This is a genomic window from Leuconostoc pseudomesenteroides KCTC 3652 (assembly GCF_014634745.1).
In the GTDB taxonomy this organism is placed as follows: Bacteria; Bacillota; Bacilli; order Lactobacillales; family Lactobacillaceae; genus Leuconostoc; species Leuconostoc pseudomesenteroides.
Genome location: NZ_BMBP01000001.1, coordinates 1 through 115,343, shown reverse-complemented (window position 1 = coordinate 115,343; position 115,343 = coordinate 1). Strand labels below are relative to the sequence as shown.

At 39.4% G+C, this 115,343-nt stretch carries 113 protein-coding genes, 1 tRNA gene and 1 riboswitch; of the genes, 97 read left to right on the top strand and 17 right to left on the bottom strand.

Translation table 11 applies throughout. The features are described 5' to 3' along the window. The first annotated feature begins 276 nt into the window (after positions 1-276). The 20 genes from IEU65_RS00570 (at position 277) to pyrE (ending at position 19,578) form a co-directional block, all read left to right on the top strand. Positions 277-504 carry a CsbD family protein gene (locus tag IEU65_RS00570; RefSeq protein WP_010277553.1) on the top strand — a complete coding sequence of 76 codons (228 nt, stop codon included), beginning with the start codon at positions 277-279 and terminating at the stop codon, positions 502-504. A gap of 226 nt (positions 505-730) precedes the next feature. Continuing rightward, the gene (locus tag IEU65_RS00565) at positions 731-1,084 is read left to right on the top strand and encodes a toxin-antitoxin system HicB family antitoxin (protein WP_010277551.1); all 354 of its coding nucleotides are present in this window, start codon (positions 731-733) and stop codon (positions 1,082-1,084) included. Positions 1,085-1,189: 105 nt separating this feature from the next. Next, positions 1,190-2,005: an SPFH domain-containing protein gene (locus tag IEU65_RS00560; RefSeq protein ID WP_010277549.1), complete on the top strand. Its 816-nt coding sequence runs from the start codon at positions 1,190-1,192 to the stop codon at positions 2,003-2,005. Further along, positions 2,002-2,502 carry an LURP-one-related/scramblase family protein gene (locus IEU65_RS00555; protein ID WP_010277547.1) on the top strand — a complete coding sequence of 167 codons (501 nt, stop codon included), beginning with the start codon at positions 2,002-2,004 and terminating at the stop codon, positions 2,500-2,502. Before IEU65_RS00560 ends, IEU65_RS00555 begins: the two co-directional genes overlap by 4 nt. 96 nt (positions 2,503-2,598) lie before the next feature. Next, the gene (locus IEU65_RS00550) at positions 2,599-2,865 is read left to right on the top strand and encodes an autorepressor SdpR family transcription factor (protein WP_010277544.1); all 267 of its coding nucleotides are present in this window, start codon (positions 2,599-2,601) and stop codon (positions 2,863-2,865) included. Further along, positions 2,855-3,475 carry an SdpI family protein gene (locus tag IEU65_RS00545; RefSeq protein ID WP_010277542.1) on the top strand — a complete coding sequence of 207 codons (621 nt, stop codon included), beginning with the start codon at positions 2,855-2,857 and terminating at the stop codon, positions 3,473-3,475. The genes IEU65_RS00550 and IEU65_RS00545 overlap by 11 nt, the downstream gene beginning before the upstream one ends. A gap of 47 nt (positions 3,476-3,522) precedes the next feature. Further along, positions 3,523-4,725, top strand: a complete 1,203-nt coding sequence (gene coaBC, locus IEU65_RS00540) for a bifunctional phosphopantothenoylcysteine decarboxylase/phosphopantothenate--cysteine ligase CoaBC (protein WP_010277538.1) — start codon at positions 3,523-3,525, stop codon at positions 4,723-4,725. A gap of 53 nt (positions 4,726-4,778) precedes the next feature. Further along, on the top strand, positions 4,779-5,045 hold the full coding sequence (locus IEU65_RS00535; RefSeq protein ID WP_004915218.1) for a hypothetical protein: 267 nt from the start codon (positions 4,779-4,781) through the stop codon (positions 5,043-5,045). 272 nt (positions 5,046-5,317) lie between these two features. After that, on the top strand, positions 5,318-7,009 hold the full coding sequence (gene argS / locus IEU65_RS00530) for an arginine--tRNA ligase (RefSeq protein WP_010277525.1): 1,692 nt from the start codon (positions 5,318-5,320) through the stop codon (positions 7,007-7,009). A gap of 36 nt (positions 7,010-7,045) precedes the next feature. Beyond that, on the top strand, positions 7,046-7,516 hold the full coding sequence (locus IEU65_RS00525) for an arginine repressor (RefSeq protein ID WP_010277521.1): 471 nt from the start codon (positions 7,046-7,048) through the stop codon (positions 7,514-7,516). Between the two features lie 3 nt (positions 7,517-7,519). Continuing rightward, positions 7,520-9,595: a PBP1A family penicillin-binding protein gene (locus IEU65_RS00520; RefSeq protein WP_010277518.1), complete on the top strand. Its 2,076-nt coding sequence runs from the start codon at positions 7,520-7,522 to the stop codon at positions 9,593-9,595. A 24-nt stretch (positions 9,596-9,619) separates the two neighbouring features. Beyond that, positions 9,620-9,970, top strand: coding sequence for a YlbF family regulator (locus tag IEU65_RS00515; RefSeq protein WP_010277515.1), 351 nt, complete (start codon positions 9,620-9,622; stop codon positions 9,968-9,970). Between the two features lie 60 nt (positions 9,971-10,030). Next, positions 10,031-10,651 (top strand): signal peptidase I, encoded by a 621-nt coding sequence (lepB, locus tag IEU65_RS00510; RefSeq protein ID WP_010277511.1) that lies wholly within the window; start codon positions 10,031-10,033, stop codon positions 10,649-10,651. Between the two features lie 176 nt (positions 10,652-10,827). After that, the gene (locus IEU65_RS00505) at positions 10,828-11,727 is read left to right on the top strand and encodes an aspartate carbamoyltransferase catalytic subunit (RefSeq protein ID WP_010277509.1); all 900 of its coding nucleotides are present in this window, start codon (positions 10,828-10,830) and stop codon (positions 11,725-11,727) included. Continuing rightward, the gene (gene pyrC / locus IEU65_RS00500) at positions 11,727-13,004 is read left to right on the top strand and encodes a dihydroorotase (RefSeq protein WP_010277505.1); all 1,278 of its coding nucleotides are present in this window, start codon (positions 11,727-11,729) and stop codon (positions 13,002-13,004) included. Before IEU65_RS00505 ends, pyrC begins: the two co-directional genes overlap by 1 nt. Next, on the top strand, positions 13,001-14,089 hold the full coding sequence (locus IEU65_RS00495; protein ID WP_010277502.1) for a carbamoyl phosphate synthase small subunit: 1,089 nt from the start codon (positions 13,001-13,003) through the stop codon (positions 14,087-14,089). Before pyrC ends, IEU65_RS00495 begins: the two co-directional genes overlap by 4 nt. Beyond that, a complete protein-coding gene (carB, locus tag IEU65_RS00490) occupies positions 14,082-17,261 on the top strand; it encodes a carbamoyl-phosphate synthase large subunit (RefSeq protein WP_010277500.1) in 3,180 nt (1,059 codons plus the stop codon). The genes IEU65_RS00495 and carB overlap by 8 nt, the downstream gene beginning before the upstream one ends. Before the next feature lie 49 nt (positions 17,262-17,310). Then, on the top strand, positions 17,311-18,228 hold the full coding sequence (locus tag IEU65_RS00485; protein ID WP_010277496.1) for a dihydroorotate dehydrogenase: 918 nt from the start codon (positions 17,311-17,313) through the stop codon (positions 18,226-18,228). Positions 18,229-18,246: 18 nt separating this feature from the next. Beyond that, on the top strand, positions 18,247-18,942 hold the full coding sequence (pyrF, locus tag IEU65_RS00480) for an orotidine-5'-phosphate decarboxylase (RefSeq protein WP_147651344.1): 696 nt from the start codon (positions 18,247-18,249) through the stop codon (positions 18,940-18,942). Next, the gene (gene pyrE / locus IEU65_RS00475) at positions 18,943-19,578 is read left to right on the top strand and encodes an orotate phosphoribosyltransferase (protein ID WP_010277490.1); all 636 of its coding nucleotides are present in this window, start codon (positions 18,943-18,945) and stop codon (positions 19,576-19,578) included. Positions 19,579-19,606: 28 nt separating this feature from the next. Here the strand turns inward: pyrE and lexA are convergent, their stop codons facing one another. After that, a complete protein-coding gene (gene lexA, locus IEU65_RS00470) occupies positions 19,607-20,245 on the bottom strand; it encodes a transcriptional repressor LexA (RefSeq protein WP_010280560.1) in 639 nt (212 codons plus the stop codon). Positions 20,246-20,503: 258 nt separating this feature from the next. Between lexA and IEU65_RS00465 the strand changes: the two genes are divergently transcribed. Further along, positions 20,504-20,737, top strand: coding sequence for a YneF family protein (locus tag IEU65_RS00465; protein ID WP_036067662.1), 234 nt, complete (start codon positions 20,504-20,506; stop codon positions 20,735-20,737). 9 nt (positions 20,738-20,746) lie between these two features. Here IEU65_RS00465 and IEU65_RS00460 read toward each other — a convergent pair whose 3' ends face one another. After that, a complete protein-coding gene (locus IEU65_RS00460) occupies positions 20,747-21,385 on the bottom strand; it encodes a lysophospholipid acyltransferase family protein (RefSeq protein WP_010291259.1) in 639 nt (212 codons plus the stop codon). A gap of 61 nt (positions 21,386-21,446) precedes the next feature. On the opposite strand from IEU65_RS00460, the gene IEU65_RS00455 reads away from it, so the two are divergent. The 23 genes from IEU65_RS00455 (at position 21,447) to IEU65_RS00345 (ending at position 43,688) form a co-directional block, all read left to right on the top strand. Continuing rightward, a complete protein-coding gene (locus IEU65_RS00455) occupies positions 21,447-22,208 on the top strand; it encodes a tRNA1(Val) (adenine(37)-N6)-methyltransferase (protein WP_010291257.1) in 762 nt (253 codons plus the stop codon). Next, positions 22,208-22,483 carry a GIY-YIG nuclease family protein gene (locus IEU65_RS00450; protein ID WP_010291256.1) on the top strand — a complete coding sequence of 92 codons (276 nt, stop codon included), beginning with the start codon at positions 22,208-22,210 and terminating at the stop codon, positions 22,481-22,483. The genes IEU65_RS00455 and IEU65_RS00450 overlap by 1 nt, the downstream gene beginning before the upstream one ends. 145 nt (positions 22,484-22,628) lie before the next feature. Next, complete coding sequence (gene rpsB, locus IEU65_RS00445) at positions 22,629-23,405, top strand: 30S ribosomal protein S2 (RefSeq protein WP_004912281.1); 777 nt, start codon at positions 22,629-22,631, stop codon at positions 23,403-23,405. Positions 23,406-23,512: 107 nt separating this feature from the next. Further along, the gene (gene tsf, locus IEU65_RS00440; protein WP_010278352.1) at positions 23,513-24,388 is read left to right on the top strand and encodes a translation elongation factor Ts; all 876 of its coding nucleotides are present in this window, start codon (positions 23,513-23,515) and stop codon (positions 24,386-24,388) included. A gap of 154 nt (positions 24,389-24,542) precedes the next feature. Next, positions 24,543-25,268: a UMP kinase gene (gene pyrH, locus IEU65_RS00435; protein WP_004912275.1), complete on the top strand. Its 726-nt coding sequence runs from the start codon at positions 24,543-24,545 to the stop codon at positions 25,266-25,268. Continuing rightward, on the top strand, positions 25,268-25,813 hold the full coding sequence (frr, locus tag IEU65_RS00430; RefSeq protein ID WP_004912273.1) for a ribosome recycling factor: 546 nt from the start codon (positions 25,268-25,270) through the stop codon (positions 25,811-25,813). Before pyrH ends, frr begins: the two co-directional genes overlap by 1 nt. 67 nt (positions 25,814-25,880) lie before the next feature. Further along, entirely contained in the window at positions 25,881-26,999 is a 1,119-nt protein-coding gene (locus IEU65_RS00425) for a DUF805 domain-containing protein (RefSeq protein WP_168441469.1), read from the top strand. A gap of 326 nt (positions 27,000-27,325) precedes the next feature. Then, positions 27,326-28,267 carry a glycine--tRNA ligase subunit alpha gene (glyQ, locus tag IEU65_RS00420; protein ID WP_010278345.1) on the top strand — a complete coding sequence of 314 codons (942 nt, stop codon included), beginning with the start codon at positions 27,326-27,328 and terminating at the stop codon, positions 28,265-28,267. 87 nt (positions 28,268-28,354) lie between these two features. After that, on the top strand, positions 28,355-30,412 hold the full coding sequence (gene glyS, locus IEU65_RS00415; protein ID WP_010278342.1) for a glycine--tRNA ligase subunit beta: 2,058 nt from the start codon (positions 28,355-28,357) through the stop codon (positions 30,410-30,412). 51 nt (positions 30,413-30,463) lie between these two features. Then, complete coding sequence (locus tag IEU65_RS00410) at positions 30,464-31,513, top strand: Gfo/Idh/MocA family oxidoreductase (protein WP_010278339.1); 1,050 nt, start codon at positions 30,464-30,466, stop codon at positions 31,511-31,513. Between the two features lie 148 nt (positions 31,514-31,661). After that, positions 31,662-33,515: a translation elongation factor 4 gene (lepA, locus tag IEU65_RS00405; RefSeq protein ID WP_031940998.1), complete on the top strand. Its 1,854-nt coding sequence runs from the start codon at positions 31,662-31,664 to the stop codon at positions 33,513-33,515. Next, positions 33,499-34,290 carry a hypothetical protein gene (locus IEU65_RS00400; protein ID WP_010278333.1) on the top strand — a complete coding sequence of 264 codons (792 nt, stop codon included), beginning with the start codon at positions 33,499-33,501 and terminating at the stop codon, positions 34,288-34,290. Before lepA ends, IEU65_RS00400 begins: the two co-directional genes overlap by 17 nt. Beyond that, a complete protein-coding gene (locus IEU65_RS00395; protein ID WP_010278329.1) occupies positions 34,287-35,360 on the top strand; it encodes a zinc-binding alcohol dehydrogenase family protein in 1,074 nt (357 codons plus the stop codon). Before IEU65_RS00400 ends, IEU65_RS00395 begins: the two co-directional genes overlap by 4 nt. After that, positions 35,347-36,237, top strand: coding sequence for a 50S ribosomal protein L11 methyltransferase (prmA, locus tag IEU65_RS00390; RefSeq protein ID WP_010278326.1), 891 nt, complete (start codon positions 35,347-35,349; stop codon positions 36,235-36,237). Before IEU65_RS00395 ends, prmA begins: the two co-directional genes overlap by 14 nt. Before the next feature lie 228 nt (positions 36,238-36,465). Continuing rightward, positions 36,466-36,539: transfer RNA gene (locus IEU65_RS00385), tRNA-Ile, on the top strand. A 151-nt stretch (positions 36,540-36,690) separates the two neighbouring features. Then, positions 36,691-37,431 (top strand): RsmE family RNA methyltransferase, encoded by a 741-nt coding sequence (locus IEU65_RS00380; protein ID WP_010278324.1) that lies wholly within the window; start codon positions 36,691-36,693, stop codon positions 37,429-37,431. 50 nt (positions 37,432-37,481) lie between these two features. Then, complete coding sequence (locus IEU65_RS00375) at positions 37,482-37,919, top strand: hypothetical protein (protein ID WP_031940997.1); 438 nt, start codon at positions 37,482-37,484, stop codon at positions 37,917-37,919. Positions 37,920-38,060: 141 nt separating this feature from the next. After that, complete coding sequence (locus tag IEU65_RS00370; protein WP_010278319.1) at positions 38,061-39,683, top strand: ABC-F family ATP-binding cassette domain-containing protein; 1,623 nt, start codon at positions 38,061-38,063, stop codon at positions 39,681-39,683. A gap of 68 nt (positions 39,684-39,751) precedes the next feature. Continuing rightward, complete coding sequence (locus IEU65_RS00365) at positions 39,752-40,909, top strand: hydroxymethylglutaryl-CoA synthase (RefSeq protein ID WP_010278316.1); 1,158 nt, start codon at positions 39,752-39,754, stop codon at positions 40,907-40,909. Positions 40,910-41,007: 98 nt separating this feature from the next. Further along, entirely contained in the window at positions 41,008-41,451 is a 444-nt protein-coding gene (locus IEU65_RS00360) for a nucleoside 2-deoxyribosyltransferase (protein WP_010278314.1), read from the top strand. A gap of 24 nt (positions 41,452-41,475) precedes the next feature. Then, the gene (locus tag IEU65_RS00355) at positions 41,476-41,979 is read left to right on the top strand and encodes an ASCH domain-containing protein (RefSeq protein ID WP_010278311.1); all 504 of its coding nucleotides are present in this window, start codon (positions 41,476-41,478) and stop codon (positions 41,977-41,979) included. Between the two features lie 27 nt (positions 41,980-42,006). Then, on the top strand, positions 42,007-42,300 hold the full coding sequence (locus IEU65_RS00350; RefSeq protein WP_010278308.1) for an ACT domain-containing protein: 294 nt from the start codon (positions 42,007-42,009) through the stop codon (positions 42,298-42,300). Positions 42,301-42,344: 44 nt separating this feature from the next. Next, positions 42,345-43,688, top strand: coding sequence for a PFL family protein (locus IEU65_RS00345; RefSeq protein ID WP_010278305.1), 1,344 nt, complete (start codon positions 42,345-42,347; stop codon positions 43,686-43,688). A 32-nt stretch (positions 43,689-43,720) separates the two neighbouring features. Here IEU65_RS00345 and IEU65_RS00340 read toward each other — a convergent pair whose 3' ends face one another. Then, entirely contained in the window at positions 43,721-44,161 is a 441-nt protein-coding gene (locus IEU65_RS00340) for a hypothetical protein (protein WP_010278302.1), read from the bottom strand. A 155-nt stretch (positions 44,162-44,316) separates the two neighbouring features. Between IEU65_RS00340 and xerC the strand changes: the two genes are divergently transcribed. The 13 genes from xerC to IEU65_RS00275 all read left to right on the top strand — a co-directional run bounded on the left by xerC (position 44,317) and on the right by IEU65_RS00275 (position 58,334). Next, complete coding sequence (gene xerC, locus IEU65_RS00335; RefSeq protein WP_010278299.1) at positions 44,317-45,219, top strand: tyrosine recombinase XerC; 903 nt, start codon at positions 44,317-44,319, stop codon at positions 45,217-45,219. 40 nt (positions 45,220-45,259) lie between these two features. After that, entirely contained in the window at positions 45,260-46,138 is an 879-nt protein-coding gene (locus tag IEU65_RS00330; RefSeq protein WP_010278297.1) for an aldose 1-epimerase family protein, read from the top strand. 354 nt (positions 46,139-46,492) lie between these two features. Then, positions 46,493-48,418, top strand: a complete 1,926-nt coding sequence (locus IEU65_RS00325; RefSeq protein WP_010278296.1) for a transketolase family protein — start codon at positions 46,493-46,495, stop codon at positions 48,416-48,418. Continuing rightward, a complete protein-coding gene (locus IEU65_RS00320) occupies positions 48,415-49,239 on the top strand; it encodes a shikimate dehydrogenase family protein (RefSeq protein ID WP_010278293.1) in 825 nt (274 codons plus the stop codon). The genes IEU65_RS00325 and IEU65_RS00320 overlap by 4 nt, the downstream gene beginning before the upstream one ends. Positions 49,240-49,270: 31 nt before the next feature. Beyond that, positions 49,271-50,263 carry a 3-deoxy-7-phosphoheptulonate synthase gene (aroF, locus tag IEU65_RS00315; RefSeq protein WP_010278291.1) on the top strand — a complete coding sequence of 331 codons (993 nt, stop codon included), beginning with the start codon at positions 49,271-49,273 and terminating at the stop codon, positions 50,261-50,263. After that, positions 50,260-51,324, top strand: a complete 1,065-nt coding sequence (gene aroB / locus IEU65_RS00310; RefSeq protein ID WP_010278290.1) for a 3-dehydroquinate synthase — start codon at positions 50,260-50,262, stop codon at positions 51,322-51,324. Before aroF ends, aroB begins: the two co-directional genes overlap by 4 nt. A gap of 1 nt (position 51,325) precedes the next feature. Further along, the gene (aroC, locus tag IEU65_RS00305; protein WP_010278288.1) at positions 51,326-52,504 is read left to right on the top strand and encodes a chorismate synthase; all 1,179 of its coding nucleotides are present in this window, start codon (positions 51,326-51,328) and stop codon (positions 52,502-52,504) included. Between the two features lie 46 nt (positions 52,505-52,550). Next, a complete protein-coding gene (gene aroA / locus IEU65_RS00300; RefSeq protein WP_010278286.1) occupies positions 52,551-53,855 on the top strand; it encodes a 3-phosphoshikimate 1-carboxyvinyltransferase in 1,305 nt (434 codons plus the stop codon). Then, positions 53,852-54,703, top strand: a complete 852-nt coding sequence (locus IEU65_RS00295; RefSeq protein WP_010278285.1) for a prephenate dehydrogenase — start codon at positions 53,852-53,854, stop codon at positions 54,701-54,703. The genes aroA and IEU65_RS00295 overlap by 4 nt, the downstream gene beginning before the upstream one ends. 13 nt (positions 54,704-54,716) lie before the next feature. Continuing rightward, on the top strand, positions 54,717-55,517 hold the full coding sequence (locus tag IEU65_RS00290; RefSeq protein ID WP_010278283.1) for a shikimate kinase: 801 nt from the start codon (positions 54,717-54,719) through the stop codon (positions 55,515-55,517). Positions 55,518-55,521: 4 nt separating this feature from the next. After that, a complete protein-coding gene (locus IEU65_RS00285; protein ID WP_010278280.1) occupies positions 55,522-56,076 on the top strand; it encodes a hypothetical protein in 555 nt (184 codons plus the stop codon). Between the two features lie 40 nt (positions 56,077-56,116). Beyond that, positions 56,117-57,004 carry a type I 3-dehydroquinate dehydratase gene (gene aroD / locus IEU65_RS00280; protein WP_010278278.1) on the top strand — a complete coding sequence of 296 codons (888 nt, stop codon included), beginning with the start codon at positions 56,117-56,119 and terminating at the stop codon, positions 57,002-57,004. 154 nt (positions 57,005-57,158) lie between these two features. After that, complete coding sequence (locus IEU65_RS00275; RefSeq protein ID WP_010278276.1) at positions 57,159-58,334, top strand: iron-containing alcohol dehydrogenase; 1,176 nt, start codon at positions 57,159-57,161, stop codon at positions 58,332-58,334. 2 nt (positions 58,335-58,336) lie between these two features. On the opposite strand, the gene IEU65_RS00270 is transcribed toward IEU65_RS00275, so the two are convergent. Next, on the bottom strand, positions 58,337-58,912 hold the full coding sequence (locus IEU65_RS00270) for a phosphoribosyltransferase family protein (RefSeq protein WP_010278272.1): 576 nt from the start codon (positions 58,910-58,912) through the stop codon (positions 58,337-58,339). 159 nt (positions 58,913-59,071) lie between these two features. Between IEU65_RS00270 and IEU65_RS00265 the strand changes: the two genes are divergently transcribed. Then, the gene (locus tag IEU65_RS00265; protein ID WP_010278269.1) at positions 59,072-61,255 is read left to right on the top strand and encodes a Tex family protein; all 2,184 of its coding nucleotides are present in this window, start codon (positions 59,072-59,074) and stop codon (positions 61,253-61,255) included. A gap of 29 nt (positions 61,256-61,284) precedes the next feature. Here IEU65_RS00265 and IEU65_RS00260 read toward each other — a convergent pair whose 3' ends face one another. Continuing rightward, a complete protein-coding gene (locus IEU65_RS00260) occupies positions 61,285-61,584 on the bottom strand; it encodes a hypothetical protein (RefSeq protein ID WP_010278267.1) in 300 nt (99 codons plus the stop codon). Continuing rightward, on the bottom strand, positions 61,584-62,441 hold the full coding sequence (locus IEU65_RS00255; RefSeq protein WP_010278264.1) for an N-acetylmuramoyl-L-alanine amidase family protein: 858 nt from the start codon (positions 62,439-62,441) through the stop codon (positions 61,584-61,586). The genes IEU65_RS00260 and IEU65_RS00255 overlap by 1 nt, the downstream gene beginning before the upstream one ends. Positions 62,442-62,692: 251 nt before the next feature. On the opposite strand from IEU65_RS00255, the gene IEU65_RS00250 reads away from it, so the two are divergent. After that, a complete protein-coding gene (locus IEU65_RS00250; RefSeq protein WP_139967584.1) occupies positions 62,693-63,949 on the top strand; it encodes an acetate/propionate family kinase in 1,257 nt (418 codons plus the stop codon). Between the two features lie 30 nt (positions 63,950-63,979). Here the strand turns inward: IEU65_RS00250 and IEU65_RS00245 are convergent, their stop codons facing one another. Then, on the bottom strand, positions 63,980-64,918 hold the full coding sequence (locus IEU65_RS00245) for a dihydroorotate oxidase (RefSeq protein WP_010278365.1): 939 nt from the start codon (positions 64,916-64,918) through the stop codon (positions 63,980-63,982). A gap of 266 nt (positions 64,919-65,184) precedes the next feature. On the opposite strand from IEU65_RS00245, the gene IEU65_RS00240 reads away from it, so the two are divergent. From IEU65_RS00240 to topA, 5 genes are all read left to right on the top strand, one after another. Continuing rightward, entirely contained in the window at positions 65,185-66,783 is a 1,599-nt protein-coding gene (locus tag IEU65_RS00240; RefSeq protein WP_010278368.1) for a glycosyltransferase, read from the top strand. An 8-nt stretch (positions 66,784-66,791) separates the two neighbouring features. Then, entirely contained in the window at positions 66,792-68,315 is a 1,524-nt protein-coding gene (locus IEU65_RS00235; protein WP_010278371.1) for a glycosyltransferase, read from the top strand. 101 nt (positions 68,316-68,416) lie between these two features. Continuing rightward, positions 68,417-70,294, top strand: coding sequence for an ABC-F family ATP-binding cassette domain-containing protein (locus IEU65_RS00230; RefSeq protein WP_010278374.1), 1,878 nt, complete (start codon positions 68,417-68,419; stop codon positions 70,292-70,294). Positions 70,295-70,348: 54 nt separating this feature from the next. After that, positions 70,349-71,218, top strand: a complete 870-nt coding sequence (gene dprA / locus IEU65_RS00225) for a DNA-processing protein DprA (RefSeq protein ID WP_010278377.1) — start codon at positions 70,349-70,351, stop codon at positions 71,216-71,218. A gap of 42 nt (positions 71,219-71,260) precedes the next feature. After that, a complete protein-coding gene (gene topA / locus IEU65_RS00220; RefSeq protein ID WP_147651353.1) occupies positions 71,261-73,369 on the top strand; it encodes a type I DNA topoisomerase in 2,109 nt (702 codons plus the stop codon). Positions 73,370-73,411: 42 nt separating this feature from the next. Here topA and IEU65_RS00215 read toward each other — a convergent pair whose 3' ends face one another. Then, positions 73,412-74,302 carry a YitT family protein gene (locus tag IEU65_RS00215; RefSeq protein ID WP_010278381.1) on the bottom strand — a complete coding sequence of 297 codons (891 nt, stop codon included), beginning with the start codon at positions 74,300-74,302 and terminating at the stop codon, positions 73,412-73,414. 96 nt (positions 74,303-74,398) lie between these two features. On the opposite strand from IEU65_RS00215, the gene IEU65_RS00210 reads away from it, so the two are divergent. From IEU65_RS00210 to rnhB, 15 genes are all read left to right on the top strand, one after another. Then, complete coding sequence (locus IEU65_RS00210; RefSeq protein ID WP_010278384.1) at positions 74,399-74,869, top strand: hypothetical protein; 471 nt, start codon at positions 74,399-74,401, stop codon at positions 74,867-74,869. After that, positions 74,869-75,669: a bifunctional hydroxymethylpyrimidine kinase/phosphomethylpyrimidine kinase gene (locus tag IEU65_RS00205; protein ID WP_031940999.1), complete on the top strand. Its 801-nt coding sequence runs from the start codon at positions 74,869-74,871 to the stop codon at positions 75,667-75,669. Before IEU65_RS00210 ends, IEU65_RS00205 begins: the two co-directional genes overlap by 1 nt. A gap of 60 nt (positions 75,670-75,729) precedes the next feature. Continuing rightward, a complete protein-coding gene (locus IEU65_RS00200) occupies positions 75,730-76,926 on the top strand; it encodes an isochorismate synthase (RefSeq protein WP_010278390.1) in 1,197 nt (398 codons plus the stop codon). Next, positions 76,919-78,550: a 2-succinyl-5-enolpyruvyl-6-hydroxy-3-cyclohexene-1-carboxylic-acid synthase gene (gene menD / locus IEU65_RS00195; RefSeq protein ID WP_010278392.1), complete on the top strand. Its 1,632-nt coding sequence runs from the start codon at positions 76,919-76,921 to the stop codon at positions 78,548-78,550. Before IEU65_RS00200 ends, menD begins: the two co-directional genes overlap by 8 nt. Further along, entirely contained in the window at positions 78,547-79,344 is a 798-nt protein-coding gene (gene menH / locus IEU65_RS00190) for a 2-succinyl-6-hydroxy-2,4-cyclohexadiene-1-carboxylate synthase (protein WP_010278394.1), read from the top strand. The genes menD and menH overlap by 4 nt, the downstream gene beginning before the upstream one ends. Beyond that, entirely contained in the window at positions 79,331-80,431 is a 1,101-nt protein-coding gene (gene menC / locus IEU65_RS00185; protein WP_010278395.1) for an o-succinylbenzoate synthase, read from the top strand. The genes menH and menC overlap by 14 nt, the downstream gene beginning before the upstream one ends. Before the next feature lie 14 nt (positions 80,432-80,445). Next, on the top strand, positions 80,446-81,711 hold the full coding sequence (locus IEU65_RS00180) for a tetratricopeptide repeat protein (protein WP_010278397.1): 1,266 nt from the start codon (positions 80,446-80,448) through the stop codon (positions 81,709-81,711). 37 nt (positions 81,712-81,748) lie between these two features. Beyond that, on the top strand, positions 81,749-82,954 hold the full coding sequence (locus IEU65_RS00175) for a CCA tRNA nucleotidyltransferase (RefSeq protein ID WP_010278400.1): 1,206 nt from the start codon (positions 81,749-81,751) through the stop codon (positions 82,952-82,954). Further along, a complete protein-coding gene (locus tag IEU65_RS00170; RefSeq protein WP_010278402.1) occupies positions 82,941-83,438 on the top strand; it encodes a dihydrofolate reductase in 498 nt (165 codons plus the stop codon). The genes IEU65_RS00175 and IEU65_RS00170 overlap by 14 nt, the downstream gene beginning before the upstream one ends. A gap of 9 nt (positions 83,439-83,447) precedes the next feature. Continuing rightward, on the top strand, positions 83,448-84,302 hold the full coding sequence (gene fakB, locus IEU65_RS00165; protein WP_010278404.1) for a DegV family protein: 855 nt from the start codon (positions 83,448-83,450) through the stop codon (positions 84,300-84,302). A gap of 98 nt (positions 84,303-84,400) precedes the next feature. Then, a complete protein-coding gene (locus tag IEU65_RS00160) occupies positions 84,401-85,306 on the top strand; it encodes an SGNH/GDSL hydrolase family protein (RefSeq protein WP_010278406.1) in 906 nt (301 codons plus the stop codon). Beyond that, the gene (locus IEU65_RS00155) at positions 85,288-85,902 is read left to right on the top strand and encodes a YpmS family protein (protein ID WP_010278408.1); all 615 of its coding nucleotides are present in this window, start codon (positions 85,288-85,290) and stop codon (positions 85,900-85,902) included. The genes IEU65_RS00160 and IEU65_RS00155 overlap by 19 nt, the downstream gene beginning before the upstream one ends. Further along, positions 85,889-86,116, top strand: coding sequence for a YozE family protein (locus IEU65_RS00150; RefSeq protein ID WP_010278410.1), 228 nt, complete (start codon positions 85,889-85,891; stop codon positions 86,114-86,116). The genes IEU65_RS00155 and IEU65_RS00150 overlap by 14 nt, the downstream gene beginning before the upstream one ends. Positions 86,117-86,134: 18 nt before the next feature. Further along, complete coding sequence (ylqF, locus tag IEU65_RS00145) at positions 86,135-86,980, top strand: ribosome biogenesis GTPase YlqF (RefSeq protein WP_010278413.1); 846 nt, start codon at positions 86,135-86,137, stop codon at positions 86,978-86,980. After that, positions 86,977-87,765, top strand: coding sequence for a ribonuclease HII (gene rnhB / locus IEU65_RS00140; protein WP_010278416.1), 789 nt, complete (start codon positions 86,977-86,979; stop codon positions 87,763-87,765). Before ylqF ends, rnhB begins: the two co-directional genes overlap by 4 nt. Here the strand turns inward: rnhB and IEU65_RS00135 are convergent. From IEU65_RS00135 to IEU65_RS00120, 4 genes are read right to left on the bottom strand one after another with little or no spacing between them, the layout of a single operon-like run. Further along, positions 87,722-88,363: an energy-coupling factor transporter transmembrane component T family protein gene (locus tag IEU65_RS00135; RefSeq protein WP_010278418.1), complete on the bottom strand. Its 642-nt coding sequence runs from the start codon at positions 88,361-88,363 to the stop codon at positions 87,722-87,724. The genes rnhB and IEU65_RS00135 overlap by 44 nt on opposite strands. Then, on the bottom strand, positions 88,363-89,736 hold the full coding sequence (locus IEU65_RS00130) for an ABC transporter ATP-binding protein (RefSeq protein WP_147651360.1): 1,374 nt from the start codon (positions 89,734-89,736) through the stop codon (positions 88,363-88,365). Before IEU65_RS00130 ends, IEU65_RS00135 begins: the two co-directional genes overlap by 1 nt. 36 nt (positions 89,737-89,772) lie before the next feature. Then, positions 89,773-90,066 carry a thiamine-binding protein gene (locus IEU65_RS00125; protein WP_010278420.1) on the bottom strand — a complete coding sequence of 98 codons (294 nt, stop codon included), beginning with the start codon at positions 90,064-90,066 and terminating at the stop codon, positions 89,773-89,775. Next, positions 90,063-90,641, bottom strand: a complete 579-nt coding sequence (locus IEU65_RS00120) for an ECF transporter S component (protein WP_010278425.1) — start codon at positions 90,639-90,641, stop codon at positions 90,063-90,065. The genes IEU65_RS00125 and IEU65_RS00120 overlap by 4 nt, the downstream gene beginning before the upstream one ends. Positions 90,642-90,785: 144 nt before the next feature. Beyond that, positions 90,786-90,875: riboswitch (TPP riboswitch) on the bottom strand. A gap of 168 nt (positions 90,876-91,043) precedes the next feature. Here IEU65_RS00120 and IEU65_RS00115 point away from each other — a divergent pair. From IEU65_RS00115 to pepT, 4 genes are all read left to right on the top strand, one after another. After that, on the top strand, positions 91,044-91,985 hold the full coding sequence (locus tag IEU65_RS00115) for a DMT family transporter (RefSeq protein ID WP_010278426.1): 942 nt from the start codon (positions 91,044-91,046) through the stop codon (positions 91,983-91,985). A gap of 69 nt (positions 91,986-92,054) precedes the next feature. Next, entirely contained in the window at positions 92,055-92,744 is a 690-nt protein-coding gene (locus IEU65_RS00110) for a tRNA (adenine(22)-N(1))-methyltransferase (RefSeq protein ID WP_010278428.1), read from the top strand. After that, a complete protein-coding gene (locus IEU65_RS00105) occupies positions 92,738-93,547 on the top strand; it encodes a Nif3-like dinuclear metal center hexameric protein (protein ID WP_031941000.1) in 810 nt (269 codons plus the stop codon). Before IEU65_RS00110 ends, IEU65_RS00105 begins: the two co-directional genes overlap by 7 nt. 22 nt (positions 93,548-93,569) lie before the next feature. After that, complete coding sequence (gene pepT, locus IEU65_RS00100; protein WP_010278434.1) at positions 93,570-94,805, top strand: peptidase T; 1,236 nt, start codon at positions 93,570-93,572, stop codon at positions 94,803-94,805. A gap of 48 nt (positions 94,806-94,853) precedes the next feature. Here pepT and IEU65_RS00095 read toward each other — a convergent pair whose 3' ends face one another. Next, entirely contained in the window at positions 94,854-95,051 is a 198-nt protein-coding gene (locus IEU65_RS00095) for a YjzD family protein (protein WP_010278436.1), read from the bottom strand. Between the two features lie 119 nt (positions 95,052-95,170). On the opposite strand from IEU65_RS00095, the gene IEU65_RS00090 reads away from it, so the two are divergent. The 9 genes from IEU65_RS00090 to IEU65_RS00050 all read left to right on the top strand — a co-directional run bounded on the left by IEU65_RS00090 (position 95,171) and on the right by IEU65_RS00050 (position 106,166). Continuing rightward, the gene (locus IEU65_RS00090) at positions 95,171-98,494 is read left to right on the top strand and encodes a DNA polymerase III subunit alpha (protein WP_010278438.1); all 3,324 of its coding nucleotides are present in this window, start codon (positions 95,171-95,173) and stop codon (positions 98,492-98,494) included. Between the two features lie 95 nt (positions 98,495-98,589). Beyond that, positions 98,590-100,011, top strand: a complete 1,422-nt coding sequence (pyk, locus tag IEU65_RS00085; RefSeq protein ID WP_139967949.1) for a pyruvate kinase — start codon at positions 98,590-98,592, stop codon at positions 100,009-100,011. Between the two features lie 166 nt (positions 100,012-100,177). Continuing rightward, positions 100,178-101,377, top strand: a complete 1,200-nt coding sequence (locus tag IEU65_RS00080; protein ID WP_010291520.1) for an ammonium transporter — start codon at positions 100,178-100,180, stop codon at positions 101,375-101,377. Between the two features lie 101 nt (positions 101,378-101,478). Next, positions 101,479-102,471: a PhoH family protein gene (locus IEU65_RS00075; RefSeq protein ID WP_010291521.1), complete on the top strand. Its 993-nt coding sequence runs from the start codon at positions 101,479-101,481 to the stop codon at positions 102,469-102,471. After that, on the top strand, positions 102,471-102,953 hold the full coding sequence (ybeY, locus tag IEU65_RS00070; RefSeq protein ID WP_010291522.1) for an rRNA maturation RNase YbeY: 483 nt from the start codon (positions 102,471-102,473) through the stop codon (positions 102,951-102,953). The genes IEU65_RS00075 and ybeY overlap by 1 nt, the downstream gene beginning before the upstream one ends. Further along, positions 102,937-103,404, top strand: coding sequence for a diacylglycerol kinase family protein (locus IEU65_RS00065; protein WP_010291527.1), 468 nt, complete (start codon positions 102,937-102,939; stop codon positions 103,402-103,404). The genes ybeY and IEU65_RS00065 overlap by 17 nt, the downstream gene beginning before the upstream one ends. A 46-nt stretch (positions 103,405-103,450) precedes the next feature. Continuing rightward, a complete protein-coding gene (gene era / locus IEU65_RS00060) occupies positions 103,451-104,362 on the top strand; it encodes a GTPase Era (protein WP_010291529.1) in 912 nt (303 codons plus the stop codon). A 59-nt stretch (positions 104,363-104,421) separates the two neighbouring features. Next, positions 104,422-105,207: a DNA repair protein RecO gene (recO, locus tag IEU65_RS00055; protein ID WP_010291530.1), complete on the top strand. Its 786-nt coding sequence runs from the start codon at positions 104,422-104,424 to the stop codon at positions 105,205-105,207. Further along, complete coding sequence (locus IEU65_RS00050; protein WP_010291531.1) at positions 105,204-106,166, top strand: asparaginase; 963 nt, start codon at positions 105,204-105,206, stop codon at positions 106,164-106,166. The genes recO and IEU65_RS00050 overlap by 4 nt, the downstream gene beginning before the upstream one ends. Positions 106,167-106,218: 52 nt before the next feature. On the opposite strand, the gene IEU65_RS00045 is transcribed toward IEU65_RS00050, so the two are convergent. Genes IEU65_RS00045 through IEU65_RS00035 form a run of 3 tightly spaced genes read right to left on the bottom strand, consistent with a single transcriptional unit; the run spans position 106,219 to position 109,760 of the window. Next, the gene (locus IEU65_RS00045) at positions 106,219-107,574 is read right to left on the bottom strand and encodes an aspartate kinase (RefSeq protein ID WP_010291532.1); all 1,356 of its coding nucleotides are present in this window, start codon (positions 107,572-107,574) and stop codon (positions 106,219-106,221) included. 33 nt (positions 107,575-107,607) lie between these two features. Beyond that, positions 107,608-108,486: a homoserine kinase gene (thrB, locus tag IEU65_RS00040; RefSeq protein WP_010291533.1), complete on the bottom strand. Its 879-nt coding sequence runs from the start codon at positions 108,484-108,486 to the stop codon at positions 107,608-107,610. Further along, on the bottom strand, positions 108,483-109,760 hold the full coding sequence (locus tag IEU65_RS00035; RefSeq protein WP_010291534.1) for a homoserine dehydrogenase: 1,278 nt from the start codon (positions 109,758-109,760) through the stop codon (positions 108,483-108,485). Before IEU65_RS00035 ends, thrB begins: the two co-directional genes overlap by 4 nt. 108 nt (positions 109,761-109,868) lie before the next feature. Here IEU65_RS00035 and thrC point away from each other — a divergent pair, with 108 nt between their 5' ends. From thrC to IEU65_RS00010, 5 genes are all read left to right on the top strand, one after another. Further along, positions 109,869-111,338, top strand: coding sequence for a threonine synthase (gene thrC, locus IEU65_RS00030; protein WP_010291535.1), 1,470 nt, complete (start codon positions 109,869-109,871; stop codon positions 111,336-111,338). 92 nt (positions 111,339-111,430) lie between these two features. Further along, a complete protein-coding gene (glyA, locus tag IEU65_RS00025) occupies positions 111,431-112,663 on the top strand; it encodes a serine hydroxymethyltransferase (protein WP_010291536.1) in 1,233 nt (410 codons plus the stop codon). Between the two features lie 37 nt (positions 112,664-112,700). Then, on the top strand, positions 112,701-113,249 hold the full coding sequence (locus IEU65_RS00020) for a 5-formyltetrahydrofolate cyclo-ligase (RefSeq protein ID WP_031941255.1): 549 nt from the start codon (positions 112,701-112,703) through the stop codon (positions 113,247-113,249). A 100-nt stretch (positions 113,250-113,349) separates the two neighbouring features. Further along, on the top strand, positions 113,350-113,769 hold the full coding sequence (locus IEU65_RS00015; protein ID WP_010291539.1) for a MarR family winged helix-turn-helix transcriptional regulator: 420 nt from the start codon (positions 113,350-113,352) through the stop codon (positions 113,767-113,769). A gap of 11 nt (positions 113,770-113,780) precedes the next feature. Next, positions 113,781-114,461: a cation transporter gene (locus IEU65_RS00010; RefSeq protein ID WP_010291540.1), complete on the top strand. Its 681-nt coding sequence runs from the start codon at positions 113,781-113,783 to the stop codon at positions 114,459-114,461. Positions 114,462-114,558: 97 nt separating this feature from the next. On the opposite strand, the gene IEU65_RS00005 is transcribed toward IEU65_RS00010, so the two are convergent. Beyond that, entirely contained in the window at positions 114,559-115,185 is a 627-nt protein-coding gene (locus IEU65_RS00005) for a site-specific integrase (RefSeq protein WP_050799400.1), read from the bottom strand. Positions 115,186-115,343 lie beyond the last annotated feature (158 nt).

Genomic DNA, 115,343 nt, shown 5'->3' with positions numbered 1-115,343 from the left:
TGTTAGTATACATTGTTATCGACCAGCAGTATTATATCCTACCGTCCTGTATTATAATCTGCGCTGCTGGTTAAAATGTCAATTTCTCCCTGAAAGAAGACATAATAGGTTCGTTGTAAGCGATTACAACGAACCGTTTTTTTTGTACGATTTGAAAAATATTGATGCATCTCAATATAACGAAAGTAATTTATTCAAGGTGAAATCGTTTACAATTTAGGACACTTACGGTAAAATGTAATTGTAACATCAAATAAACCTCAAGGAGATCATCTTATGTCAGTTGAAGAAAAGTTTGATAATGCTAAGGACAAGGTTGCTGGTAAAGCAAAAGAAGTTGAAGGCAAGGTTACCGGTGACAAAGGTCGCGAAGCAGAAGGAAAAGTACAAAACCTCTTTGGTAAAGCCAAAGATAAGTTTGTTGATGCAGCAGATGCTGTAAAAGACAAAACCGAAGACGCTGTTGACGCAGTAAAAGACGGTATTGATAATCTTAAAAAGTAATGATTCAAAAACGGCTTGTAGCCGTTTTTTTTTTTTTGACTTTTAAACGTAAATAATAAATATAAGAAAAAGTATACCAAGACATAGACAAACCCCTGATAACAAAGTTAGCAGGGGTGATGTGACACTATTATCCAAGACCAATATTTAACGAAAATTAAGACTAATTTTGTGATTTTATTCACTGATGCTAGCCATTTTGATTTAAATGTGATATCATAAAGATATGGCAAAAGAAAAAACAACTAAATCAGGAAATATTCCATTGCGTATTGATCCAGAGTTACATCAGGTTTTGGCTGAAAAAGCGAAACTAGAAGGCCGATCACTAAATAATTATTTGACCAAGATTTTAGAAGATGGTGTTAAGCCTAAATCTTTTGAAGATCGGCAGTTTGTAGGGCATGTGATTTCAGGACATGATTTTGATTTGGACAACCGGCTGGTTAAAGTGTCAGGCATTTATTATCGTTATTTGATAGATAATGCTTCGGCGGCGAGATATGATGCTAATTACGTTATTTTAGAGGCTAATGGCAATATTTTGACTTTACGTGAATTAGTTGCTGAGCTTCACTAGCTGTTGCCAGTACTGATGTGAACAACGTTAAAATGGGGGTTGACTGTGCAGTGTGTTTTTTAACACAACGCACGACAGCCAAGAGAGTAGATAGGGAGAAACAAAATGTTATTTTTTAGAATCGTACCGCAAAACAATGCAGGATTAGTTGAAACATTGGGAAAATACAAGTCTCGTAAAGAAGCTGGTTTGCATTTTTACATTCCATTTTTGCAAACAATTCGCAATGTGAGCTTAGCAATGCGACCATTACGTTTACCAGATTATTCGGTTATTACGGCTGATAATGCTGATATTAAGGCGAGTGTGACATTAAACTACCACGTTACCAATGCGGTCAAATACATGTATGAAAACACTGATTCAGTTGAATCGATGGCGCAATTGGTTCGAGGCCATCTGCGTGATATCATTGGTCGTATGGAATTAAATGAAGCGCTGGGCTCAACTACCAAAATCAATGTACAGCTGGCCGATGCAATTGGTGATTTAACTAATACTTATGGCATCAATGTTGATCGTATCAACATTGATGAACTACGACCATCAGTTTCGATTCAAGAGGCCATGGACAAGCAGCTGACTGCTGATCGTGAGCGTGTAGCTACAATTGCAAAAGCTGAAGGTGAGGCACGTTCAATAGAATTGACAACAAAAGCCAAAAATGATGCTTTAATGGCAACAGCGAAGGCTGAAGCTGATGCCACAAAGACGCGTGCTGAAGCCGAGCGATATCGAATTGACACAGTGCAAGCTGGTTTGGCTGGCGCCGATGACAAGTATTTCCAAAACCAATCAATCAATGCCTTTTCAACCTTGGCACAATCATCAGCTAACCTAGTCGTTGTCGATGGCAAAGAAATTGATTCCCTTGGTAAATTACCAGTTGCTGGCAAACTATTAGGCAAAGGTCTAAAATGAAACACTTATTGATGCAACAAAAACTATTTTCGCTCAAAGGTGAATTTTCAATTATGAATGAGCATGATCAGATTGAGTACACTGTGGCCGGTAGCTTTTGGCGAATCCCAAAGTATTTTGAAATTTATGACAAACAAAATCAAATCATTGCGCGGTTAACACATCGTGTTTGGCAGTTGTTGCCCAAATTTTCTCTTGAAATTAATGGATTTCCCGAAAGCATAGAAATTGCTAAACGCTTTAGTATTTTAAAACCCAAATATGATATTGCTGGATTAGGTATTACTGTAACGGGTAATTTTTGGGACATGAATTTTGCTATTCAAAAAGATGGATTTGAGATTGGACGAGTTGATCAACGGTGGTTGGCAATGTCGAGCACATATGACATCAATATTGAAGATGAACAGTATGAAACACTTGTGATTGCTTTGGTTGTTGCAATTGATTATGTGAAAGCACAAGAGCGGGCGAGCTCAGTGAGTTCGGCAAACTAATAAAAATCGTGGTAACACGGTTTTTATTTTAAAACCTATTTCGTTAAAATCCTAAATAGATGATATAATTAAGTTAAAACATTAACAGGAGTTGATATGGCATTACAGGAAACGATGAAAGCTTTATCTAATCCAGTTCGGCGAGAAATTTTAATGATGCTAAAAACTGGTGCCCAGCCAGCAGGCGATATCGCGCAACATTTCGAATTGAGTCAGGCAACAATTTCAGCACATTTATCTTTGCTGAAACATGCGGACCTGATTCGGGAACAAAAGTACAAAAATTATATTTATTATGAATTGAATTTATCGGTATTTGAAGAAGCCACGCTGTGGCTGAAAGGATTTACAAATGAAAAATAGCAAGATATTGTTGCCTAATTTAATTAGTTTATTACCCATTGTCTATGGCGGTCTGTTATGGCAATATTTACCGCAACAATTACCAATCCATTTTGGCATCAATGGACAGCCAGATCAGTATGCACCAAAGCTAATTGCTGTGATTGGATTACCAGTGCTAATAATTGTTGTGAATTACGTTATTATTAGGTCAATGAAGCATAAAGGTAGTGATAATCAAAAGGTATTTACTGTCATTATTTGGAGTTTGCCTTTACTTTTAAATGTCGTTCAAATTGTGACTTTTATGTACGCGCTAAATTATCACATCAATATAGGTTCTGTCATTTTACCAGTAATTGGTCTTTTGTTTATTGTTTTGGGTAATTACTTGCCTAAAACGACGCCAAATTATATGGTCGGAATTCGTTTGCCAGAAACGTTACATAATAGTGAAAATTGGCAGAAAACGAACCGAATAGGTGGGTTTGTAATGGTATTTGCTGGGTGTATATTGATTATTACTGGAATAATCGGCAATACTATTGCAGTAATAGGATTCATTCTGTCAATGGTGCTGATTATCGTAGTGCCAACTATTTATGCTATTTGGTTAGGTCATCATCAATAAAATTGATATTTGTAACGAGAAAGACTGTTCATGATATAATGTAGGGCATGAATGATTATAATCAAAAAAACATATTAGTGGTGGTCTCAGGTAGCGTGGCGGCTTATAAATCTGCTATTTTAGTTCGCGAGTTGATTAAATTTGGTGCACATGTGCGTGTGGCAATGACCAGTTCTGCACAAGAATTTATCACCGCTAAGACACTATCTGTTTTGTCGCAAAATGACGTTTTAACAGATCTTTTTGCTCAACAAGATGCAACAGTATTACACATTGAATGGGCACAATGGGCGGATCAAATTTTTGTTGTGCCTGCGACGGCAAATTTAATTGGTAAAATTGCTAATGGCATTGCTGATGACGCTGTTACCGCGACAATTATGGCGTCTGACGCTGACAAGATTATTGCACCGGCTATGAATGATGTGATGTTAAATAATCCTGCTGTTCAGCGCAATATAAAAGGACTTGAGCAAGATGGTTGGCTTATCATTTCTCCAGAGATTGGCTTTCTAGCAGAAGGTTATGAGGCCAAAGGACGTTTACCAGAACCGATTGAAATACTGTCACAAACAGCGATTCGATTACGAGCACGTAAGGCAAAACTGCTAAATAAAAAGGTCATTATTACGGCTGGTGGGACCAAAGAATCAATTGACCCTGTCCGCTACATTACTAATCGATCCAGTGGTAAAATGGGATTTGCTCTGGCGCAAGCAGCCGTTGAGGCTGGGGCAAAGGTCACTTTAATTTCAACTCAAAAAGCGCCACAAATATATGGTGTGGACGTAGTTTATGTCAGTACAGCTGCAGAGATGTATCAACAAGTGCAATCCTTGTTTGTAACCGCCGATATTTTCATTAGTGCAGCCGCGGTTTCTGATTATCGACCTGCTAATGAAGCGAGCCAAAAAATCAAAAAAGAAGGATCAGAGGGGTTGAATTTATCGTTAGTTCAAAATGTTGATATTTTGTCAGAAATTGGTCATTCAAAAACAAGTAATCAATTCGTAGTAGGTTTTGCTGCGGAAACGAATAATTTAATGGCCTATGCGCAAAAAAAATTAAAGACCAAACAAGCAGATATGCTCATTGCAAATGATGTGAGTCGTAGTGATGTTGGATTTAATTCAGATGACAACGCCATTACAATATTGGTGCCAGACCAAAAACCTGAAACGACAATGCTATTACCAAAAATTGAAATTGCCCGTTTAATCATGAATCGGATAGGACAAACATTCGCATAATAAGGCTGGATGTGCTAAAATAAACTGTTAAATAACGTTTTATGGAGGTCAATATGGTAGAAGAAGTTGCAGAAAATACTTCTGGTTTTAATATTGGGGATGTCTTACTGGCACCAGCTTATGGGAATTTGGAAAAACCATTTACCGGTCAAGTTGAAAAGATTTATGATAACGCATTATTAGTTGAAATCACTGAAAATGATCCTGTTGATCAACCAACTGTTAACGAGATGAACCACCGCGCTGTGGTGCGCATGGATGAAGTCGAAGTAATTAAACACGCTCCAGCACCAGAAAAGAAAGCTGAAGAAGAGGCTTAAAGCGTTGCCGTGACGAATGTCTTGTGTTTTTGCTAGCTTATCAAACATTAGGCAATTCTGATTGAATTTCCATTTCTTGTATATGACTAGAAATGGTTTTTTTATTTTTTCGGCGAAATAATGCTGTGAATACGGTATAATATAAGTACTATACAATGCGCATGTGCGGCCTATCTTGCTGAAAGATTATTAATTCAAGAACAAATATGTGTCATTATGTGCCTATAAGCATGATTGTAGGCAATAAATTATTAATAAATAAGGATAATATGATGTCAAATAATCAACCCGTCATCGCGGCTTTAGCCGCAGTTTTAACTGATCTGTCAACCGAGCAAATTGTAGAAAAACTTGAAGCTCCGAAGTCATCTGAGCTTGGTGACGTCGCCTTTCCAACTTTTACTTTAGCTAAGACATTACACAAGGCACCACAACAAATTGCCAATGATATTGTTGCTAAGATTGATCAAAATGGTTTTGAAAAAGTCGTTGCTACTGGACCATATGTCAATTTCTTTTTGGATAAATATGCAACCTCAAATCAGACAATTAAGACCATTATTGACTTGAAAGGTGCTTATGGTGATAATACAAATGGCAACGGCGCGAATGTTACCATTGATATGTCTAGTCCAAATATTGCAAAACCTATGTCAATGGGACATCTAAGGTCTACTGTGATCGGTAATGTGTTAGCTAATATCACTAAAAAAAATGGTTTTAATCCAGTAAAAATTAATCATCTCGGGGACTGGGGAACACAGTTTGGTAAATTAATTTATGCTTACAAAACATGGGGATCAGAAGCAGAAGTTAAAGCAGATCCTATCGCTACGCTCTTGCGCTATTATGTTGAATTTCATGAAAAGGCAAAAGAAGATGATAGCTTGAATGATCAAGGACGTGCTTGGTTTAAAAAATTAGAAGATGGTGATGAAGAAGCACATCAATTATGGCAATGGTTCAGAGCCGAGTCATTGAAAGAATTTACACAAATCTACGACCGTTTGGATATTGAATTTGACTCATTTAACGGGGAAGCCTTTTATAATGATAAGATGGATAAAGTAGTGGACATCTTGACTGACAAAGAGATTTTGATCAAATCTCAAGGTGCCCAAATTGTTGATTTATCAGCCATTAATCCAAATTTGACCCCTGCTATGATTAAGCGGTCCGACGGGGCAACGCTGTATATGACTCGAGATTTAGCTGCGGCTATCTATCGTAAAGAGACGTACAATTTTGCCAAGTCACTTTATGTTGTTGGTGGCGAGCAACGTGAGCACTTCGTCCAAATGAAAGCCGTTTTGTCGTTAATGGGATTTGATTGGGCAGACGATGTGGAACATATTGCTTTTGGATTGATTACTTTTAACGGTAAAAAAATGTCGACTCGTAAAGGCGACGTTGTGTTGCTGAAAGATGTTTTGGATGATGCGCATGAACTCGCTTTGAAGCAAATTAAAGAGAAAAATCCTGAGTTGCAAAATAAACCCCTTGTTGCGGAACAAGTTGGTGCTGGCGCGGTTGTTTTCCATGATTTGATGAATGACCGTACAAACAATTTTGATTTTAACTTAGAAGAAGTTGTTCGGTTTGAGGGAGATACTGGTCCATATGTTCAATATACGAACGCGCGTGCAAAATCTATTTTGCGTAAAGCAAATACTGAGATTGACCCAACCACTTTAAATCTTAACGATGATAGCACTTGGGATATTGTGACGACGTTAAATAACTTTCCACAAACGGTCGAAAGAGCGTGGCAGCAACGTGAAGCAAGCGTTATTGCTAAATACGCATTAACATTATCAAGAGCGTTTAACAAATATTATGCGAATTCTAAAATTTTAACAGTAGATGATCAACTTAATGCACGCCTAGCATTAGTTCAAGCTGTTTCAATTGTTTTGACAGAAAGTCTGCGCTTGCTGGGTGTTAAAGCACCGGAAGAAATGTAAGTAGTGGATTGACGCGAGTCTTTAAGGGAGAAATCTATGATTTCAAAACAAAAACGTCAAGAAATGATTCTTGATATTATTCAGCATCAAACGATTTCAAATCAAGAAGATTTATTGGCACAATTAAACGGCCGTGGTGTTGAAACGACACAAACTACTATTTCAAGGGACATTCGTGCTTTAAATATTGTTCGTCAAAAAGATAGCGTTGGTCAATTGCGCTATCAGCAATTGCAGGAGACCACAGTTGAAAAAACCGAAAAGGGTTCAACTACAGCAGTTGATGAAGCAATCAAAGAATACGCGTATTTTGCCAAGAGCGTTGCGTTTATGACGATTGTTAAGACAACCGATGGTAGTGGCAATGCCGTTGCCGGTATTATTGACGACGCGAATCTGCCTGAAGTGGTCGCGACACTAGCGGGATTTAATACAATCTATGTGACGAGTACGACTGCCCAGTCCGCAGAACAATTGGCCAATCATTGGGCGGCGTTGATAGGGTGATGCATGACTTGGTTAAAATCTACAATTAAAAAAATTTGGGATAAACTTGGTCCAATCTGGCGCCGTTGGCAATTTGGGCGACTCTTGATTGTGTTATTCATGACTCTGTTCCTTGCAACCAGTGTGTATTTGGTTGTTTTGACCAAAACCGCAAACGTTGAAAACTTAGAAGCTACCCTTTCAGCAACCACTGAGATATATGATGATGAGGGTAAAAAAGCCGGTGAATTGTACTCACAAAAGGGAACTTATGTAAAGTACGATCAAATTTCACAAAACATGCGTGATGCGGTTTTATCAATTGAGGATCGTAATTTTTATCACGAACATGGTTTTTCGGTTAAAGGGATTGCTCGTGCAGCACTGATGTATGTGCGAAATAAGGTAACTGGTTCTAATGCAATTTCCGGTGGTGGCTCAACACTAACCCAGCAATTGGTTAAAAATGCTTATTTAACGCAAGAACAGACTTTTACCCGTAAAGCCAAAGAAATATTTTTGTCAATGCAAGTTGAACAAGATTATTCTAAAAATAAAATTTTCACCATGTATTTAAATAATGCATGGTTTGGTAACGGCGTTTGGGGTGTCGAAGATGCGGCTCAGAAATATTTTGGTGTTCATGCTAGTCAATTGACGACAGCACAGGCAGCAACATTAGCAGGCATGTTGACAAGCCCGGCCCAATTCAACCCGATTGATCATCCAAAAGCATCAGATGCGCGGCGAAATGTTGTACTTGCGACAATGGTGGCAAATAAAAAGCTGACCAAAGCTCAGGCAAGTGTGGCCCAGTCCACAACGACAGTTCTGCATGATACGTATAATGCCTCGGGTGAGTATAAATATCCATGGTTTTTTGATTCAGTTATCAGCGAAGCTATCAAAACATACGGTTTGACCGAAAGCGATGTGATGAATCGCGGCTACAAAATTTATACGACGCTCAATCAAGAAGATCAAACTAATTTACAAAACGACTTTGACAACGATGCTATGTTCAATTATGTGAACAATGCCCAAGCTGCTTCAATTGTTCTAAATGCAAAAAATGGTGGCGTCAGGGCCATCGTCGGTGGTCGTGAAGAGACGCACACTTTCCGTGGCTACAATCGTGCTAACCAAGCGCTTCTATCACCTGGCTCTACGATTAAGCCAATTGTTGTATATGCTCCTGCTTTGCAACGTGGCTATTCCATTGATTCTGAACTGCCAAACAAAGTCATGTCATTTGGTGTCAACGGCAATTTTACGCCAAACAATGCTGGCAATGTCGAAACAGCTGATGTACCAATGTATTCAGCACTTGAGCATTCTTACAATATTCCCGCAGTTTATTTATTAAACAAGATGGGCGTGTCGGTAGGATATAATAGTGCTATCAAATTTGGTTTGCCATTGACTTCCAGTGATAAAACATTGTCGTTAGCCTTAGGTGGTTTGTCAAGTGGTGTTTCACCGCAGCAAATGGCTCAGGCTTATACTGCATTTGCTAATGACGGTGTTATGAGTCAGGCACACTATATTACAAAGATCGTTGATGCCACAGGTAAAGTTATTGTCAATACACCCAAGACAAAACAAACAAGGGTCATTAGTAGCACAGTTGCTGATAATATGACTAGAATGATGTTGGGCACGTATACGAACGGTACAGGTGTTGGGTCGGCACCAAGTGGCTATACGATTGCTGGTAAAACAGGGACAACCGAAAATTCACTCGATCAAAATAATGCTAACTCGTCAAAAGATTCTTGGGCAATGGCTTACACCAAAGACATTGTTGAAGCGACTTGGATGGGACTTGAAGGTAAAAATGCACAATCAAATTCTTTGCCACTTGGCCTAACCTCAACGATGGGGCCATTAGTTAAAACGTCCCTTGAACAGATATTGCCAAATACGAGTCAATCAACATTTACAGTAACTAATCCTAATACAAGTACGAACAGCAGTAATAGTTCTTCATCTAGTGATATCTGGGGTACTATTCAAAAAGATTTCAATACTGGCGTGAAGAAAGCTGTTGATGGTGCTGGCAAACTATGGGATACTGTAACAGGACTTTTTGGACAGTAAATACAAAATAAAAAGGATAGAAAAATGACTGTAAATATTTATGATAATGCCAATGAGATGGCTAAAGTACTAACTGAAACACAACAATACATTGCTTGGCAAAATGCTTTCAGTGATGTACAAGAAGATGCAACATCTAAAGAATTGTTTGGTGAATTTCAACAGATTCAACATGCGGTTCAACAAATGATGCAAACACAGCAACAACCTGATCCAGAAAAAGAAAAGGAATGGGATGCAGTGGCAGCTAAGGTTCAAAATGATGATAAAATCAAGGCGCTAATGAACGCTGAACAGGCGCTCAACACACTTTTGACTGAAATCAACGATATTGTGACAAAGCCAGTTGCTGAGGCATATGCTAAGCTAAATTAAGCAAAATATTTTCACCGGCAGTCATCTGCTGGTGTGTTTTGTATAGGGGACAATAACAAAATGATGAAGTTTATTAAAGAGTGGGTTTTTCCAATAGGATTTGCTGTTTTATTTGTGGTATTGATTCGAACATTTTTGTTTACTGGCGTTAGCGTGAGTGGACCATCGATGCAACCTAATTTGCAGAATAAGGAATTTGTTTTTTTGAGTAAAATTGCATCCTACAAGCGTGGGGATGTGATTGTGTTTGATGCCCGTCAAGAAGACCCAAGAATTGCAGATGGCGAGAAAGATTATGTTAAGCGAATTATTGGCATACCTGGCGACACAGTAGCATATCGAAATGGTAATCTATACGTCAATGGCAAACAGGTAAACCAAGACTTCATCAGTGCCAGTGAACGAAAGGAAGGAACAGAAATGTCCTTTGGTACTACTTGGTCTCTCAAAACGTTATCAAGTGGCAATACTTGGCAAGCTAAAGATCGTAATCATACAACTGTGCCCAAGGGAGAGTATTTCGTAATGGGAGATCACCGTTCGGTATCTAATGATGGTCGTTATTTTGGCTTCGTAGATAAGAAGCATATCACTGGTAAGGTGATTGTACCCTTCTGGAACAGCAATAAAGTAGCCAAATCAAATGTAAATCAAGGGGATAAAAATTTCTTTGCAAAGTAGTTTGCACTCCGAGTAGAAAAATGTTAATATATTAACAACAAATGAAACCTTTAACCAGGTCCAGAGAGGCCTGCAAGGATGATAGATACGATTGGTGAAGTGTAGGCTTTTACCCAAATTTTCTAGAACCAAGCAGGTGACTAACTTGCTTGGTTTTTTGTATAAAGAGGGGAAATATGCGTAACTTTTTGAATATAAATACACTAAGCGAACAAAATGTGTTTCAATTAGTTAAACGAGCGATTGCATTGAAGTCTGGGGATACACCCAAGCGGTTGCCAATAACGGCTGTGAATTTATTTTTTGAAAATTCAACACGAACGTATAGTAGTTTTCAAATGGCTGAGAATCGGCTTAATTGGCAAAAAATCATCATTAATCCTCAGACAAGTTCAATGACTAAAGGTGAAAGTCTCATTGATACATTGAAAACGCTAAAAGCTATTGGTGTTGATGTAGCAGTCATTAGACATTCTCAGAATGCTTGGTATAAAAATCTATTGACCGCCACTGGACATGATTTGCCACAGCTCGTTAATGCTGGTGACGGTAGCGGGCAGCATCCTTCCCAAAGTTTGTTGGATTTAGTCACAATTTATGAAGAATTTGGTCGATTTAAAGGATTGAATATTCGAATTGTTGGTGACTTGGCCCACTCAAGAGTTGCACGCTCAAATGCTGAAATTTTGAATAATTTGGGCGCAACGCTGACCTTTAGTGGACCAGATAGTTGGCGACCTGACGATTTTACAACATTTGGGTCTTATACAGACATTGATAATGATTGGTCAAATCAAGATGTCGTCATGTTCTTGCGTGTACAGCATGAAAGAATTACGCAAACAGAAAATCAATCATTTTCTAGTAGACAATATCACGAGCAGTTTGGGTTGACACAAGATAGATATGAACGACTAAAAAACACGGCGATTATCATGCATCCAGCACCAGTTAATCGTGATGTAGAAATTGCTGATGAACTGGTTGAAGCACCACAATCTAGAATATTTGAACAAATGACAAATGGTGTGTTCGCCAGAATGGCTATTTTAGAATATGTAACGGAGAACGATTAATGACAGTTATCAAAAATGCTAAGGTTTTGCTAAATGATGAATTGGTACAACGTGATGTCCAGTATAAAGATGGTAAAATTGTTGCTATTTCAAAAGTGATCGATGATACCAACGATCGGTATTTTGACGCGAAACAAGCGTTTTTAACCGCAGGATTAATCGATGTTCATGTCCATTTTCGGGAACCAGGGTTTGAGTATAAGGAAACCATTGCCACTGGTTCTAAGGCTGCTGCGCGTGGTGGCTTTACGACAGTCATTGCGATGCCTAATCTTAATCCAGTGCCAGATAATCCGAAACTATTGGCGGATCAAATTCAACGAAATACCGACAACGGTTTGATTCATATTGCGCAGTATGGCGCTATTTCTGCTAATTTGACGGCAACTAAAATTTCTGATATTAAAGGGATGGCTGAGGCGGGTGCAGCCGCGTTTACTAATGATGGTAAAGGTGTTCAGACGGCTGATACCATGTTACAAGCGATGCAAGCAGCAGCATCGGTCAATAAACCGTTAGCAGCTCATCTTGAAGATGATAGTTTATTACACGGTGGCGTTATGAATGCTGGTGCAACGGCACAAAAATTAGAACTGCCAGGCATTACAGGATTGGCTGAAAGTACACAATTAGCGCGTGATTTGGTTCTGGCAAAAGCAACGGGTGTACATTATCATGTTGCCCATATCTCGACGAAAGAATCAGTGGCCTTGGTTCGTATGGCAAAATCAGCAGGAGTTAACGTGACAGCTGAAGTATCGCCACATCATCTGTTGTTAGCAGATGATGATATTAAAAGTGACAATGCTTTGTTTAAAATGAATCCGCCACTGCGTGCCCAAGCAGATAGAGAGGCGTTAATCTCTGGATTACTGGATGGCACCATTGATATGGTCGCCACTGATCATGCACCGCATGGGAGCGAGGAAAAATCAAAATCATTCCGTGAATCCCCATTTGGGATTACCGGAATCGAAACAAGTTTTCAATTGCTTTATACGCATCTTGTTAAAAGTGGTGTGATGACTTTAGCCACACTAATGAAACGCATGGTAGCTTCACCAGCAGAAACTTTTCAACTGAAAGCGCCAACTAATATTGCAGTTGGCGAAGTAGCGGATTTGGCTTTATTTGATTTAGAGCATGAAAGTGACATTACCGTTGATGATTTTCAATCATTGGGTAAAAATTCACCTTTCGTTGGTTGGCGAGTATTTGGTAAAACGTTGGCAACTTGGGTTGATGGTGAAATAGTTTACGAGGATCAAACAAAATGAAAAAAAGATATTTAGTTTTAGAGAACGGATCAATTTATGAAGGTGAAGCGTTTGGCGCAGATACTGACGTGATGGCTGAGTTAGTTTTTAACACAGGTATGTCTGGTTATCAGGAATCAATTACTGACTTATCATATCGTGGTGAAATAATTGTTTTCACTTATCCTTTGATTGGCAACTATGGTGTTAATCGTGATGATTTTGAAAGTTTACGTCCAGCCGCCTCAGCAATTGTTGTGCATGAAATTGCTCGGCGACCAAGTAATTGGCGTCAAATGATGAGCTTACCTGAATGGGCAGAAAAAAGTGGTATGCCAGGTATTAGTGGTGTTGATACCCGAGCTTTAACTAAAGAATTACGCGATTTTGGTGTCATGAAGGCTGCTTTAGTAGATGAAGTCACTGAAGAAACATTAAGTACTTTGAAAAATTTTCAATCATCAAATACCATGGTGGCTGATGCCACAACTAAAACACAATATCAAAATCCAACTGATGGCGTATCAATTGCATTGATTGATTTTGGTTTAAAAAATTCAATTTTACGTTCTTTAGCGAAGCGTGGTGCGAATGTGATGGTTTTTCCAGCTGATGTGGCCGCTGAAACAGTTTTAGCAGCTAATCCGGATGGCATTTTGTTGTCAAATGGGCCTGGAGACCCGCAGGATGCTGCCTATGCTATTCCAACGATTCAAGCGCTAGAAGAGAAGGTACCGTTGATGGGAATTTGCTTAGGTCATCAGCTATTTGCCCTTGCCAACGGTGCAGAAACGTATAAATTAAAATTTGGTCATCGGGGATTTAACCATGCTGTTCGTCATTTATCAAAAGAACGTCTGGACTTCACTTCGCAAAATCATGGCTACGCTGTTGACCGTGATAGCCTCGCTAATACAGATTTAGTGGTGACGCATGAAGAAATCAACGACCACACGATTGAAGGTTTGCGTTTGAAAAAGCATCACGCTTTCTCGGTTCAGTTCCATCCTGATGCTGCACCTGGTCCACATGACGCAGAATACTTGTTTGACGATTTTCTAACAATGATTGCAGATGCAAAAAAGGAGACAACTCAAAATGCCTAAACGTAACGACATCAAAAAAGTGTTGGTCATTGGTTCAGGTCCCATTGTGATTGGGCAAGCAGCTGAATTTGACTATTCGGGTACACAAGCTGCTTTGAGTTTGAAAGAGGAAGGTTATGATGTTATTCTGGTTAATTCTAATCCAGCAACAATCATGACTGACTCAGAAATTGCTGATAAAGTGTATATCGAACCATTGTCACTCGATTTTATCGAACGTATTTTGCGCAAAGAACGACCAGACGCAATTTTACCAACATTAGGCGGTCAAACAGGCTTAAATATGGCTAAGGACTTGTCTGAAGCGGGCATTTTAGATGATTTAAATATTGAACTATTAGGCACTAAACTTTCGGCTATTGAAGAAGCTGAAGATCGTGAAGAATTTAAAGATTTAATGGAACGACTTCATGAACCAATTCCAGAATCAACAATTGCTACGACGGTTGACGAAGCTATCGCATTTGCTGATGAACATGGTTATCCTGTTATTGTGCGTCCTGCTTATACTTTAGGCGGAACTGGTGGCGGAATTGCAGAAAACCATTCAGAGTTACTAGCGATTGCGGCCAATGGCTTGGAGTTGTCTCCAGTGACACAAGTTTTGATTGAGCGCTCAATTGCTGGTTACAAGGAAATTGAATTTGAAGTGATGCGCGATGCACATGACAATGCGTTGGTAGTGGCTTCAATGGAAAATTTTGATCCGGTCGGTATTCATACGGGCGATTCAATTGTGACAGCGCCAGTTCAAACGTTATCAGACCGTGAAGTTCAAATGATGCGTGACGCAGCTTTGAAAATTATTCGTGCTCTAAAAATTGAGGGCGGCGTTAATATTCAGATGGCGTTAGATCCGAAGTCTTACAAATATTACATCATTGAGGTTAACCCACGTGTTTCAAGATCATCTGCTTTGGCTTCAAAAGCAACCGGTTATCCTATTGCTAAGATGGCTGCCAAAATTGCAGTTGGTTTAACACTAGATGAAATTATCAATCCTGTTACTGGTACAACCAAAGCAGAATTTGAACCAGCATTAGATTATGTCGTTGTGAAAATTCCGCGTTGGCCGTTTGATAAATTTAGTTCAGCTGATCGTCGACTTGGCACTCAAATGAAGGCGACAGGAGAAGTTATGGCTATTGGTCGTAACATGGAAGAAGCTTTGTTAAAGGCTGTTCGTTCTTTGGAAATTGGTGCTGTTGGACTTGATGATGTGACATTTGATAATTTGTCAGATGAAGCGTTGATGCAAGCACTCATGCCAGCGCGAGATGATCGTTTATTTATGATTGCCGAACTATTACGTCGCGGTATTTCGCTTGAAGCCATTCATGATAAAACGCTGATTGATGAGTTTTTCTTAGATAAAGTATTGCATATTATTGAAATTGAGCAAGAATTAGCAGAGCACGTCAATGATGTTGATTACTTGCAGTATGCTAAAAAGAATGGCTTTGCTGATGCTACAATTGCAAAAATTTGGCACCAGTCAATGTCAGAAGTACGTCAACTTCGCCACTCAAAACACTTGTTACCTGTGTATAAAATGGTTGACACTGTAGCGGCTGAATTCGAATCAAAAACACCGTATTACTATGCTACCTATGAAAAAGAAAATGAATCGGTTGTTTCTGATAAAAAAAGCGTGATTGTTTTAGGATCAGGTCCAATTCGAATTGGTCAAGGTGTGGAATTTGATTACGCAACTGTGCATGCAGTGAAAGCAATTCAGCGCGCAGGATATGAAGCAATAATCATGAATTCTAATCCTGAAACGGTTTCAACGGATTTTTCTGTGTCTGATAAATTGTATTTTGAACCTTTAACATTAGAAGATGTTTTGAATGTGATAGATTTAGAACAGCCTATTGGTGTCGTTGTGCAATTTGGTGGTCAAACAGCTATTAATTTGGCGCAACCGCTCACTGATAATGGTGTTCAGATTTTGGGAACAACGGTTGAAGATTTAAATCGTGCTGAAGATCGTGAAGCATTTGATCAAGTGATTAAACAACTCGCATTACCACAACCAGTGGGTAAAACAGCTACAACTGTTGCTGATGCTTTGAGTGCAGCTCAAGAAATTGGTTATCCAGTTCTCATCCGACCATCTTATGTTTTGGGTGGTCGAGCTATGGAAATTGTGTCATCTGACGAAGAACTAAAAGACTATATGCAGCGCGCAGTCAAAGTTTCTAATGATCATCCAGTATTGATTGACTCATACCTCGTTGGTCAGGAAGCCGAAGTGGATGTCCTATCAGATGGTGAAACTGCTGTAATTCCTGGTATTATGGAGCATATTGAACGTGCCGGTGTACATTCTGGTGATTCAATGTCAGTATATCCGCCACAATATTTGTCACAAAAAGTGCAACATGAAATGGTTAACGCGGCCATTAACTTAGCTAAATCATTGAACACAGTTGGCTTAATGAATGTGCAATTTGTCATTCATGAAAATACAGCCTATGTAATTGAAGTGAACCCCCGTGCCTCGCGTACAGTGCCATTTATTTCAAAAGTGACCCATCTGCCATTGGCACAATTAGCTACTCGTGTGATGCTAGGTGAAAAATTGGCTGATATGGGATTTGAAACAGGTCTTGTTCCAGCCGATGACATGGTTCATGTCAAAGCGCCAATCTTTTCATTTACTAAATTGCCAGATGTCGATTCACTACTTGGACCTGAAATGAAGTCAACTGGGGAAGTCATGGGGTCGGATACAACTTTGCCAAAAGCATTGTATAAAGCCTTTGTTGCTTCAAATATTAAGGTACCGCAATATGGTAACGTGCTTTTCACAGTCGCAGATGCTGACAAGGAAGAGGCGCTGACCTTAGCGCAACGATTTAATGATCTCGGATTTGCAATCTTTGCTACCGCCGGTACAGGTAGTTACCTTGCAGCTAATGCGTTACCAGTCGAAATCTTAGATAAAATTTCAGAATCTGATAACAATTCAGTTGTTGCATTGCGTGAACAAAAATTGCAAATTGTCATCAATACTACCCAGGCTGATGAACGTGCAGAGAGCGATGGCCGGTTGATTCGAAATGCAGCCATCGAAAATGCCGTGCCATTGTTTACGGCACTGGACACAGTTAAAGCGTTTTTGGAAGTTCTAGAGTCACGTAGCTTTACAGTTAAAGAGATGCAATAATAATAAAGGACTAATAAAAGCAGCCTGAGAGCTGCTATTAGGAGACAAAATGAATAATCAGTTAGCAGTCAACTTGCCTGGCTTAAGTCTTAAAAATCCCATTATGCCATCATCTGGTTCAGTGTATTATGGACTTGATGATGTCTACGAAGTCGAGCGTTTGGGCGCTTTAGTTACTAAAACAACCACTTTGGATGAACGAACAGGCAATCCTCAACCTTGGATTGTAAACACGTCAGCTGGTATTTTGAATTCAGTCGGCTTGGCAAATCCTGGTGTTAATAAAGTCATTAAAGAATTTTTACCAAAAATAGCGAAAAAATACAGCAATTTACCGGTGATGACTTCAATTGCCGGCGAAACAGTGCAAGATTATGTTAGATTAACAGAATATTTTGATGCCATTGATACTGTTTCAGCGATTGAAGTTAACTTATCTTGTCCAAACGTCGATCGTGGTGGTATGGAATTTGGTGTTAGTGCCGAGTCTGCTTCTGAAGTAATTACTGCCATGCGCCAAGCTACTAAGAAACCCATTTATGCCAAAATGTCGCCTAATGTTACTGATATTAAACCAATCGTCAAAGCAGTTGAACTGGCTGGTGCGGATGGATTGGTCTTAATCAACACATTAGTCGGGATGAATCTAGATTTGGCTAAGCGTGCGCCGAGTTTGGTAAGAGGAATTGGCGGTCTATCAGGTACAGCTATCCATCCGATTGCTGTACGATTTGTTTATGAAGCAGCTCAGACTGTTGATATTCCAATTATTGGCGTAGGTGGCGTTACGCAGGTTGACGATGCTTTAGAACTTATGATGGCAGGCGCGTCAGCCGTGCAAGTCGGGTCTGCAATTGCGACAAATCCAACAGTTATGACAGACATCATTGCAGCATTACCAAAAGCGCTTGATAAATATGGATTTACGGACGTGACAGAAGTAACGCGAACGTTCAAAAAAAGTTGACTACTAAGGGGAAAAAACATGATAAATCGACCAGTTTTTATTGCACTGGACTTTCCAGATGGTAACACGGCACTAAATTTTTTAGAACCTTTTAAAAAAATAGACAAAAAGCCGGCAATCAAGGTTGGTATGGAATTATTTTATGCAGAAGGACTGGATTTTGTCAGAGATTTACGCCAAAAAGGATTTGATATCTTTTTAGATTTAAAACTTTATGACATTCCCAACACTGTGGGCCATGCAGTTGCCAATATTGCAAAATTAGATGTTCAGTATTTAACGTTACATGCGGCCGGCGGGACTAAGATGATGACTGCTGCAGTTGCTAATAAAGGTCAAAACTTAAAAATACTAGCAGTGACGCAATTAACATCTTTTTCTGAAGCTGATGTTCAAGAAATTTCCCAATCGACAGTAACGTTGGTAGAAAATGTGTTGCACTTAGCAAAAATGGCTGACAACGCAGGTGTGGATGGCACGATTAGTTCGCCTTTAGAAGCTGGTATGATACAAGCTAACACGCAATCAGATTTCTTAACCATTACGCCTGGTATCCGTTTAGCTGGGGATAACGCAAACGATCAAAAACGTGTCACAACACCAGCCAAAGCAAAACAATTAGGTGCAACGGGACTGGTTGTTGGCCGTTCGATTACTAAAGCTAGTGATCCAGTTGCCGCATACCAACAAGTATTGAATGAATGGAGTCGTTAAATGACAGATTATGCAAATGAAGTTGCTAATGATTTACTAGAAATTGGTGCGGTTAAATTTTCACCGGAGGCACCATTCACATGGGCGTCAGGTATTAAAAGTCCGATTTATACTGATAATCGCATGACGATTGGTTTTCCAAAGGTTCGAAAAAACATTTATAGTGGTTTAACAGAATTAATCAAAACTGAATACCCTGATGTTGAAATTATTGGCGGTGTTGCTACAGCAGGGATTCCGCACGCAGCCTGGGTGGCGGAACAATTAGAAAAACCAATGATTTATGTCCGGTCAAAACCAAAAGATCATGGAGCGGGTCGCCAGACAGAGGGTGCAAACGTAGCGAATCACAAAGTAGTGCTAATTGATGATTTGATTTCAACGGGTGGTTCAGTCCTGGCTGCAGCAAAAGCAGTTGAAAAAGAGGGTGGTAATGTTTTGGGCATTGTGTCAATTTTTTCATACGAACTGTTAGCTGGCGTAAAAAATTTTGAGAGTGCTAATTTAACTTTTAAATCATTGACAACCTATTCACAGCTGATGACATTGGCTATTAGTCGAGGAGACTTGGCTGAAGATCAGATTGAAACATTAAATGAATGGAAAAAGCAACCTGAAAAATGGCAAGTAAACTAAAAAAAATCGACAATATTGTCGATTTTTTTTAATAGATTGCGTCTCGATAAAGACCAATAACTTTACCGAGAATGGTAACTTGCTTTAAAATAATTGGCGCCATTGCATCATTTTCAGGTTGCAATCGATAATGATCTGCTTCACGGAAAAAGCGTTTTACAGTTGCCTCATCATTGTCATTCATTGCGACAACGACGTCACCATTATCAGCATTTTCTTGACGACGAACAATGACTTTGTCACCATCCAAAATACCAATATTGATCATTGATTCGCCATGAACATTAAGCATGAACAAATCACCATCAAATTGCATTAGATTGTCAGGAATGGGGAAAAATTCTGTTGCCTCTTCTTCAACGGCCAAAATTGGTGTTCCTGCTGTCACAACACCGAGAACAGGAATCTTACCAGGCGTAATTGAAACACCTAGCATTTCTAACCCAGCGTCTGTGATTTCAATGGCGCGTGCTCTTGGTTTTGAAGCATCTTTTAAGAGATATCCTTTTTTAACCAAACGCTCAATATGGCCATGAATGGTAGATGACGAAGATAATCCAACGGCCTCACCAATTTCCCTGACTGTGGGAGGAAAACCGTTAGTTGATTGGGCCTCATGTATAAATCTTAAGACTTGTATTTGTTTGCTTTCTTGAATAATTGCCATGATGGGGTTCCTACTTAATAATTAGTAACTCAATTATACCCAAAAAACACGAACAAATCAAACACGTGTTCGTGATTTTATAAAATGCCAAATAAGTATCCAAGAATATTTATAAATTCTTTAGAAACCACGTGATTTCTGTTCGTTTTCTGTGTATAAAGGACTGGAATTTTGAACTTATTAACTTCACTTTTTTGATGGCATGCACTAACCGGCTGTGATATAATTGTTATCAGACATTCGATGAGGAGAAATAAGATGAGTACAGGACTTGTAATCTTGATTGCGGTTTTGGCCTTGGCGATTGGTTTGGCTGGTGGTTTCTTCTTGGCACGTAGTTCAATGAAAAACTATTTGGCTAAGAATCCACCAATTTCTGAAGAAATGATGAAGTCAATGATGATGTCAATGGGTCAAAAGCCATCACAAAAAAAGTTGAATCAAATGATGGCTCAAATGAAACAACAAAGTGCAAATGCGCAAAAAAAATAAGCTTAGCGCTTATTTTTTTTGTATTCTTTTAGGATCAATGTAGTGCCAATCAGGATTAATTTCATCATCTAATTTATCGAATGCTGATTGCATGATGTCTGTATATTTGGCGATGTTTTCAGCATTCAATTTATCGGCGCGATCAATGTAGATTGGCTCTCCAAAATTAATTGTGGTATTATGGCGTTTAAAGAGGTGGCTAAACTTCACTGGGCCTTGGTATACCGCCGGTACAATTGGTTTTCCGGCCATACGCGCAATTAGCAATGATCCGGACTTCAAATCATCGCTGTGGCGCGAACCAGACGGGAACATGATCAATGATCTTTGACCACTTTTCAACTCACGAACTGGATATTTGATGACACTAGGACCAACGTTTTCACGATCAACAGGGAAAGCACCTGCTGATTTAATAAGCCATGCCAGTGGTTTAAATTTAAAAAGTTCAATCTTGGCCATAAAAATAAAATGTTTAGGATAGGCAGCCACAGCGTACCATACAGGGTCCCACCAAGTGCGATGTGGGCCAACTAAGACATAATTATCATCTTTAGGTAGTTTGTCACGGTTCATATATGTAATGCGACCGTTGATTGTCCAAATAATAGCCACGGCAACACCGCGCAGAAACTCGTAAAATTTCATATTTATTCACCTCATAAACGAAATCAAATTCAATTTTACCGAGAAAAGGGAAGAAACGCAAATGACAGAGCTAAGTTTAGCATCCGGTGAACGGATTGATGGCTTACCATCTCAAAATATTAAAATTATTCAAAATCCAGATATGTTTTCCTATTCACTTGACGCTATTTTATTAGCACATTTTGCAGATGTTAAAGGTAAAGGACGGGGACATGCTGTTGATTTGGGTGCCGGCACTGGGGCGGTGGGGTTATTTTATGCGCCAAAAGTGAGTGGCCGCGTCACATTAGTCGAAATCCAGCCTGAATTGGCAGCCATGGCACAGCGCAGTATTGATTTGAATGGAATGTCTGATCGTGTTAGTGTACTGCAAAAGGATATGAAAAATATTTTTGAGGACATCAAACCGGGATCGGTCGAGACCGTGTTGAGTAACCCACCTTATTTTCCTTTAAATGACACCACTAAAACTAATCATGATCATCACTATGAATTAGCGCGCCACGAATTAACAATCAACTTACCAAATTTAGCTCAAATTGCTAATAAACTGTTGAAAAATAACGGTAAATTCTATATGGTCCATCGACCAGACCGTTTGGCAGATATTTTTGCAGCTTTTGCTAACCGCAAACTTATGATTAAGCGGATTCAATTCGTCTATGGTAAGGCAGATCGTGAGGCAAATATTGTTTTGGTCGAAGCGATTAAATCAGGACGTCCGGGTGGCGTACGAATTTTACCAGCTTTAATTGCTTATGATGACAAAAATGATTACACACCCGAAATGAATAACATTTTGTATGGCAAGGCTTGGTCATAATGAAAGCATATTTTTTTTACGTTTTATATACTGCTGACGGCTATTTTTATGGTGGTTTTACAGATGATGTCTTGCGTCGTTTAGCGACACACGAATCAGGAAAGGGAGCTAAATTTACACGTGTTAAATCGCGTCATCCACTTCAATTGATTTATCAGGAATCATTTGAAACTAAAAGTGATGCATTAAAGGCAGAGGCAGCTTTTAAAAAGCTGACGCGATCCCAAAAAGAAATGTTTCTACTAGCACACAAAGTAGATAAGGTGTGGCAATAAAGTCCTTGCTAAACATATAAAAATACCGTATAATTTATCTTGTTGTGGAAAACAACAAATACACACGACAAACGAGAACACGTAGGTGCAGTGATGTCAGCGTGAACCACGAATTTGTCGGCGGAAAAACCTAGGAGGCCATATCATGGCAGTTATTTCAATGAAAGAACTCCTCGAAGCAGGAGTACACTTCGGTCACCAAACACGTCGTTGGGACCCAAAGATGGACGAATACATCTTTACAGAACGTAATGGTATTCACATCATCGATTTGCAAAAGACAGTTAAGTTGGTTGATGAAGCCTATAACTTCATCCGTAACGCTTCAACTGACGGCGCAAATGTTTTGTTTGTTGGTACAAAGAAGCAAGCTTCTGATGCTATTGCTGAAGAAGCAACACGTGCCGGTCAATATTACATCAACCACCGTTGGTTGGGTGGTACTTTGACTAACTGGAACACGATTAAGACACGTATCCAACGTTTGAAGGATTTGCAAGCAATGGCCGAAGATGGTACATTCGAGCAATTACCTAAAAAAGAAGTTGTTTTGTTAAACAAACAACGTGAAAAGTTGGAAAAGTTCTTGGGTGGTATTCAAGACATGCCTGGATTGCCAGATGTTTTGTTTGTAGTTGACCCTAAGAAGGAAGAAATTGCTGTTAAGGAAGCCAACATGTTGAACATTCCTGTCGTAGCAATGATTGACACAAACGCTAATCCTGATGTTGTTGATGTTAAAATCCCAGCCAATGATGATGCTATTCGTGCCGTTCGCTTGATTACTGCGAAGATGGCTGATGCTGTTATCGAAGGTCGTCAAGGTCAAGATTCAGCACCAGAAGACGCCTTTGTCGAAGGTGATGAAAATACAGAATCAATCGAAGAAATTGCTAACATTGTTGAAGAAGGCAATAACTAATTATTTGATTTAAAAATACCGTTCCTTGCGGACCTGTTTGGGGCGCGGAATGGTATTTTAGTATGTTATAATTAAAATACATTAAATTATTTTAGAGGAGCACTATAATGGCAATTACTGCTGCACAAGTAAAGGAACTACGTGATAAGACATCTGTTGGTATGATGGATGCTAAGAAAGCATTGGTCGAAGCTGATGGCGACCTAGATAAGGCAATTGATTTGTTGCGCGAAAAAGGGATGGCTAAAGCTGCTAAAAAGGGCGATCGTGTCGCTGCAGAGGGTATGACAGCTGTTGCCGTTAAGGGTAATCGTGCTGCAATTATTGAATTGAACTCAGAAACAGATTTCGTTGCTGGTAACGCAGAATTTAACGAATTGTTGCGTGCTGTTGCTAATGCAATTGTTGAATTTGCACCAGCTGATGTCGAAGCTGCTTTGGCACTTGAAGTTGAAGCTGGTCAAACTTTGAACGACAAAATTGTTGGTACGACACAAATTACTGGTGAAAAAATTACTTTGCGTCGTTTTACAGTTGTGGAAAAGTCTGACTCTGAAAACTTTGGCTCATATTCACACTTGGCTGGTTCAATTTCTGCATTAGTTGTCGTTGACGGTGCTTCGGAAGCAGCTGCTAAAGACATTGCGATGCATGTTGCTGCTATTGCACCACAGTATGTTTCAGATGATCAAGTACCTGCAGAGGTTGTGGCTAAGGAAAAAGAAGTGCAATTGGCTTCTGAAGATTTGGCAGGCAAGCCAGACAACATCAAAGAAAAGATGGTTGATGGTCGTATCAAAAAGTTCTTGGCAGAAATTTCATTGTTGGATCAACCATTTGTTAAAAATGGCGATCAAACAGTTGCACAATTTATTGATTCACAAAATGGTTCAGTCAAGTCATTTGTCCGTTACCAAGTCGGTGATGGTCTTGAGAAAAAAGTGACAGATTTGGCTGAAGAAGTTGCTAAGCAACTAGGATAATTGTTTTTTCAGTATGGAATGATTGTTATCTAGTATTGATTAATCTGTACCATTATTTTTATGAAAAGCGCGTTGTTGTTGATAACGCACTTTTTTTTCGGAATTTTTGCCTGATTTTTGATATAATTGTATAAGCAAATAAAAGAGGTTAGACATGACTGATATTAAGTACAAACGTGTTTTGATTAAGTTGTCAGGTGAGGCTTTGGCTGGTGAAAAGGGACAGGGCATTGATCTTGCCGTTGTGTCAGCTATTGCCGAAGAGCTGAAAGAAGTTCATGATTTGGGAACTCAAATAGCAATTGTTGTTGGTGGTGGTAACTTGTGGCGCGGCGAACCAGCTTCTAAGGTTGGTATGGAACGCTCACGGGCTGATTACACGGGTATGCTGGGCACTACGATGAACGCCCTAGTATTGCAAGATGCCTTAGAACGTTCTGGTGTTCAAACACGCGTTCAGACAGCAATTACAATGCAACAAATCGCAGAACCATATATTCGTGGGCGTGCAATACGTCACTTAGAAAAGGGACGTATTGTTATTTTTGCCGCTGGTACTGGATCACCATACTTCTCCACCGACACCACCGCAGCATTGCGCGCTAACGAAATCAATGCTGATGCTATTTTGATGGGTAAAAATGGCGTTGACGGTATCTACGATTCCGACCCTAATAAAAACGCTGATGCCGTGAAATTTACAGAATTAACACACTTGGAAATTTTGCAAAAAGGATTGAAAGTAATGGATTCAACGGCAAGTTCTCTTTCAATGGATAATAACATGCCATTGGTCGTGTTTAATCTTAATACACCTGGAAATCTCAAGCGTGTTGTGCTTGGTGAACCAATTGGAACCACAGTAACAGGAGAAAAATAATGACTTTTGATTTAACAAACGCTAAAGAGCGGATGCAAGGGGCACAGGAAGCTTTACAACGTGAATTGGCGAATATCCGTACAGGTCGAGCTAATCCAAATATTTTAAATCGTATTGAAGTTGAGTATTATGGTGCCATGACACCCCTAAATCAAGTGGCGTCAATTTCGGTGCCAGAAGCGCGCATTTTGCTGATTACACCTTTCGATAAAAGTGCTTTGGAAGCAATTGTTCATGCAATTAACGTGTCAGATCTGGGGTTGAATCCTGCTTCCGATGGTAACATTGTGCGTTTGGCGATTCCGCAAATGACAGAAGAACGCCGTAAAGAATTAGCTAAAGAAGTTAAAGCTGAAGCAGAAAAGGCCAAGGTTTCAGTCCGCAATGTTCGCCGTGACATCATGGATGACATTAAAAAGGATAAAGAAATGCCTGAGGACGATGCTCGCAAGGCAGAAGATCAAACGCAAAAGCTGACTGACGAAAATATCAAAGCAATTGATGGCATTGCAGCTGAAAAAGAAAAAGAATTATTAACAATTTAATTCTTATGTTATACTAAAATAACTTTTAAACTTGGTATCTTACCAAGTTTTTTTGTTTGGAGGGAAAATGTTTAGGCGTTATTTTAAATTTTGGCGAGAGGCACTTGATTTTCATAGTGGTGCCTATCGATTAGATTTTTTTTGGATTCATGTCGTTAACGATTTAATATTAGCGATTATCGGTTTCGCAACACTAACAGTCAGCAACTCTTTTTGGTTTGTGCTGAAAGTTGATGCAGCCGTCTTTATTGTGCTGTTTGTCCCAAGCCTTTCGTTGTTCATTAGACGTTTACGCGATACAGGGTTTTCAATTAATCAGGTTATGTTTGTTCTGCTAAGTCCATCGTTACTTTGGATTGCCATTGATATTTCAGCTGAATTACGTAGCATAGTATTAGCTTTACTTGTCATCTTGATATATTTTGGATGGCTCTTATTTCTGGTTTCTAGGCGTTCAGCTTATTGGACACCATGGTTATCGAGAAAAGAAAAAATAGGTTATGGTATTGGGTTTGCTGTTATGGTTAGTTTGTCCTTTGGTTTGCAATTGGCTGCTGGCTCTGTGATTAGGCAGGATGTTAAAAAAGTATTAGTGCATGCTGTGTTTAAACAGCAGAAAATCGAAAAAGATACAGTGCAAACCACAGAATCTGACACTAGTAGTAGCTCGGAATTATCCTCATCTGCAGAGCGCATACCGTCATCGTCGTCATCAGTTTCATCTGAAATTCCTGATAAATCAATAGTGGATGTGCCGGATGATGCTGTTACTAAGGCCTATCGACAATTGTCTGTTGATGTCATAGGAGATTCGGATTTTGGACATTTTCAGGTCAAGGGTAATTGGCAACAAGACACGTCATCCTTACAATGGCTACAGCTAACCCAACAAATTATGATTTTAACCAGCACTCAGGGTCAAGGATGGGGTGTTGACTTTTCAAGCTTTTCATTTCAAAAAATCATAGGGCAATCACAGCTAACATTGTCTAATTTTCCGACTATCAGTGCTTTGCGTATTGATGGGACCTATAAGTCGCCTAATAGTGATACGGTCAAGAATATGGCATACCTTGAATGGCATATGTCTGATGGACATATTCGCGTCGTATACGTGATTGCGCCAAGTCAGGCATTGCTTAATCTGATTGTTAAAACAATTGGTGAAACATATCAATCACAATAATGTTTTGAAATTCACTTGACGAATACTCTCGCGACGTGTCATAATAACAGTATTAAGTTTGAGTCGTGAGGAAACCAAGTGGCGTTGGTGGAGCGACAATAACTATCGAGGGTCGAGTTGTAACTCGGAAATCAGGTGGAACCGCGCGTAAGCGTCCTGATGTCAATTAATTTTGGCATTAGGACGCTTTTTGTGTCCTGATCAGAAAGGGGTTCACAGGAAGAATTAATTTAGCTGGTTCTTCAAAATATAAAAGTAAAACACCGATTTGACTCGTATAATGTGTTAGACAGCATTTCATATTGAAAATTACAAAGGATTAAGACATGACAGATACAAAGTTATCATTACAAGATATTATTTTGACATTGCAACAATATTGGGCAAAACAGGGTGCAAATTTAATGCAGGCCTATGATAATGAGGTGGGTGCAGGAACACAGTCGCCTTATACTTTTTTGCGCGCAAATGGTCCAGAGCCATGGCATGCTGCTTATGTACAACCATCACGGCGACCGGCTGATGGACGTTATGGTGACAATCCAAATCGTCTTTTTCAACATCATCAATTTCAAGTTGTGATGAAGCCTTCACCTGCAAACATTCAAGAGCTTTATTTGGGATCATTGGAGGCACTTGGCATTAAACCATTGGAACATGACATTCGTTTCGTTGAAGATAACTGGGAAAATCCGTCAATGGGTGCTGCTGGAATTGGCTGGGAAGTTTGGTTAGACGGCATGGAAGTGACCCAATTTACTTATTTCCAACAAGTTGGTGGTATTGAAGTTGATTCTGTTACTGCTGAAGTCACTTATGGGTTGGAACGGTTAGCATCGTACATTCAAGATGTGCCAACAGTTTATGATTTAGAATGGGGAAATGGCGTTTTGTACGGGGATATTTTTAAAGAACCCGAATATGAACACTCAAAGTACGCTTTTGAGGAATCTGATCAAGCTATGTTACTCAGGCATTTCGATGAATTTGAAGCGGAAGCCACTCGTTTACTTGCGTTAGGACTTGTTCATCCAGCCTACGATTATATCTTAAAATCATCGCATACGTTTAATTTGTTAGATGCGCGAGGTACGGTATCCGTTACTGAACGTGCTGGTTATTTACACAGAATTAGGACTATGGCTCGTAAGGTTTCAAAAGTATTTATTGAAGAGCGTGCAAAATTGGGCTTTCCATTGCTTAAAGATGAGCAGCTGCGTGACAAGTACTTAGGTGAAAATGGTAAGTATGCAATCAAAAAAGCTTAACGAAAGTTAGTGTTGAAAACCATGTACTCCCATCCTAAAACTTTTATCAAAGATGGTTGTCGTACAATTTAAATTGGAGAATAATTAATGTCAACATTTTTATTAGAAATTGGACTTGAAGAAATACCAGCTCATTTGGTAACCAGTTCAGAGAATCAGTTAATTGAAAGAACTAAAAAGTTCTTATCAGAGCATCGTTTAACAGTAGGTGATATTAAACCATATTCAACACCGCGACGTCTGGCTGTCGTTTTGACAGATGTTGCTGAAACATCAGAAAGTTTAAGCGAAGAAAAGCGTGGACCATCTGTTGACCGTGCACAAGACGAAAACGGTAATTGGACAAAGGCAGCATTAGGTTTTGCACGTGGTCAAGGCGCTAATCCTGAAGCATTTGAAATTAAAGATGGATATGTTTGGCTAACAAAACGTACTGCTGGTGTAGCCGCGAATGAAATTTTAGCTAAAATTGGTGATGAAGTTGTCGCCCAAATGAAATTTTCAACTTATATGAAGTGGGCTAATCACAGCTTTTTGTATGTTCGACCTATTCGTTGGCTCGTAGCACTTCTTGATAGTGAAGTCATTTCTTTCAATGTGTTAGATATTACCACAGATCGTTTCACACGTGGTCATCGTTTTTTGTCTTCAGAACATGTTGAAATATCTTCTGCAGATAATTATGTAACGACTTTGCAGGGTGCTAACGTGGTTGTTGATGCTACAGTGCGCAAAAATGAAATTCGATCGCAGTTGAATGCAATTGCTGAAGCTAATGGTTGGGTTCTGCAACTTGAGACCGATGCGGCGCAAGATTTGTTGGAAGAAGTTAATAACATTGTTGAGTGGCCAACAGCGTTTGCTGGCAGTTTCGATGAGAAATATTTAGAAATACCAGATGAAGTTTTGATTACATCAATGCGCGAACATCAGCGTTTCTTCTTTGTGACGAATGAAAAAGGACAATTATTGCCACACTTTTTGTCAATAAGAAATGGTAACCGTGAGCATCTAAACAACGTTATTGCTGGAAATGAAAAAGTATTGGTGGCAAGGTTAGAAGATGCCGAATTCTTCTATCATGAAGACCAAACCAAATCAATTTCTGATTACATGACTAAAGTTAAAAAGTTAGTCTTTCATGAAAAAATCGGTACGGTGTATGAACACATGCAACGCACTGGTGCTTTGGCATCAGCAATGGCGGCTGCCTTGAAGTTTGATGAAGCACAACAGGCTGATTTGACCCGTGCATCAGAAATTTATAAATTTGATTTGATGACTGGTATGGTTGGTGAGTTTGATGAACTTCAAGGCATTATGGGTGAGCATTATGCCAAGCTTTTTGGCGAAGATGATGCGGTTGCAACAGCCATTCGAGAGCATTATATGCCAACTTCAGCTAATGGTGAGGTTGCGCAATCTGAAATTGGTGCTTTGTTGGCCGTTGCGGATAAACTTGATAGCATTGTGACGTTTTTTGCTGCTGGATTAATACCAAGTGGTTCTAATGATCCTTATGGCTTACGACGTGCAGCTACTGGCATCGTGCGTACATTGGTGGATAAAAAATGGCATATTGATTTGCGGCCTTTGCTAGCTGATTTTGTGCAACAGCAAGGTAAGGTAACTGACACCGATTTAACGACAGTTGTTGATTTCATGTTGGATCGTGTTCGTAAATTATCGTTGGATGCTGGAATACGTCAAGATATTGTCATTGCTGGATTAGGCAACGTTGATAGAGCTGATATCGTATATATTAGTCAGCGAGTCGAAGCTTTGTCCCAACATAGTGGTGATGGCAATTTCCGAGATGTAATTGAGGCGCTGACTCGTGTGGATCGCTTAGCCGTAAAGCAAGTAACTAATGCAACAGTTGATCCTACTAAGTTTGAAAATCAATCTGAAAAGGACCTATATCAAGCAACGTTAACGCTTGATTTAAATACTTTGATGCATGACGGTGCAGAAAATCTCTACATGGCCTTGGCAAATTTGCAACAACCAATTGCGGCTTATTTTGATGAAACCATGGTTAACGCTGAAGATGAATCTGTTAAAGATAATCGATATGCGCAGCTGAACGTCATACAACGACTAACCAACGGATTAGGAGATTTGACGCAAATCGTCATTAAGTAAATGTGTTTTGTTATGTGTTATAGTGAGTTATAAAATGACTGGAGGCACATAATGATAAATATTGCTTTTGTAGGTTTTGGGAAAAGTACTAACCGCTACCATTTACCTTATTTAAAATTACGGCAAGACAAATTTAGGGTTACACGTGTCGTAACACCAACGCTTGGAAAAAGACCAACTGAACAAGCTGAGCTTCAAGAAACTGGTACAATTTTTTCTACTGACATTGGTGACATTGTGACTGATGATAGTTTGGATTTAGTGGTTGTTGTGACACCATCACAAAGTCATTATCAAGTTACAAAACAGTTATTACAAGCAGGCAAAAACGTGTTAGTTGATAAGCCGATGGCTGCCAGTGTTGAGGAGGCAGAAGAGCTTGTTAAACTGGCGACAGAAAATAATTTATTTTTAATGCCTTTTCAAAGTCGAAGATTTGACAGCGACTTTTTGACGGTAAAGCAAGTAATTGCTAACGGTTACTTGGGGCGATTAACGGACCTAGAAGTTCACATGGATCACTACCGTCCTCTGGATGGTCAATTAGAAGGTGCTGCGATTGACGGCTCTTTGTTTGGTCATGGCGTTCATTTAATTGACCAAGTCGTAAGTTTGTTTGGGTCGCCACAAGCGGCTGTATATGATTTACGCGCAACACGTGTGCTTGAAAGTCATTTAGATGATCAAATTGAAGTCAATTTGTTTTACCCAGAAGCCTTTAAAGCAACAATTCAAACGACTGAATTAGCTACGGTTCAATATCCAAAGTGGCAATTAAGAGGTACGCAAGGTACATTCATCAAATATACAGTTGATGAACAAGAAAATGATTTAAAGACAGGTATTATGCCTGGAAGTCCAAGGTTTGGTAGTGATGCACCACAAAACTTTGGTCACTTGGTATATTATAATCAGAGTAGCGATCGCATTGACAAGTATCTACCTAGCGTTCAGGGCGATTATGGCCGTATTTATGACACGGTCTATGAAACACTAGTTAATGGCAAACCAAAGCTAGTATCTGATGAAACAATGATTACTGTTATGAAGCTATTATCTGGTGGTGTCCAGACTACTGGACCACATATTTTAAAATTTTAATATTGTATGAACAAAGACTTGATTAAATTGGGTCTTTTTTCATTACAATTGGTTGTATTGCACTAAAAATATCAAAGGTGAGTCGAAAGTAATTGCAACCTTTATGGTAAAATTAAATAGACATAAAACTGAAAGAAAAATGCCAATTATGACAGAATTAGATTTAATACAACTAAAAGAACGACAAAAACATATCCGTAATTTTTCTATTGTTGCGCACATTGATCATGGCAAATCAACCATTGCCGATCGGATTTTAGAGCAAACACACACAGTAGCAGAACGTGATATGCAAAATCAATTGTTAGATACAATGGACTTGGAACGTGAACGCGGCATTACGATTAAATTAAATGCCGTTGAAGTTCATTATGATGCTAACGACGGTGAGACTTATATTTTTCACTTGATTGATACGCCAGGGCATGTCGATTTTTCTTATGAAGTTTCGCGTGCTTTGGCTGCTGCTGAAGGCGCCATTTTGGTAGTTGATGCAGCACAAGGCGTTGAAGCACAAACGCTTGCTAATGTCTATTTAGCGTTGGAAAATGATTTAGAAATTCTACCGGTTATTAACAAAATCGATTTGCCTGCTGCTGATCCTGAAAAAGTGCGACAAGAAATTGAAGATGTCATTGGGATTGATGCCTCTGATGCAGTTTTAGCTTCAGCAAAGCAAGGTATTGGCATTCCAGAATTATTGGAAAAAATTGTGACAGACTTACCGGCGCCAGAAGGTGAAATTGATGCACCACTTCGGGCTTTAATTTTTGATTCTGCATATGACGCTTATCGCGGAGTAGTAGTCAATATGCGTGTTCGTGAGGGAATCGTTAAGCCAGGCGACAAAATTCGGATGATGAATACTGGGGCTGAATATGAGGTCACAGAGGTCGGTGTCATGTCGCCAAATGGGCAAAAACGTGATTATTTGATGGCAGGTGATGTGGGATACTTGACTGCTGCAATTAAAGATATTCATACGACACATTCAGGTGATACGATTACTCTAGTTGATCATCCGGCAAGCGAACCATTGGCTGGCTATAAACCAATGACACCAATGGTCTATTCAGGGTTGTATCCTTCGGATAATGCAAAGTACACTGATTTACGAGAAGCGCTGGAAAAGCTCCAACTGAATGACGCCGCATTGACGTTTGAACCAGAAACATCACAGGCTTTGGGGTTTGGTTATCGTGTTGGTTTTCTTGGGCTATTACACATGGACGTTGTTCAAGAGCGACTTGAACGAGAATTTGGACTAGATCTTGTTACGACTGCACCGTCAGTAACTTATAAAGTCACCACCACAGAAGGCGAAACAGTGGCTATTGAAAACCCTTCTGAAATGCCAGAGGCTTCAAAGATCAAAACGATTGAAGAGCCCTATGTGCACGCTCAAATCATGGTACCCAATGACTACGTTGGTGCAGTCATGGAGTTGGCCCAACGAAAACGTGGTGAATTTGACACGATGGAGTATCTAGATGAGACTCGTGTGAATGTTAAATACTACATGCCATTGTCTGAGATTATCTTTAATTTTTTCGACAAACTAAAGTCAAGTACACGAGGGTATGCCTCATTAGACTACGAGTTATCAGCATACCGCCAATCTGATTTGGTTAAAATTGATATTTTGTTAAATAGTGAGAAAGTGGATGCTTTGAGTTTCATTGTTCATCGTGATTTTGCGGCCGAGCGTGGACGAATCATCACTTCAAAGCTAAAAGGTATTATTCCGCGTCAGAATTTTGAAATTCCTGTTCAAGCGGCCATTGGCGCCAAAATTTTAGCGCGAACTAATATTAAGGCTTATCGTAAAGATGTTACTGCCAAAATCCACACTGGTGATCCAGACCGACGTGCTAAATTGCTCGATAAGCAAAAACGTGGAAAGGCACGAATGAAATCTGTTGGTACGGTAGATGTACCACAAGAAGCCTTTATGGCCGTACTCAAAACGGAGGACGATGCCCAATATGCCAGAGGAAACTAAACAAAAGCGTTCGCGTGTCGAGCGTAATTGGTCTACCAAAAAGCATCGACTATTAAAACCCAATATAATTTTGGCAGCGATGTCAATTGTTGTGATGATTGTAGTTGTGAGTGGTGTGGTGGCTAGAATCGCTTTTGGTGTGGATGGTGTTTCACAAACGACACGTCAAAAGTTAGTCAAAAAAGATGCAAAAACGGCTTTAGAGTTTGGATTAACAGGTGATTCATCTGCTAGTAATACACAAAGTATCGTTAACTTAACGACAAAAAAATGGCAAGCTGAAATTGCCAGTAGTATTCAAACGGCATTACAATCAGATCAAAAAGTAGCAGATTCAGTGACTTTTTCTGGTACTCAGTACAAAAAAACATCGGTTATGAAAGACCTATCGCAACGCTACTTGGAAACCTTGCAACGTGATCGTGATTTTAAGGTAACCTCAGTAAAATTTGATAAGTACCACAACGCCAAAGTGACTTATCAGGTAAAGCCTATTGACTTACCAGCTGGGCAAGCTTTGGTACAAAAGTATGTGGATGAACAAATTAAAAAGAATGAAACAGCTGCTAGCAAATTAACACAGGAAGAGTTGCGATTGGTTGAATATGCGATGGTCGCCAACAATTGGGATCGCGTCTTAAAGGATAATATGCCGACTTCATCAGACAAAATTGCGACGATTGATTTATTGTATCGTACAAAAAATTTCAAGCCAGAATATCAAATCACCAAAGACACTTTAAATAATATTTTGAATAGTGGGTTAGCTGAATGAATATATTAGATAAAATTAAAAGTATATGGGCAATTGGGCGTCAAAGTAAAATGACGGCGATTGGTTTTGATCGTGCAAGAAGTATTGAGGATCCTCAAGTCTTCATATCCAAGCAAGTCAAACAGCCCACTCCAAATGACTCAGAAATTTTAGTGAAAGTTCTGGCAACGTCGGTTAATCCAGTTGACACAAAAATGCGAGCTGGTTTCACCAACGAAGGACAATTTCGAATTTTAGGATTTGACGCAGTTGGTGAGGTGGTTAAGGTTGGTACGGCAGTATCAAGATTTAATGTTGGGGACCGTGTTTATTACGCTGGTTCACAAATGAAACAAGGATCAAACGCGGCATTTCAAGTTGTTGAAGCTGATTTAGTAGGTCATGCACCACATCATTTATCAATCGCTGAAATTGGGGCAATGCCGTTGACTTCTATTACCGCTTTTGAAATTTTACATGATGCGTTTGGTTACGACTTAGAAAAAGATAGTGTTTCTAATCGTTCTATCTTAATTATCAACGGTGCCGGAGGGGTCGGATCAATTTTGATTCAATTAGCAAAGTACATTGGCTTGACAGTCATTACAACAGCTTCAAGACCAGAATCAGTTGCTTGGGTAAAATCGTTAGGGGCCGACTTTATTTTAGATTACCATCAGGATTTGGCTGATCAATTAAAGCATATTCAATATCCAAAAGTTGATCATGTTGCAATTTTACAAAGTACTGATGCCTATTGGCCGACAGTAACACAGATTATTAAGCCATTTGGTACGATTGCTTCAATTGTTGAAACAACAGCGCCAATTGATATGGGACCGTTAAAAAATATTGGTGCCCAATTTAGCTGGGTATTCATGTTTGCTAAAGGTAACTATCATGTGGACATGTTATCTCAAGGTTTGGCACTTGAAAAAATTGCTGCACTACTTGATAATGGAGAACTCAAGCCAACACTTACAACCACTTACCATGGTTTTACAGTAGAAAATATACGAACTGCTACTCGAACCGTCGAGGAAGGCCGTACAATTGGGAAAGTTGTGGTAGTATACGATGACGAAAAATAATTGGCAAGCAGTCACAATTGCCACCCAAAATGAAGCAGTCGAATCTGTTGCAGATATTTTGAGGACTGTTGGTGCTGACGGTGTACAAATCGTTGATGATCAAGTACCTGTCAAAGTTATCGCTTATTTTGAGAATAACGAGCAGTTGTCGGCGACCTTAACTAAAATTCAGTCTCAGCTAAATGAGTTACAACGTTATGATATTGATGCAAGACCAGGCACTGTTACTGTTGCGAGTGTTGCGCAATCTGAATGGGAAAATGAATGGAAAAGCTATTACCACGCGACACGTATTACACGCCATTTGACGGTTGTGCCATCATGGGAACAGTATTTACCAGAACAACAAGATGAATATCCAATTATTATGGATCCAAAATTGGCTTTTGGCACGGGCACGCATGAGACAACACGATTAATGCTTCAGGCATTGGAAACAGTCATTCGTGGTGGTGAAAGCATGATTGACGTGGGTACAGGATCAGGTGTTTTAGCCGTAGCAGCCAAGCAATTGGGGGCAGATACTGTGTTAGCCACTGATATTGATGAATCTGCCGTCGAGGTTGCACAAGCCAACTTGATCTTAAATCCAGTGGCTAAAAATGTGTCAGTCACGGTGAGTGATTTACTTGAGTCTGTCGATAGTACTGTAAAAGTTGATTTAGTGGTGGCTAATATTTTGGCAGATGTCATTGAGAGACTGATACCGCAAGTCGCTAACCATTTAACAAAAGATGGCTACTTTTTAGTTTCAGGTATCTATGATGATATAGCACCCCAGATCATTGACCAATTACATATCTCTCATTTTGAGATTTGTGAGCATATGATTATGGGAAAATGGCATGCCTTTATTGCTACCCAACAAACAAATTAAAGAGTAATCATTACTATTTAGTGTTATACTGTTATTGTACAATTGGATTGATGTACAATAATGTATTTTGACACTCATAATTATTCTCCCGTGATAATCACATACTTTAACTTACAAACTATAAGTAGAACACGAGTCAAAATGCAGCGAAGAGGCGCCACACGGCGCTTTTTTTGTTGCCTAATCAGGATGGCAGATTTGGTAGAATTTTGGTACAATAATTATATTGGACCATTAGCTCAGTTGGTTAGAGCAGATGGCTCATAACCGTCCGGTCGTTGGTTCGAGTCCAACATGGTCCATTGTAAGCAAGTACCAACATAGGCTTTAGCTTGTTCTTTTGAATAAGTTGGTTATTCAGATAATAGGGGTGACCTAACTCGGTACATATTTTGTTGTGGCGGTACAAAGCGCGAGACATTCAAGACGATTAAATCTAAAAAGGAATTATTAATGCAGCGATATTTTCTAAAACGTTCTATCAATGACGAGATAATTAAGTTGACTCGTGAGGATGCCGCATTTAATCACTTTGGTCGTGTGTTACGGGCACGTATTGGCACAAAAGCTGAGTTTGTGGATAATAATCAACAACTTGTCATTGGTCAAGTGACAGATATTGATACAAATCATATTGCCCTTGAGGTAATTGCACATCCTAATCAAACTGTTGAATTGCCAATTAATGTGACAGTAATTGTATCGCCATTAAAAAATGATCGCTCAGAATGGTTCGTTCAAAAAATTACAGAATTAGGTGTTGCGCGCATTATTTTTACAAAGATGTCGCGCACTGTGGTTGATTGGGGCAAGCAACAGGACAAAAAGATGTCTCGGTTGCAAAAAATTGCGCAAGCGGCTGCCGAGCAGTCTCACCGCCTGTGCATACCAGAAATTGATTTTTTGACATGGCAAACAGCAGTTCATTTGCAAAAAGATGTAGGTATAGTGGCTTGGGAAGAATCGGCAAAAGAGGGGGAAACAGCTGCTTTTATCGATTCGGTTAAGCATGTGCCCAATAGTGGTCACGTCGTTTTGGTATTTGGACCAGAAGGTGGATTGACAATAGATGAAATTCGGACGTTAACTCAGCTAGATTTTGTTTCTGCTGGATTAGGTCCGCGGATACTGCGCGCTGAAACTGCACCACTCTACGCTCTGTCCGCTATTAGTGTCTTGCGTGAGTTGCAGTAATAGCGTACAATATAATAAACAGATGAGACTATTTTAAGGCGGGTGCAATAATGATGGAAAAATTTATAAAATATTATGGCTATCAATGGCTCGCAGCAATTGTGTTGGGCATTATAATACCTTTTTTGGGCAAAGTTACTAGTATGAGTGGTCTGCACAAAGTGATATTTTTCTACCTGATACTTAATAGTATTTACACTTTGTATTTAGGCTATCAAGTTCGCAAACGCGGATACTCACCGCTTGTATTGCTGTTTTTACCGGTGCTATTTACAGCGATTTCGACATTGTTGTTGGACTTAGTATCACATGAGTACGGTTTTTACTTTGGATTAATGTATATTGTCCTTAGTTTATTTACTTTCTTTGGAGATACTCGTGACGACCCTGATGAAAACCAAATTCCTGTTGAGGCTGGCTTCCACAATTTGACTGATGATTCAGGGGATGATATTCAATTACCCGTTGACGGCGGTTTTAAATCCTAATTGGTCAGAGATATTTTTCATGTGATATTTAGAAAAAGCGCGATAATTAGCGCTTTTTCTGTTACACTAAAATAAGGTAATTTGGTAAAGATCATGCAAGAGCATGTGATTTATCAAGTTTTTAAATTGGAGGATTTTAACGTGATTACAGTCGCAAATATGAGTTTTAGTTTTTCAGGACCAAAATTATATCAAGATGTTAACTTGAAGTTGACGCCTGGCAATACATACGGCATTATTGGTGCTAATGGTGCTGGAAAATCAACTTTCTTAAAGTTACTTCAAGGTGAGTTACAGCCTACCGAAGGAACTATTACAATTGGTGATGGCGAAAGAATGTCTTCTTTACAGCAGGATCACTTCGCTTTTGATGACTTTACAGTATTAGATACTGTTATTCAGGGTCACGAAAGACTTTATCAAATTAAAACCGAGATGGACGCTATTTATGCCAAACCCGATTTTAACGATGAAGATGGTGTTCGAGTGGCTGATTTAGGTGCGGAATTTGAAGAGCTAGATGGTTGGAATGCTGAAGTAGAAGCCGGACAATTACTCAGTAAATTAGGCATCGGCGATGACATGCAGTACACATTAATGGGTGAGCTGACTGAAAACGATAAAGTCAAGGTATTATTGGCGCAAGCGTTGTTTGGTAATCCGGATATCCTAGTTTTAGATGAGCCAACTAATGGACTAGATGTTCAAACAATTAATTGGTTAGAGGATTTTTTGGCTGATTTTCCTAATCTGGTCATCGTCGTGTCCCATGATCGTCATTTCCTGAATGCGGTCTCTACTAATATTTTGGATGTTGATTTTGGTAAAATCACACCATTTGTTGGTAACTATGATTTCTGGCGTGAGTCTTCTGAATTAGCACAACGCCTAGCCTCGCAACAGAATGCAAAAAAAGAAGAACAGATTAAGCAGCTACAAGAATTCGTAGCGCGTTTCTCTGCGAATGCTTCAAAGTCTAAACAAGCGACTGCTCGAAAGAAGCAACTGGACAAGATAACTCTGGATGATATCAAGCCCTCATCACGAAAATATCCATTCATCAATTTCCCATTAAATCGAGAATTGGGAAATGATATGGTTCGTGTTGAAAATGTTTCCAAAACAATTGATGGCGAAAAAGTATTAGATAATATTTCTTTCATTGGTCGCCCGGGAGATAAAATTGCTATTTTGTCTCGCTCTGATTTGGCAACCACGACTTTGATGCAAATCATTGCGGGAACTTTAGAACCGGATGCGGGAACTGTTACTTGGGGTGTTACCACATCTCAGTCCTACATTGCGAAAGATTTGAACGATAATTTTGAAAATCAAGACTTAACCATTTTAGATTGGTTACGTGATTTCGCCGAAGAAGAACAAAAAGATAATACAAGTCTACGTGGCATGTTAGGGCAGATGTTGTTCCGAGGAGATGATTCATTGAAGCAAATTAATGTTTTGTCTGGTGGTGAAAAGGTTCGCATTGTCTTAGCCAAAATGATGTTGCTTAAAGCAAATGTTTTGCTGATGGATGATCCGACAAATCATTTAGATTTGGAATCAATTCAGTCACTTAACGATGCGGTCGTTGCTTTTAAGGGTTCAATCATTTTGACATCACACGATCATGAGTTCTTGGCAACAACCGCTAACCATGTGATTGAAGTATCTTCAAAAGGTGCTGTTGATCGCGTGGACACAACTTATGACGAATTTATTAATAACGATAGCATTCAAGATAAAGTCAAAGCCTTATACTAAGGATCTCTGTTTAAGAATCATTGTTAAAATGAATGTAGTCGTTAAAATTGTAATCGAGGTAATTTAAAGTGAATATTGGAATTGACAAAATTGCTTTTTATACACCAGAATATGTGCTAGATTTAGTAACATTGGCGAAAGCAAGAGGTGACGAACCGGATAAATATACGATTGGTATCGGTCAAGATGAACAAGCTGTCATACCTAATGATGAAGATGTCGTTACAATGGGAGCTAATGCAGCGAGACAAATCGTTGACGATCAAGAAAGAAAAACCATTGATATGGTTATTTTTGCCACAGAATCGGGTATTGATAATTCAAAGTCGAGTGCGATTTATGTTCAAAAATTATTACAACTATCTGAGTTTGTCAGAACGATTGAACTCAAACAGGCTTGTTATGCTGGAACCTTTGGCTTGATGCAAGCACGTGATTATGTAGCTGCTCATCCGGATAAAAGAGTTCTTGTTATTGCCTCAGATATCGCGCGATATGGCTTAGCAACTGCTGGAGAAGTCACGCAAGGTGCCGGCGCTGTGGCAATGATCGTGGCTACTAATCCGAATATTACGTTGATTAACGATGACTCTGTCTACATGAGTCGAGAAGTAGCGGATTTTTGGCGACCCGTTGACCGGACTGAAGCACTTGTCGATGGTCATCTGTCTACTGAAGTATACAAAGAAATGTTTTTGACCCTTTGGCAGCGTTATAAAAATCAAACAAAGCATAGTTTGAATGACTTTACTGGATTTGCATTTCATTTGCCTTACACTAAAATGGGGAAAAAAGCTTTAGATCAAATTATTTTAGAGGCTGATGAAGCACAACAGAAGCGTTTGCTCAATAACCTAATTGCGAGTCAACAATTCAGCCGGCATGTTGGTAATTTGTATACTGGTTCAGTTTATCTCAGCTTGTTGTCTCTTCTCAGTCATTCGAAAGATTTGAAGCCAGGTGAAAAAGTTGCCATTTTTAGTTATGGTTCTGGGGCTGAAGCTGAGTTATATTCAATGACACTGCAACCAGATTTCAGGTCTTCGATTCCCGCAGCATCAGTTGCAAAGCAATTGTCTGAAAGACAACAGGTGTCTGTGGCACAATATGAAAAAATATTCCAATCACAACTATTAGATTCTCATGTCGACGTGATAAGGTCAGCTACCAAAAAGCATCATTTTCAATTCCTGGGCTGGCAAAACGGTGAACGACAATATAGCTAAAAACGTGTTTTTGAACACGTTTTTTTGTTAAAAGAATTACTAGTCGAATACTTAGCTATCTGTTAGACTAGTATTATCAATAAAAATGGAGCAAAAAAATGGCAAAAAAAATCTACTTGGCGAGTCCCTTTTTCGATGAAGAACAAATTGATCGTGTATCGCGAGCTGAATCTGCTTTAGCAAAAAATGAGACAGCCTCCTCTGTATTTTCACCTAGAGAACACCAACATGAAGAATTTGAAATGTTTTCTCATGAATGGCGAATCGCTACGTATAATGGTGATGTTGACGCTATTAATGATGCTGATATCATGGTGGCTGTGATTGATTACGTTGGGCAGGAAGTAGATCCTGGAACAGCATGGGAATTTGGATATGCAGTTGCGAACAATATTCCGGTAATTGTTGTTAAAGAAAAAGAAGGAGCGGTCAACTTGATGATGGGTATTCCGTTAACTGCTTACTTGACAAGTGTTGACGACTTAGCCACTTATAATTTTGATGCCGTAACAGAGATCCCTTTTACTGGTGAAATTTTTTAGATTTGGTCTTGACATAGAATACAAATGAAAGCATTAGTTATTCGGCAGCCATACGCTTCGCAGATTATGTTTGGCTCAAAAAAAATTGAATATCGCTCTTGGCATCCTGGTAAAGTCACAGATTTTCTAGTTGTTTCATCTGCAAAATCACAACAAGGAACCTTTGACTTGATGTTGCCGAAACGTACTGCATTAGCAACGGTACATATTGATCGAGTTAGTCAGGATGACGATATTTATGCTTGGCATTTAACAGTGACATCTTGGGTTAAGCCGTTTTTGGTCAAAGGTAAACTAGGTTGGTTGTCAATTGATGATCGTTTAATTCATCAAAATACCGCTGTGCTAGCTGATTTGAAATCCTATCGGTGTGATAAAATCGTATCAAGTCGAATTGAACCATTCGAGAAAGAACTATCTGCAATCGCCATGTCACAGATGCCAAAAACTTATGCTAAAGTTTTGGCGGATTCAGGATTAGACGAGCTTTATAAGGTATGGCAAGCTCGCCATCAACATGGTTATTAGAATAATTATATGAAATGGAGAATCATTATGAGTAAAGCAGTTATAACAGTTGTGGGGCAAGACAAGCCAGGTATTATTGCAGCTGTGGCTAGCAATTTATCAAAACATCATATTAATATTTTAGATGTTTCTCAAACTATCATGCAAAATATTTTTACTATGAGTATGTTAGTCAATTTGGAAACATTGGATGAACAATTCAACGCCTTACAAGACGAGTTAAATCAACTGGGTGATAAATTAGGTGTGACAATCCATACACAACGTGAAGAAATATTTGAAACAATGTCACGTGTTTCAACGCAAGACCAACCTTTCTGAGTACGATAATTGCGTCTATCTCAGCACAGTTTACTGGAGAAAAAATGGAAACAAAGCAAATACTGGAAACAATTCAGATGGTTGAAGAAGAACATCTTGATATTCGTACTATCACGATGGGCATTTCTTTATTAGATACTGTGGCGGGTGATCCGAAGGCTACCGCCCAAAATATTTATAATAAAATTACAACTTACGCTAAAAATTTGGTGTCAGTAGCTGAACAAATTGAACGTGAATTCGGCATACCAATTACTAATAAACGAATCAGTGTCACGCCAATTGCTTTGATTGCTGGTCACGCAACACCTGATGAGATGCTGTACTATGCTCATGCCATGGATGATGCGGCAAAAGCTGTCGGGGTTGATTTTATTGGCGGATATTCGGCATTGGTTCAAAAGGGATTTGCTAACGGTGACTTAGCCCTTATTCAGTCAATGCCACGTGCTTTAACTGAAACTGATTTGGTCATGTCAAGTGTTAACATTGGCTCAACCAAAGCTGGTATTAATTTAGATGCTATTAAATTAATGGGTGAAACGGTGATGGCAATCGCGGAGAAGTCGGATACCGCCAATGCTAAGTTGGTTATTTTTGCCAATGCGGTTGAAGATAATCCGTTTATGGCAGGTGCTTTTCATGGCGTCAGCGAGCCTGATGTAGTCATTAATGTGGGTGTTTCAGGCCCTGGTGTTGTTAAACGTGCCATCGAAAAAGTTAAGGGTGAGTCGATTCAAGTTGTTGCTGAAACTGTCAAACAGACCGCGTTTAAAATTACACGTGTTGGTCAGATGGTTGGTGCTTTGGCTGCCCAACGTCTTGGTGTTGAATTTGGGATCGTAGATCTAAGTCTAGCACCGACCCCAGCGCGCGGGGATTCTGTGGCAGAAGTACTGGAAGAAATTGGTCTTGAGCAAGTAGGTGCCCATGGCACAACGGCGGCATTGATGTTACTTAATGATGCTGTCAAAAAGGGCGGTGTGATGGCTTCACAGCGCGTTGGTGGTCTTTCAGGTGCTTTTATTCCGGTTTCTGAAGATGCTGGCATGATTGATGCTGCTAAAGCGGGGGTATTATCATTGGCCAAACTTGAAGCTATGACTTCAGTTTGTTCTGTCGGCTTGGATATGATTGCTATTCCAGGAAACACACCTGCTACGACGATTAGTGCTATGATTGCTGATGAAGCGGCAATTGGCGTACAAAATAATAAAACAACGGCCGTTCGGATCCTGCCAACGTTGGGCAAGGACGTTGGTGACATGGTCGACTATGGTGGTCTTTTAGGTACGGCACCAGTTATGCCAGTTGTTGAAAAATCAAGTGCTGATTTTATTAATCGTGGTGGGCATATTCCTGCACCAATCCATTCGTTTAAGAATTAAAAAGATGAGAACCATAATTGGTTCTCATCTTTTTAATTCTTAGTTTTGTATTGCGGTTGAGAATTTGAAATTGGATTTTGATTAGTATTTGTTGCTTTCACAAACATTAACGCAATATAGACGGATAAGATGATGATAATTAGTGCCGCTAAGACACGCAAGGGATGATAGAAAAAGTTTTTGATGCCACGCAATAATTTACTATGAGGTCGGGTTTGTGTTTGGTCGCTTTCTGTGATAGAAGCTTCAAGTGCGTAAGCAAAACTGGCATTATCAACTACTTTAGATTTTTCTTCATAGGGGACAATTGTCAATTCTCGGTTATCTGACATTTTGGTAGGACGTTCACGGCGCAAGTCACGGTTGTGCAAAATGTTATTGCGGAAATTAGCAATAACAATAAGTGTCCTGTTTTGCAAAGTCATTAAGCCACTACGCAGCTGTTCTAATGGGGTTGTCATTGGTACTTTCATCAGCAAATCTCCGTTCACAAAGTATAGTTAGATGGTTAATTTTAAGGTTTACTACTATCACTATACGATATTTTATTTAGGGTTTGGGTAAGTTTTGTATATCCTAAACAAATTAAAGTGTTCTTAAACATTAAAAGGCGGGTATAATATGAGATATGACAACGAGAGAACTAGAACTATATCATGATTATTTACAAGCGGAGCGCCAATACTCACCGCAAACCTTAAAAGCGTATCTCACTGATATCACCGAATTTGAAACATATCTATCTGAAAATGGCGGATTTACAAAATTCAAAGAGGTTCAGGGACTTGATGTCCGTGTTTTTTTAAATGATCTTTACGAACATAATTTAGCACGAACAACCATTTCGCGTAAGATTAGTAGTCTTCGTATGTTTTATCAATTTTTGATTGCAAATAAGTTTGCTTTGGATAATCCATTTGATAATGTGGCTTTAAAAAAGCATCAAAATCATTTACCTGAGTTTTTTTATGAAAATGAAATGCAGGAGTTGTTTGATGTGGCATATGACCATTCAGATAAGCTTTGGCAACGAAATGCCGCTTTATTGGAATTTTTATATGCCACGGGTGCTCGTGTGGCTGAAATTGCTAATTTGCAACTGGAACAAGTCGATTTTTCACAACGGTTAGTTCTAATTCATGGAAAAGGTAATAAAGACAGATATGTACCTTTTGGTCATTTTGCGGCAATAGCGCTTTCAACTTATATTGATGGTTTAAGATCAGAGTTAACAGCAGGCATGGACCACCGTGTCGTTTTTGTTAATCATCGTGGACAACCCATCACAACCGCAGGCATCACTTATATTCTTGATCAACTCATGAAGCAATCATCATTAACCGGCAAAATTCATCCCCACATGTTGCGACACACTTTTGCGACACATCTGTTAAATCACGGTGCGGACATGCGTACAGTGCAAGAATTATTAGGCCATGTCAATCTTTCTACGACGCAAATGTATACACATGTTACTCGAGAAAGTTTGCAGAAAAATTATCAAAATTTTTTTCCACGCGCAAAAAAGTAAACGCTTCACAAATGACAAAAAACAAGGTAGAATTATAGTTATGATAACTCTTGAAAATAAAAACCTAATTGTAAAAATCAATGAAGAAGGTGCCGAACTAACTAGTGTTTGGCATAAAGATGCTGAGTTGGAATATATTTGGATTGCTGATCCTAAATATTGGGGTCGTCACGCTTCTAATTTATTTCCAATTGTTGGTCGCCTGCGTGGCGATCAATTTAAAGTGGCAGGTGAAACTTATTACATGAATCAGCACGGTTTTGCCCGTAACATGGTGTTTGACGTTGTTGAGCAAAGCGAGAATAAAGTTGTTTTCCGGATTGTAGATACGGAAACAACACATCGTGTCTTCCCTTTTAAGTTTCAGTTAGATATTAGCTATGAATTAAGCGATGATGATACATTACATGTTGCTTATATTGTGCACAATCCAGACACTGAGGAATCGTTGTTCTTCAGTGTTGGTGGGCATCCAGCTTTCAATTTACCACTTGATGGGGGTAAATTTTCTGACTATTATTTGTCAATTGAGCCGGAAGTCACATATGATCGTGTTCGACTTGTGGGACCATATTCAAATCCTAATAATCCAACGCCGTTTAATGCAAGTATTCCGCTTCGTTTACGACAAGAGGATTATCATGATGATGCGATTATTTTGAAGCTAGATCGTCAGAAAACATCATTTTTGTTAGCGCGATTGGCTAATCAGCATGGTTTACGCATGGTTTTGGATAATGCACAGTATATTGGTGTATGGACACCAGCCGGCAAACAAGCACCGTTTATTGCACTTGAACCATGGTGGGGTATTGCTGATACTGTTGACGCTAGTGGTAACTTCAAAGAAAAGTTTGGCGTTAATGTTTTGGCAGCAGGTGACACGTTTGAAGGCACCTACAGTCTACAATTCTTTTAAAAAATCAAGACGTTTTAGCAGGTAGAGTTAATTTATTTTTTATGAGAATTTAATTAGTTATTGACAATTATATTAAATTCCGTTATGATAAATAACATCAAATATTAAAGGTTAGGAAAAATGAACAATACAATCTTAAAAAACAATAGCTATTTTTACTTCTGGTTTATGTAAACCCGTCGCACGCCAAGTGTGTCGGGAACGACGCACTTAGCGACCAGAAGCTTTTGAAGGTTGAGTCACTAAGTTGTAATAAACACTTAGTGACGTTCTATTTTTCAGATAATGAATTTTCTGTTAAACCGAACTAAGTGTTATGCACTTAGTTCGGTTTTTTATAATACGGAGAATAATATGACAACAAATAATAGCATCGAAACGCAGACAATTAACATGCTACGGCTATTGTCTAATCAAATGATTAGTAAGGCTGGATCAGGGCACCCTGGTATAGCGCTTGGAGCAGCACCTATTTTATATGAATTGTATGCTAATCAACTCGTCATTAATCCACAGAATCCGAAGATGATTAATCGAGATCGTTTTGTCCTCTCTGCTGGACATGGTGCCGCATTACTGTATGCAACCCTGCATGTCGCCGGTTTTAATATTTCTAGTGATGATCTTCAAGATTTTAGGCAACCTTATTCAATAACTCCGGGGCATCCAGAAGTTGGCCTAACGCCAGGTGTGGAAGCAACAACTGGTCCCTTGGGGCAAGGTCTTGGAATGGCCGTTGGCATGGCGATGGCGGAGGAACATTTGCGGGCTAATCACCCTGAGGTAATTAATCATTATACTTATGCTTTGGTTGGTGATGGTGATTTGATGGAGGGTGTTAGTCATGAAGCAGCGTCACTAGCCGGACAACAACAGTTAGAACGCTTAATTGTTTTGTACGATGACAATAACGTCAGCTTAGATGGACCAAAAAACCGTGCTGATGTGACTGATAACATTGTCCGCTTTCAAAGCTATGGTTGGCAAACGTTACTAGTTGATGATGGCAATGATTTAAACGCAATCCATGACGCAATTGAAATGGCAAAAAAAAGTGACAAACCGTCCTTAATTGCAGTTCAGACAGTTATTGGTGATTTTGGACCATTTGCTGGTTCCAATAAAGCGCACGGCACACCGCTTAAATCAAGTGAATTGCTGGATTTGGCTCATAATTTGAATGTGGACATTGATAACTTTAACGTACCAGCTAACCTACTGGCTGATATGAAAGACAGAATAATGCGACGTTTAAATCGAGAGAAACAACCATCTCTTTCGGCCATGCAAGCTTATGAGGCGACAACAGCAACTAATAAATTAAAAGTACCAACAATTGTTGATGATTTGAAACAACAAGCTGGTCGTAAAATTTCTAAGCATATTTTGCAAAAATTTGCGCAACAACTACCCAATTTGTGGGGCGGTTCAGCTGATTTAGTCGCTTCCACGAACGCTGAAATTGTTGGAGCAGATTTGTTTAATGCACAAAATCGTGCCGGTCGTAATATTGCGTTTGGTGTTCGGGAGTTTGCGATGGGTGCAGTGATGAATGGTATTGCGTTACATGGTGGCACAAAAATATTTGGCGCAACATTTTTAGCTTTTTCTGATTATATGAAAGCCGCAATCAGATTGAGTGCACTTCAAAAAGTACCTGTGATTTATGTTTTCACTCATGATAGCATAACGGTTGGCGAGGACGGTCCCACACATCAACCTGTCGAACAACTAATGGCGTTACGTTCTATTCCAAATGTCGAGGTTCTTCGACCAGGGACGGCCAATGAAATAGCATTAGCTTGGCAACAAGCTTTGACTTCAATTGACAAACCAACAATCTTGATTTTGAGTCGTGGTAATTTAGGCACCCAAGGTAATGAAGTACAAGCCAGTAATGCTCAGAAATATGGCGCATCAGAAATTATTCATAACGAACAGGCCAAAATCAATTTGATAGCTACGGGATCAGAAGTTCAAATTGCCATAAAAGTCAAAGAATTATTGCCATTTCCTGCAAATGTCATCAGTATGCCCAATTTAAGGAAATTTCAGTCATTAGAAAAATCTAAAAGAAATAACATTGTCGACGAATATACTGCAAAAAATGTCATAATAGAGGCAGGAACTTGTCTGGGGTGGCGTGAAATTGCGCAGGATAATGGGCTGATTTTTGGGCTTGATGATTTTGGTATGAGCGCTGCACCAGACATTGCGTTACGCGAATTGGGATTTGACGCTCACGCAATCAGTGCACGAATTATTGAGGACGTAAAATGACTTTATATGGTTTATTGGCTTATCCAGCAGGACACTCATTATCACCAAAAATGCAAAATAAAATGATAAATGCAGCTCATATTGATGCCTATTACCAAGCGTTTGATGTAGCACCACAATTATTTGAGCAGGCGATTGTTGGTTTAAAAACGTTACAAATCAATGGCTTTAATGTTTCAACGCCATATAAAAATCAAATTATCAACTACTTGGATGATATTTCACCGTTGGCACAAAGATTACAGGCTGTTAATACCGTGAAACGTATAAAAAACAGACTAGTGGGCACAAATACTGATGGTGATGGTTTTTGGCAAAGTATTAAGCGTCAACAGCCTAAAGAAAATATTGTAGTCATCGGTACTGGTGGTGCTGCTCGTGCCATTATTGCCAGTGCACGAGAGTATGGGGTTAGAAATATATCTGTTTTCAATCGTGCGCATCAAAATTGGTCGCAACGCGAGACTGAAATTGCCTATTTGAGTCAAGGCATCGGACACTTGGAAGATTTGGCTGACAATCAGGCTTTAACGCAAGCATTACTTCAAACAGATATGTTGGTCAATGCAACAACTGTTGGCATGAATGATGCGCGAACTTTGCTGACAGATTATCAATTATCACTCATGCCTTTGCATAGTCTGGTAGTTGACATCATTTACCGCAATCAGCAGACTGTTCTTTTAAAATCAGCGTCACAACGAGGATTACTAACGATGAATGGCATACCGATGTTAGTTAATCAAGGCGCACTAAGTTTTGAATATTGGTTTGACCAGCCAGCCGATCGCCTCTTAATGGCAAAAGCCATTACATCTTAAAAACATTATTATAAAAAGTGGAGAATAAAACATGATAATTATTGCAAAATCAACAGTAGCTGCTCAACATATTGCTCAGGTGTTAGATCATCAAAATCCAATTAAACCAGTGTTTGTTCATGATAACCGTGTTGCTTTAGCAGGTGTCAAGACTTTACCTGAAACTGAGTTACAGGAGGTAAAATCAGAAATTGTGGAGATTATTACCAACCATCATTCAGCAATTAAGTCGTCACGTGACTTTCATCCCGAAGATACAATCATTAAAACACCTCACAGTGTCATTGGTGGACAACATTTCACATTCATGGCAGGACCTGATTCAATTGAGTCTCCAGCTCACGTTGAGGCGATGGGAAAAGCAGTTAAAGCAGCTGGGGCTACCGTGCTACGCGGTGGTGCATTTAAACCTAGAACCTCGCCATATTCTTTCCAAGGTAATGGTGAAGCAGGGTTGAAAGCCCATCGCGCGGCCGCTGATGCCCTCGAGATGGATATGGTGACCGAGATTTTAGATACCCGAGATGTTGATTTGGTAGATTCATATACTGATATTTTCCAAGTTGGTACACGCAATATGCAAAACTTTGCATTGTTGAAAGCATTAGGAAAGAAGCAGAAACCAGTTGTCTTAAAACGTGGTATGTCAGCTACGATTGACGATTTGTTAAACGCTGCAGAATACATTGCTGCAGGTGGCAATGATCAAATTATCTTGATGGAGCGTGGTATCCGTACCTATGATAATAAATACACACGCAATACCTTAGACGTATCTGCAATTCCTGTTTTGCAATCGTTGACGCACTATCCTGTTGTAGCTGATGCTTCTCATGCGGCTGGTGTCTCTAAATTTGTGGCACCTCTAGCATTAGCTGCTGTGGCAGCAGGCGCACAAGGCCTTATGACAGAAATTCATGATGATCCTGCACATGCCTTTGTTGATGGGGCGCAAGCTTTGACGCCGGATGAATTTAAACTGTTAGCAGACAAGATACGTCAAATTCGGGAGGCAATTAAATGAGTCAAGTAATTGTTGAATTAGCAACAAAAACTTACAAAGTTAAGATTGATAAACAACTACACAAGCACATTGGTGAAGAATTGAGTCAAGTTTGGAGCAAACGTAAAATAGCATTGCTGACAGATAGTAATGTTGGACCGCTTTACTTATCAGACACTGAAACGCAATTACGTTCTGCAGGTTATGAAGTATTGTCGCTGACTGTTCCAGCTGGAGAATCATCAAAATCATTGCCTGCTGTTGGTGAATTGATTTCAAAAATGGCTTCGGCAGGCTTCACACGTGGCGATGGTGTCATTGCTCTGGGCGGTGGTGTCATTGGTGATTTGGGTGGTGTGGTCGCTTCCTTATATATGCGAGGCATTGCCTTTGTACAAATTGCCACATCGCTCACCGCGCAAGTTGATTCGTCTGTTGGTGGCAAAACAGCTGTTAATTTAGGTGACACAAAAAATATTGTGGGATCATTTTACCAGCCAGATCTTGTATTAGTTGATGCGACTTATTTGGACACGTTGTCTGATCGTGATTTAGTCGAAGGATATGGGGAAGTGGTCAAAACATCAGCGCTGTCTGGTGGCGATTTTTATCAATTGACCGGTACAATCAAGGGTGTTTCTGACATACGTGATCAAGCACAGATTTTGTCTGAGAGAGCAATTACTTACAAAGCATCAGTGGTAATGGCTGATGAAAAAGAATCTGGGCAACGTCAGTTTTTGAATTTTGGTCATACGTTAGGGCATGCGATTGAGTTACTGGCACACGGTCAACTCCGTCATGGTGAAGCAGTAGCTATTGGTATGATTGAAATTAGTCAACGCTTTGAGCGCGACGGAATAACCCCCAGTGGCGTGACTGATTCATTGCGTGATCGTTTGAAAGCAGTTGGATTACCGACAACTTCACCGTTGATTGGCACACCTAATTTTTTCAAACATCTAGTGAACGATAAAAAAAATCATGGCGGTGTGTTAAATTTAGTTGCACTTGCTAATATTGGTGAACCAATTATTGTTAAGAAGAATATAGCCGATATGCCGGCATTTATGGAGAATTAATATGCGTTATACAACTGCTGGCGAAAGCCATGGACCGGAAGAAATTGCCGTCATTGAAGGTATTCCGGCTGGATTACATATTACACAAGCTGATATTGATGAGCAACTGGCGCGCCGCCAACAGGGATATGGTCGTGGTGAACGACAAAAAATTGAAACAGACACCGTTACTTTTCTCACTGGTGTTCGCCATCAACTGACCTTAGGTTCGCCAATTACATTAAACGTTCATAACGACGACCATAATAATTGGTCCAAAATTATGGCGCCAGATGATCTAGCAACATCAGAAAATACACTGCGAAAAGTTTTACGTCCACGTCCTGGTCATGCTGATTTGGTCGGTGGCATGAAGTATCGTCATCATGATGATTTGCGTAATGTATTAGAACGATCATCGGCCAGAGAAACAACAATGCGAGTCGCAGTAGGTGCAGTCGCAAAAAAGTTACTATCAGAAATTGGTGTCGATGTTCATGGCTTTGTGGTTAATGTTGGACCTGCGAAATCGAATTTGAATGACCTAACAAAGTACCATGATTTAAACGAATTACGTTTAGTGACAGAGAGCTTTCCAACACGAGCGTTATCTGCTGAGGCCGACGCAGCGATTCGCGAAGTAATCGATCAAACGAAACGGAACGCTAACACGGTGGGTGGTCAGGTTCAGGTGATGGCCACTGGCATGCCAGTCGGCTTAGGATCATATGTATCGGCTGACACCAAATTAGATGCTAAAATTGCGCGCGCAATTGTTGGCATAAATGCCTTTAAAGGTGTTCAATTTGGTGGTGGTTTTGATAATGCTGAAAAATTTGGTGACCAAGTTATGGATGAAATTTTTTGGGATGAAAAGTGTGGTTTCTATCGTGGTTCTGATAATCTTGGTGGTTTTGAAGGGGGGATGACGACTGGTGAGGCGATTGTTGTGCGAGGTGTGGTGAAACCAATTCCAACACTCTATCGTCCTATGCAATCAGTTGACATTGATACACATCAAAACCATAAAGCGTCAATTGAACGTTCAGATACGACGGCCGTGACAGCTGCTGCAGTTATTGCCGAGGCGATGGTTGCTATTGAATTGGCCAAAGCGGTGTTAGACAAATTTGACGCAGATAATATTGATCGAATGAAAGAACAAGTTGAACGCTATCGTGACGAAATTAGAACATTTTAAAAAATAAGCGGGTCTCACCGCGTACATAAAAATTGGAGACATAATAATGATTAAATTGACACAAGCCCCTAAATCTGGCCTTCATGGTGAAATTACCGTGCCTGGTGATAAATCTATCTCTCATCGCGCGTTGATGTTTGGCGCAATTGCCACTGGTGAAACAAAGATTGAAAATTTCTTGCCATCCGATGATGTCATGCATACAATGAGGGCTTTTCAAGATTTGGGCGTTTCGATTACACAAAATGGTCGACAATTGCATGTTGTTGGAAGAGGAATTAATCAATTTAAGGCACCAAAACAACCACTTGATATGGGAAACTCGGGGACATCAACACGATTGTTAATGGGATTACTCAGCCGCCAGCCTTTTGATATCCAATTATTTGGAGATGAGTCGCTTAGTCAGCGACCTATGAAGCGCGTCGCAACCCCTCTACTACAAATGGATGCCAACATCGAGTTAGCTGAGAATGGCACTTTGCCAGCTACACTTCATGCGAATAAGACATTAAAAGGGATAACTTACGAAATGCCAGTTGCTTCTGCGCAAGTAAAAAGTGCTATATTACTTGCGGGGATGCAGGCTGACGGTGTGACTAGAGTGATTGAAAAGTTGCCAACTCGTGACCACACAGAGCGAATGTTAAAACAATTTGGTGGTGTAATTAACAGTAAAAATGGTGTTATTGAAGTGACAAAACAACCAGAGTTATTCGGGCAAAACGTCATCGTGCCGAGCGATATTTCAAGTGCGGCGTTTTTCATGGTGGCGGGTCTAATTACGCCCAATTCAGACATAATCCTCAAAAACGTTGGTATTAATCCAACCAGAGATGGGGTATTGAAGTTGTTAAAACGCATGGGTGCGAGTATCAACGTGAATCAGATACAAAATGAAGGCGAACCAATGGCTGATATCATGGTTAAAGCACAACCACTTCATGGTATTGAAATTACAGCTGAAGATGTTCCCGGCGCTGTGGATGAATTGCCTATTTTAGCATTGGCTGCTACGCAAGCGATTGGTGACACCGTTATCACTGGGGCTGAAGAGCTTCGTGTCAAAGAAACGGATCGAATTGCCACTGTGGTAGCGGAGCTAAGCAAAATCGGTGCAGATATTCAAGAAACGCCAGATGGCATGATTATACATGGTAAAACACCATTACACGCGCTTAACGAGTCAGCATTGCTCGATTCTCACGGCGATCACCGCATTGGTATGATGAATGTCATTGCTGCCTTAATTACTAAAGGTGACGTTGTATTGATGGGTGAGGATGCGATGAGCGTGTCATATCCAGGTTTTTTGGAAGATATGAACGCCCTAATGAGAGAGAAAAAATGACAAAAATAGCAATAATCGGTTTAGGTGAGATGGGTGCCTCAATAGCGGCTGTATTATCTCAAAATGCTAATCACGAAGTAACTGGTGTTGATTCAGATACTAAAGCAGTAGACTTCGCTTTAAAAACAGGGATTATAACCAAAAAAGCGTCAAATATCGAACAAATAGCATCGCAAATGGACGTTATTATTCTAGCAACACCAGTGAATATTATTAGCCAACTAATCGTTCAGTTAAGTCATTTGAGGTTAAAAGAACGTGTGATTATTACTGATACGGGGTCAACAAAACGTGAGATTATGGCGTTAGCAGAAAAATTATTAACGCCACAAAATATCACGTTTATTGGGGGTCATGCCATGGCTGGTACGCATAAAAGTGGTGTGTACGCGGCAGATATAAAGCTATATCATCATGTTACTTACTTTTTGATGCCAAGTACCATTAGCACAAGTGAGCCCTTAATTGATTTATTCAAGCCACTAGGCGCAAATTTTAAAGCGATGTCAGTTGATGAACACGATGATTTAATGGCTATGATCAGTGATGTGCCACATATTGTTGCTTTTTCACTAGTTAATGCTGCCACTAACCGTTTGGGCCCAGCAAACATGTTCGGGCAATATGTGGCGGGTGGCTTCAAGGATACAACTCGTATTGCTGCCAGTGATCCAGAATTATGGACAGACGCTTTATTGAGTAATAGCGCTGCTGTTTTAGCTAGTCAAAAACAACTAATAGTTGAATTAGAAAAGTTTAATACGGCCATTCTTGCCAATGATCGTTCTAAACTGATGGCAATGATTACTGATGCAAAAGCGTCACGAGAAACATTATTAGACAGATAATTAGGGAAAAATCATGATTAAAGAACCAGATACACTGATGTTAGTGGGATTTATGGGTGCCGGTAAAACGACTGTTGGCAAGGAAATCGCGCGTCAACATCACTCACGATTTATCGATATTGATTCAGAAATCGAACGCGTTGCAGGACAAACAATTCCTGAAATCTTTATAGAACGTGGCGAGATTGGCTTTCGAGCGCTTGAGACGCAAGTTTTGGCGTCAGTTCAGACTTTTAATGGCGTGGTGGCAACGGGTGGCGGTATCGTTGAACGACCTGAAAATATAGCTGTTTTAAAAAATTCACCCGCAACAATTATTTATTTACACGGTAACTTAGAGAGTACAATTGGGCGGCTCATCATTGAAGGACAGAGGCCATTACTGCAAGAAAAGTCCACCGCAGAATTCTTTGCACTCTGGAAAGAACGTGATCCAAAATATCAAAGTGTTGCCAACATGACGGTAGAAACGGTCGGAAAAACACCAGCACGAATTGCAGCTGAAATCATTGCCTTATTTAGTGCAAATGAGGATGAGTTAGCTCTGCTGGCACTTCGCTCACAAATTGATGCCTTTGATCGCCAAATTTTTAAAATCATTGCCCAGCGATTAGAGGTAGTCTCATCAGTAGCGCGCTATAAAGAAAAATTTGGATTAGCAACCATTCAAACAAATCGAATGGTTCGCTTGCGAAATGATTTAAAAGCAGATTTCGCATTGTCAGAGGACATTACGGATGATATGATTGACGCTGTGATGGCGATTCTCATGCAGGCGGCTATCGATAAAGAAAATCGTCAATTAGACAGGTAAAAATATGAAACTACATACTTTGGGACCAATTGGCACAGATTCACAAGTTGCTGCAACACATTATATGACGAATCAAGCTCTAGTTTTGCATGATACTTTTGAAGAAATATTGACACATTTATCCGATTTTAGCGGGGACGAACTTATCATGCCAGTGGCTTTTAGGTCCAATCAGGAGCAAAATCTAAACTGGGTTGATTTCAATTATCTATCATGGGAAAATATAACAATACGCGCCACATTTTCATTACCATTGATGCCATTAATTGTTGTGGAAAATTTGGCGTATCAGCGAAATATCGCCTTAACACACGCAGCAACGGAAGGTTTGATGAAGCGCTATTTAACTAATGTTGGGTTAGATGATGCTTGGGGACCATCAGTTATCTTTTCTCCTAGTAAAATGGTGGCGATGACTGATTTTATCCATGACCAAGACCGCTTGACTATTATTTCTGCTGATCAATTTAATAAATTACCTGAGAGTCGTGATTCACGTTACGTCGTGCGACAAACTTTAAAACCACCGATGATTTGGGTGGTGTATCATATTAATTAGTAAGTCATTTTGAATAATAACTCAAAAAAGGATTGAAGGCATGACACTAAGACAACTACTACATATTCCAGCAACTACTGACAAGCCACTCATTGCAGTTCCATTGATGTTAGGGCCAACTGGCAAACTAACACCTTTTGCCCAAAAATTGCAGGCACAGAATCCAGATATTGTTGAATGGCGAGCTGATTATATTGCTGATGATTTCAGTCAAGCAGTGATGTGGCAGCAGGTAAAAGCTGGTGCGCAGGCGGAACTGAATCAAAAAAATGTCTCGACAATGACTGAAGCTAAAATGCTGGCAGAAATTGACAACGCTAAACAAGAATTTTTGGCAAATTGGCCGATGATGAATCAGCAAGTAATCAAGGAACTGACTGCTGCCGTATTTAACAGTGTTGGTGAGTTTCCAGTATTGTTAACTTATCGCACACAGTCTCAAGGTGGAAAAGGTGAAATGTCACCAGTTGAAGTAGCCACATTTTTAACGCTTGCTTTACAATCTGGTTATCCTTTTACTGCCGTGGATATTGAATACACAATGCCTGAAGAACTGCGCACGCGGGTGATTACCACTGCGCGACAACAGCAGGTACCCGTGATTTTTTCGTACCATGACATGAATCAAACTCCCGATGATTTGCACGCGCAGCTGGTAGATATGGCTAAGCCTGACATTGATATTATCAAATTAGCAGTGATGCCACAAAATGCCAACGACGTTGATCGCCTATTGTTGGCAACGCGGGCTTTCTCAAAATCACAAGATAAGCCATTGATTACAATGAGTATGGGCCAATTAGGTGAAAAAACTCGGATTACTGGTTATCAATTTGGCTCTGAATTAACGTTTGCTACTTTAGATGGAACACCAATTAGTGCACCAGGACAGATATCGATAAGCGAATTGTTGCAAGCTTGGCAGTAATTTGCTATAATTGTCTTGACCAACTGGGTAGTATCTATCTACCTACCCGCCACTTCTTAGGAAGTGGCGTTTTTTTTGTGTCAATTGATAGCATTATTGTCACGTGAATCGCGTGGTATAATTGATGTACAGAATAGTAAAGGATTTGAAAATCATGAATAATTTTACTTTTAAAAATGTGACAGATATCCGCTTTGGAGAAAATAGACTGGACACTGAGTTAGCAGGTGTAGTCGCACCGTTTGGTAAAAAAGTCCTACTGGCTTACGGTGGTGGCTCAATTAAAAATAATGGTCTGTATGACCGCGTTAAGCGTGCGCTGAAAGATTACGAGATTTTCGAACTTTCAGGCATTGCGCCTAATCCTAAAATTGACTCAGTACGTGAGGGTCAACAACTGGTCAAAGAAAATGATATTGATGTGATTATCGCAGTTGGTGGTGGGTCAGTGATTGATGCAGCCAAAGTTATTTCTATCGCCAAAAGCTATGATGGGGATGCATGGGATTTGGTGCTAGATTCCAAAAAAGCGACAGCGCAAATGCCGATAATTGATATTTTAACGCTTTCTGCTACCGGAACAGAAATGAATAAAAATGCTGTGATTAGTAACCCTGAAACAAAGCAAAAATTGGGCACGCGAACATTACGCCAGCCCGATGTATCATTTTTAGATCCAAGTTTGACATTTTCAGTTTCAAAATGGCAAACTGCCGCTGGAGCGATTGATATTTTTAGCCATTTATCAGAACAATACTTTGATCAGTCGGAAGATAGTGACATTTCACGTGGTATGATTGAAGGTATTTACCGCGCTGTTATCAAATGGGCACCTGTTGCGCTGACAGAACCTGAAAATTATGAGGCACGCGCTAACTTGATGTGGGCGTCAACCATGGCATTGAATGGCACAGTTGGACTTGGTAATGTTAATGGCTGGACAGTACACCCAATTGAGCATGAATTGTCAGCGTACTATGACATTACACACGGTGTCGGATTAGGCATATTAACACCGCGCTGGATGAAAAAAGCGCTTTCTGCGAAGACGCTGCCTCGTTTTGCAGCATTTGGGCGCCATGTTTGGGGATTATCGGGAGATGATGAATCAGTTGCAGGCGAGGCAATCCAGGCCACATTTGATTGGATTAAATCACTAGAAGTGCCAACGACATTACCTGGTGTTGGTATTACCGACACGACAAATTTCAAAGCAATGGCAGATAGTGCTGTTGCCGTTGGTAACCTAACAACAAATGGCTATGTTAGCCTTAATAGTGAAGATGTTGTTGCTTTATTTGAAGCTTCAATGAATAATGATGGCTTTTAGCTCTAATTAGAAACTGCCCAGTGACCATCACCATCTAATTTGAATAGCGGCAGTGTTGCTAAAAAAGTAATGTCATCACGCTGCTCAGCTTGACCTTCAGCTAGAATCGCAAATTTGCCAACAATGTGAGCACCTGCTTGAAATAATATCTTTTCAACAGCTTTTAAAGAACCGCCAGTTGAAATCACATCGTCAACCACCAACACTTTTTTGTTGTGTATTATTTTAGCATCTTTACCATCCAAAACTAGTGTCTGGGGTGTGGCTGTGGTGATTGCTGACGATTTAACGACGAGTGGTGAGGTCATATATGACTTCACATTTTTGCGTATGACAATGTAGTGGCTATTTCCTGTTTGCCTAGACATTTCTTGAGCAAGTGGGATACCTTTAGTTTCAGGGGTCACAATATAGTCAAATTCAAAATCAATTGCTTTAGACAATTCAACGGCAGCGACGTGTGCTAATTCAGCGTCACCTAGCAGCACAAAAGACGCAATTGCTAGGTCTGATTTGATAGGAACAATTGGGAGGTCACGTTTTAGCTTAGCGATGCTGATTTGATAGCTTTCAGACATAATATATTGGTCCAATCCTATTAATGTTCGTTTTTACGAAAAATTTTATATTTTTAATATTCAAATTTTATCATTTTACGAACTATTGGGCAATAACAACAATTTTAGACAATTTTTTGAGGAGAACAGATTAGATCCAACAGATCTATCCACAAGTGTATGACAAGATATGAATTAACAGAGAAAGAATTAGTTCGACAAATTAATAACGCATTACCAAACATTAAACCTAGGCAAATTAGCGCAACGTTGACCTTGTTGAATGACGCGGCAACCGTACCATTTATTGCAAGATATCGTAAGGAAATGACTGGTAACTTAGACGAAGTGCAACTTCGTCAAATACAGGTTACAAGCAAAAAAATTCAAGAACTATCTGAACGAAAAAATACAGTCTTACGTGCGATAGATGAGCAAGATAAGCTCACGCCAGTACTGTCTAAAAGTATCATTGATGCAGAAAATATACGTGAAGTTGATGATATTTATTTGCCATATAAACAAAAGCGACGCACAAAAGCAATGATTGCCCGTGAAAATGGGTTACAGCCGCTGGCTGACTGGCTATTGAACCATTTAGGTACGTCTGTGAATGAACGCTTACACGCATACTTTAATGAAACTATAAAGCGTGACGCGGATGCAACTGCTGGTATACATGAAATTTTGGCGGAACAGTTTGGTGAAGATCAGAGTTATCGGCAATGGCTTCGGACTAGAATGATGCGTGATGGGCATGTCTTGTCAACTCTGAAAAGAGGTGGTGAGGCAAAAGATGATACAAAAATTTACGAACAATACTATGATTTTGATGAATCAATTCAATCGTTGAAAGAAAATAAATTTAGAATTTTGGCAATTGATCGTGGCGAAAAGGTTGGCGTATTATCTGTTAAAATTGATTTCCCAGCCGCTCGATTATTGCATTTTATGAAAATTAAAATTATTGGTCATCAACAGATTGAAAAGAAAAATGGTGAGCTAATCAATTTTGCTATTGAGGATGCCTACAAGCGCTTTATTCAGCCAGCCATTGAACGGGAAATTCGACAAGAATTAACACAAATTGCGCAGCAACAAGCCATTCAAGTTTTTGGTAATAATTTGTATCATTTATTGATGCAAGCACCGTTGAAAAATAAAATTGTGATGGGATTTGATCCGGGCTTTCGAACTGGATCAAAATTAGCCATTATAGATGGTAATGGCAATTTTTTGGTTAAGCAAGTGATTTTTCCTCACTTACCTGCAAGTAAACACGAACGAGATCAAGCCGCGACAACATTTAAAAAATTGTTAAAAGATTTCAACGTTGAATTGGTAGCCATTGGCAACGGCACAGCATCTCGTGAATCGGAAGAATTTGTTGCTGAAAATCTGATAAAAGGCGTTCGATATACAATTGTTAATGAAGCTGGAGCATCTGTTTATTCGGCTTCTGAGGCAGCCAGAGCAGAATTTCCAGATCTACATGTTGAAGAACGAAGCGCGATTTCAATCGCTCGAAGAGTTCAAGATCCTTTGGCGGAACTGATCAAAATCGATCCAAAATCCGTCGGTGTTGGTCAATATCAACATGATTTGAATGCGAAAGCACTTGATGAGCAAGTTGACGCTGTTGTTGAAACAGCGGTTAATCAAGTGGGTGTTAACTTAAATACAGCTTCAGCAAAATTATTGACGCATATAGCTGGGCTTAATCAAAAATTAGCAGAAAATATCGTGGCTTATCGTCAAAACGGGCGACCATTTACGTTGCGCACACAGTTAAAGGACGTACCGCGTTTGGGACCTAAGGCTTATGAGCAGGCGGCAGGATTTTTGCGAATTGTTGATGGCAAAAACATATTGGATAATACAGATATACATCCTGAAAGTTATCACATTGCGACTCAAATCATTGATATGGGGCAATTGTCAGTTCATGAATTATCATCTTCAATAGCCAATAAAACTTTAAGTCTTTTGGATAACTCAGACACTGCTGCTAAATTAGGTGTTGGTGTTCAAACACTACATGACATTATTATTAGTTTGCAAAAGCCAGGTCGTGATGGCCGATCTGAAATGGTTAGTGCGTTATTAAAGTCCGATGTATTACATGTAGCAGACTTAAAATCTGGCATGAAGCTACAAGGGACAGTGCGCAATGTGGTTGATTTTGGTGCATTTGTGGACCTAGGAGTAAAACAGGATGGTTTGGTGCATATTTCTCATTTGAGCAAGAGACGTATTAAACATCCGGCAGAAGTTGTTTCAGTTGGTGATATTGTAGATGTTTGGGTACTATCTGTTGATGAAAAACGTCAAAGGATAGCACTGACGATGTTAGCGCCCAAATAAAAAAATCGCATCATTTTGATGCGATTTTTTTAGTCAACTAGAGGTAAAATGTTGACGATTGAAATACGATCACTTTCATCGTTCTTCAATCGTTCAATGATTTCGTTATAGCGGCGCTCGGATAGCGGTTCTTTTTGATCGAAAGTTAAAATTTTGTTGTCGATATGATTACTAGTGCTTGGGTATTGTTCGATACGATAAATAATCAATAGTTTTTTATAGGCGAATGGCTGTACAATCATGCCTTCAAGCTTTTCTTCGACATGTTCCGTTGCCTGAGTGGTTGCATTTTGTTCGATTTTTGTTTGTGTTTTTTTGAATAGGGCCATTATTTCATCTCCGTATTTTTGGTGAAGTAGGTCGTGAGTCCAGCCACAACATTTTTTGCAATTTTCTTTTGGTAACTGGTTTTGCGAATGTACTTGAGGTCTTTGTTATTATTGATAAAACCATTTTCCAACAAAACGGCAGGCTGTGTCGTGTCTTTGAGAACAATATATGGTGCTGTATCAACACCACGGTTAGTCAGAGGCATATTGTTAAGGCTGTCACTTAATGCTTGAGCTAGGTTTTGACCATTTTTATGATAATAGTATTGAGAAATACCTGAAGCACTTACTGTGGATGAATCAAAATGAAACGAGATTTGTGCATCTGCCTTATATTTTTCACCAACTAAAGGAATTTTGAGTAAAGGCACAATATTATCACTATCTCGGGTCATCAAAATGCGAGCACCACTTGGCGCTAGGGCGGAACGAACTAGTCTAGCAGTTCTTAATGTATAAGTTTTTTCTTTATACTTACCATTCTTAGATAAGGCGCCGGTATCTGTGCCGCCGTGACCAGGATCTAACACAATGGTGGCTTCACTCAATGCAGTAGCATGTTTCAGGTTAACAGCATTTGCAACCCAACTCGCTACCCAGCCAGTTTTTTCATTATCAGAGCGTCGGACGTGCCACCAACCGTTTTGTTTGTCCAAGATAATCAATTTTGTACCACGCTTGAGCGAAGCAGTCGAACGATACTGACGACCAGGGCCGGTTCGTAATTGTACATTATCGGGTCGTGTGAAAGTTTCAGTTTTTGAGATGAGCGATACAATTAATCCTACCGTCGTTAATAGGACAACTGTGGTGATAATCACACCAATTAAATTACTAAGTAGCCACTTTTTTACCATAATTATCCTAAAATATGCTTCTTTGCTTGCGCTAATAATTGTATCATATTTCTTTTTTAAACGTACCAAGAAGTTTTAAAATCTCATGTAGGCAGTAGCACCACTACAAACTAATTTGACACATAAAAAATTTTTGCTAAGAAAATTTTGTGTAAACGTTTTCATTATTGTTGAAATATGTTACAATAAATAAGCATAATTCCTAAATTAGGAACAATAGTATAAACAAAGGATTAAAAGAGTAGACGCAGATGTCAAAAACAATGGCAGTAAACGCCGGTAGTTCTTCACTGAAATTTCAATTATTAGAAATGCCCGAAGAAAAAGTAATTACACAAGGTATGGTTGAACGGATTGGAATGCCTGATGCCGTTATTACTATTAAATATGGTGCAGATATTGAACCTGTTCGTTTGATTGGCGCCGAAGAAGGACAGATTTCGCTCACTAAAAATGGTGGTCAAAAATACGAGCATGTTTTGGCTATTAAAGATCATCATGAAGCCATTGATATCATGTTACAAAGGCTGTCGGATCTGGGTATTATTAAAGATTTTCAGGAAATCACTGGGGTTGGTCATCGGGTAGTTGCTGGTGGTGAGTGGTTTAATCAGTCGGTAGTGGTGACAGATGAAGTGTTGGCTAAAATTGATCGTTTGGCAGCTTATGCGCCATTGCACAATCCAGCCAATGCAATGGGTATTAGAGCGTTCCAAAAGTTATTACCTCACGCCATCTCTGTGGCCGTGTTTGATACCTCTTTCCATCAGACTATGCCTGAAAAGAATTATTTGTACAGCTTACCTTATGAATACTATGCGCGTTATGGTGCCAGAAAATATGGTGCTCATGGGACTTCACATCGGTACGTTATGGAACGTGCGGCTGAAAAATTAGGTATACCATTGAAAGAATTCAACGCCATCTCACTTCATCTTGGTGCCGGTGCGTCTGTAACAGCTATCAAAAATGGTAAATCATATGATACGTCGATGGGCTTCACGCCCTTAGCTGGGTTAACAATGGCAACTCGTTCAGGAGATGTTGATCCATCTTTGATTTATTACATTCAAGAACGTGAAGGTCTTTCTAACGAGGAAATGTTGAAAGTTCTCAACACAAAATCTGGATTACTTGGTGTCTCAACAATTTCTAGCGATATGCGTGATTTGGAAGACGTTCAAGAAACAAACATTCACGCTAAATTGGCATTGGATATGTTTTATGATCGCGTGATTCGATATGCCGGTCAATATTTTGCTGAATTAGGACGGGTTGACGCTATCATATTTACTGCGGGTATTGGTGAAAATGATCCAGTCACTCGTGCGAAAGTTTTGAATGCCTTGCAATTTGCTGGTGTTGTCTTGGATGAGACGGCAAACAATGTTCGTGGTAAGGAAACAGTCATAACAAAGCCCGAGTCAACGGTTACTGGCTTGTTAATTCCAACAAATGAAGAATTAATGATTGCACGTGATGTTGAACATTTAAAAAATAACTCATAAAAAAAGTTGCCAAATGAATGGCAACTTTTTTTATGCAATCACTTTTAGTTGACCGCGGAATTCCGCGAGGGATGAATAACCTTTTTTTGTTATGATGTCGGCCAATTCACGTTCGAGTCGCTCAAAGACGGCAACACCCTCAATGGCTAGCTGTGAGCCAACTTCTACTAAATCAGCACCACATAAGATATGATCATAAACATCACGTCCGGAAGTAACGCCACCTGTCCCAATAATTTTGATTTCGGGATTTAAACGCAATCGAAGGGCGCGAACATTTGCAAGCGCAGTCGCTTTGACCAGTGTTCCGCCTATACCACCAAATCCGCCTTTTGGCTTGATGACAACAGTGTCGGTATCATCATCGATTACCAAACCATTACCAATTGAATTGATCGTATTGACAAATGCCAATGGGAATTGATTTAAAATGTTGGCGATGTCATCGAAATGCACGATATCAAAATAGGGAGGTAACTTAACACCTAAAGGTTTTTTGAAAAATGCGAACGCCTCAGTCAGAATCGCTTGAGTAGCTTCAAAGTCATAGGCAGTTTGTGGTTTTCCGGGAACATTTGGGCAAGAAAGATTGAGTTCAACTAAACCACTAAATTCTGAATCTTGTAATTGATGCAACATATCAAGATTTTCTTGCTTTGATAATCCAGCAATTGAAAAGAAAATAGGCTTTTGGCTCTGCTTTTTTGTGACATAGTCCATATAGTAGTCAAAGCCTTCGTTAGGAAGTCCCATTGAATTGATAGTGCCTAGTGTGTTGGGCAATTCATAATAGCGCGGTGCGGGATTTCCGGGACGTAAGTTAGTGGTAGCTGATTTGGTCACCACAGCACCTGTATGAGCTGATGCCAGCACGCTGTCTAATTCTTCGGCGGTTTGACACATCACACCAGCGGCGTTTAGCATAACGTGTTCAAAGTTAAAACCAGCAATTGTAGCAGTTAAGTTCATAGTAGAAAATTCCTTCATTCCTTGTGAAATATTTATTTAATTATAGCTGAAAATATCAAAAATATAAACCCTCAATATAATGATATTTTTGTAATGATTGATGGCAGTTATTCGCAATTTAAGGCTGATTTTGCTAAACTTAAGAATAGATGTTTGATATCAAATAAAGATACAATTTGAACGATCTGTGACTTTTTAGTTCGTTGAAAGGCACAATGAATTGACATTTATGTTTAAAATAGGTGCCCAGAAAAGGAGAGTGAATCATGATTTTTCACATTAATGCGACCATGCCAGAACAAAAATCAGGCATTGAGCATGCTGAAATTCAGCGATTTATGTTATTCAAAAAAAATCATATCGCTCAAAAACTAATTTTACGAGATTGGGACCCTGAATGTCACCGGCAAACCAAAGCAGCCGGCATTGATGATGATGACTTAATCAATATGTTTGATTATTTTCAAAAAGCGACGATTGTTGCAACGCAACAGTTGACCATTAAAGATCTTGATTTTGGTGTTGTTGACTTAGAATTTAATGATGAGCCACAAAATAATCGATATTTAGTAGTTGATAACAGTAAAAAGCTGGTGGCTCGTGTTAACTATAATAACGCAGAAACACAGCGAGTGAAATCCGTCGAGCTTTTTGATGGTTTTGGTAATTTGTACCGTGTTGATCACTATGATATTCGAGGCTTTAAGTCGCTACAACAATGGTATACACCGGATAACAAAATTGAATCAGAAACATGGTTAGATGTTCATGGACAGCCAGTTTTGGAAAGCTTTTTTAAAACCACTAAGACAGTTAATCATCAGTCGGAATTGACTCGAACCAATTGGCATTTGACTTTTAACGAAATTAGTTATGACTTTGATACAATAGAAGACTTAACTATCTATTTTTTAGACGCAATTAATCAAACTTTTTTTAATACTTTAGAGCCTAATATCTTTATTTTAGACCGCAGTCATTTAGCTGATTATGGCCTGTTACACCTTAAAAATCCGGCCTATACAGTTTTGCACTTACACAATTCACATGCTGGTGATGCACAGGAACCAATGCAATCTGTTTTGAATAACAATTATGAATTTGCCATGAATGCTTTGAATCAATACGATGCGGTCGTTTCAGCTACGCCGCAACAAACGCGTGATATTAAATTACGTTTTCAACCTAGTGTCCCATTATTCACAATTCCTGTCGGTATTGTTAAAGATACGCTACTACATGCCAAAAGAGTACGTGTTGGAGAGCGGCAATTTGGTAAGGTTGTCGCATTTGCAAGAATCGCTTGGGAAAAGCATTTGGATGACTTAGTAAGAGCTGTCGGAATTGTAAAAGAAGAAATCCCCGAGGTCAGTTTGGACTTGTATGGTTATGCCGATCCGACAGATAATTTCCGAGCAAAGCGTGCTGTTGAAGCAGTGATTGACAAATACCATCTCGGTGATTCTGTCACAATGAAAGGGTATACTACTGACATTGATGCAGTTGAAAATCGGGCTATGATATACGGTTTGACTTCAAGAATGGAAGGCTTTAATTTGGCAATCATGGAGGGTATTGCTCATGGCTTGATTGCATTGAGTTATGATGTCAATTACGGACCAAATGAAATTGTCCAAGATAATATTAATGGCAAAATTGTGCCTTATGGTGATTATCAAGCTATGGCCAATGCTATGTTAACTGTGCTACGGGACCCCAGGTTGGCGCAACGCTATTCTGACGGTGCTTATCAATCGGCTGAACGATATAGTGAAACCAATGTTATGGCTGCTTGGCAAAAATTAATTGAGGATGCTAATCAAAAATGGCAGCACAAAATAGCGGCGACTAATTTAGGGAGGTAAGTGACAACATGAATTTTTTTATTAGTGAAAATATTTTTTCATTTAACTCTGGCACTGAGCACGCCCAAATTAAACGAACGAAGCTATTCAATGCATTTAATGATGCTGCCAAATATGTGACTCGTAACTATAATCGCCTACTTGATCGCGATCTTAAAGCGGTTGGCTTGACACCAGATGTGGTGTTAAATATGTATGATTTTTTTCAAGGTACGACTGATATTAAAAGAGTAGAGCAAAACTTGCGTTTGCTAAAAATGTTACCTTTGGATACATATCACATTGTTGCTGATGGACCAAATCAAAGCTTTTTAAATCATAATGGACGTCGAATTGCCACCATTACTGTAATGCCTGAGACAGTGGGATTAGTTAATGAAGTCATTTTTGAAGATCGTGCTGGCAATCCTACCATTCGCGAAAATTGGGATTGGCGTGGATTTAAGTCTAGTGTGGATACTTTCCATCCGGATGGTAGTTTAGCCACACAACGTTTTTTGAACTTAAAGGGTGATGTGGTCCTCGAGATAACACACATGGCTATAAATGGCATCGTTCAACCAACAATGTGGCAACTATTAAATTATCGAGGGCATCATTACCGATTCAATTCAGAAAACGAATTATTGACATTCTTTCTCAATGAAATTGTGAAACGATATCAAGAGGCGACACTGATTTCTGATCGACGTACGCTTGATGAAGCTGTTGGTAAAGTGAGTGGTGCTAAACAAAAGTTTGCTTATTTTCATGATATACATACACCGGACGTGGTTCAGCCACGTCTCGGAGATCCTTATCCAGTTTATGAAATAGCTTTGTCCCAAAAAAATCAGTTGTTTGATGCAATTTTAGTCCCAACTGACGCGCAACGTCATGATATTAAAGCACGTTATCCCAATCTTAATGTGAAAACTGCACCAGATACTTTCATATTGCAGTCAATGCTGACACAATCTCAGACGAGTGTTAGAGATCGCGTGAATCATCGTATTTTGTTTTTAGGACGCTTAAGTCCAGAAAAAAATCCTGAAGCGGCGGTACAAGTTTTGGCAGTGACGAGACGTTATGTCAACGATGCGACCTTAGAATTCATGGGTTACCCCGCTAATACAGAAATCGTGCAAAAATTACAACAATTAGCGCGTGATTTGGGAGTTGAATCATCAGTGATTTTTACACCGTATGGTAATTACGAAGCCGTAAAAGAAGCTCTGTCGCGAGCGCAGGTCATTATTGAAACGTCTCATGGTGAGGGATTCGGGATGAACTTGGTTGAAGCGCTGGCTTTTGGTTTGCCAATTGTTTCATATCGGATAAATTATACAACGACCACTCATGAGATTGTCGAGAATAATCGTAATGGTTATGTGTTACCAACTGCGTCGGCAAATATTATGGCTCAGCGAGTAGCAAGCATTTTGAATGATCCATCAAAATGGGCAAGTATGAGCACTGCTTCATATCAAAAAGCCAAGTTCTTTTCAGCCGAAAAAATTTACAATGTTTGGCAACAAGTGTTTAAAAACTAATGAACACCTAATTACTCTGATCTTTCCAGTGCGAATAATCTTTTAACGCGCTTGTCACTATTTGATCGGTTTATTTTGGGTAAAAAAGGTAAAATAGTACCATGAAACAATTTAGAGTAGAAAATTTAAACAGTACGTATGGCGAAAAAGTCTTATTCAAAGATCTCTCTTTTCTAATAACGGCGGGTGATAGAGTTGGATTGATTGGCGTTAATGGCAGTGGTAAAACATCATTATTGAACGCGATATCTGGCGTGATGCCGGCAGATTCTGGTACTATTACAACCCAAAATGATTATCGCATTGGTTATTTAACTCAAAGTCCAATTTTAGACGATAATGCTTTAGTAATGGATGCTATTTTATCGGGCGAACAGCCTGTTTTTCAGACTATTCGCGATTATGAAACTGCTTTGCGAAAATTTAGCAATCAACCGACTGACGAAGTAATTGCGCAAAATTTTGAAAAAGCACAAGATGCTATGGATCGCGACGATGCATGGACAACTGAATCTCAAATTAAAACGATTCTGACCCAGTTGCACATGCCAGATTTACACCATAAGGTTAGTAATTTATCAGGTGGACAGCGCAAACGTGTTGGATTGGCGCAAGTGCTCATTGAAGAACCTGATTTGTTGATTTTAGATGAACCAACCAATCACTTAGACTTTGATTCAATTGCTTGGTTAGAGAAGTACTTAAGTTCATACAAAGGGGCAGTTTTAACTGTTACGCATGACCGGTATTTTCTAGACGCAGTTGCCACAAGAATATTTGAGCTATCATTTGGCGATTTGTTTGAATATCAAGGCAACTATCAAGATTACATGGAAAAAAAAGCTGAGCGAGTTGCCCAAAATCAACTGGCAGAACACAAGCAACAGCAATTATATAAACAAGAATTAGCATGGATGAGAAAGTCAGCTCGGGCAAGAACAACGAAGCAAAAAGGACGTGAGAACGCGTTTGCCGAATTGGCGTCACAAATGGGAACATTACAAACTGACGAAGATGTAACCGTCAATCTAGGGCAACAGCGCCTTGGTAAAAAAGTGATTGTTATAGAACACGCTGGTATTCAGTTTGGCGATAAAACGATTTTGAATGATTTTAATTTGCGTGTGTCTGCTGGTGATCGCATCGGAATTACAGGGGCTAACGGCGCTGGTAAATCAACATTTTTAAATGCGATAGCTGGTCTTGTACCATTGACGAGTGGCGTGATTGAGCTTGGGGATACGGTGAAAATGGCTTATTACACACAAATGACTGAAGAAATTCCAGATGACAAACGTGTGATTGCCTATTTGACAGATGTTGCTGGTTCGGTTAAAGATAAAGATGGCAATCAAATCAGTGTTTCTGAATTGTTAGAACAGTTTCTGTTCCCACCCTTTATGCATGGCACTTTAATTCGTAAATTATCTGGAGGAGAAAAGCGCCGATTATACCTACTTAAACTATTATTACAGCAGCCTAATGTGTTATTGCTTGATGAGCCGACGAATGATTTAGACATCGGAACGTTAACAGTACTAGAAGATTTCTTGTCAAATTTTGATGGCGCTGTTATCACAGTTTCTCATGATCGCTATTTTCTAGATAAAGCGGCTAATCAATTGTACATGTTTGAGGGCAATGGTGTGGTCAACAGATTTGATGGCCTATTTAGTGCCTACCTAGCAACTCACGAAACGGTAAACCAAGTTAAAGTTAACAAGCCAAAGCCAATAATAGTCACCCAAAGCACCAAAAAAAAGCTCACATATAACGAAAAAAAAGAGTGGGAAACGATTGAAACAGATATTGAAAAATTAGAAAATCGTATTAACAAAATTCCCGACGAAATGGCAACATTTGGCACGGATTATGTCAAGCTTGGTGATCTACAACAAGAATTAGATCAATTGAACAAGGATCTTGAAAACAAAATGGATCGTTGGGAATATTTAAGTGATATCGTAGAAAGTTCATAATTAATTTATGAGCTTTCTTTTTGCATTTCGTATCATAAAAAAGAGGGAGACAAAATGCAATTAAAACAATTTTTATTAGCAATACACTTAACTCGTGGTATAGGGCGTGCTGCAGAAGCAAAAATTATATATGCAATTGCGAATGATTTAGAATCCACTCATTACCCTTGGTCTTTGAATGAGGTCTTTTCAGTTATTGAAAATTATCAGCAAGCTGATAATATCAAATCTAGTTATCATCTGGCTTGTAATCAAGCCGAGACGATGGCATCTGACTTTTTGACATATTTTGATGATGCTTATCCACCACAATTGAAAGAAATCTATGAGCCGCCATTAATATTGTTTTACGTAGGGAATTTAGCAGCTTTAAGGTTGCCTAATGTTGCTGTTGTTGGTACGAGAACAGCGACACCATACGGTTTAGCGGTAATGAGGCATCTATTACCCGAAGTAGTCAAATCAGGTATTGCAGTGGTTTCTGGTCTGGCTAAAGGTATTGACGTGATGGCACATCAAATCACTTTTGCCAATTCAGGTGTACCAATTGCAGTTATTGGTACAGGAATTGATATGACATATCCGGCACAAAATCAGGCACTGCAACAGCAAATAGGGCAACAAGGACTGTTATTGAGTGAATACCCACCTGGCACTGGTCCACAGCGGTCACATTTTCCAGCGAGAAATCGTATTATTGCAGGACTATCATCAGCAACACTTGTCGTTGAGGCACAACAAAAATCAGGTAGTTTGATTACTGCAAACTTGGCCCTCCAAAATAATCGTGAAGTGATGGTTGTGCCAGGTTCAATTTTTTCTGAAAATTCTTTAGGTGCAAATGAACTATTAAGATTTGGTGCAAAAATGGTCACAAAATCAACTGATATCATGGAAAGCATACAATTATTTGACACAATTTGATACACTATATACTATAGAAAACAAATTGTGAGGCATATCTCATTGGCAGATACAAAAACAAAGACGACATTAAAGAAAAAAACAACAAAACGAAGAACATCAAAAGTTAAAAAAAATTTAGTTATTGTGGAAAGCCCATCAAAGGCTAAGACAATTGAAAAGTATTTGGGCAGCACCTACAAAGTTGTTGCCAGTTTAGGGCATATTCGGGATTTGCCAAAATCAACTTTAGGCGTTGATGTTGAACATGACTATGATCCTAAATATATTAACATTCGTGGTAAGGGTGATATCATTAAAGGTTTGCGCAAAGAAGCCAAGGCTGCGAAAGCTGTTTATCTGGCTTCCGATCCGGATCGTGAAGGTGAAGCAATTGCGTGGCATTTGCAACATATTTTAGATCTTGATCCGGAAAAGCCTAACAGAGTTGTCTTTAATGAAATTACGAAAGATACAATTAAGAACGCTTTTAAGACGCCTCGTACAATTAACCAAGATTTGGTAGATGCGCAACAAGCACGCCGCATCTTGGATCGGTTAGTTGGCTATTCAATTTCACCAATTCTCTGGAAAACTGTGAAACGGGGACTGTCGGCTGGACGTGTGCAATCAGTTGCTTTAGGTTTGATTATTGCACGTGAGCGTGAGATTCAAGCCTTTGAGCCAGAAGAATATTGGACCCTGGATTCCGAGTTTAAAAAAGCACGAAGTAAGTTTAAGTCAGTTTTTTATGGATTCGATGGTAAAAAGCAACCATTACCAGATAACGACAGTGTTCAGTCAATTTTGAAACGCATTGATAAAAATGGTGATTTTGATATTGTTAAAGTTGATGCAAAGGAGCGGAAACGTCAACCACAACCGCCATTTACAACGTCAACGATGCAACAAACCGCCAATACACAGCTTAATTTTAGAACACGTAAGACAATGATGGCTGCTCAACAGTTGTATGAAGGTATTAATTTAGGGCGCGGATTGGGACAAGTCGGTTTAATTACCTATATGCGTACTGATTCAACCCGAATTTCTTCTGTTGCTAAAAATGCTACGGCGCAATTTATTCATGATACATGGGGCGAGGAATACTCTCAACATAAACCAATTCAGGGTAAATTACCTGAAGGCGCACAAGATGCCCATGAAGCCATTAGACCTTCTGATGTAACGCGAACACCAGAATCGATTAAGGACAAACTCACACCTGATCAATTTAAGTTATATTCATTGATTTGGTCACGCTTTGTAGCCAGTCAAATGACGCCAGAAATTTTGGATACAATGGCGGTCACGATTGAGCAAAATGGTGTGATATTTAGAGCTAATGGGTCAAAGACCAAATTTCAGGGCTTTACGAAAGCTTATCCAGCTGCCAAAGTTAAGGATAATGCTTTGCCTGACTTAAATGCAGGAGACAAAGTTAAATTAGCGAAAACTGATCCGCAACAGCATTTCACATTGCCACCAGCAAGATATACGGAAGCCGCGTTAATTAAAGCATTAGAAGAAAATGGTGTTGGTCGTCCTTCAACCTATGCCCCAACATTAGACACAATCCAACGAAGAAACTATGTGCGTATTGATGCACGAAAGTTTGTGCCGACCGAACTAGGTGAGATCGTTCAGACGATTGTAGAAGATAGCTTCCCAGATGTTACTAATACCAAATTTACGGCCGCTGTTGAACATGAACTAGATGAAGTAGAGACAGGCGATAAAAAATGGGTACCGGTAATTGATTCTTTCTTTAAACCTTTCCAAAAAGAAGTTGAGACTGCCGAAAAATCTCTTGAAAAAGTCATTATGCATGATGAACTAGCAGGTATGGACTGTGAAATTTGTGGTGCTCCGATGGTGATTAAGATGGGCAGATATGGCAAATTTTATGCTTGTTCTCGTTTTCCTGATTGCCGAAATACCAAAACGATTGTGCAAGAAATTGGTTTGACATGCCCTAAGTGTCACAAAGGTCAGGTCGTTTCTCGAAAGACAAAGCGTGGTCGGACGTTCTATGGTTGCTCTCGTTATCCTGATTGTGATTTTGTGACATGGGATAAACCAACAGAGAAAACGTTGGCTGATGGTACAACCCCTAAAGAATCAACTGATAAGACGAACAAATCAACGGCAAAACAAAAAGCGACCGAATAATTTTTTTGAAATACGTGCGTTATTTCAAAAATTGGTCGCTTTTTATTTGAACTTAAATATTGATTTTTTGGGACGCAAGTAGGAAAAGCCTTCGCCTAATTGTTCTTGTGTGTCAAATACAGAAACAAATGCTTTCGGATCAATTTGATTAATGATATGTCTGACCATGTTGACTTCGGAAGGATCGACAACAGCGTAAACAACGCGCTGATCAATGTGTGAGTAGCCACCCTCTGCTTTTAACAGGCTTGTCCCACGGTCGAGTTCAGACATAATCGCATGGGAAATTTCTTCAGGATATTGTGTAAAAATCATAAATGATCTTGCTGAGTATGCAGCGCCTTGTTGTGTAAAATTAACCACTTGCGCAAATACAAATGAGGCTATCAAAGTATACATCATGTGTACTATGTCGATATAAATTAAAGAAATAATCAGAACAACTGCGTCGAGCGCAAACATTGTTCGACCAATTTGGATGCCTAGTCTTTGTTCTGTAATTCTTGCAACGATGTCTGTACCGCCCGATGTGCCGCCGAATCGAAAGACAATTCCTAATCCTAAACCAGAAACAAAACCTGCCAACAGACCAGCGATTAGCATGTCGTGATCAAGCGCCGGTGGGGTAGGAACAACTTGCCATAACCACAACCAAAATGAAAGCGAAGAAATGCCCCAAATTGTATAAATTAAAGACCGTCTACCAAGCACACGATAACCAATAAATACAAGCGGAACATTAAGCAATAGTGTGGTGTAGGCTGGGTTCCAACCAAAAAGTGCGCGTAGGATTAACGTGATACCAGACACGCCACCTTCTGCAAGTTGATTTGGAATATTAATGTTGATTAATCCCCAACCATAAAGGGCTGTTCCCAGTGCAATCATACCAAGATCACGAACAGAAATGCGTTCTAAATTTGTAACATTCATCGTAAAACCTCGCTAATTTGTTCAATTTCCATGATAACATATTGCTAGTAAAAACATTGTTATGTTTGGTATAATATAGAGTAGTAAGAGGTGGATATGGCAGATTATAATTATTATCAAAGACCAAGATTTTATAAAAAAAAGCATCCTATTCGCAATTTTTTTATTGTGTTAGCCTTATTAATTGTTGTTGCTTTAGGCGCTTTTGTTTATATTGGTTATTCTGATTCTCAGAAAACGACAACACCCATTCAACAAAAAGTGTCAAAGAGTAGTACGGTTGAGGAAACAGTGGATTCTAACAGTAGTTCTTCAGATGATTCAAGTAGTAGCAGTGAAACGTCGAGCGAATCTTCATCGTCTTCAAGCGCTTCATCGAGTAGCCAAGATACTGCTGCCGAAATTAAGGAATCAGCCAAACTGAAAGGAAAAACGCTAGCTGAGGCAAAAAAATGGGCAATTGCCCATAATCGCTATTATTCATGGGTTGGCAGTGATAGTGATATTGTTACTAAAGTAACTGATGATGGTCATAACATCAGTTTTGTAGCGTCGAGCAATCAATGATGGTGAACAAGGTTTTAACGATTGCCGGTTCGGATTCTTTATCAGGCGGTGGTATTCAGGCTGATTTGGCTACTTTTGAAGAGTATGGTGTAGTTGGATTGAGTGTCATTACAAGTATTGTCACTGTACAAACTGATAGTTTTCAAATTTTTCCAATGGACATCAATGTAATAAAAGCTCAATTGGCTTCTGTTATGTCATTGAATCAAATTGTCGCGATTAAGGTTGGTCTTTTACCTACAGTAGACATTATCAATGTGGTTGCCGATTGTTTATCGACAATTAGTATTCCTATCATCATTGATCCAGTGATGATTTTTAAAGAGACTGCCTTAAAAAATGGTAAAAGTGAATTAACTCAGGTAATTCGTGATCGATTATTGCCATTGGCAACAGTTTTGACGCCTAATTTAAACGAAGCAGGGCTACTCACCAATACTGAAATCCATAATGTCGATGATATGAAGCAGGCCGCGCGTCGTTTAGTTGGCGAAGGGGCTAAAAATGTTGTTATTAAAGGTGGTGCGAGATTGTCTGGTGATGTTGCGGTTGACGTTTTATTTGACGGTGAGGAATTTACAATTTTCCAGAATGAGAAAGTTATAACACTAGTACCGTATAATAATGGTGCTGGCTGTACATTTTCGGCTAGTATCGCTGCCAATATGACAGAAAACGATATGCGAGAGACGATACAAGATGCTAAAGCATTTGTTTTGGCGGGTATCAAAAATGGCGTTGCGTTGAATGATGAATTCAATGTTGGTAATGTTTGGCAAGCGGCAAGACGTTTGGGATAAGGTATAGCTAAGCGACAGACGAGTGTCTGTTGCTTTTTAATCTAGTTGTAAGGAAGTAACATGCAAAAGAGCGAGAATCATTTTTTTAAATTTGAACGTGAAGCAACTTCAAATGACTATCAAGTGTTAAACCAAATGCTTGATCATTTTCAAGTGAGCGCTTTTTTCGAAAATAATACAGGGACTCAAATTTTTTACGCTTTTGGATCAAAAAATTCGTGGCAAACATTACCTCAAAAAGTTAATACGTTGGTGTTTGGTGCTAATACTTTTGATGGTCAGCATTCAAAGGGCGAACTAATGAATGGTTTTTGGTTTGAACCTGAGATTATTGTCTCAATCAGTAATGGTCGTTTACAATCCAACGATTTGAATCTGGATAATATCTTAGTAAATTACCAGCAAATCAGCACTACGAAAAGGGTGAAAATTAAAAATATCGTGTCTGAAACAGATTGGATTGTACGTGTAGCTGACTTAATTAAAAATCTTAACGATGTAAGATGTCCTATGGATAAAGTAGTGTTTGGTCGTCAGGAAATGATTGAATTGTCCGAACAAATTCGCATCTCTTCTCTGCTAGAAGCATTAAAAAAGGAACACGGCGTATATCATGTCATCTTGAAGCGAGAAAATGAAGTTTTTGTTACTGCCACACCAGAACGTCTCGCATTCGTCTCTCAGGGCGAAATACAAACAGCGGCTGTTGCCGGTACTGCACCTCGCGATCCTGATCCAAAACGTGATCACGAATTAGGCAATAAATTATTACATAGTTTAAAAAATCAGCGTGAGCATCAGTTTGTTGTTGATAGTATCAAAATGAAATTAGAAGCGTTAACAACGCAATTAAATGTGCCATCTAAGCCAATATTGTTAAAAAATAAACAGGTCCAGCATCTTTATACACCGATTAGTGGTACATTATCAGCAAACATATCTGTCAAGGACCTAGTTGACAATCTACATCCTACTCCAGCTTTAGGCGGTGTACCACAAGAAGAAGCTTTGCAGTACATTGCGCAGCATGAGCAACAACCCCGTGGTTTATTTGCAGGACCAATTGGTTATGTCACAGCCGATAATACGGGTGAATTAGTAGTGAGCATTCGTTCAATGTACTGCGACCAAACTCACGCACGTTTATTTGCTGGCGCTGGGATTGTTGCTGGTTCAGAAGCACAACAGGAATATAATGAAACAGCGTTGAAATTTGAGCCAATGCTACAATTGTTAGGAGAATTAATGCATGACTGATGCTTTAACAAACAATACCAAACATTTAATTGCTGCTTTAGTAGCCGGAGGTGTTAAGCATTTTGTGATTTCTCCTGGCTCACGTAGTACGCCAGTTGCATTATTAATTGCTGAATATGTCAAGCATCATCCAAATACGCAACTCTATGTTGATGTTGATGAACGATCGGCAGGCTTTTTTGCGCTAGGTATTGCTAAAACGACGCTATCTCCTGTGGTTTTATTAGGCACATCAGGAACTGCTATTACAGAATATACACCGGCTGTCGCAGAGGCGTCAGTGTCTGAGGTACCCTTGATTATTTTGTCAACTGACCGACCACAAGAATTACAATATAATGGGGCGCCGCAAACATTACCACAGCAAAATATGTTTGGAAAATTTACGAAAGCAGATCTTGCTTTTAATTTACAAGACACACATCACGACATAACTGAATATATTGATTTTGCGACACAAAAATTTGTGCATTTGGCAAATACAGCGCCGTGTGGGCCAGTGCAATTCAACTTACCGTTACGCAAGCCTTTGATGCCAACATTAGGAAATCAGGACAACGTGTTAGTTAAGCAATTATCCTTTTCAAAACCATCTCAGATTGAAATTGACATACTACCAATCACAGCAAAACGTGTGTTAATTCTAGCCGGACCAAATGTTGCAGAATCATATAGCGATGCTTTGTTGGCATTTTCGCAGCGCTATCACGTACCAGTCATTGCTGATATTTTAAGTCGTGCTCGTACACCAGAAACGATTCATGGTATTGATTATTTGTTAAAATTTAATCAATTGACCGAGGAGTTACAACCAGATTTAGTCATTAGGTTTGGTAAAACGCCAGTTTCTGCGAAAGTTTTACAATGGTTGAAGCATAATGATATTGAGACTTGGCATATTGATTTAAATGCTGGAACTGATCATTCACGGCATGTTTCTCGCGCAATTTTAGCGTCACCGCAGGATTTTTTGAGACAGGCGAACGTGCTGCCTAGTAAAGAACAACAAGCGTTCGAAAATAATTGGCAACTAATTAACCAAAGTGACAAACGATTAGTACATGAAATGGCGATTGTGTCAGCATTAGACAGTGCTGTATCGCCAAAAACACCGATTTTTGTTGCCAATAGTATGCCTATTCGCGATATGGATGATTTTTTTTCGGGGTTTAATACACAAACCATCTATGCAAATCGTGGGGCAAACGGTATTGATGGCGTGATCTCAACAGCTTTGGGGATGAGTGCTACGACAAAACAACGTAGTCTATTATTGACAGGCGATTTGACACTTTTTCATGATATGAACGGTTTAATGATGGCCCGAAATTATCAGCTACCGCTTGATATTATCGTCATTGATAATAATGGTGGCGGTATTTTTTCATTTTTGCCACAGGCTGAAGCAACAGAATACTTTGAAACACTTTTTGGGACACCGTTAGAATTAGACATCAGTAAAATTGCATCATTGTATCAGCTGTCGTACGTATTATTAAAGCAACCGGAAGATCTGCAAAAGGTGCTTAACCAACCAACAGACGGCACAAGAATAATTGTTTATCCTAGTAACCGTGCTCAAAATGTGCGTGATCATCAAAAATATATCGGAGAAAGCCTATGATGATCAACAACTATCCCTATCAGATTTTTCTAACTAAAAATGATGCACGCCCATGTCAGTGGCTACTATTGCACGGCTTTATGGGATCACATCATGACTTTGATGATATCACATCGGATTTGCCTGGTGAAGTTTTGACAGTTGATTTACTTGGTTTTGGTAGTCTGGCACCAGATGTCGTCGATGTGAGCCGTTTTGAGATGGCTAATCAAATTGATGATTTAAGATCAATTTTGGTTTCACTTCATTGGCAAAATGTTAATTTGCTAGGCTATTCAATGGGTGGTCGTTTGGCGTTGGCATTTGCCTTAATGTATCCCGATTTGGTAAAAAATCTTTATTTAGAAAGCACCACAGCGGGACTCAAAACTGTATCAGAACGACAAGCAAGAATAACTGCGGACGAGATTAAGGCGCAAGCTATTTTAGAGAATTTTCCAAAGTTTGTGGATAATTGGGCTCAACTCCCATTATTTGAAACGCAACAATTGTTATCATCATCAAAAAAAGATCATATTCGGCGACAGCGCTTGTTACAAAACTCAAAAAATGTTGCTAATTCATTGCTGAGAATGGGAACGGGGGCACAACCTAATTTTTGGCCGAAGCTGTCGGATATAGAAATGCCGACGCAAGTAATTGTTGGCGAATTAGATAATAAATTTAATGCTATCGCCAATCAAATGGTCCAATTAATTCCCCACGTTCAAAAAACAGTCATTCCTAATTCCGGACATAACACGCATGTTGAGCAATCAAAGTTATTTGTTGAGGCATTAAATGTATCAAATTAAAAGTGTGACACTCACGCCGGTTATTTTGACCTTAAAACAGTCATTTAAAACGGCCCATACAGAAACAAAACGGCGACCATTAACGATTGTACAAGTGACATTATTTGATCATGTGACACAGCAAGACGTTATTGGATATGGCGAAATACAATCGTTTGATGATTTCACTTATGCACCAGAAAATCAAATCATGAGCATGTCAATTATCCAAAATATTTTATTGCCTCAATTGCGGAACTATCAGTTTAAATCGCCCGAGGAGTTTACTGGTCGTTTAAATACGCTAACAGCGTACGGGTCATTTGCTAAATCAGGACTTGAAATGGCAATCTGGGATGCTGTTGGTCATTTGAAAAAGAAATCTTTGCAAAGGCTCATTGGTGGCACAGGAACAAAAGTACCAGTCAGTGTCGCAATTGGATTGTCAGATGATTTTAAGGCTATGATGCAAGCGCAGTACCAACGTCATAAGTTGAAAATTGATGGCGCTACGAATGATTGGCAAAAGTTGATTGATTTATTGCTTGATTACCCCAATCAACATTTTTCTATTGATGCCAATTGTAGCTTTCGTGATGAAGACTTTTCCTTTTTAGCCGCGTTGCCTGATAATGTTGATTTTATTGAGCAGCCTTATAGCGCTAACGATTTTGTTAAACATGCGCAACTACAAGCCCGTATTCAACAACACTTGAGTCTAGATGAATCCGTCAATAATATAGATGATATCGCCACAATGCTTGACTTACACGCCGCCGACGCGCTAACTGTTAAGCAGGGCAAAATAGGGGGCATTTCAAATGCTATTACGGCGATCAAAATGGTTGATAAGCCTTGGATTGGCGGTATGTTAACGAGTGGGTTAGGACGAAGTGTTGATTTGGCGCTAGCAAGTTTGCCAAACATTGCTTTTCCAAGCGATATATCCGACAGTAGTCGCTATTTTGAACGGGACATCATTAAAGAAAAGTTAGTTGTTGATCGTGGTTATATCACAGTGCCAACAGGATTTGGCATTGGTGTGACAATGGATTTTGATGCCATTGCTGATATGCAGTCTGCCAACACAATTAACGTACAATATTAAAAGGAAGAACGCTTATGACAGAAAATTATGCAGAAAAGATGTTGGATGCCTTATCTAGTGGACAGCTAGACACGGCGCAAAAATTATTTGCACAATCATTGCGTCATGATAGTGATGAAATGATTTATAGTTTGGCCGAAGAATTATACGCGTTAGGATTTTTGAATCAGTCGCGCAGAGCCTACAAAAAATTATTAGATAAATTTCCAGATGAGGATGACATTCGCACTGCTTTGGCTGACATCGCCATTGAAGATGGTCAAATTGATGAAGCCCAAGACTACTTAGCACAAATCAGACCCTCATCACCGTCTTATTTACAAGCGCTTCTTGTGAAAGCCGATATTTACCAAACTGAGGGATTGAATGAATCAGCTGAGTTAAGCATGTTACAGGCAGAAAAAATCGCACCAGATGAAATAATCATCCAATTCGCACTAGCTGAATTTTATTTTGCTAATCAGAGTTATCATCAAGCCATTCCACGCTATCGGTCGTTGTTACTGAAAGGTGAACGTGAAATTAGTCGCGTTGATTTGGTTGCTCGGATTGGGGTTGCGTATGCACAAATTGGGAATTATGAAAACGCAGTGGGTTATTTGGAACAAATTAAACCTGAGCAAATGACGTTAGACACACAGTTCCAGTTAGGCGTATTATATCAAGAAAACGATCGTGAAAATGATGCAATTAAGCTGTTTAACAGTATCTTGGAATCTGATCCTAAATATACCTCTATATACCCATTATTGGGACAAGCGTATGAAAATCAGCAAGATTTCGATCATGCGTATCGTACATATCAAGCTGGTATAGCCCAAGATGAGACGAATACACTTTTGTACCGTTTGGCTGGGTTGGCGGCAGACAAGCAAGGGGATTTAGCGGCTGCACAATCATATTATCAAAAAGCACTAGCATTAGATGAAAATGAGGTGATGACTATTATTGCGTATTCTGAGTTACTCTTGTCACAGCATTTGTATGAAGAAGATGTCCAATTAATTGAAAAATATATTGCTGAGGATGTGGTTGACCCACAGTTTTATTGGGATTTGGCACGATCTTATCAAGCCTTAGGTCAAGATGATAAGGCTAATAAATACTGGCAGCAAGCGTCACCGCTTTATAACGATGACGTAGCATTTTTGCACGATTTGGTTGACTGGTATCATGAGCAGGGGATGCGTGAACAAGAATTAGTCACAATGAAACAATATTTAAAGATTGCACCTGATGATGACGATATGCAAATGCGCCTTGAAAGTGTCGAATATTAAACCCACAGTCGTCTTTTATTTGATAAAATAAGATGATATGAAAATTGATAAATTACCACAAGAATTTGTACAAGCGCAACCTATTTTAGCCAACTTAGAGCAAGCTGGCTATGAGGCTTATTTTGTTGGTGGTTCTGTTAGAGATACACTTTTAGGTGCGCCAATACATGATGTTGATATTGCCAGTAGTGCTTTTCCCGAAGAAGTTAAGGTATTGTTCAACCGGACGGTTGATACAGGTATTCAGCATGGCACTGTGATGGTGCTTGACCATGGTGAAGGCTATGAAATTACGACATTTCGGACGGAGTCAACCTATACTGATTTCAGGCGGCCGGATAGTGTGACATTCGTGCGTAGTTTATCCGAAGATTTGAAGCGTCGTGATTTTACGATTAATGCTCTGGCAATGCGTCATGATGGTGAAGTTGTCGATTTATTTGATGGCTTATCTGATATGAAAAACGGTATTATTCGCGCTGTTGGTGATGCAGAAACACGTTTTACTGAAGACGCGTTAAGAATGATGAGAGCGCTAAGATTTAGTGCCCAACTAGGCTTTCGTATAGCAGATGATACACGTCAAGCGCTACGTGATTTGGCACCTAATCTAACTAAAATTGCCGTAGAGCGTATTCGAGTGGAATTTGAAAAAATGTTAATGGGCTTCAATGCCGCTGAAAGCTTAAAATTGGCTTTAGATGATGATGTTATCAACTACCTGCCAGGTGAGCCATTGAAAATTTGGGATAACATCATTCAACATTTAGCAACACATCAACCTGCTGATGCTTTCGCAGTTTGGTCGCTGGTATTGGTTGAAACAGATTTGACTTTATCTCAAATCAATCGTTTTTTAAGAAATTGGAAATTGAGCCGAGAAACAATAGTGACGGTAATGACTGTTGTGCCATTAGCTCGCCAAATTGATAAGGTTTCCACTTTTGATTTGTACCAATCATTGCCCTACAAAAAAACGTTGTTTGAACTTTTAACAATGCTGGGTGTTTCAAACGGGACAATTGAGCAGATAAAGCATATAATAGACATGTTACCGATTACAAATTCGTCCGAATTAGCTATTCAGGGCGGCGATTTAATTCGTGAAGGTGTTATGACACCCGGTCCTAAGTTAGGTCAATGTCTGAAAAAAATTGAGTACGCAGTGGTCAATGGTGACCTGAAAAATACCCGTGAATCGCTGATACAATACGCCAAGGAGCAGGTAAATGACGACAATTAAAATGGTTTGGGCACAGGATAAACAAAATGCGATTGGCAAAAATGGTAGTATTCCATGGCACATGCCTGATGATTTAAAACTTTTTCGTGACGAAACGATGAATACACTAATGATTATGGGACGACCAACTTGGTTGAGTATTGGGCGGCCGCTTCCTAACAGAACGAGTGTTGTGATGACTACGGACCCAAGTTGGCAGCCAAATTATTATGAAGTAAAGGTTGTGCGTTCACTTGATGAAGCGTTAGCACTCATTAAGAAAGAATCTCGTGATATATCCATTGCTGGTGGCTCGATTGTCTACAAAGCATTTATGCCATACGCTACTGATCTCGTCGTTACTAAAATTGACGGTATTATTGACGGTGACACATTTGTTGCGCCAATTGATTTGTCACAATTTAAGCTGACCTCTAGCGAGGCACATCCCAAAGATAACAATCATGATTACGCGTATGTAGTTGAACGATACAAACGCAAGTAAGGAAAGAACATGTCAAATATTAAAATAGTAACCGATTCAGCTGTTGCATTGACACCTGAAGAAATAGCCTTTTATGATATCAAAATTGTACCGCTCTCCGTCCAAATAGACGGCACCGTTTATGAGGATGGCGTGACGATACAACGTGATGAATTTTTAGAAAAAATGGCGGTTAGCAAGAATTTGCCACAGACATCACAACCATCAATTGGTGCGTTTCAACTCGCCTACGATGAAATTCACCAAAAGTATCCCGATTCAGAAATTTTGAGTATACACATGTCTTCAGGATTATCGGGGACAGTTCGTGCCGCTGAACAAGCAGCAGCTTTAACAAGTGCAAAAATTACAACATTTGATACATTAGCTGCCGACCGTGCACAAGCATTCGTTGTGTTGCAAGCTGCCGAGATGGCAAAACAGGGGGCATCAATGGCAGAAATCGTGCCAGCCATTGAGCAGGCTCGAGATGAGTCTAATATTTATTTGAGCTTCACTTCCTTGACAAATATGGTTGCCGGAGGTCGCTTGAGTAAAACACAAGGTATTATTGGTAACCTCTTGAATATTAAAGTCGGTGCAGGTGTGACACATACTGATGGCACTGTCGACGTTTTATTGAAGGGGCGTGGCATGAAAACTATTGCTAAATTCAATAATAACGTGATTGCAAAAATGCAAGAATACAAAGAGATGGTAGCCATTGGTATTTCTCATGCTGGTATTCCGGAGGAAGCGACACAATTAGCCGATAGATTAAAAGCAATTTGGCCGGATTTGGAAATTCCAGTTTTGAACACGACGCCAATTATATCAACACATACAGGTGTGGGAGCACTGGCAATTTTGTATCGCGCCCGTTGATGAATAATTATCTTAAAAGCGAGTCTAACTCGCTTTTTTTGTAACTAACGCTTTTTTAGTCTATAATAATTACCAGTAAAGTTTCAGGAGAATTACGAATGCGAAAGGTACTAATCAGCTTCATTGCCATCGTGATTGTTGGTGCTGGCGTACTTTTTGGTATTAAAAACTGGCAACATCATTCACTCAATCAATCATTGTCAAAAACTGAAAAAGTGTCACATATCAATTTGGTAGCATTAGGTGACTCGCTAACAGAAGGTGTTGGTGATACACAGAAATTGCAAGGCTATTCTGGTAGAATTGCTAAAGAGCTTCGTGAAAAATATGATATTTCTGTGACCATGAAAAATTTTGGCAAAGCAGGTGACCGCTCAGATCAAATTGAAAAAAGATTAGTGTCACAATCAGATTTTCAAAACAGTCTTAAAAATGCAGATGTATTAGTCATGACAGTGGGTGGTAATGATTTACAACAACTTTTACTGAAAAATATAACAGCTTCTTCGCCAAAAGCATTGTCTGAAGCAGTTATTAAAGGCAAAGTGAACTATCAAATCAGGTTAGCAAAATTGCTAAAAACGGTTCGTGGTTATAACAAACAAGCGCCAATCTTTATTTTTGGTAACTATAATCCGCTCTACGTTCACTTTGCTAATCGTGAAGATTTCAATGATGATGTTAAAAAATTCAATGCTATTAATGCTAAATTGGCAACACGAGATGGTAATGCTTATTATGTCAGTTCATTTGACTTGACATACGGTCAATTCAAGACAAAGTCACAACGCCAAAAACTTGTTAAGCAAATTGAAAGTGATAGTTTAGAAAAAAATGCAACGAAAACCATGACGGCTGTTTTGACGGGACAAACAGGCGTTGACAATAATTGGATTTCAAAGGACGATAATTATCATCCGAATAACAAAGGGTATCAATATATGACATCCCAATTATTTCATGTTATGAAACGAGAGGAAAAACATTGGTTAATCAAACACTAAAACGACCAGTTATGACACCAAAAAAACACCGTTCAATCTGGTTTTGGCTCTTTTGGGTATTAGTAGCTGGACTTGTTCTGACCAGTCTTTGGTTCTTTCATCAAGCGTCTGGTCCGGTTAAATATGTTGATAGTAAATCAAAAATTGCTAAATCGGATGCCACCTTTGATATCACATTAAACAAAAAACAAATTAACGCCCTAGTTGCCCACTACCTTAACGATTCTGACAATAGCGGTTTCACATTTGATGTTTCAGACCAAGTTATGATGTATGGCAGCACCAAGTTTTTAGGGCAAAAGTTTAACTTTGGTATGGCGCTGGATCCGCAAGTCACCACTAATGGGAATATTATTTTAAAAGCAAAATCACTAGCAATCGGTAATTTATCGCTGCCTGTATCAACTGTCATGAGCTTTGTTCGGTCAAGTTATGATGCACCAAAATATGTGACTATCATGCCTAAGAAAAAGGAAATATTTGTTGATATGAGTCAATTACCAACGACACAAGGGCTAACATTTCGGGCCAAAATCATTGATATGAAAGCAGATCAATTTGTATTTGAAGGAGGATTAGTAGATGAGAAAAAGTGATCGCTCATTTTATAATTGGTTAATGACCAATCGTAATCCAGTGGCCGCTGATGATGTGCAGCAATTTGCTAACAACGCCTTTTTGGATTCGACATTTCCTAAACAAAGTACAGATTTTGATGATATTTCTAAGTATTTAGAAGAAAATACGACTTATTTGATGAGTATGACGACGTTTGATGAAGCGTGGTCAATGTATATTGCAGATCGATAAAGAGGAGCACGCTCAAAAATGGCACAAATTATTCAATGGTTTCCTGGTCATATGGCCAAGGCCTTCCGTTTAATGCGAGAAAATTTAAAATTAGTAGATGTTGTCTTTGAACTGGTTGACGCAAGAATCCCAGAAAGCTCACGTAACCCTGAGATTGATAAACTCATTGGTCAAAAACCACGATTGTTGATCATGACGAAAGCAGACTTAGCTGACCCAGAACAAACACGGGCTTGGAAAAAGCGATTCGAAGAACAGGGGTATACAGTTTTGGTGCTGGATACGCGTGATCCACGCACACCGCAATTAGTTACTAAAGCGGCTAGACGGGCTGTTGAGGCAAAAAAAGAAGCTCAGTTGGCACGTGGTATCCAGGATCAACCAATACGTGCAATGATTACTGGTGTCCCCAATGTTGGTAAATCAACGTTGCTAAATCATTTAGTGATGAAAAATGTTGCACCGACTGCCGATCGACCAGGTGTCACCAAAAAAGTGGCTTGGCTGAAAACCCCAACTAAGCTAGAATTACTAGACTCGCCAGGTGTTTTGTGGCCAAAATTTGAAGATCAAACAATCGGTATGAAATTGTCCTTAACTGGTGCTGTCAAGGATACAATTTTTGCCAAAGATGACGCTGCGCTTTTTCTAATTGCTTTCTTCAGGCAGTATCGTCCTGAAGCCGTGATTGAACGTTATCATTTGTCGGACGATATTTTCGAGCAAGAAAATGTCGATGTATTACTAGCAATTACGACAAAACTTGGTTTCAAAGATGATTATGATAAGGCAAGTGAACGATTATTAAACGACTTGCGAAAAAATAAATTAGGTGCATTTACACTGGATTTGATTGATGTATGAGTGAGACAATAAAAGCAATTCAGACACAACTTAAAACAATTTTACCTGATGATGAACGGTTATTAGTTTGGCAGCAAGATTCACGTGTGGGCGTGCAAAAAGCCATCCAGAATTGGCGGAAAAGCCAAGACAGGACGGCTAAAAAACAGACTGCATTTGTGCATAGATTTGATATTGAACGACAATATTGGGAACAAGGCTACGACAATATTGCAGGGATTGATGAAGTAGGTCGTGGTCCATTAGCAGGACCAATAATTGCAGCAGCCGTGATTTTACCTCATAATTTCAACGTTTTAGATGTCATTGACTCAAAACAATTATCAGCTAAAAAGCGGGAAGATTTGTATGAAAAAATCATGACACAGGCTCTGGCTGTTGGCATTGGAGAGGTTGATGCCACCATCGTCGATGACATCAATATTTATGAAGCAGCTCGCATGGCGATGACGATTGCTGTTTCTAAATTACAGCTTAACGCCGAGGTGCTATTGATTGATGCTATGCGGTTGGACCTTGATATCCCGCAAGAATTTCTCATTAAAGGTGATGCACGGAGTAATAGTATTGGCGCTGCTAGTATCGTGGCAAAAGTCACTAGGGACCGTTTAATGACTGACTATGGTCTAAAATATCCTGGGTATGGTTTCGAAAGAAATGCCGGTTACGGGACAAAAGAACATCTCCAAGCCATTGAAAGGAAAGGAATCACGCCAATTCATCGCAAAACGTTTGCACCAATTAAAGATATGCAATCATCAATTGCAAAATCACCAAGAGACTGACGGCTATTAGCCAGTCTCTTTTTTGGATGACCACTGACTGAAAATGAGTGCGTGGTGCGTTTTCTGTAAAACCATGTGAAACCATTGCTGTTGATAGTCGAGTTGACCATTGCAGAGAAATCAAAATCGCTTTGAAAAATAATTGTGGTGAATAAAATGATAAGTGTTCACCTCTCATGAGAGCAGCAATGTGGATTGTTTTGATTTCTTGTTTGACGCGGGGGACGAATGTCAGTGCACCTCGTAACCCGTAGACAAAGGTTGTTGGTAAATGCCATTTTTGCTCTAGGGTATTTAATAAATCCACCATATTAGTTGTAAATGAAAAGGCGGCACCAAGATAAATGTAAGCTACAATACGGGTCGCCATAACAATTGCCATGTTGTGAGTGCCATATGTACTAAATGATGTCCACGCCCCCAAAACGGGCAAAATAGGCATTAGCACGAGCAATAAATAGCGTTGCCATGTTAATCTTGATAACATTAAATAAACTGCCGCAATGATGGCTACTATAAAATTAATACGCGCATTCAATATAAAGGTCAGTTCAATACTGACGATTAAAATAAAGCCGAATTTAACACCGGAATTCATTAAAATTGCTCCTGATAGTATAATGTTTGATGATCAAGGTGTAGATGATAATTAACAACTGGTAATAGGGCATCTAATTGGTGACTAATAATAATAAAACGCTGTTTACCTTGAGTTGAAAGTTCTTGTAATATTTCAGCGACCACACGTACGGAGGCGACATCTAGCCCAGCAATTGGTTCGTCAAGCAACAAAACGGGCGTGCTAACAATTAACATCAGTAACAGTTGCAGCTTTTTCTTTTGACCGCCAGACAGTTGATAGACAACGTGTTGCCGCAGATGGAGGAGGTTGAGACGCGTGAGATAATGATCAATTTTTTGGGGTGACCAAAATGCGCGTTGTTGACTATGTTGATAACTCAATGTTAATTCCTCATCGACAGTCATTCGAAGAAACTGGCGCTCTGGGCTTTGAAACAATAGTGCCACTTCTTGAACATATCGTGCAACTTTTAATTTTTGAATATTTTTTGATTGATAAGTTATCTGCCCATCAAAAGATTTCAATTTAGTTAACGCATTAAATAAAGTTGATTTGCCGCTACCATTTGCGCCAGTCAGGAGGGTAATTCCTGGTGCACCAATTAGAAGTTCTGGCACCGTTATCAAAGTCTTTTTTTCGTTCAATAACTTGAAATGATTTAGTTCAAAAACCCCTTCACTGATTATTTTAAAAGTATGATGTTGTGGCTTTGGAAGTCGTTGAATAAATTGAGTATGATCAAGTGCTGATATTTTATGATTATGAATTTCCCACACATTGTTGACAATCTCTGGATAGCCTGAAAAATCGTGATCCGCAACAAGAATTGTAACGCCATCGGCCTGCAATGTTTTTACTTTTTTTAAAATTTCCTGCCGTGCTGTCATATCAACATTAGCGAAAGGTTCATCTAGTAGTAACAATTTACTTTTCATCGCAACGATAATTGCCAAAGCAACTTTTTGTTTTTCACCACCTGATAGTGTGGTCATTTGTTGATTGGCTAGTTGTTCGATGCCGACAAATTTAAGCGCCGCTGTTGCACGTTCAGCTATTTCATCAGACGCAATTTGCAAGTTTTCTAGTGTAAACGTCAATTCCTCAAAAGGGGTAGGCATCGCAAACTGTGTGTCGGGATCTTGAAATAAGAAACCAACATACTGGGCTCTCTGATTAGCTGGTAGCTGGCTGATGGCGATATTGTCAACCAAAACAGTGCCTTTAAGTTGAGGAAACAGGCCAGCAATAATTTTTAACAAAGTAGATTTACCAATACCCGATGGTCCAATCAAAAGGTTGAAGCTATTTTCTTGAATGGTCAATGTCAAGTCGTCAAAAATTTTTGTTTTGCCATAGCTTAAATTAAGGTGTTCTAGAGTAACAATCATGGTTTGTGGTATCCTATGTACGCGGAAAAAACCGCTTTATCTGTATTTATCTGTTTTTTTTGCTATTGTAAGTACATCGCTAGTCGTCGCCATATTGATTTTGCTATAAACCATTACAGGTATGTCTGTGATTTCGGCCGCAACTTTTGGTAATTGTGCTAAGATTGCCATCAATTGATCGTAATCACCTTCTAATGTCGATTCAAACGCACCAACTTGGTAATTAACACCGCTAGCATCAATATAAGCAATGACATGATCAACAATTTTAATCACATCATTTTCGTTGGCAGTCATTGGCAAAACTTGTACTGCAATACTTGAAATCATGAGATCACCTCTGATTGATGCGTTGTCAAAATACCTGATTTAGCAATTAGCTTCTGTGTGAAGTAAACAATGACACCAGCAAAAATTGCCGATGAAATCAGGCGTGTGATAAATAGACCAACTAACAGACCTAATGAATATTGGGCATAGCCATTGCGAAGCAAGTCCCAACCAAAGGTGACAATTGTGACGGTAATGACAGAAGCTGTTAAGCTAGTTTTATCCCAACGTCGATATCCAAAAATAGCAAATCCAATTTCAGTTCCGAGGCCCTGAATGGCACCAGCAACGATATTCATGACACCCCATTGTGAGCCAAAAACCATTTCAATAGTACCTGCAAGTGTTTCGCCAATAATCGAAGCTCCGGCACGGCGAATAATGTATCCCGCCATTGGACCAGCCATTAGCCATGGACCAATTGTTGCATCGTTAGCGTATGGACTTAAACCCATAGGTGTTAATATTGCTGCAATAACATTATAAGCAAATGCCCAAGCCCAGAAAATAAAGCCGAAAAACACCGCGATGAGTGCGATAAAGATGACGTCACGAAGTGACCATTTTGTATGCATGTTGCACACCTCCGAATTTGTTGTGAAAACACCGCCATGAGGTTAGACATACAAAAAGCCAATCTTCGTGGGAAGATTGGCTTTGATATCATATCAATTAAAAATACTACAACAGACTGAATAGGTAGTTCGTCTGTATACAATCAATATTAAAGTAAATCTCCCTACGCTAGTATAATCTAGATCAGGTTATATGGGTATTATCTCAGCCGTTTGGCACCCCAGATTTTGGTGTTTTCAATTGTTTTCAATTGTTTGTGATTAACTCACAAACAGAGTGTACCACAATCCATTTTTGCCTGCAAGCGGTGAAAGTCGTTTGGCTTGCAAAAATGGTTCTTATGGGTATACTTATTATTCATGAGTTGCAATTAAGAAGATAAGTTTAGGAGTTGTATTGAGATGCTTTATTTTATTGGATTGGCTGCTGGATTCTTATTAGCTAATCAAAGTGCTATTAATGCAAAATTAGGTGCAGCGGTGCGTTCACCGTTTAGGTCTAGTTTGATTTCATTTACAGTCGGGACAATATTTCTCATCGCCGTCTTTTTTGGAACTAGTCAACATATTGTTCCTATTGGCACTGTTTTATCGCATAATCCGTGGTGGATTTGGTTGGGCGGGATTTTGGGTGTCTTCTTTTTAACGTCTAACATTTTAATGTTTCCTAAATTAGGGGCAATCCAAACGATTATTCTGCCCATTTTAGGCCAAGTTTTGATGGGAGAAGTGATTGATATATTTGGGCTTTTTGGGGCACAACAACATCCTTTAACCTGGTTGAAGTCGATGGGAATTTTGATTTTATTCTTAGGTATTTATATTGCTGTTGTGTTGGCGAGCCGAGGATTCGCTAAGGTTGAAGAAAAAAGTGACACAGATCATGAAAACGCCGTTACGTTGAATTTATGGCGTTTGTGGGGGATAGTGGCAGGTGCTATTTCAGCTATTCAACAAGCCATCAATGGTCACTTAGGACAATTAATGCATTCCTCAGTTGGTGCCTCGGTGTTTTCTTTTTTGACAGGCACCATCTTGATTTTTTTGGTTGTCATGGTTCGTGACAAGTCTCTTTTACCCAAAACATTCCACGCTAATGAACAGCCATTTTGGTTGTTCATTGGTGGCGTATTGGGCGCTGCGTTTGTTTTCGCAGCCGCCTATTTAGTGCCACAACTGGGAGCAGGAGTAACGGTGACTTTGGGATTATTTGGTTCAATCGTTGGATCAATGGCTGTCACACAATTTGGATGGTGGCGTTCACCACAAAGACAAGTGACGCGGGCTCAAATATTTGGTATCGTGGTGATGGCAATCGGTGTGCTACTGATAAAATTTGGATAAGGAAAGTCAGCGCATAGCTGGCTTTTTTGCTATACTTGTAGGAGTAAAAAAATTTTTTTAGGAAACATTATGGATAGTATTCATCTTTCGCCACGCCTTGAAGCTGTGGTTAAGCACGTGCCACAAGACGCAATAATTGCTGATATCGGTTCAGATCATGCCTATTTACCTGCACACTTACTCTTGACCAATCATGTCCGGCATGCCATAGCCGGTGAGGTTGCTCAGGGACCATTTGAAAATGTCCAACATGAAATTAACAGACGACATCTGAATGGCAAACTTGAGGCGCGATTAGCGAATGGTCTAGCCGCTATTGATACCGCTGATAAGGTTAACACGGTTGTAATTGCTGGCATGGGCGGCATTTTAATTCAAGACATTTTGTCAGCCGGGCACTCAAAAAATCATCAATTTAATACTTTGATTTTACAACCAAATACTGATGAGAATGTTGTCAGATCATGGTTAAACAACAACCACTATTTGATTATAGCGGAAGATATTGTTCAGGAAGGTTCGCATTTTTATGAAGTGATTGTTGCAACACCTGGTGAATCAAAATTATCTGATCATGAGATTGATTTTGGTCCGTATCTGTTGCAAGCAAAATCACCAATTTTTGTCGCCAAGTGGCAAAAAGAATGTGACCGCATCCAACTTATTTTGGAACATTTGAAAAATTCAGGAAACCAAAATACAGTAGCTTATAAGAAATGGCAAACGACTTATGATCGCATCAAGGAGCTGATATCGTGATTGCACAAGAATTAATTGATCAAATTGAACAGTTTGCGCCACTATCATTGGCAGAAGCAGGGGATCCCACCGGTTTACAAATTGGCAACCCTAATCAACAAATTAATCGCGTTATGACTACGTTAGACGTGCGTCCAGAAGTTGTCAAAGAAGCCATTGCTGCTAGGGTAGACTTTATTTGGGCACATCATGAGGCAATGTTTTTTCCAGCCAAAAACTTAGACCTATCTGTTCCACAAAATCAAATGTATGCAGATCTTATCGCGAATCAAATTGTCGTTTATGCATCACATACCAATTTGGACAGTGCTTTTGGTGGAATGAATGATTGGTTATCAGCTGCGCTAAATATTGAGGACACAGTGCCTTTAATCCCTAATGCAGATGGCAAAACAGGATTAGGACGAATTGGTAAGTTAAATAAACCATTGACAGTGGCTAATTTTGCGAAACAAATGCGTGATATTTTTCACGTTGAAGCTGTTCGTGTCATAGCCAATGATCTTAATCGTGTCATTTCAACGGTGGCAGTTCTAGGTGGAGATGGGGGTAAGTTTTGGTCAATAGCTAAAAAGTCAGGGGCTGATGCTTTTGTTACTGCTGATGTGTACTATCATGTAGGACATGATATCAAAGCAGATGATTTTGTAGTCATTGATCCAGATCACCACATGGAAGCCATTGCTAATCAAAAAATGGCTGATCAAGTAAAAGTATGGTGTGGTGATCAGCTCGATGTTTTTGCCACAAAGATGAATACAGATCCTTATACTTATATTTTGGGACCGTCCGGACAGCAGTAGTCGACCAAAAAGGAGTGAAAATATGACAAAATATCCAGAACTAACAGAGCGATTTTTGAAGTACGTCAAAATTGATACGCAGTCAGACGAAAATTCAACAACAGTGCCTTCTTCGCCAAAAGAAGTGGCATTTTTAGCTGAATTGGCTGAAGAACTAAAGCACATTGGTCTTGAAAATGTGCGTACTATGCCTGATGGTTATGTATTTGCCGAACTGTCAAGCAACATTGACAATGCTAATGTACCTACAATCGGTTTCATTGCCCATGTGGATACTGCTGATTTTAATGGTGCTAATGTGAAGCCACAAATTGTTGCTGATTATGATGGTCAATCAGCCATCAAGCTTGGGACAAGTGGTTACGAACTAAATCCGTCTGAATTTCCGAGTCTAAAAAAATATGTTGGACACACGTTAATTACAACAGATGGGACGACACTTTTGGGTGCTGATGACAAAGCTGGAGATGCTGAAATTATCACAGCAGCAGCATATTTAATTGCTCATCCAGAAATCAAGCATGGTGATTTACGTTTTGCGTTTGGTCCTGATGAAGAAATTGGTATTGGCGCAGATAACTTTGATGTTACTGCTTTTGGTGCAGATTTTGCATACACGATGGATGGCGGTCCATTAGGTGAATTAGAGTGGGAAACCTTCAACGCGGCGGCCGCTACAATCGATATTAAAGGTCGTAATGTGCACCCAGGAACAGCTAAAAATGCTATGATTAACGCTATTCAAGTAGCATTTGATTTCCACGCAGAATTGCCTGTTCATGATCGGCCAGAACACACTGAAGGCGTTGAAGGTTTTTGGCATGTCATCTCAATCGAGGGGAATCCAGAAGCGGCAACATTGCGTTATATTGTGAGAGATCATGATCGTACTATATTTGAAACACGTAAGCAGAAGTTAATGGATATCGCTGCAACTTTTAATCAAAAATTTGGTGAGGGTCGAATTTCAGTGACACTTAATGATCAATATTACAATATGGGAGAAGTGCTCAAAAATGATATGAAATCGGTTGAGTTAGCTGAAGAGGCAATGAAAAAGTTAAACATTAAGCCTATCATTGAACCGGTTCGTGGTGGCACAGATGGCTCAAAGATTACTTTCTTAGGGCTACCAACGCCAAATATTTTTGCAGGTGGCGAGAATATGCACGGTCGCTTTGAATATGTTTCCACGACTGTTATGGAGCAGGCAACAGATGTTATTTTGGAAATCGTGACATTGGCCGCTGCAGAATAGTAATAAAAAAGAAGCCGGTTAGGCTTCTTTTTTTGATGTGAATTGAAATTACTGTTCAGATGATGTTTCTTTAGGTGCTGCGGAACCAGAAATAGCCGGAATTGCCACGAGGGCAACTTCTCCAACAATGATAGCAATAACTGCCACACCGACAAAACTGTAAGTTCCAGCATTTAATTGAGAAACGATGTAACCTAAGATTTCGCCAAATATTGCCGACCAAATGGCAACCATGATATATTTCATAATTTTCACCTCTTTACTTAAAATTATAATACACTTAGATTTGCTTAAGTGCAACCCATTTACTAGAAAATCCTGTATAATTAAGTCAATAAAACAAATGTTCGTATTAGGGAGGAAAAATGTACGCACCGCTTCAGATTTTGAGCAGTTATAGCTTACTAAAAAATCCAAACACAATTGAACAAATTTTACAGACAGCTAAATCGCGTGGCTATGAGGCAATCGCGTTGACAGATGTTAACGTCATGTATGGGGCAGTCGCATGGTATCGTAACGCTCAAAAATATCAAATTAAACCTTTATTTGGACTGACATTGATGGTTAATGGTCTAGTCAACACTGCCACTACCTTTCCGTTGGTGCTGATTGCTGAAAATCAAACAGGATATCAAAATTTGATGTGGTTATCTTCGGCACGTATGACGAATGATTCTGAAATGTTATTTTCAACCTTAACCGACCATTTATCAGGAATCAACGTCATCTTGCCAAGTACAAGTGAACTTAGCCAGTTGATTGGTACTGAGTATGAAGCAACAGACGGTTACTGGCAACAACTCATTAAATTGATTGACTCAAGTCATCTATACCTTGGCATCAATACACAAATGGCGGCGAAGACACAAACGCAATTAATTGCTTTCAGCAAGCAAAACAATGCGCAAATTATTGCTGCCGATGATGTTGATTACTTGAATTCCGATGATGATTTTACCTCACAAGTCCTGAAGGCAATTGACTCGAATTCCAAATTAACGGACATTGTGCCATTGTCGCATCAACGTGGTACTCATATTTTACAAGATATTTCAGCAATACAGTCGGCCTATGCAGCAAACGCGGATTTGCAGAAAGCTTACCAAGCCAATGAACAATTAGTTCACAAGAGCGAAGTATCCATTTCATTTTCGGAGACAGCTTTGCCACCATTCCAGACGCCACAAGGATTAAGTAGTTCACAATTTTTGAGACAAACTGCATTTGACGGTCTCAAAAAACGTTTACAAAAGCGTGATGTATCTGTTGCACAATATGAAAAAAGATTGTCGCATGAATTAGATGTTATTGATCAGCTAGGTTTTAGTGATTACTTTTTGATTGTTTGGGACATTGTCAATTTTGCTTCAAATAATCATATTCAAACTGGACCTGGGCGAGGGTCTGCTGCCGGTTCTTTGGTTGCTTATAGTTTAAGAATTACGGATGTTGATCCAATCCAGTTCAATTTATTGTTTGAACGCTTTTTAAATGAAGAACGTGTTCAAATGCCTGATATTGACATTGATTGGCCGCCTAGCCAGCGTGAGGCAATTTTTGAGTACCTGCATCAGAAGTATGGCAAACGAAACTTTGGTCAAATTATCACATTTGGTACGTTGGCAGCTAAACAAGCGCTGCGAGACGTTGGTCGTGTTTTTGGCTTGCCAGTAGCAACTCTGAGCAAATTGAGTGGCGGAATACCAGAGGGTAAAAATGGTCGAAAAGTTTCAATTGAATCAGCTTTAAAAGAACCCAAGTTATTAGCAACCATTCAAACGATTGATCATGGTGACTTGCTGCTCAAGACGGCTCGTCAAATTGAGGGGCTGCCAAAAAATTATTCTACCCACGCCGCAGGTGTGGTGTTAAGTGCACGACCGCTGGTAAATACATTACCAGTTCAAGCAGGGACTGAGGGGCGATTATTGACGCAGTTTGAAAAAGACACTGTTGAGCAACTCGGCCTACTAAAAATTGATATTTTAGGATTACAGAATTTAACCATTCTGAGTCAAGCACTGTATCACGCTCGGCAACAGTTGCCACAAAATTTTGATATTAGTCAAATTTCATTAGATGATGAGCAAACAATTGCGTTGTTTGCCAAAGGTGATACAAACGGCGTCTTTCAATTTGAATCTTCTGGTATTAAGCATGTCTTGCGTGATTTGAAACCAGTGATGTTTGAACATATTGTTGCCGTTAATGCTTTATATCGTCCTGGTCCTTCACAAAATATTCACCAGTTTGTGGCGCGTCGTCATGGTCGTGAACCAGTCATTATTCCTGATCCTTCGCTCAAAACAATCTTGGCACCGACATTTGGTATTATTGTTTATCAAGAACAGGTCATGTTAGTTGCTGAGACTTATGCTGGTTTTACACTAGGGGAAGCCGACGTTTTGCGTAGTGCTATGTCCAAGAAGAAGCTAGACAAAATGCAGGCTTTGCACGAGAAATTTATCAATGGCGCAATAAACAAGGGTCATACGCAAGCTCAAGCTGAGAAAATTTTTTCGTATGTTGACGAGTTTGCAAACTATGGTTTTAATCGTTCTCATGCTGTGGCATATAGTAAATTAGCATTTCAATTGGCTTATATGAAAGCGCATTATCCTGTTGCATTTTATACGGCACTTTTAAATGCCAATATCGGCGATCAGCGTAAGATACAACAGTATGTGTCAGAAGCTAAATCACGCGGAATAGTTGTTTTGGCCCCGAATATTAATTTATCGCAACGGTTTTGGACGTCCAATGATGGTCAACTACAAATGGGATTGAACAATATTCGTGGTATTCGTAGCGATTTTGTCAATGCTGTATTAGATGAGCGACATCAAGGAAATTTTCAAACAATTCAGTCTTTTGTAAGAAGAATGCCTGAAAAGATGAGGAAAACGGAGACTTTAGCGCAACTCGCTTATTCTGGCGCGTTAGATGGTTTTGGATATAATCGTAATGAATTAATTGAAAATAGTAATAGTTTAATTGAGGGTGCCGCATTTGGTGATCTTATCTTACAAGAAACAAAAATTAAAAAATTCCCTGAATTGCCCTTACAAGAAAGATTAGAACGTGAAAAACAAGCCATCGGCGTCAATTTATCTGGTCATCCACTTGACGCCTATCGAGAGTTAATCCTTAATGAAAATTACAATCTGATTGGTGATATAACAGTGCCAGATAAAGCAGTTCGCTTTTTAGGAATTGTGGATAAAATACGACAAATTCGTACAAAAAAAGGAGATGATATGGCATTTGCTACCATATCAGACTTAACAGGCGCTATTAGTGTCACGATTTTTCCAAACTTGTTTAAAAACATTCAAAATATCTTAAGTGTCGGTACAGTTCTTCAAATCACTGGAAAATCAGAGCTAGATTCTCGCGGTGAATTAGCAATTGTTGCCAATCAAATTCAAACAATAACAAAGCCACAGTCAAAAGGTACATGGTTCTTACAGTTTGACGTCGAACATGACACACCTGATAATCGGGAAAAGTTGGTCAAGGTATTAGCGAAACATCATGGTAATAATCCAGTCGTTATTCATTGGCAACGGGAAGATAAAAATCAACAATTAGATGAATCTTTTTGGATGACTGATGAAACCGTTATCATACTTGAAGTAGCGCCAATCCTAGGTGAAGAAAACGTTATATTCAGGAAAACTCGTTGATATTATGACTTGTACAAATGCTTAAGAATGTATAAAATAGAGTTTGGGTAAAGTTGCACAAGCAACAGCCAAGATAATTAAGGAGCTATTTAACCATGAAAAAGACGAAAATCGTCTCAACACTTGGTCCGTCATCATCAGATGTCGAAACAATTGTCAAGTTGATCCAAGCAGGAGCCAATGTGTTCCGTTTCAACTTTTCACACGGTGACCACGAAGAACATTTGGGTCGCATGAATGCAGTTCACGAAGCCGAAAAGATTACTGGTAAAACAGTAGGTCTATTGTTGGACACTAAGGGTGCCGAAATCCGTACAACAAAGCAAGCCGATGGCAAGATTGAATTCCACACTGGTGATACTTTGCGCATTGCAATGGACGAAAACCTTGAAGGTACAAAAGACAAGATTGCTGTTACATATGCGGGCTTGTTTGATGATGTTAAAGAGGGTGGTCAAGTTTTGTTTGATGACGGTTTGCTTGGCACAACTGTCATTGAAAAAGACTCTGCCAACCGTGAGTTGGTTGTTCGTGTTGATAACGATGGTATTTTGGGATCACGTAAGGGTGTTAACGCACCGGGTGTTTCAATCAATTTGCCAGGTATCACTGAAAAAGATGCCGATGACATTCGTTTTGGTTTAGATCACGAAATTAATTATATCGCAGCCTCATTTGTTCGTAAGCCTGAAGACGTGCTCGAAATTCGTGCATTGTTAAAGGAAAAGAACATGGAACATGTTCAAATCATTCCTAAGATTGAATCACAAGAAGGTATTGACAACCTTGATGCTATCTTGGAAGTTTCAGACGCTTTGATGGTACCACGTGGTGACATGGGTGTTGAAATTCCTGCCGAAAACGTGCCTTTGGTTCAAAAAGACATGATTCGTAAGATGAACAAAGCTGGTTTGCCAGTTATTACTGCAACACAAATGCTTGACTCAATGGAAGAGAATCCACGTCCTACTCGTGCCGAAGCTTCCGATGTTGCCAACGCTGTGTTTGATGGTACTGATGCAACAATGCTATCAGGTGAGTCAGCAAATGGTGACTATCCAGTTGAAGCAGTTGCTACAATGGCTGCTATCGATGAAAAAGCTGAAACATCATTACGTGAAAACGGTCGTCATGAAGACATCGTCTTTGATGAAACAGACTCAACTGAGGCCGTGGCTGCATCTGTTGCCCGTATTGCACGTAACGTTGGTGCTAAGGCAGTTGTTGTTTCAACTAACTCTGGTTACACAGCACGTATGGTTTCTAAGCACCGTCCAGATGTTAACATCTTGGCAGTTACTTATTCAGAACGTGTACAACGTGGATTAACTTTGAATTATGGTGTTGTGCCTGTTGTTTACGATGCGCCACAAACAATCGATGAGATGGTTGATTTGGCTAAAAAGGCTGTTAAGGAACAAGGATTAGCTAACACTGGTGATACAATTGTTATTGCTGCTGGTGTACCAATGTCACAATCTGGTACAACTAATATGTTAACCGTTCAAACTGTTTAATGTTATTCTTTAATCAATTATGAGCTACTGTTAAGCGTATTTGCTTAATGGTAGTTTTTTTGTGAAAAATTTTCAGAAATTTCATGTAAGCAAACCTGCCATAATTAATTGCTGAAATTGGTATACCTGTTAATATTGATAGTAATTAGAAATTAGGAGTAGGCGTATGAATAGTGGAGATTTGGCGTGGGTATTGATTTCAGCAGCACTTGTCTGGGTTATGACACCTGGACTTGCTTTGTTTTATGGTGGATTAGGTGAAAGGCGTAATTTACTACATACGATGTTTGTGCCTATCATGATTATTGGTATTGCAACACTAGTGTGGTTTGTTATAGGATATTCACTCTCTTTTGGTGGCTCCGGAAGTGTCATTGGTAATTTTAAGCATTTATTTATGACAAACGTGTCCTTTACACATTCTACTAAGAGTTTGACAATTCCTGATGGTGCCTTTGCACTATTTCAAGGGATGTTTCCAATCATTACGGCTGCAATCATTACCGGTTCTGTTATTGGTCGTGTTCGTATCAAGGCAATGCTCGTGTTCATCACTTTGTGGTTGATTTTTATTTATTCACCACTGGCTCATATGGTTTGGGGCGGTGGACTACTTGCACAATTGGGTGCAATTGATTTCGCTGGTGGTACAGTTGTTCATATTTCCAGTGGTGTTACCGGTCTGGTATTGGCACTAATGATTGGACATCGTCATAATGATCAACACGTACCTGTTCGACCTTCATATGTCTTAATTGGTGGCGCTTTACTTTGGGTTGGGTGGTTTGGCTTCAACTCAGGATCGGCATTGGCGGCCAATGGAACGGCTGTTTTAGCCCTAGTAAACACGTGGTTGGCTTCTGCGGTTGCGGTATTGACTTGGGGATTGGCTGAATATCAATGGCACAAACGTGCAACCTTGTCAGGTATTACAAGTGGTGGCGTTGCTGGCTTAGTGGCGATTACACCTGCTGCTGGTTTTGTGGATCCATGGGCAGCGGTTCTTATGGGATTATTGGCTGGATTCGTTGGATTCTTTGGTATTACTTTTGTAAAAAATAGTTTTGGTTATGATGACACATTGGATGCATTTGGTATTCATGGCATCGGTGGTACAGTTGGCGCAATTCTGACGGGTGTATTCGCTGACAAACAAGTCGGCGGTGTTGCGGGTTTGATCAATGGTGATGCTTCGTTAGTTTGGAAGCAGATTGTTGCAGTATTGTTTACAGTCGCTTTTGCAGCCATTGGCACCTTCTTATTAGCCAAAATAACTGAGGTTATTGCAGCACCATTACGTTTAACACCTGAAGAGGAATCAAAAGGTTATGATACATTGATGCATGATTTAACAGTAGAATCATAAGAGCCATTGGCTCTTTTTTTATTCACAAACTAGGTCATTAACTACCAACAGCCTTACCAATATGGTAAAATAAAGGAAATACATTTAAGGGGAATTGCTTTTTGACAACGCAAATTCAGCAATTTTTTACATTTGAAAATGCCGAGCAACAGACAAAATTGGTCGGTGTGAATGATAACTTTTTGAGATTAATTGAAGAAAGTTTGGATGTACAACTTCATGCTCGTGGTGATCAAGTTGCTATATCGGGTGACGAGGACAAGGTATCACTCGCAAAGGCGGTTTTACGAGAATTGACTGATTTGATTAAGCATCAAATTAGTATTTCAGCGACTGATGTTGTGAGTGCAACAACGATGGCACAACGTGGCACACTTGAATACTTTGGCGATCTATACTCAGAAGTATTGATTCGCGATAATAAAGGGCGCTCAGTTCGTGTGAAGAACTTTGGACAACGTCAATATATTCAGTCAATTCGGAAAAATGACGTCACTTTTGGTATTGGTCCAGCTGGAACAGGGAAAACCTTTTTAGCTGTGGTTATGGCAATTGCTTCGCTAAAACGTGGTGAAGTCGAGAAAATAATTATTACGCGACCAGCTGTTGAAGCTGGTGAGTCACTTGGCTTCTTACCGGGGGACTTAAAAGAAAAAGTTGATCCCTACATGAGACCAATATATGACGCAATGAATACCTTGGTTGGTGCTGAGCAAACGCAAAGATTGATGGATCGTGGTGTGATTGAAATTGCACCATTGGCCTACATGCGCGGGAGAACACTTGATGATGCGTTTATTATTTTAGATGAAGCACAAAATACAACAAATCAACAAATGAAAATGTTTTTGACGCGATTGGGTTTTGGGTCCAAAATGATTATCAATGGTGATGTTTCACAGATTGACTTACCACGTGGTGCAAAATCTGGATTGATCGCAGCACAACACATTTTAAAGGATGTGAACCGCATTTCGTTTATTCATTTTAGTAGTGCTGATGTCGTCAGGCATCCAGTAGTTGGGTTGATTGTCAACGCTTACGAAGCAGCTGATAAGAAGCTAGCAGCATTAAAAAAGGAGCAACAAAACTAATGGATTTAGCCATTATCGATCAAACAAAAGATGGGGTGAGTCAATATCATCAGGATTTAGTCCGCGCAGTGTTGGATTACGCAGGCAGCTATTTAAAACTGCCTGATAACACTGAAATGTCAGTAACATTCATGAATAATGATGAAATTCATCGTTACAACAAAACTTACCGTGGTATTGACAAGCCCACTGATGTCATTAGTTTTGCCATCGAAGAAGATGGTGATGATTTTCCTGTGTTGCCCGATGAAGAAATGGATGAGGAGCTTGCAAAAAATATTGGTGATATTTTAGTGTCAGTTGACATTATTGCTTCACAGGCTGAGTATCTGGGGCACAGTTATGAACGTGAACTTGGCTTCCTTGTTGTTCATGGTTTCTTACACTTGAATGGTTATGATCATATGCTAGGAGACGCCGAAGAGAAAGAAATGTTTGATTTACAGCGAAAGATTTTAGACGATTATGGGCTTAGACGATAAACAATTAGAGGGTGCACCGAAAGATTATAATAAGAAGGTACAAAGGAATAGTTCCTTTTTTCGTGCCTTAAAAAATTCATTGCATGGCATTTGGATGATTTTAGTTCGTGAGCGTAACCTTAGAATTCATATATTTTTGGGTTTTTTAATCTTAATTGCTGGTTTACATTATGGTTTGGTTCGTTCGGATTGGTTGTGGGTGACAGTAGCCGTCTTTACAGTTATTTCAAGTGAATTTTTGAATACAATTATTGAAGCATTAGTTGATTTAGTTGTTGAGAAACGTTACCATCCTTTGGCAGGTTTAGCAAAAGATGTTGCAGCTGGTGGTGTATTAGCGGCTGTTGCCTTTGAAATCATCATTTTATTGATTGTTTTTCAGCCCTATGTTTGGCGTCAGTTTGGTATTGTGACGAACTTTTCGCAGTTTATTCATAATTTTAGTAGATAGTAAATAGATTTTTAGGAGAAAATGGGCCTAGGCGCCGTAATATATTATGACAGAAAATGTATTTAAATCAGGATTTGTGGCCATTATTGGTCGACCTAATGTTGGAAAATCCACATTACTCAATCGTATTGTGGGCGAAAAAATTGCCATTATGTCGGATAAGGCACAAACTACGAGAAATAAAATTCAAGGTATTTACACAACTGATAACGCCCAAGTTGTGTTTATTGACACGCCAGGCGTGCATAAGCCGCAAAATTCTTTGGGAGACTTTATGGTTAAGTCTGCTTTTTCAGCCTTGCATGAAGCTGACGCAATTTGGTTTGTGGCTGATGCTTCCATGCCGAGAGGACGTGGCGACGACTTCATTATTGAACGCCTTAAAGAAGTGAAGAACACACCTATTTATCTGTTAATTAATAAAATTGATCTGTTATCACCAAAAGATTTGTTAAATGTGATTGCCAGTTACCAAGAAAATGCACCAGAGTGGACGGAAGTATTTCCAATTTCAGCAACTGAAGGTGACAATGTGCCTGAATTACTGGATAACATTGTGGCAAACTTGGATGAAGGACCACAATATTTTGATTCGGATCAATTGACTGATCACCCTGAGCGATTTGTTATCGGAGAATTGATTCGTGAAAAGGTGCTACAATTAACTCGCCAAGAAGTGCCGCATTCTGTTGCGGTTGTCATTGATAAAATTGCTCGTGAAGATGAAGAAAAAATCCATATTCAAGCATCAATCATTGTTGAGAGACCAACGCAAAAAAACATTATCATTGGTAAACAAGGTGCAATGATTAAGCAAATTGGAACTCGTGCCCGAAAAGATATTGAGCGTTTGATGGGTGACAAAGTCTACTTAGAAACATGGGTGAAAGTTGAGCCAAGATGGCGTGATCGACCACAAGCGTTACAAACATTGGGTTACAGTGAAGACGATTATTAATTTTAGCAAGGTATCTCGCAAAATCAATTTCATGAAGGAAAATTTGATGGCTTCGTGTTATGGCAATAATTAAGGGCATTGTGTTAAACACAAAACAGTACAAGGATAATGATTTATTAGTTCGCATACTAACTGAAACGGCTGGTTTGCGGACTTTTTTGGCGCGGGGTGCCAAACGACCTAAATCAAAATTGGCTGGCGGTGTGCAGCCTTACGCATTGATAACCTTTGAAGGGGCTTGGCCAAAAAAAGGCAGTGGTCTAGGTTATATTAATGATATTCAATCAGTGAAGATGTTTTCTCGATTAGTCGATGATATTGAAGTTAATGCCTATGCCGCTTTGATTGTGAGTTTGATTGATGCAACATTTGAAGAAAATCAAATTATCACACGCTGGTATAATCAATTAGCAATTGCATTACAGAAATTAGATGAGCAATTAGATCCACAAATAATCGCAAATATTTTTGAAATTCAACTGCTGGTGCCGCTCGGGATTGCTCCCAATTGGCGTGCTGATCCTATTAGTGGTCAAACTGACGGTCGATTTGATTACTCGGAAAAGTATAATGGCATCATTTCTGAAGAACATTTTGATTTGGATGATCATCGACTCATGTTGGATCAAAAAACGGTTTTTTATTTAAGACAATTTAGCATTATTGATATGCGGCAAGTCCATGAAATCAACATGTCTACTAAAACGAAGCGTGGCTTACAAAAGGTTATTGATTACATTTATGAAAATCAGGTTGGTCTGAAACCAAGAGCAAAAGTATTTATTGAGCAAATGCACTCATGGCAAAATCAACTCATAAACTTTAGAAAGAAGACAGATATATGACAAAAATACTAGTTTTGCACACTGGTGGTACAATTTCAATGCATGAAGATGAAGATGGTGATGTTGAGACTGGTGTTGTCAATCCATTGACTGAAGCTCAGGTAAAAATAACAGATGTTGTGTTGCAGGTTGAAAGCATTTTTAACCTGCCAAGTGAACATATTGGACCAAAACATATGTTACAGTTACAGCAGCGAATATTAGCAGCAGGCAACCAATTTGATGGTGTGGTTATTACACATGGTACGGATACATTAGAAGAAACTGCTTTTTTCTTGGATAGTACCCTCAAAGTTGACTTTCCGATTGTGATGACTGGTGCAATGCGGTCTTCTAATGAGTTGGGTTCTGATGGTTTATATAATTATCAATCAGCTTTGCGTGTTGCAACTTCAGACGCTTCACGAAAACGTGGTGTGATGGTTGTCATGAACGACGAAATTCATGCTGCTAGATTTGTGACTAAAACCCATACAACTAACGTGGCAACTTTTGCTTCACCAATTAGTGGCGCGATGGGCTTACTCACTAAAAGACAAGTGATTTATTTTTATGACTTGCCGCGACGTCACGTTTTACCAATTCAGCAGGTTAACCAGAATATACCAGTTTTAAAGGCTTATGCTGGAATGGATGGTCAATTATTCCAATTATTGGCTGATTCTAATGTTAACGGTCTGATTATTGAAGCATTGGGCGCCGGTAATTTGTCCCGAGAAGCCGCAAAGGGTGTAAGTGTTGTGCTAGAAAAGGGCATTCCTGTTGTGATAGTTTCACGTAGTTTTAATGGCGTAGCCGAGCCTGTATATGATTATTTAGGTGGTGGCGTACAATTAGAACGAGCAGGTGTCATTTTTGCCAGCAGTATCAATGGTCCTAAAGCGCGTTTGAAGCTGTTGATTGGCCTTGAAAATCAACTTACCCCTGATGATTTGCGTCATTATTTACGAAGCGTTTAATAGAAAATTAGTGATACATTATAAAAAGGGCTCAAATTTTGAGCCCTTTTAACTATTTAAATATGTTTTCATAGATTGCTTTGACGGCAAGGTCTGACAGGTCCGGCTGAATACCAAGCATAATTGATATTTCACTGGCACCTTGGTTGACCATTTGTAAGCTAATATGGTGTTCTTTTAATGGTGATACAATTTCAGTCAATGCACCAATACGATTGCGCATCCCTTCACCGACTACCATTATAATACCGTAGCTGGGAAGCCATTTGAGCGTATCAGGTTTAATTTCCGATGCAATATCGGCCAGCATACCATCTATTTTTTCTTGAGTTAAAAGTGTTTTGTCAAAAATGATTGTCAAGTCGTCAATACCTGATGGCATGTGTTCATAGGATATTTGATGACGCTTTAAGATTTCAAGAATTCTGAGTGTGAAGCCGACCTCTTTGTTTAATAAATAACGATGGAGATATAGTGCCGCAAAGCGATTCGAGTTAGCAATGCCAGTCACCGGACGGGATTGCTGAACTTCAGTTGGAGGGACAATAAATGTCCCTGGGACCTCAGGATCATTGGTATTTTTGATATTAATACGTATGCCACCTTGAATAGCTGGAATAATTGCTTCATCATGAAATACAGCAAATCCAGCATAAGACAATTCACGCATTTCATCATAAGTCATTTGCTCAATCGCAGCTGGTTTGTCAATAATATTCGGGTTAACAGCGTAGATTGCACTGACATCAGTGAAGTTTTCGTATAAGTCAGCTCGCAGACCACGTGCCATAATCGCGCCGGTAATATCTGATCCGCCTCGAGAAAAGGTTGCCATATCACCACTTTTAGTATAGCCAAAGAATCCTGGTACAATGAGGCGTTCTGATGTTGATAAATCAAGTTCAGCGATGGTATCGTATGATTTCGTGTCAAAAGTTGCTTGGCGCGCGTTATCATCGACCAATAAACCTATTTCTTTTGGATCAATAAATCTTGCTGAAACACCCAAGTGAGTAAAAACCTTGGCTACTAATTGCGCATTTAGATACTCACCATGAGCAGCGAATGCGGCGTATAAGTAATCAAAAGAGCGGTAATGTTTGGTTGACAAGTGATCAATTTGTTCATCTAAATCAGCTAAGTCGTAGTCTGGTAAATCAAAATAGTTGCCGATTGCGTGATAACGATGTTTGATAGCTTCAATGATATCTGTTGCGTCTGTATCTTCAATTGTTGCTCTGGCGTAACTGAGAAGCAAGTCAGTTACTTTAGTGTCGTCTTTAAAACGTTTTCCAGGTGCTGACACAACCACAACTTTACGTTCTGGATCATCTCGGATAATATCAAAAACTCTTTTTAGTTGTTGACCGTCAGCCAAAGATGAACCGCCGAATTTTGTAACTTTCATAATGGTATCGCGCGCTAATTGACACGCGTCCTCCTAATCGTTTGTTTGAACTATAGCACCGGTTAAATCGGTATGTAAATGATATGTTTTTCCAGGTAATTGGGCCAAATTAATCGCTGTCATTAAGCGTTGGGCTTCCGTTTCATCAACAACAGAAATGATAGTTGGACCAGCACCCGACAAATAAGTACCAACAATGTTTTGCTGGTGTGCAATACGACGAATGATTGTCAGTTCTGGGGCAAGATGTGCTCGTGCCTCTTCATGAAATAGATCCTGTTCAATTAGGTGCCGTGCAGTATCGATATTATTGCCAGCTAAAGCCGCTACAAGCGTATTGCTAATTGCGCTGGCAGCAACAGCTTGTTTGAAAGGTAAGTCTTTTGGTAAGGCGGCGCGCGCTTTTTCCGTCAAGAGCTGATAATCTGGTATAAAAGTAACAAAGCTTAATGACTTTGGAAAATGTAATGGCGTGTGAAAGACAGTTGTCCCATCATAATAAGCAGCGACGGCACCACCAAATATAGCCGGTGCAACGTTGTCAGGGTGTCCTTCTAGCTTAGTGGCAATTTGAAGTAAATCTTCTTTAGTGTATTGCTTATTGTCTAAGAGATTAACCATTGATAAAGCAGCAATCAAAGCTGATGAGGAAGAACCAAGACCACGAGCTAGTGGAATATCTGATTTTACAACTAAGCGATGTGGTTTCAGCGAAGGTGCAATACGCAATGCTGTCGAGACAATAAAATTATTTTGATCAGAGGGCATGCTATCGCCGTAATCATGAAAAACTTTCCAACTGTCTGCTGGTTCGTGAATTTCAAGTGTTAAATATAGACTTAGAGCCAAGCCCAAAGAATCAAACCCCGGACCAATGTTGGCACTAGTGGCTGGCACTTTTATTGTAATCATGAGAAAATTTTGTACTCCGAGACTAGATTGATACCATCTGCGTTGCGGATAGTCGTTTTAATGACATTTAGTTGTGCGTCTGAGGCAGGATATGTGAGTGCAACAAGACGTGCATAGCCATTTTTAGCAGGTGTTTGCTTTAAATCGGTGAAACTAATTTTGGCTGAGGTAAACATACCTGTCACAGAATACATTGCACCAGGTGTATCAGCCACATCAACGACTACAAAACGACGTGCCACACGTTGGGATGGTTTGGCTAAATCAAGATTTTGATTAAATGTGTTAAATGGCTTACCTGGTGTGTAATTTGTGGCAACATTAGTCAAATCACTTAAAACTGAGTTAGCAGTTGGCATTTCACCCGCACCAGGACCATAAAGCATGACTTCACCTACAGACTCACCATTAACCAAAACAGCATTGTTTTCATTATGAACTGTCGCTAACGGATGATCAAAAGGTACTAAGTGAGGCGCGACTTCAATACTAATAGCGTTATTTGAATCTCCAACGCGTTGCGCAACCCCGAGCAATTTGATGCCATAACCAAAACTTTGGGCATCTTCAATATCTAAATCCGTTAAGTTCGTGATCCCACTGATGCTAACATCTCCCAAGACGGGTTGCACGCCGAAAGCAAAATTTGAAAGAATAATGAGCTTATAGGCGGCGTCGAAACCAGCGACGTCATTAGTAGGATCAGCTTCAGCAAAGCCTTTTTCTTGTGCCAAAGCCAAAGCATTCTCGTATGTCAAACCATTTGATGCCATTTGTGTCAAAATAAAATTACTTGTACCATTAATAATACCAGCTACACGAGTAATTTCATCGGCAGTAAAACTAGTTGCAAGTGTTCGCAAAATTGGAATACCGCCGGCTACGGCAGCTTCATAATAGAGGTCTACGCCATTTTCATTAGCTAAATTAGCGAGCTCTTGACCATGACTAGCAATAAGGTCTTTGTTAGCAGTCACGACGTGCTTTTTAGCAGCGATTGCTTGCTTGATAATGTCGTAGGCTTCACTAATACCGCCCATGACTTCCACAACAATCTGAATATCTGGATTATTTAAAATGTCGGATGGTTGGTCAGTAATTGGAAAATTTTGGACAAAACCCGCTCGCTGTTTATTTAAATTATGCACAACGGCATGACGAACCACCAAATTAGCGCCAGTACGTTCGGTAATTTGGTGTGCATTTTGTTGTAAAATTTTAACGACACCTGTGCCGACTGTGCCAAGTCCAAAAAGACCAATTCCAAGTTCCATATTTTTTTCCCTTTTATATTTAATGTCTTATAATTTTATCATTTTTAAAGCAACAAATAAATAGATTTGTTATAATAAATTAAAATAACAATAAAGGAACTTAATTAAATGCAGTATATATCGACGCGTGGGGGAGCACCGGCAGTTTCTGCTAGTCAGGCTATATTGAATGGTATTGCGCCAGATGGCGGCCTTTATGTACCAGAATCGTGGCCTGAAATATCAGTAGATTGGGACACACTTAGCCATCAAACGTATACGGAAATTGCGACGCAAATTTTCGACGCATTTTTTGATGATTTTAGCGTATCAGAAATAGATCATATCATCTGTAAAGCCTATGGTCGTCAATGGGATAATGAGAAAATTATCACTTTACATCAGGAAAATAATCTGCATTATATTGAATTGTTCCATGGTCCAACATTAGCTTTTAAAGATGTTGCACTTCAAGCGTTACCACATTTGCTAACAACTGCCGCCAAAAAGCAGGCCATTAGTGATAAAGTGGTCATTTTGACCGCAACTTCTGGTGATACTGGGACAGCGGCTATGAGTGGCTTTGCGGATGTACCAAATACAGAAATTGTGGTGTTTTATCCAGAAGTTGGTGTCAGTGATATCCAACGTCAACAAATGGTAAGTGAAACGGGTAAAAATGCCCACGTTACAGCAATCACTGGCAATTTTGATGATGCTCAAAAAGCAGTTAAGACCCTTTTGAGCAATCAAAAACTCGTTCAAGAATTAGCTGACCATCACATGCGTTTTTCGTCGGCAAATTCAATTAACATTGGTCGACTAGTGCCACAAATTGTTTATTATTTTTATAGTTACGCTCAACTAATTCGACAAAATGATATCAATGCTGGGGATAAAATTAACATTGTTGTACCAACCGGTAATTTTGGTAATGTTTTGGCGGCTTACTATGCTAGTCAAATAGGGTTACCTGTCAATGATTTGGTGGTTGCTTCAAATGAAAACAACGTTTTAACAGATTTTTTTAATACTGGTGTTTATGATAGTAAGCGGCCATTTAAAGTCACAAATGCGCCAGCGATGGACATTCTGGTATCGAGCAATTTAGAGCGACTGTTATACTTTGCAAGTGATCGTGATGCTTCAGAAGTTCAATCATATATGACGGCATTAGCTGATGAAGGGCAATACAAATTGTCTGAACGTACGCGCCGCAATTTGAAACAGTTTAAATCGTGTTTTGCAACACAAAATCAAGTGAGCGACACTATCTTGTCGGTATTTGATCAAACCAATTATTTAATTGATCCTCATACTGCTGTCGGACGCTATGCCTATCAGTTAGTCAGTGATCAAAAAACACCCAGCTTATTAGCCGCTACTGCGAGCCCATATAAATTTCCACAAACTATTTTATCAGCGCTTGGTGATGAGCCAATTGAAGGCGCTGAAGCATTGACACGTTTGTCAAGTAAGACAAATACAGACATTCCAAGTCAGGTGCTAACTTTATTTGATAAACCAATCTTGCATCAAAAAGTAATTACACCAAATGATATCTTAAAATCATTAAAAACCGAACTCTTTGATAAATAAAGCACAATATTTCGGTAAAATGTACGATATTAGGGCAAAATAATAAACATTTACGTGTATAATATAGTTATATTAAATGCAAGGAGAACGAAATGTCATATCGTGAATTAGATTCTGAAGTGTGGAGCGCTATTCAACAAGAAGGTGCCCGTCAAAACCGCACAATTGAGTTAATTGCTTCCGAAAATTTTGCTTCAAAAGCTGTTCGTGCCGCACAAGGCTCTGTGTTAACGAACAAATATGCTGAAGGTTATCCTTACAAACGTTATTATGGCGGCACAGAGTATGTTGACGTCGTTGAACAACTTGCTATTGATCGTCTTAAGGCATTGTTTGGTGCCGAATATGCAAACGTACAACCTCATTCGGGATCTCAAGCTAACGCTGCTGCCTATATGGCATTCTTGAAGCCAGGCGATAAAATCCTTGGCATGGATTTGGATGCCGGTGGTCATTTAACACACGGCGCCAAAGTTAGTTTTTCTGGTAAAATGTATCAGTCCTATACTTACGGTCTTGATGCTGAAACTGAGCGACTAGACTATGAGGCAATTGCACAGCAAGCACGTGAAGTAAAGCCACAAATGATTGTTGCTGGTGCTTCTGCGTATTCACGTATTATTGATTTTCAGAAGTTCCGTGATATTGCCGATGAAGTCGGAGCATATTTGATGGTTGATATGGCACATATCGCAGGACTTGTGGCAGCAGGATTGCATCCTAATCCAGTCGGCGTTGCTGATGTAGTTACTTCAACCACACACAAGACGCTACGTGGACCACGCGGTGGTGTTATTTTGTCACAAGAAAAATATGCAAAGCAAATTAATTCGGCTATTTTTCCCGGATCACAGGGCGGCCCGTTGGAACATGTTATTGCAGGTAAGGCGATTGCATTTGGTGAAGCATTGCGACCAGAATTTAAAGCGTATGCAAAACAGGTGATCCTTAACGCGCAGGCAATGACTGAAGTATTCAATGATACAACCGATATCCGTGTTGTTACAGGTGGCACAGATAATCACTTGTTTAACTTGGATTTGACGCAAACTGGTTTGAACGGTAAGCAAACGCAAGAACTACTTGATTCAGTATCGATTACAACAAATAAAGAAGCCTTACCGAATGAACAGCTCAGTCCTTTCGTGACCTCCGGTATTCGAATTGGTACTCCAGCAATTACGACGCGTGGATTTAGTGAAAATGATGCACGTCGAGTTGCAGAACTGATTGTAACAGCTATTCATCATCATGATGATGAGAAAGTGTTAAAGCAAGTCAAGCGTGACGCAGAAGTATTGGCAATGTCACATTTGTTTGAATAAAATGAAAGCTGGCTCAGCCAGCTTTTTTGGTGAAATCATGATCAATAAAAACGAACAACGGCAACTGCAAAAAGAAGCATTAAAAACATTATCAATACATCAAAAACAGATGGAATCGCATCAACTCTACCAGCTTCTTTTTGAGACAGCTGCTTGGCAGGAGGCAGGGACGATTGCGGTGACATTGAGCATGCCATTAGAACTGGATACAGCGCCAATTATTGAAGCCGCTTGGTCAGCAAACAAAAAAACTGTTGTTCCTAAAATTGTTCACCATCAAATGATATTTGTACCATTTGATGATGCTTCTAATTTACAAACAGGTCAATTGTCAATTAGAGAACCTGTTACTGATAGTGCTGTGCCAGAAAATAAGATTGATTTAGTAATTGTTCCGGGGTTGGCATTTACAAAAAATGGCGCACGGCTTGGATTCGGGGCGGGATACTATGATCGTTTTTTGGAAAATTATACCGGCAAAACGGTTGCGTTAGCGTTAAGTCGTCAGGTTAAAAATGCTTTACCTATTGAATCTCACGATCAGCGAATTCAAGAAGTGCTAACAATTCAAGAGACAAAAGATTAAAGAGATAGTTTTTTATTGACAAATCAAGTTTCAATGCGTATAGTTAACATAAGTAGTTAACAAAAGTAACTACTTATGTTAACTACTTGGGGGTGGTGTAATGGAACAAATTAGTCAACTGTTTTCAAAACTGTATGACAAAGTGGCTATTAATTATCAAAATAGTCCGACAAGAAGTCAACTTTTTCCGGAATTGTCGGCTAATGATGAATATTATTTAGATATTCTGTATAGTCAATCGGAAACAACAGCAACTCAGTTTGCGGATCAAGCGGGCATTTCCAAGCCTGCTGCAACACGTATTGTCAAACGCTTTGTGCAAGCCGGTTACTTAGTTAAAAAACCGTCTCAACATGATAAACGGGTAATGTACCTGACGCTAAGTCCGGAAATGTTGCGACATTGCCAGCAGAATTATCGACTTTTTGATCAGGTATTTTTAGACGCAATATCAATTTTGAATGAGTCAGAACAACATCAGTTACAGCAGCTGATGCAGAAAGTTGATCAAAATTTGTAAAGGAAAATCAAATGAATCAAAAACGAATTGAACAGCGTGGATTGTGGCTGGGCATTCTAATTAATACTATAATGGCGGTGTCGGGGATTACGTTTTTTTTAATTACTGATATTGAGGCATTGTTTGTAGACGCTTACTTTACTGTCATCACACTGGTTTCAGGTATGGTATCAATTATTATTTCAAAAGTGAGTAGCAAGAAGAGTCAACGATTTCCAGATGGTTTATTTGTTTTAGAACCGATATTTTCTTTATGTCAGTCATTATTGACAATTGTTTTGTTATCTTTGTCAGTTGTAACTGTTAGTGTCAAGGCCTATCGTTATTTTGCCTTTGGGGAAGGACAAATGATGAATGTGGGCCCAGTGTTACCATACGAAATGGTAATGGTGTGTTTATCGTTTATGTTATCATGGTTTTATTCGCGACAACATAAGAAGATCAACAATAGCAGTACCCTGCTATTGACTGAAACAAAAGGCACTTTAATTGATGGTATTATGTCTTCAGGTATTGGCGTGGCAGCGTTGTTAATTTTCTTAATTCCAGTTCATTCACCATTACATTTTTTGTTGTATACTGGCGATTTTTTTGTCACAATAACGTTAATTGCCTTTACTATCAAAATGACTTTTCAAAGATTTTTGATATGTTTTAACCAATTTTATATAAACGCTGATTTAATGGCTTAAATGTTGATATAACAATGTTTTAATGGGTTTTCTATTTACTAACAATAACTATTAAATACTACTATTTTCTATATCATTTGTACACTTTTTGTACACTTTACAGTGCGTTTAAAAGGAATATTGTTTTATCTTCCTCTTGGTCGCGTAGTGACTTTAGCAAGTGAGAATATACTTGTTGAGTGATAGAAACATCAGCATGTCCTAAACGTTCTGATACATATTGAATCGCAATACCTCGTGAAGTTAAGTATGAAGCATGTGAGTGTCGTAATGCGTGAAAGGTTACATTTTTGATTCCTAATTCCTTGGTTGCAGAATGTATATACCAAGTAACTCTTTGAGCGTTGGATTTCACCATATAATCGTCATCTACTGTTTCGATTAATTTTAAAGTATCTAAGAGGGTGTCGTCGATTTTTATTTTTCGAATACTATTTTTAGTTTGCGGCTTTCTTTCGTTTCCGTACATATCAATGGTTTTCGTTACTGATAATTCTTTATGTTGGTAGTCTATATCAGATTGTCGCAGTGCCGCTACTTCTCCAAATCGTAAACCGGTGTGAATAGAGATTATCATGGCCAAGAAAGCATCGTTTTCTAAATACCGATCATAAGCATAGCTTTCAAGCTTTTTCATTTCGTCTAATTCTAAAAACTTCATATTGCTATCTTTACCATCTAAGCCAACAGTTTTTACTCTGATAGTAAGGTCTCGTTTTATCATACCTTCTGCATATGCTCTTATACTAAAAAAATGGACTATTTTTATTCAGTCCGTAAAATGAAAGTATAGGAGTATTTTTATGTCAATTCGTTATTCACAAGATTTTAAAGATTCACTGGTTAAACTTCACCAAGAAGGACGTTCACTTAAGTCATTAG

Excerpts from the sequence above, each read along its gene's own strand:
- IEU65_RS00570 (WP_010277553.1), top strand. The coding sequence starts at position 277 with ATGTCAGTTGAAGAAAAGTTTGATAATGCTAAGGACAAGGTTGCTGGT.
- IEU65_RS00565 (WP_010277551.1), top strand. The coding sequence starts at position 731 with ATGGCAAAAGAAAAAACAACTAAATCAGGAAATATTCCATTGCGTATT.
- IEU65_RS00560 (WP_010277549.1), top strand. The coding sequence starts at position 1,190 with ATGTTATTTTTTAGAATCGTACCGCAAAACAATGCAGGATTAGTTGAA.
- IEU65_RS00555 (WP_010277547.1), top strand. The coding sequence starts at position 2,002 with ATGAAACACTTATTGATGCAACAAAAACTATTTTCGCTCAAAGGTGAA.
- IEU65_RS00550 (WP_010277544.1), top strand. The coding sequence starts at position 2,599 with ATGGCATTACAGGAAACGATGAAAGCTTTATCTAATCCAGTTCGGCGA.
- IEU65_RS00545 (WP_010277542.1), top strand. The coding sequence starts at position 2,855 with ATGAAAAATAGCAAGATATTGTTGCCTAATTTAATTAGTTTATTACCC.
- coaBC (WP_010277538.1), top strand. The coding sequence starts at position 3,523 with ATGAATGATTATAATCAAAAAAACATATTAGTGGTGGTCTCAGGTAGC.
- IEU65_RS00535 (WP_004915218.1), top strand. The coding sequence starts at position 4,779 with ATGGTAGAAGAAGTTGCAGAAAATACTTCTGGTTTTAATATTGGGGAT.
- argS (WP_010277525.1), top strand. The coding sequence starts at position 5,318 with ATGTCAAATAATCAACCCGTCATCGCGGCTTTAGCCGCAGTTTTAACT.
- IEU65_RS00525 (WP_010277521.1), top strand. The coding sequence starts at position 7,046 with ATGATTTCAAAACAAAAACGTCAAGAAATGATTCTTGATATTATTCAG.
- IEU65_RS00520 (WP_010277518.1), top strand. The coding sequence starts at position 7,520 with ATGACTTGGTTAAAATCTACAATTAAAAAAATTTGGGATAAACTTGGT.
- IEU65_RS00515 (WP_010277515.1), top strand. The coding sequence starts at position 9,620 with ATGACTGTAAATATTTATGATAATGCCAATGAGATGGCTAAAGTACTA.
- lepB (WP_010277511.1), top strand. The coding sequence starts at position 10,031 with ATGATGAAGTTTATTAAAGAGTGGGTTTTTCCAATAGGATTTGCTGTT.
- IEU65_RS00505 (WP_010277509.1), top strand. The coding sequence starts at position 10,828 with ATGCGTAACTTTTTGAATATAAATACACTAAGCGAACAAAATGTGTTT.
- pyrC (WP_010277505.1), top strand. The coding sequence starts at position 11,727 with ATGACAGTTATCAAAAATGCTAAGGTTTTGCTAAATGATGAATTGGTA.
- IEU65_RS00495 (WP_010277502.1), top strand. The coding sequence starts at position 13,001 with ATGAAAAAAAGATATTTAGTTTTAGAGAACGGATCAATTTATGAAGGT.
- carB (WP_010277500.1), top strand. The coding sequence starts at position 14,082 with ATGCCTAAACGTAACGACATCAAAAAAGTGTTGGTCATTGGTTCAGGT.
- IEU65_RS00485 (WP_010277496.1), top strand. The coding sequence starts at position 17,311 with ATGAATAATCAGTTAGCAGTCAACTTGCCTGGCTTAAGTCTTAAAAAT.
- pyrF (WP_147651344.1), top strand. The coding sequence starts at position 18,247 with ATGATAAATCGACCAGTTTTTATTGCACTGGACTTTCCAGATGGTAAC.
- pyrE (WP_010277490.1), top strand. The coding sequence starts at position 18,943 with ATGACAGATTATGCAAATGAAGTTGCTAATGATTTACTAGAAATTGGT.
- lexA (WP_010280560.1), bottom strand. The coding sequence starts at position 20,245 with ATGGCAATTATTCAAGAAAGCAAACAAATACAAGTCTTAAGATTTATA.
- IEU65_RS00465 (WP_036067662.1), top strand. The coding sequence starts at position 20,504 with ATGAGTACAGGACTTGTAATCTTGATTGCGGTTTTGGCCTTGGCGATT.
- IEU65_RS00460 (WP_010291259.1), bottom strand. The coding sequence starts at position 21,385 with ATGAAATTTTACGAGTTTCTGCGCGGTGTTGCCGTGGCTATTATTTGG.
- IEU65_RS00455 (WP_010291257.1), top strand. The coding sequence starts at position 21,447 with ATGACAGAGCTAAGTTTAGCATCCGGTGAACGGATTGATGGCTTACCA.
- IEU65_RS00450 (WP_010291256.1), top strand. The coding sequence starts at position 22,208 with ATGAAAGCATATTTTTTTTACGTTTTATATACTGCTGACGGCTATTTT.
- rpsB (WP_004912281.1), top strand. The coding sequence starts at position 22,629 with ATGGCAGTTATTTCAATGAAAGAACTCCTCGAAGCAGGAGTACACTTC.
- tsf (WP_010278352.1), top strand. The coding sequence starts at position 23,513 with ATGGCAATTACTGCTGCACAAGTAAAGGAACTACGTGATAAGACATCT.
- pyrH (WP_004912275.1), top strand. The coding sequence starts at position 24,543 with ATGACTGATATTAAGTACAAACGTGTTTTGATTAAGTTGTCAGGTGAG.
- frr (WP_004912273.1), top strand. The coding sequence starts at position 25,268 with ATGACTTTTGATTTAACAAACGCTAAAGAGCGGATGCAAGGGGCACAG.
- IEU65_RS00425 (WP_168441469.1), top strand. The coding sequence starts at position 25,881 with ATGTTTAGGCGTTATTTTAAATTTTGGCGAGAGGCACTTGATTTTCAT.
- glyQ (WP_010278345.1), top strand. The coding sequence starts at position 27,326 with ATGACAGATACAAAGTTATCATTACAAGATATTATTTTGACATTGCAA.
- glyS (WP_010278342.1), top strand. The coding sequence starts at position 28,355 with ATGTCAACATTTTTATTAGAAATTGGACTTGAAGAAATACCAGCTCAT.
- IEU65_RS00410 (WP_010278339.1), top strand. The coding sequence starts at position 30,464 with ATGATAAATATTGCTTTTGTAGGTTTTGGGAAAAGTACTAACCGCTAC.
- lepA (WP_031940998.1), top strand. The coding sequence starts at position 31,662 with ATGACAGAATTAGATTTAATACAACTAAAAGAACGACAAAAACATATC.
- IEU65_RS00400 (WP_010278333.1), top strand. The coding sequence starts at position 33,499 with ATGCCAGAGGAAACTAAACAAAAGCGTTCGCGTGTCGAGCGTAATTGG.
- IEU65_RS00395 (WP_010278329.1), top strand. The coding sequence starts at position 34,287 with ATGAATATATTAGATAAAATTAAAAGTATATGGGCAATTGGGCGTCAA.
- prmA (WP_010278326.1), top strand. The coding sequence starts at position 35,347 with ATGACGAAAAATAATTGGCAAGCAGTCACAATTGCCACCCAAAATGAA.
- IEU65_RS00380 (WP_010278324.1), top strand. The coding sequence starts at position 36,691 with ATGCAGCGATATTTTCTAAAACGTTCTATCAATGACGAGATAATTAAG.
- IEU65_RS00375 (WP_031940997.1), top strand. The coding sequence starts at position 37,482 with ATGATGGAAAAATTTATAAAATATTATGGCTATCAATGGCTCGCAGCA.
- IEU65_RS00360 (WP_010278314.1), top strand. The coding sequence starts at position 41,008 with ATGGCAAAAAAAATCTACTTGGCGAGTCCCTTTTTCGATGAAGAACAA.
- IEU65_RS00355 (WP_010278311.1), top strand. The coding sequence starts at position 41,476 with ATGAAAGCATTAGTTATTCGGCAGCCATACGCTTCGCAGATTATGTTT.
- IEU65_RS00350 (WP_010278308.1), top strand. The coding sequence starts at position 42,007 with ATGAGTAAAGCAGTTATAACAGTTGTGGGGCAAGACAAGCCAGGTATT.
- IEU65_RS00345 (WP_010278305.1), top strand. The coding sequence starts at position 42,345 with ATGGAAACAAAGCAAATACTGGAAACAATTCAGATGGTTGAAGAAGAA.
- IEU65_RS00340 (WP_010278302.1), bottom strand. The coding sequence starts at position 44,161 with ATGAAAGTACCAATGACAACCCCATTAGAACAGCTGCGTAGTGGCTTA.
- xerC (WP_010278299.1), top strand. The coding sequence starts at position 44,317 with ATGACAACGAGAGAACTAGAACTATATCATGATTATTTACAAGCGGAG.
- IEU65_RS00330 (WP_010278297.1), top strand. The coding sequence starts at position 45,260 with ATGATAACTCTTGAAAATAAAAACCTAATTGTAAAAATCAATGAAGAA.
- IEU65_RS00325 (WP_010278296.1), top strand. The coding sequence starts at position 46,493 with ATGACAACAAATAATAGCATCGAAACGCAGACAATTAACATGCTACGG.
- IEU65_RS00320 (WP_010278293.1), top strand. The coding sequence starts at position 48,415 with ATGACTTTATATGGTTTATTGGCTTATCCAGCAGGACACTCATTATCA.
- aroF (WP_010278291.1), top strand. The coding sequence starts at position 49,271 with ATGATAATTATTGCAAAATCAACAGTAGCTGCTCAACATATTGCTCAG.
- aroB (WP_010278290.1), top strand. The coding sequence starts at position 50,260 with ATGAGTCAAGTAATTGTTGAATTAGCAACAAAAACTTACAAAGTTAAG.
- aroC (WP_010278288.1), top strand. The coding sequence starts at position 51,326 with ATGCGTTATACAACTGCTGGCGAAAGCCATGGACCGGAAGAAATTGCC.
- aroA (WP_010278286.1), top strand. The coding sequence starts at position 52,551 with ATGATTAAATTGACACAAGCCCCTAAATCTGGCCTTCATGGTGAAATT.
- IEU65_RS00295 (WP_010278285.1), top strand. The coding sequence starts at position 53,852 with ATGACAAAAATAGCAATAATCGGTTTAGGTGAGATGGGTGCCTCAATA.
- IEU65_RS00290 (WP_010278283.1), top strand. The coding sequence starts at position 54,717 with ATGATTAAAGAACCAGATACACTGATGTTAGTGGGATTTATGGGTGCC.
- IEU65_RS00285 (WP_010278280.1), top strand. The coding sequence starts at position 55,522 with ATGAAACTACATACTTTGGGACCAATTGGCACAGATTCACAAGTTGCT.
- aroD (WP_010278278.1), top strand. The coding sequence starts at position 56,117 with ATGACACTAAGACAACTACTACATATTCCAGCAACTACTGACAAGCCA.
- IEU65_RS00275 (WP_010278276.1), top strand. The coding sequence starts at position 57,159 with ATGAATAATTTTACTTTTAAAAATGTGACAGATATCCGCTTTGGAGAA.
- IEU65_RS00270 (WP_010278272.1), bottom strand. The coding sequence starts at position 58,912 with ATGTCTGAAAGCTATCAAATCAGCATCGCTAAGCTAAAACGTGACCTC.
- IEU65_RS00265 (WP_010278269.1), top strand. The coding sequence starts at position 59,072 with ATGACAAGATATGAATTAACAGAGAAAGAATTAGTTCGACAAATTAAT.
- IEU65_RS00260 (WP_010278267.1), bottom strand. The coding sequence starts at position 61,584 with ATGGCCCTATTCAAAAAAACACAAACAAAAATCGAACAAAATGCAACC.
- IEU65_RS00255 (WP_010278264.1), bottom strand. The coding sequence starts at position 62,441 with ATGGTAAAAAAGTGGCTACTTAGTAATTTAATTGGTGTGATTATCACC.
- IEU65_RS00250 (WP_139967584.1), top strand. The coding sequence starts at position 62,693 with ATGTCAAAAACAATGGCAGTAAACGCCGGTAGTTCTTCACTGAAATTT.
- IEU65_RS00245 (WP_010278365.1), bottom strand. The coding sequence starts at position 64,918 with ATGAACTTAACTGCTACAATTGCTGGTTTTAACTTTGAACACGTTATG.
- IEU65_RS00240 (WP_010278368.1), top strand. The coding sequence starts at position 65,185 with ATGATTTTTCACATTAATGCGACCATGCCAGAACAAAAATCAGGCATT.
- IEU65_RS00235 (WP_010278371.1), top strand. The coding sequence starts at position 66,792 with ATGAATTTTTTTATTAGTGAAAATATTTTTTCATTTAACTCTGGCACT.
- IEU65_RS00230 (WP_010278374.1), top strand. The coding sequence starts at position 68,417 with ATGAAACAATTTAGAGTAGAAAATTTAAACAGTACGTATGGCGAAAAA.
- dprA (WP_010278377.1), top strand. The coding sequence starts at position 70,349 with ATGCAATTAAAACAATTTTTATTAGCAATACACTTAACTCGTGGTATA.
- IEU65_RS00215 (WP_010278381.1), bottom strand. The coding sequence starts at position 74,302 with ATGAATGTTACAAATTTAGAACGCATTTCTGTTCGTGATCTTGGTATG.
- IEU65_RS00210 (WP_010278384.1), top strand. The coding sequence starts at position 74,399 with ATGGCAGATTATAATTATTATCAAAGACCAAGATTTTATAAAAAAAAG.
- IEU65_RS00205 (WP_031940999.1), top strand. The coding sequence starts at position 74,869 with ATGGTGAACAAGGTTTTAACGATTGCCGGTTCGGATTCTTTATCAGGC.
- IEU65_RS00200 (WP_010278390.1), top strand. The coding sequence starts at position 75,730 with ATGCAAAAGAGCGAGAATCATTTTTTTAAATTTGAACGTGAAGCAACT.
- menD (WP_010278392.1), top strand. The coding sequence starts at position 76,919 with ATGACTGATGCTTTAACAAACAATACCAAACATTTAATTGCTGCTTTA.
- menH (WP_010278394.1), top strand. The coding sequence starts at position 78,547 with ATGATGATCAACAACTATCCCTATCAGATTTTTCTAACTAAAAATGAT.
- menC (WP_010278395.1), top strand. The coding sequence starts at position 79,331 with ATGTATCAAATTAAAAGTGTGACACTCACGCCGGTTATTTTGACCTTA.
- IEU65_RS00180 (WP_010278397.1), top strand. The coding sequence starts at position 80,446 with ATGACAGAAAATTATGCAGAAAAGATGTTGGATGCCTTATCTAGTGGA.
- IEU65_RS00175 (WP_010278400.1), top strand. The coding sequence starts at position 81,749 with ATGAAAATTGATAAATTACCACAAGAATTTGTACAAGCGCAACCTATT.
- IEU65_RS00170 (WP_010278402.1), top strand. The coding sequence starts at position 82,941 with ATGACGACAATTAAAATGGTTTGGGCACAGGATAAACAAAATGCGATT.
- fakB (WP_010278404.1), top strand. The coding sequence starts at position 83,448 with ATGTCAAATATTAAAATAGTAACCGATTCAGCTGTTGCATTGACACCT.
- IEU65_RS00160 (WP_010278406.1), top strand. The coding sequence starts at position 84,401 with ATGCGAAAGGTACTAATCAGCTTCATTGCCATCGTGATTGTTGGTGCT.
- IEU65_RS00150 (WP_010278410.1), top strand. The coding sequence starts at position 85,889 with ATGAGAAAAAGTGATCGCTCATTTTATAATTGGTTAATGACCAATCGT.
- ylqF (WP_010278413.1), top strand. The coding sequence starts at position 86,135 with ATGGCACAAATTATTCAATGGTTTCCTGGTCATATGGCCAAGGCCTTC.
- rnhB (WP_010278416.1), top strand. The coding sequence starts at position 86,977 with ATGAGTGAGACAATAAAAGCAATTCAGACACAACTTAAAACAATTTTA.
- IEU65_RS00135 (WP_010278418.1), bottom strand. The coding sequence starts at position 88,363 with ATGAATTCCGGTGTTAAATTCGGCTTTATTTTAATCGTCAGTATTGAA.
- IEU65_RS00130 (WP_147651360.1), bottom strand. The coding sequence starts at position 89,736 with ATGATTGTTACTCTAGAACACCTTAATTTAAGCTATGGCAAAACAAAA.
- IEU65_RS00125 (WP_010278420.1), bottom strand. The coding sequence starts at position 90,066 with ATGATTTCAAGTATTGCAGTACAAGTTTTGCCAATGACTGCCAACGAA.
- IEU65_RS00120 (WP_010278425.1), bottom strand. The coding sequence starts at position 90,641 with ATGCATACAAAATGGTCACTTCGTGACGTCATCTTTATCGCACTCATC.
- IEU65_RS00115 (WP_010278426.1), top strand. The coding sequence starts at position 91,044 with ATGCTTTATTTTATTGGATTGGCTGCTGGATTCTTATTAGCTAATCAA.
- IEU65_RS00110 (WP_010278428.1), top strand. The coding sequence starts at position 92,055 with ATGGATAGTATTCATCTTTCGCCACGCCTTGAAGCTGTGGTTAAGCAC.
- pepT (WP_010278434.1), top strand. The coding sequence starts at position 93,570 with ATGACAAAATATCCAGAACTAACAGAGCGATTTTTGAAGTACGTCAAA.
- IEU65_RS00095 (WP_010278436.1), bottom strand. The coding sequence starts at position 95,051 with ATGAAATATATCATGGTTGCCATTTGGTCGGCAATATTTGGCGAAATC.
- IEU65_RS00090 (WP_010278438.1), top strand. The coding sequence starts at position 95,171 with ATGTACGCACCGCTTCAGATTTTGAGCAGTTATAGCTTACTAAAAAAT.
- pyk (WP_139967949.1), top strand. The coding sequence starts at position 98,590 with ATGAAAAAGACGAAAATCGTCTCAACACTTGGTCCGTCATCATCAGAT.
- IEU65_RS00080 (WP_010291520.1), top strand. The coding sequence starts at position 100,178 with ATGAATAGTGGAGATTTGGCGTGGGTATTGATTTCAGCAGCACTTGTC.
- ybeY (WP_010291522.1), top strand. The coding sequence starts at position 102,471 with ATGGATTTAGCCATTATCGATCAAACAAAAGATGGGGTGAGTCAATAT.
- IEU65_RS00065 (WP_010291527.1), top strand. The coding sequence starts at position 102,937 with ATGGGCTTAGACGATAAACAATTAGAGGGTGCACCGAAAGATTATAAT.
- era (WP_010291529.1), top strand. The coding sequence starts at position 103,451 with ATGACAGAAAATGTATTTAAATCAGGATTTGTGGCCATTATTGGTCGA.
- recO (WP_010291530.1), top strand. The coding sequence starts at position 104,422 with ATGGCAATAATTAAGGGCATTGTGTTAAACACAAAACAGTACAAGGAT.
- IEU65_RS00050 (WP_010291531.1), top strand. The coding sequence starts at position 105,204 with ATGACAAAAATACTAGTTTTGCACACTGGTGGTACAATTTCAATGCAT.
- IEU65_RS00045 (WP_010291532.1), bottom strand. The coding sequence starts at position 107,574 with ATGAAAGTTACAAAATTCGGCGGTTCATCTTTGGCTGACGGTCAACAA.
- thrB (WP_010291533.1), bottom strand. The coding sequence starts at position 108,486 with ATGATTACAATAAAAGTGCCAGCCACTAGTGCCAACATTGGTCCGGGG.
- IEU65_RS00035 (WP_010291534.1), bottom strand. The coding sequence starts at position 109,760 with ATGGAACTTGGAATTGGTCTTTTTGGACTTGGCACAGTCGGCACAGGT.
- thrC (WP_010291535.1), top strand. The coding sequence starts at position 109,869 with ATGCAGTATATATCGACGCGTGGGGGAGCACCGGCAGTTTCTGCTAGT.
- glyA (WP_010291536.1), top strand. The coding sequence starts at position 111,431 with ATGTCATATCGTGAATTAGATTCTGAAGTGTGGAGCGCTATTCAACAA.
- IEU65_RS00020 (WP_031941255.1), top strand. The coding sequence starts at position 112,701 with ATGATCAATAAAAACGAACAACGGCAACTGCAAAAAGAAGCATTAAAA.
- IEU65_RS00015 (WP_010291539.1), top strand. The coding sequence starts at position 113,350 with ATGGAACAAATTAGTCAACTGTTTTCAAAACTGTATGACAAAGTGGCT.
- IEU65_RS00010 (WP_010291540.1), top strand. The coding sequence starts at position 113,781 with ATGAATCAAAAACGAATTGAACAGCGTGGATTGTGGCTGGGCATTCTA.
- IEU65_RS00005 (WP_050799400.1), bottom strand. The coding sequence starts at position 115,185 with ATGATAAAACGAGACCTTACTATCAGAGTAAAAACTGTTGGCTTAGAT.